Source organism: Salipaludibacillus daqingensis (assembly GCF_029891575.1).
GTDB lineage: Bacteria > Bacillota > Bacilli > Bacillales > Salisediminibacteriaceae > Salipaludibacillus > Salipaludibacillus daqingensis.
On sequence record NZ_JARZHF010000002.1, the window covers coordinates 1 to 115,343 of the forward strand.

Genomic DNA, 115,343 nt, shown 5'->3' on the forward strand with positions numbered 1-115,343 from the left:
AAGCGTCTTTTTGCTTCTGCTTACCGAGGAAGAAATTGAACACAAATCTAGAACAACCGAGCGTTTTATGAATGAGATCGACCTGTTTTTGGTTAGGAAAAAGACGAAATTTGAACGCTTTTTTTACTACCATGACATCACCTCATTTACAGGAACGTTTGTTCTAATCATATCATGAGATGAGTGTTTTGGCTATCGCCAACCGCCATTCATCTCCCCCTTATCGCTGGGCTAAAAGCCCTTCTCGCGATAGAAGAGGGAGTCTTCTGTCGGAAAACGATAAAATAATTCTCACTGTTAAGTTTATTATCTCATCCCTCGTTGACCCTCATATCTTTCATTAAACTTTATGATCTAGTTAATTAGAATCGCCCCCGTTTCCATCTCATTCATTTCTAAGGATTCCTATTCATAAAAAAGACAAATTTGTGAATTAAATCACGTTGATATTGATTAGCTTATTTAGATAGTATACAATTTAATTGTACACAATTTAATTATATAAATATGGGAGATGATCTTTTGATCAGCGATGAAAACCTAATTTTGGAAGAACAGCTAAGTTTTATTATGTACCTATGTTCAAAAGAAACAATTAAAAGGTACAAAGAATATCTTGACCCATTAGATTTAACTTATACACAATATTTAGCCATGCTTGTTTTATGGAATGGCGATAAAATTTCTGTTAACGACTTAAGTAAAAGACTTTACTTAGATTCTGGTACACTAACCCCTTTATTGAAAAAGCTTGAAGGAAAAGGGCTAATTGAAAGGTACCGAGATCGTAATGATGAAAGAGTTGTTTTAGTAAACGTTGCACCAAAAGGATTTGAGCTAAAAGATAAAGTAAAACATATACCTGAAAAGATTTTAGCGGAGACAGGTATTCCTGCGAGTGAAGCAACTGAGATATTAACGACACTAAAATCAGTTTTGGAAAGAACTAGCGTAGACAAACTCCCTTTTAAGAAGTAGTCTGTTTCAATGTATATCTTCTATGTCATTAGGGCGACCCACTGTAATGTCTAATTGAAAGGCGGTGATGAAAAAAATCGATGATTCATTGGTTACTTCATCTAGTTGAAAATAGCGCTAAATTTTCATTGAGGAAAAATCCCGAAAAGAGAGAGGTGATTGTTAACGATAATCAGCTGTTTTAATGCTGTAAAAAATAAGCTTTAACGACACCACAGAATAAACAAAAACACCGCTTTTTGAAATCGCTTACTTATAAAAATAAACGTGCAATGGATAGGAGTGTTCTTATATGTTCTTTTTCGAAGCAATTCCTTGGTATAACGTCGTTATGTGGTTTGTTGTTTTTGGTATTTTGATTGGATTAAATGAGTTGGCCCGTGCAAGTAAATGGGCAAGTGTCGCTCTATTTATGGCTGTACCGGTCATTCTTACACCCATATGGCTGATGCAAGGGGATACGGGAGTGACATCTTGGTTTACTTGGGTTAAAGTCTACTCTGCACTTGCAGGAAGCATTATCTATATGGTCATTCGATTTACCGATTATCACAAGAAACATAAATGGTACCTTGCTCTTGTCCCAGCGATCTTAGCGATTAATATTGCAGAAGCGGTCGTTCGTGAATTTCAGGTCGGTTTCTTAGGTTTTGAAGGAATGGTTGACGGTATGATGTATATCTCCGGAGGTTGGAACTACGTCAACGGAGTTGCAGGAATCCTTAACCTCCTCTTAATTTGCGGATGGGTTGGTATCTTCGCAACAAAAGGTAAGCGAAAAGATATGGTATGGCCTGACCAGACACGCCTGTGGATCATTGCTTATGGGGTCTGGAATATTGCCTACGTATACGCTTGCGCTCCAGGAAATGCATTCTATTCGGGTGTAGCATTAAATATCGCAGCAACGGTCCCTGCTCTTTTATGGGCGAAAGGAACCTGGATGCAAAATCGTGCTCAAACATTGTCATTCTGGATGATGTGGGTCATGACGTTCCCTTATTTCTTTGCAATCGGAAGTACTTTTAACGTGAGTGTAAGCTACAACCCTGCTGCTAACTGGACACTTGCTTTACTCAGCCTAACTCTTAACGTCGTTCTCGCTATTTGGCAAGTAACCCGTATTGTAAAGAATCGCAAAAATCCGTTGAAAGACGAAATTTGGACGGACATGCCTGATTACAAACAAATTAATGCGCGCCTTAACGAAGGTGTAGATGAAGTTCGCAAAGATGAAGTCATAGCGTAAACAATCTTAACTCATTCTCTTTGTGTAAGGAAATATTAGAAATTCAATATGCTCCTCTTTAAGTAGTCAGATAGCATCTGGTTAGTAAAGAGGAGCATTCTATATTTAGTCGATCCATGTACCCTTTAGAATCCGAACATCCTTCCTTTAGTTTGATTCATTGAGTATTTATACATTTATCTCGCAATCTTTCTTTCATTCCAATGTTGCTGATAATACTCTTCTTATTTCTTCCATAATAATTTCAAGAAGAAATCAGGCGATCATCGACTTATCATGAACGATAACAAAAACGAAAAAAAAGCGCCATCCCCATTAAATGTCAGGGATGGCTGCTGTTTTATTCTAAAAATTCATGATTATCTATTTTAGTTACGACTGTCTTTTTTTCCAACCATCGAGAAGTAGCAATAGATGGATTCCAGAAGAATAACGCACCATCTACAAGGTCCGTTCCTTTTAATGCTTCCTCCACGGCTTTAACCGTTTCATCATCTGGATTATTTTCAATTGTACCTGTTGTGTATGGTTCGAACTGTCTTTTTTGCGTGATCACTTCATACACACTATCTGGAAAGTCACTACTGTCAACACGGTTAAACACAACTTCTGCTACTGCAACCTTACCTTCGTACTCTTGTCCTCGTGCCTCAGCATGCACGAGACGTTCGAGTAAATCACGTTCACTCGAGCTCAATGTCACTCGTTTCGATGATTCTGTATTATCAACTAGAGTAATAGAAGATCCTTCGAGAAAGTCTGAACCAATGTCGAAGTTAAAACGATATAAGTCATCCAAATCAACACCATAACGCTCTGCTATATGGCTCAATGTATCCCCTTCACTCATTTTGTATGTTTCAAATGGAGGTTCCTCATAGTACTGGTAACTTGCCTGAGTCGGATTAGCTATTATAAATATTAAAATTGCTACTATGAATATACTTACAATTTTCTTCAAAAACAATCATACCTTTCTATTATTTACTAATACAGCTTTTCTTAAATCAATACTACACACAGTAACGCAAAAGGCATTGTAATGAAACCTGTAATTTATTCCAAATCACTTTTAAAGAAACCTTAAATTACGAAACCACTTAACTGTTCTCAAACAATGTAACTATACTTCCCGTATTCTTCTATTAACAAACAAAATGGAAGAAAACACAGATAAACACTAGACGAAAGACGACGACAAAGACTAACATAGTGTGTTAGTCTTTTGATAATATTTTAAGTTAAATGGATTTTTTTGTGGAAATAGTAGGCATTATTTATTAAACTATTCATATAAGATATATCTCGGATTATTTTAGCAAATATAATACATAGCAGGAGCATACATCATGGTTAAAAACAAACTAATATGGATAATTGAAAATAAGCGAAAAGAACTTCATAATTGTGTGAATAAAAACGGGTTCTTATCAAAAGAAGCGTTAAAATGTAGTGAGGAATTAGATTCACTTATAAATAAATACTATAAATGTTAAAATTTCTGTCTCATTAAATTATTTTCACAAATAAAGAAACCGCTTTCTTCATTACTATTAATAGAAAAACCAAGAAGTCTCTTCTATCGTTTTTTAATGACCGTATATGCAACAATAAAAGCTACCTTTAAAGGTAGCTTTTATTGTTATAGTATTAGGCTATCATGTCCCGCAAAACGTTCGGTAAGGGCGACTCGATGGTTCAGGTGGTTCGGTGTATTCTGTTTGTTTATCAGAGTGCTCGAAAGGGTTAGAAAGAGCATCAAGTAGACGTTCCATCACGCTGTAATCCTCTCGCGACACTGCCGCTTCTAATGCCTCTTCTACCCGATGATTCCTCGGGATGATAGCAGGATTATTCCGTCTCATCAAATCCTGTGAAGAGTCATTCGATTGTTCCTGCCTACTGAGTCTCTCCTGCCACCGCTCGTTCCACTGAGTAAATTCTTCTGTTCCAAACAACTCCGTTTTCTTCACCGTATCGAAAGTTAAAGCTTTGAAAGTATTCGTATAGTCAGCACGATACTTTTGCATCATACTAAGAAGGTCTTCAATAAGTCCTTCATCTTCCACTTCTTCGTTAAATAGTCCCAATTTAGCTCTCATTCCTTTGAGCCAATGACTGTGAAATAACTCGGTGAACCGAGAAATCTCATCTTGTGCTAGTTTGACAGCCTTGTCCTTGTCTTCATCTAGCAATGGTAATAAACTTTCCGCAAATCGCGCAAGATTCCATCCGGCAATATACGGCTGATTTCCATAAGCATAGCGACCTTGAACATCAATAGAACTGAAGACCGTTGCCGGATCGTACGTATTCATAAAAGCGCAAGGACCAAAATCAATCGATTGTCCACTTATCGCCATATTGTCCGTGTTCATAACGCCGTGGATAAAGCCAACTAGTTGCCATTTGGCTATGAGTTCAGCTTGACGCTTGATCACTTCTTGGAGAAGGAAAAGATATCGGTTCTCCCCATTCATTCCATCTGGAAAATGCCGATCGAGTGCATAATCTGCTAAATCCCGGAGATCTTCAACAGGGCATCCTCTTGATGCGTATTGAAACGTGCCGACACGCAAATGACTATCAGCTACCCTAGTAAGAATAGCACCAGGTTGATTCGTCTCACGGATGACGTGCTCTCCCGTTGTTACCACTGCCAAACTTCGGTTTGTTGGAATGCCGAGCGCATGCATCGCTTCACTTATAATATATTCCCGTAACATTGGTCCAAGAGATGCTCGACCATCTCCACCTCGAGAATAAGGCGTTCTGCCGGATCCTTTCCACTGAATATCCAATCGTTTCCCATCAGGAGTAATTTGCTCTCCAAGTAATAGCGCTCGTCCATCCCCAAGCATTGTGAAGTTCTCGAATTGGTGCCCTGCATAAGCTTGAGCAAGTGGTTCTGCCCCTTCAGGAACTTCGTTTCCAGCTAGTATAGCTAATCCGTCTTCCGATTCAAGAGCATCGGAGTTCAATCCAAGCGATTTTGCCAACGAATGATTAAGAATAACCAAGTTCGGTGAACGAACAGGGGTTGGTTGAAGGAGAGAAAAAAATGTTTTCGGTAGACGAGCATAACTATTATCTAAGTTCCATCCTACTTCTTTAAAATCTTTAATATTTGACATTGTATCCCCTTTTCTTTATTAGGCTTTTCACAAGTATTTTTAAAAAGGAAAATGTATAGATTCATGTTGTGATAACGAACACATCGCAGACGCTTATAGTTTCTACTTCTTCTGTCTATTTATTATAACAAAATAGTGCTTTTCAAAAAAATGATACGTACCGAGAAAGGAAGATCAATAATAATTCCTGGGATTCACATTAAGAACGCCACTTTTCCTTTAGTTCTTTAATGTGATGTGGCCCAGTTCTGCAGCACCCACCGATGATTTGTGCTCCTGCTTTTAGCCATTGTTCAGATTGACTACCAAAACTGCCAAGAGATTCTTTACCGTGCCATGTATTCGTTAATGGGTGATACGTTTCTCCAGAGTTAGGATAAACGATAATTGGTTTTTTCGTTGTTGAATGTAATACTTTTATTGCATCTAGAGCAACTTCGATTGGTGTACAATTTATTCCGATTGCTGCAATTTGCTCATTCTTTTCAAAAATTCTCACACATTCCTCCAAAGAAGAACCGTCACTAATTGCTTGTCCATTCTTTAAAGAAAAAGACACCCATGCATATGTATCTTTAAATTTTTTCAATAACGAATCCAGAACTCTTGCTTCTTGTAGAGATGGAATTGTTTCCATTGCCAATACATCAGCTCCTGCTTCCACTAATGCTTCTAATCTAGGACGGTGAAACGATGCTAATGTTGCATCTGTCACCTTATAGTTGCCAACATACTCAGAACCATCTGCAAGAAAAGCGCCATATGGTCCAACTGATGCTGCAACGATTGGTTTTGGTCTGAGATGTTTTTCGTCTTCGCTCTTCCAAAAATCATCTCTAGCTCTTTTTGCAAGTGTCACCGTTTTTTTAATAAGTTCTAACGCTTCGTCTTTTTTTATTCCACGTTTGGAAAACCCGTCAATCGTCGCTTGATAACTTGCAGTTATCGCACAATCCGCTCCAGCTTGGAAATAATCAACATGCACTTGGTAAATCAATTCCGGATTTTCTATCAATACACGTGCAGACCATAGTGGATCATCCAAATCACAACCATGAGACTCAAGTTCTGTTGCAAGTGCACCGTCCAGAATCATAACAGGATAGTCTTGTAAAATAGAATCAATCGGGCTCATGTTTTTCGACATCATTTTCTCACCTTTTCATTGAGATTTCTCATACAATATATAGTCGTCATTCAACCTGTAGTTTTTTTACTATCTTTTTCTTTGCTTTCTATCGTTTGATTTTTTTAACTTAATGGAAGCTGATGAAGGTTGTTTTCGAATAAATCTAAGAAATCTAATTATTTTTTCATCGTTTTGGAGCCGTTCTACCGTTCCTAAGCGGAGAGCTAATTCCTTATTCGTATACAAATGATGAATTTGCTTATGGCATGGTTTACAGAGAAAGGCCGTCTTTAAATGTGCCCCTCCTTCTTCTTTCGGAATCAAGTGATGCTCAGTTAATATCACACTTTCGCGCTCACATAATTCGCACCGCCCCATCTGCGTAGTCATCACATATCAACCACCTTTAGTTCTTACTTTTACTCAGAACTCTCTTTGTTAAATGATTATACAACATCTACAATGAAAACAAATCAAACCTAATCAACGTCAAACCATTGATTCATAAAAACACACCGGAATTCTTACATTTATATAATTAAATAACTCTCTTTGTTTTCAATCGAGAAAAAGAGCAAGACAGTCAATGTCATGCTCTCAGAATGTACAATACTACGTTAAATATAAAACTTTATTGAATATAAGGCTGTAAAGCTGAAATACCAGCATCTGCAAGCTTTCTCTGTCCCGCTTTTGTTGGGTGAATATCATCAATAATAATATATTCAGCCTGCTGCGAACCAATAACCCCATTAGCATCTGCAATCGTTATATCTCCAAATAAAGCATTAAGACCATTTATCGTTTGTTGAAAACCAAAATTAATTCCAGGCAACAAGTTTAATGCTACATAATGTAGCGGCTCGTTCAATTGAAATGGATTATAAATGTTATAAATCACAATTGGAGCATCTGTTAAAGAACGTATTTCTTCTACTATTTTAGAGAGGTTACCATAAATATCGCTGTTTGCCAGTTGTTGATTTAAATAGAATTCGAATAAACCTTCATCACCTCCACTTAACTCAAAAGCCGTAAACAAGGCCTGAAGCAAGTCGTTATTGCCGATATTAAGGGTAATATAATCCGCTTGTCTTACAGCCTGCCGATACTTCTGCTCATTTTCAAGAGCATCTAGCATATCATCGGTTTTCCAGCCAGGAACAGCTAAGTTTCGGACCCTCATATCTGTCTCTTCTCCAATGAGATAAGGAAAGGCATCTTTTGATGGCGATGCATTGTTATTGCCAAGATTGTACCCATATGGGATGGAGTCACCTAGAGACAAAAGAGAATCTTTTGCTTGATCGTTTTTAGCTAATACCCCTGGTGAAAATAAAAACGTAAGTGCTAAAAGTAAAATAAATGATCGAAATAAGATTTTCATAACCTTCCTCCTCGTATATCAAACTAAAATAATTATACAAGAAAAGAAAGCTTTAGTATATTGAATTTTCAGATTATTTTTGACATTTATCCCTCTTCTCATTTACGTTTCTTTTGCATTGCAGCATGAAAAAAAGTGCCAGCATTCTTTACTTCAACGTAAGTGGGACAGGCACCAAAATTGATCACTCATTATTAAGTAAATTATCTTGATTGCAATTAAGTTTTCAGACGTTCGACATTAATACATGAGTACTCATCACTCATTATCCTTTATCCACACAGAACTTTAAAGCTTTTATAGGTTAATACACGTTCTTGCAAGCCTTTTCAACAACATGATAATCTTTAACCAGTAATTGTCATTCTAATACACACATTTTATGGGGAGGTTTTTCGATTGAAGAGAAGGACGGCGGAACCTTACAAGATCAAATCAGTAGAACCATTGAAAATGTTAAGTTATGACGAGAGGAAAGATTCATTAAAGAAAGCGGGCTATAATACATTTCTAATTAATTCTAGAGAAGTGTATATTGATCTATTAACGGATAGTGGAACAACAGCTATGAGTGATCAACAGTGGGGCGCGATAATGGTTGGAGATGAAGCCTATGCCGGAAGCGAAAGCTGGCAACACCTCGAAAAAGCCGTGAAAGATATCTACGGTTATCAATACGTAATCCCAACGCACCAAGGACGCGGGGCTGAAAACCTTTTATCGCAAATGAAAATTAAAGACGGAGATTACGTACCCGGAAACATGTATTTCACAACGACAAGAGCTCACCAAGAGTTAAACGGTGGTACATTCGTAGACGTGATCATCGACGAAGGACACGATTCTTTATTGGACCATCCATTTAAAGGAAATGTAGATTTAGCAAAACTTCAGAACCTCATTAACGACGTTGGTCCAGAAAAAATTCCATATGTTTGTGTAGCTGTGACAGTTAATCTCGCTGGCGGACAACCCGTGAGTATGAATAATTTACGGGACGTGTATAACCTTTGTCATCGACACGATATCGATGTCATGTATGATGCTACCAGGTGCGTAGAAAATGCCTTCTTCATTAAGGAAAGAGAAGAAGGCTATGGCGATATTGCTATAAAAGATATTTTAAAAGAAATGCTATCCTATTCTGACGGGTGTACGATGAGTGGGAAAAAAGACTGTTTAGTCAATATAGGCGGATTTCTAGCAATGAACGATGAAGACCTTTACACGCGAGCACGAGAATTAGTCGTTCTTTATGAAGGGATGCCTTCTTACGGTGGTATGTCTGGTCGTGACATGGAAGCAATGGCATTAGGTATATATGAATCTATTGATGATAAATACATTTCTCATCGCATTAACCAAGTACGATATTTAGGGAATCAATTAATCGAAGCTGGCATTCCGGTCGTGCGACCAATTGGCGGTCATGCCGTTTATCTCGATGCTAAGAAATTTTTGCCACACTTGAAACAAGAGGAACTCCCTTCTCAGTCCCTTGCAGCAGCGATATACTTAGATTCCGGCGTACGATCTATGGAGCGAGGTTTTGTGTCAGGTGGTAGAAATAAAATCACTGGGAAAAATAACAAACCGAAACTGGAACTGGTAAGGTTAACGATACCAAGACGCGTCTACACGAACGATCACATGAACGTCGTAGCAGATTCAATCATGGCATTATACGAAAAAAGAGATCAAATCGCAGGACTAAAAATGACGTATGAACCACCAACATTAAGGTTCTTTAACGCAAGGTTTAAACCTCTCTCTTCATGCGGAGAACTTATGACAATAACTACATCTAGTGCGACGACGTAAAAGCAGTAAAAGTGCCATAAAACGTTTTTGTTTTGTGGCACTTTTACTATATGAAACATATACTATAACCCTATTTTCACAACCAACATTCCATCAGTTATTTCCATACTTTTAATGTTTCCAACAGGTATATTTTTGACTTTCTCAATTTGATTTAAATCAATACTAATCACTTCGTCTCTGTAAGAAACATAAGGTGATTTATCCTTAAATAACTTTTTATTAATCCGTTTACTATGGATAGGATCTACTTTATTAATTCTAAAGAACATTTTCTTATTTTGGCCGCCCTCTGGAATTAAAGTTATCGACACATTTATAGACATCCGGACTTTTTTCACAATTCCATAAACTACTACAAGATCATCTTTAAAGTCAACTGATGTAATGGTTATATTCTCGTCTTGTATGTTATCCTGTAAAATTTGATAAATCATCTGTTTAGAAATTTTGACAGAAACACCATTCTCTTTAAATTCAGACATTGTTTTTGATATTCGATCAAATAGTTCTCTCAGTACAAACACCTCTTTTCAGGCTATTTTCAAATGTTGTTACGAAGTCTTTATATCTATACCTATTTTACTATAAAACGATCTTCAATTATCAATTTATTCAACATTACAACATAAGTACTTATAAAATGGCACTTTAGTCCCGTTTAATCATTGAATATCTATTCATCACATAGGTTAACGGTTATTATTTATCAACCTAGTTAATATTGTATTAATGTGTAACTATAGTTAAAACAATAAATAATGTAAAATTGATAGTATAATAATTAAATAAAAAAGAAGCTTAATAAAAAGTTGATGTTCCCCTTTTGAAATAAGTATTCTCAAGTCACTTTTGTTTTATCAAATTATTAGAAAAGGTGATAACAATGAGCAAGAAATTAAATGACGTTGACTTAACTAAGCATATTGAGAAAAAAAGTGACTATAAAAAGCAGTTGAAAAAAGCGCAGAAAGAATTATTACTCTTGCAACAAAGTGTATTTGAGAAGAATATCCCTTGTGTATTCGTGTTTGAGGGGTGGGATGCTGCTGGTAAAGGCGGTGCCATTAAACGAATCACACAAAAAATTGATCCTCGTGGGTTTCAAGTACATCCAATCGCCGCTCCAACAGAAGAAGAACATAACTATCATTACTTACACCGGTTTTGGAACCGTCTACCCTCCGAAGGACAAATTGCGTTATTTGATCGTTCATGGTTTGGAAGAGTTCTAGTTGAAAGGGTTGAAGGTTTTGCTTCCAATAAAGAATGGATGAGAGCTTATGAGGAAATGAACCAATTTGAAAAACTGTTACATGACGATGGTCATCTCATTCATAAATTTTGGTTCCATATTAGTAAAGATGAGCAACATAAACGTTTCTTAGAACGTCAACAACATTATCTTAAACGATGGAAAATTACTGATGAAGATTGGCGGAATCGCAATAAATGGGAAGAATACGAAGTAGCGGTAGAAGACATGTTACAAAAAACAGATACCCCCTATGCTCCATGGGATATTATAGAAGGAAACGACAAATGGCATGCGCGTATTAAAACGTTAAACATCATTATTGATAAAATCAAAACTCATTTAATAAAATCATCTTAAGATTGCCAAATCTATGTACTATACGCCATATGGCACTTATGTTCAACGACAGTTATAAGTACGTAAAAACAAAAAAGCACCCATATAGGTGCTTTTCCTCTACATAAATTGCATCGTTGTAATACAAGTGTCATCATTTTCAAACGTAGATAGCTCTGACTCTACTGTCTTTCCATCATGCGTAATCGTTGTTTGATATGTTTTGTCTCGAGGTAACCACAAATCAATAAAACCATTCTCAAGAGATTTCACTGTTTCGTCCATAACAACATTGCCTTCTTCGTCTTCAATGTACACGTCAAACTCTTCTTCTACCATCTCTCCCTGACAACCTGTCAGGTTATGAATGCTTCATGGATGGGTTTGGTCAACGTATGGTGCGATAGAAACAAAAAATTTGTCTTCAGGTAAGTCATAAGTTAACTCACTTTCATCACTATTGGTCACAATTAATTCGTGTGATGTAATGGAAGCGGTCTGGTCGGTGATGTTACCTACACTATAATCATTAACCAATTCAACTATATTTTGTGATTCACTTTCTACTGGTTCATTGCTTTCGTCGTTACCTAAAAACAAAAACGTAACCAAAGCAACGGAAACAAGCCCAGTAAACGCAATTATTTTCTTGTTCATTATAGTTTTCCCCCTCTTTCTTGTCCCCTCATATTTTAATAAAAGAGCACTGTTTTGTATTACAAGATTATAATATCATCTAATCCAATAGGAATATAGATATTAGCGAATTATTTCATATAATATACATATTTAATACTATCTTGATAATTTTACTTGGAATAAGTTTAGAAAATATCTAACTTTTTGATTAGGAAAATATCAACGTAAATGTTCCTTAGCTTTATTTTCTAGTTATTTTTATGATCATATGATTTTAAAGGAAGTATAATAAATGTAAAACAAGGTAGTGTTATTTTTGAATGGAGGTAAATCATGAAGGTTATGGTGATTTCTGATACTCATATTCCAAAAAGGGCAAAAAAACTTCCAGATCGGATCATATCTGATTTAAAGAAAGCAGATCTTATTATTCATGCTGGTGACTGGCAAACGTTAGAGGTTTATAAGGATTTATCTCAATACGGAGAAGTTAAAGGAGTATATGGAAATGTTGATAATGATGAGATAAAAGCACACTTCCCTAAAAAATTAATATTGGAATTAAATGGTCACAAAATAGGAGTAGTTCATGGTCATGGAAGGAAATTAACAACGGAAAGACGAGCACAAGAAGCTTTTAAAGATGATCATGTTGATTGTATTATTTTCGGTCATTCTCATATTCCTGTGCAAAAGTTATCAAATGATATCCTTCTGTTTAACCCTGGTTCAGCAACAGATAAAAGAAGGCAGTCTAACTATTCATATGGTATTTTAATGATAAAGAATGAAATAAAAAAGCAAAGCATGTTTATTTTTCAGATCAAGCATAGGAAAAATCATGCATAGAGGCCAAGAAAATAGTAGCATACGTTTATAAAATCCTAAAACACACACTAATAATAATAAAATCAAAACAGCATTGTGAGGTTCTAGAAAATTAGAAAAACAAAATCACCTATTTTTTATACAATTATTTTAACACAGCGAAAAATTACTTCACTCCTTCCATAAAAAGATCGGTATTAAATATATCTTTGCAAATCGATACAAACAGCCTATTTTTGCACTCAAAAAAGTGCCTGTCTTATTTATTAAGAACAAGCACCATTCTTATTTTCCTTGTTTTGGAATAGGAATTGTTTTTCCGATTAAAAATTGACTAATATGGAATCTAGATAGAATATTCGCGATGATTATCGTTCCACTGACCGCAATTAAAAAAGCAATGATGGAGTAAATCAGTGGATGTAATATGGTCGCAGACGGTAAATAATGAAGAATAACTTTATGTAATAGGTAGATATTAAATGAATATTTACTTATTACATAAATGATGTTTGGGACTTTTTTCACTTGCGATGTTATTAAAATAATCAGGAACACCATACTAACTGTATAAAATAAATAGTCTATTCTTTTAGAAGACACGACTTCTAAAATTTCAACTCTTGTCAAAATTAAAATGACCGATAAAAAAAGGATTGGTAACGGATAAATGAGCTTTCTATACTGATAAAGTGCTGATTTAACTATTTGGTAATTTTTCCCAACGTAATATCCTACCGTGAAATAAAAGATCCATCCTAAAAACGGGATCCAGTATCCTCTTAGCCATATGTATTCCCCTATCAATGTTTGAGGTGCCTCTGTAAAATTAAAAAAAGCCAAATATGCTGCATTGATTATAAATGAAAAAAGGATAACAACTTTAGGAGACCACTTATCTAATAATTGATTAAAAAGATAATGTAAAATATAAAATTGAAAAATGACTAAAATAAAATATCCCGTATACCCACCTATCAAATGAAGGAAGAAATTTTCCATCGTCTCAAAAATAGAACTACTAATTATTACTGCGAAAATAAACGCCATGAAAACAAACGGCAATAGTAAAAACCGAATTCTTTTCATAAAAAATCCCTTAGGTACCTCTTTAGGATAAGCATTTGCTAAGAGTAATTCTGAAATAAAAATAAACGTAGGTGTTCCAAAATAAGCTAAAAAACGAATTGATATTAAGGCAAACTCTTCAAATTGTCCAATGTCCGTTTCATATGTTGCTAATGTTGTATTAGCTGTATGTACTAATACAACAGCCAAACAAGAAATTGCTCTAAGCCAATAAGCTTCTTTTATTAAATTATTATTTTTGATAAATTACACTCCCAAGTCTATTTAATTATATAATGCAAAAAGAAATCGCAGATATCCTGCGACACAAATCTATCCTACTATGATTTTTTCTTTCATAAAATCAAGAACTTAATAAGATTTGCTTATAAGAGAGAGCCTTTATTAATAAAATAGTTGTGAGATCTATTTCAGCTTAAACATAATCAGTGTACAATCACTATTATTTGTCTTTTTACTCTTCGTAAATATCAAATATTTAACCAAAACATTAAATATGTCACTATTTAAAAAAAGACATTTTCAAAATACCGTAGATGTATCATATCATTCGAAAAAACAATTTTTTTTTGAGGGTAACCATAATCAAAAAAGCATTTCTCATTATTAAAGCCGCTTATTATATAGCTTTACTATGTCATTAACTGTGACAAGTCCTGCAGGGTCTATCTAACTTCCTTTTCTTGTGACAGAAGCATGTTCTGTCACAAAGATCACGATTAGACCTCTAATTATTGCGGTGAACTCATAACTATTTCACCTAATTTTATTTCTATTAATGGAAGTCATCATTTAACAAATCCCCCCAGTTCGATACTAACTGGGGGGATTTGTTAACAATATAAATGAATACTGTTTACGTAAATTCTAGCAGTATTATATTCTTTTCATTACCACAATCAAATACAAAACAAGCGAAATGAATTTATATCCTTATAAACCTTTAGACATCTTTCTTATCAAGAAGAATCTGTTTAATTTCCTGAACATCTTTCTTTAGCTCTCTGTTTTCTTCGTATAATCGCTCCATTTGTTCTGCTCGAACCGCATCATCTTCTTGGCCCAAATAGCTCAAAATGACTGCTACAACGAGGTTTAAAATAACTAAAGCACCAATAATGATGAATGTTACAAAATAAAACCAAGCCCAAGGTACTTCATGAATAATAGGTCTAGCAACTTGACTAGCCCACGATTCAAATGTGACAACTTGCATTAATGTAAAAAGCGATGTATGAAAACTACCAAAAAACTCATAATCTAGTACATCACTAAAAAATGTCGTCCCAATAATCGCATAAATAGAGAAAATTAAGATCGTTAGCCCTAAAATCCCTGTTAAAGCTGGCACAGATTTCATCAATGCGTCGATTATCTTTCGCAATGCTGGAATGGCAGGAATCATTCGTATTAAACGTAATACTCTAATCAGTCTCAAGACACTCACAAAAGGAGTGGCATAAAATATCAAGCTAGCTAATACAATCGTAAAATCAAAAAGATTCCACCTATCAGAGAAATATTTTCTCGTACCGAGTCCACCTATTTTTATGATTGCTTCTATTACAAAGATCCAGACAATGATTTGATCAAAAATTAAAAGTAAATTGTTTCCTCTATAATAGGTTTCGGTGACGATAACTAATCCATTTAACATAATAATAGCTATAACAATCGCTTGGAAATTTTTATGTTCGACTATCTGTTTCATGTACATTCTTAAGTTGTTAATAAAGTCCATTTTCGTCAACCACATTTCCCTTCTATCTATCTATATAGTTATCTATCAACGTTAGCAACTCAATTATTATACCATTTCATCATTACACCTCGCATCTATTACATATTTCTTTCATTAAGAGATAGTTTCCTACATTGAACTACCCGCCACTTCATTGCTCTTACGAGCTATTTGAAGTGGGGGATTCCTAAGAACACCTTCGTAACCGAAAGTTTTGATTAGGCTATCCCCGTCGCACCGACGGTTAGAAGCCTGATAGCTTCATTTTTAAGATTTAATCCTGCGTTCCTATCGCGGTCGTGATGCACGCCACAAACACACGTCCACTCACGCAAATTCAGATCTTTCACGTCTTTGTTTTTATAGCCGCAACTGGAACAACGTTGGGAGCTAGGGAAGGTTTTGCTCACTTCCACCACCGTCTTCCCGTACCATTCAGCTTTATATTTCAACATGGTCTTGAATTGGAACCAAGATACGTCAGCGATGGATTTAGCTGTTTTCTTATTTTTCATCATGTTCGATACTTGCAGACTCTCCACTCCGATAATATCGTGATTTTTGATGATATCCGTAGAGGTCTTATGCAAGAAATCTGTCCGCTTGTTTTCCATCTTTTCGTGCATTCGAGCGACCTTGATTCGTTGCTTATTCCAGTTGCTAGAACCGATGACTCGCCTTGATAGAACCTGTTGAGCCTTTACTAACTTTTGTTCTAACGACTTGAAATAACGATTGTTTTTGTATCTTGTTCCATCTGCAAGGATAGCGAAGTCTTTTAGTCCAAGATCAACGCCTGTACTCGCATTTGTCTTCGGCATTTCAACAACATCTGTTTCAGCTAAGATCGACACAAAGTACTTACCACTTGGATTGCGTCGTATGGTCGCATTGATGATTCGCCCAACCACGTCACGACTTTTAGCAAACCGAACAAGACCAAGCTTCGGCAAATTGATGTGTTGATCAAAAACAGCGATATTTCCATTGGTTTGCTTCGTAACATAGGACTGTACCTTGTTCTTTTTACTTTTAAATGTAGGGGCTTTGGTTTGTTTTTTATAATACCGTTGGTAAGAATCAGCGAGGTTTTCAATCGACTTTTGCAGGGAAATACTATCCACTTCTTTTAAGAAAGGATACTGCTTTTTTAACTGGCGAACCGCCTTCACAGAGTCGTATTTGTTGAAAAACTCTCCTTTCCAGTTATTTGAAGGTAGCTGACCGTTTTGCACCATTTCTTCGACGATGTACCAGTATGCGTCTTTTTGCTTCTGCTTACCGAGGAAGAAATTGAACACAAATCTAGAACAACCGAGCGTTTTATGAATGAGATCGACCTGTTTTTGGTTAGGAAAAATACGAAATTTGAACGCTTTTTTTACTAACATGACATCACCTCATTTCACAAGAACATTTGTTCTAATTATATCATGAGGTGAGTGTTTTGGCTATCGCCAACCGCCATTCATCTCCGCCTTATCACTGGGCTAAAAGCCCTTCTCGCGATGGAAGAGGGAGTCTTCTGTCGGAAAACGATAAAATGCAAGATGGTTAACATATTTTCTCCTTACAATTTAAATAAATGCTCTGGTCACTTCATTATGTAAAAAAGGTTCTCCTGTAATTTTAGGAATACCGCTATGAAACTTTACAAAAATAGATAGATTTTATTCTTTCCCCTTGTTAAGATATTTACGTGCTTTATTTATTTGTAACTTTTTTTTAACTCAAAGAATTCTTTAAATTTGTTGATGGACAAACACGAATTAACCGCGAGCGATTTACAAATCTCATGAAAACAAGGTGAACAATATGGTCTATAAAATTATTTTTTTTATCATTCACTGCCTTTCTCATGTTCGATATCGTTTGAAAGTTAGAGGGGTAGAAAATATTCCGGAAGGCTCAGTGATTATTGCTATGAATCATCAGGCTGCCTGGGATCCACTACTTGTTGGCACACATACCCCTAGAAAACTCCACATTATGGCTAAAGAAAGTTTATTTGCAAATAAGTGGTTGGGGTGGATCATTACTGAAATGGGTGCCTTTCCTGTTAATCGAGAAAAAGCAGACGTCAAATCATTAAGACATTCGTTGAAGTTGTTAAAGGAAGGGCATATCTTTTCTTTATTTATTGAAGGAAGTAGGAGTCTGACTAACGATATGCAACAGCCTAAAAAAGGAGTTGGTTTCATCGTATCAAAAAGTGGTGCGCCGGTTGTCCCTACATTCATAGACGGGACTTCAAACAAGAAATGGTTTAGTAAAGCAACGGTGACTTTTGGAAAGCCGATTAGCTTTGAAGGGGAAAAAGATTATGAAGTCATCTCGCAAACTATTGCTAAAAAAATAACAGATATAAAGAATCGCCAATAAACTCTTAACTGAAAACGACGAATAAAGGACAAATGAATCTTTTCTAATGTGGAAAAACGATGATGCAATACTTCGTCGTTTTCATACTTTTTTCCAACGATCATTATTTAGTGTATCGGTTTGCATAACTACTTGCCACAAGAGAGTCTGGCTTAATTTTTGGATCGATCCCTATTGATTCGATTCTTGAAATCATCTCTCTGACATATACTCTTGTTTTGTTTCTTTGACCAGCACCGATATCGATATGACCTTCTATCGTAAAGGAAGATCCTTGATAAATGTTTGGTAAAACAATAGTAATGAGCTCATTTTTTCGTTCTTCTGTAAAAAGCGCAGCTATATCTTCCGTTAGTGACGTCTCAAATGAAATTCTTTCATGTAAATTCGTCATTTGTCTTGAAACAACGTATCTTCGAATGCAGGCCCAAGCTCCTTTTCCTTCTTGCTTTATTACTATTCCAGTAATGAAACGAGTATACTTAGGGTGAACTTGTGAATCTGTCCCCAGCATTAACCGGAAATTACCATTGGGATTTCGCTTCATAAATTTTGAGATTCTTTCAAAAACTTGTTCAAAAGCCATGTTCTTTTCTTGTGAATTTTCGAATGAGTAGACCGATTCGGTGAAATTCATCATCATAATGACACCTTCATCTTCCCTTCTAAAATGTAGTTCACGTTCCATATTATTTTAATTCAAATTATATTCTTAATTAATTCAATACTTCTAAGTAATATATGAAAGACATATTTTGAAAGTGACATAACGGATGAAAAAACGAAGAAATCAAGCACAAAGGGTTCCGTTCCCTTTGTGCTTAATATAGATAAGATATGATGAATCTTTCTTTTTTATTCAACGTCTATTAAGAGCATTGTAAACGCTTTCGGTTTATCCGTTCTACTTATCTCTTTTCCGCAAAAAACATAGAAACGGCACCTAAACCTACATGCGTGCCAACAGAAACCCCCATCTGCATAATATAAATGTCTCCTGAAAAATCTGTTTCTTGCTGGATTTTAATTTTTAAGTTTTCGGCAACTTTTATATCTGACGTATAACCTATGATCACGAACTCTGTCATATCTTTATCATTTCTTTTCATAAACTCTTCAACATAATGCTTAAGTACTTTTTTACGACCTCTTTCTTTTGCAACGATGGCTCCTTTTCCGTCTTTCATCGTCATGATTGGTTTAAGCATTAAAATCTTACCTATAAATGCACTTGCATTTGTCAGTCTACCACTTTTTATTAAATGATCTAAATCATCAACAGAGAGAAAATGTTTGACGTTTACTTTATATTTTTCGTTAAATTCGATTATCTCTTCAAATGATGCCCCTCGTTCTCTAAGCAAAGCACTTTTTATGAGCAACCAACCACTTCCATGACTCATACACTTTGAATCAACAATATGAATTTTAATCGGTGAATTTGGGTCTTCCTCATAGAAATAATCTTTGGCTAATACAGCCGATTGATAGGCTCCACTCGTCCCGCTAGACATACATATACATAATATTTCCTTATATCCAGCCTGAATAGCCTCTTTCATTATCTCTATATATTCCGCAGGACTTGGCATCCCAGTTGTTGGATACTCCGCTAATGTCTCCATCATTCCATAGAACTCATCAGGTTCAATATCTACTCTATCCTTATAGGATTTCCCATCCATATTGATTGTTAGTGGAGCCATACTTATATCATATAATTCAAGCATTTCAGTCGATAAATCACATGTAGAATCAGCCATAATTTTTATCATTTATATCCTCCATTAAGTAACTATATTTCATTCCATTTTTTCACCAAATATTCTTCCGGAAAAACCTTAGAACAGCTTTGAAAAAATCCTATGTCGATGTCGAATAGTGTCGTCACAGATATCATTCTTAAAGTGCTAATTGAATATCAATGCATTAAAACTTATTTCCATTCTTTAAACACTGTCATATTTTTACTATTTATGGTAATATATCATGTTTTCACTGTTTACTACTCATGAATAATCATACAACTTACGACGCATTTTTACAACGAAAAAAGGCTCCGGTTATCGTGTACTCATAAGATGTAAGATATAAAAATATTTGCGAGTTGACTAGCAGGATATGAAAGTCATTTGTGCCTTCACAAGAAGGAATTAAGGAAAAACGAGTGCTACATTTAAACTTTATAGATTAATACTTATTTTTTTCCGCATCTGCTTGTAAATACCGCTTATCCTTCATGAATAACCACCAGAATAAAATAAACGCAGGAACAAGTATGGCTAAACCACCTGCGTAACCATAAAGCAACCATCGAAACATAGTCGGATCAGTAAACGCGTCAGTTATCGTTAATTCAGGATAAAGAATATAAGGCATGTGTGAATAGCCGTATCCGAAACTTGCCATTCCAAACTGCAAAATCGTGAATATAACAGCAAGTCGTGCCCTTCCTCGTTTCTTATGTTTTGATGGCCACCAAAGAGCGCTGTAACCGATAAAAGCCGCGACCAATGATAAGGCAAATAAGTACCACATATCTATCATCGTCTCCACCATCCAAGGGGCTTGTGGAATCAACGTCAATAGCGCCATCACTGCAAAAAACAATGTCACAGGTCCTAAAATAATCGCATTTTTCCTATAAACAGCATAAACTTTTTCAGAACCTGACTCTCTGGCATAGTCGCTTAAAAGAAGAGACGATAAATATAGCTCCGTTGTTAGTCCAAAACCAATGTGGGTATATAAAGTTGGACTTGCCAACAATTTATTGAATAAAATATACTGTTGATCACCACCACTGCCGATAAATCCACCGATAGCCATCGGCAAAATAGCAATCATCAACGCCGGAATTAATAGACCGGATATACCGGAAATGATGACGAGTGGTTTCGTATAACTTTTTACAGTAAAAGAGAAAACCATAAAAGCACTTCGAATCGTAATCAAGATTAATACGAAGCTAAATGGTAGAATCATTAACGTCCCCATATAATAAGCTGCCCCTGGAAAAAAACCGACGATGGCAATGACTAACAGAACAAGGAAGACATTTGTCACTTCCCAAGAAGGAGATAAGTAACGATTGGCAAGAATAGATGCTTGTGTCTGTTTATTTGAATAAAACATCGCCCAAAAACCAGCTCCAAAGTCGATGGACCCAGCGATAGCGTATACAAACAAGAATATCCAGATAATGAATATGGCAACGTAAGGTTCTGTCATCATCTATTAAAAAGCCTCCCCATTTATAACCCCTAAATCTTTCTGAACAGGGTTTCTTAAGAAGTAAAACCTTAATACTAAACCTGTTAACACAAGTAGCATCACATATAGACTAATAAACAGGAAAAACAAAATCCCGACATTTCCTGATTGTGTTGCTGCTGCACTTGTTAATTGAACGCCGTAAATGGTCCAAGGTTGCCTGCCGACACAACTAAAAATCCAGCCCATTTCTATTGCTAACATGGACATTGGTCCTGTTGTGACTAAAACGAGCAATAACCATGTCGGAAGTGCGTTACGCTTCCTAAATAGAACGATCCATGCTAATGCAAGACCAGCAATACCGATAAGGGAAAACCCAATGCCAACCATCACGTTGAAAAGAGTATGAACAAACAGCGGTGGCCATTCATCTTGTGGAAAATCATTCAATCCCTGTACAACACCTTCTGTCGATCCAGTAGCTAGCCAACTTAGCATCCCAGGGATTTCAATCCCACCGACAACCGTTTCTGTTTCTATATCAGGAACCCCCATAATAGCGAGAGGTGCGTTAGCTTGCGTTTCAAAAAGTCCTTCCGCGGCAGCAAGTTTCAACGGCATTTCCTCATGTAACATCCCTGCTGTACTATGTCCGTTGGTCGCCGTATAAAGGCTTGCAAGAAGTGCCACAACTAGCGCTAGCATTAACCCTTTTTTATGATAAGCGCGTTCATGATCAGATCCGGTTTCGCGTAGTAAGCGATAAGCTGCGATCGAAACGAGTACGAAAGCTCCTGTCATAAAAGCAGTTGCTAAAACATGTTTGGAGGTATAAGGCATACTAGGGTTTAATACCGCCGCCCAAGGATCTACATCCGTGACAACACCGTCAGTGATGGAGAATCCTCTAGGTGTGTTCATCCAAGAATGAGCAATGTTTATAAGATATGCTGATGCCGCTGCGCCTAATGCTACAGTTGTAACACTAATTAATCTCATCAAATTTGATAATCGGTCTGCCGCATAAACGTAAATTGACATAAACACAGCTTCTAAGAAAAAGGCAAAGATCTCAATTTGAAACGGTACGGCGATTACTTTCCCTACAATCTCCATGAAACCAGGCCATAATAAAGAAAGCATCACACCAACAATGGTTCCTGAAGGGATTCCTACACCTAATAAAATAGCAAATCCTTTCGTCCACCTTTTGGCCATGACTCCGTAATCACTATCTTTTCGAACCCAATGCAAAATTTCTGCAAATAAAATCATTAATGAGAGTCCTACACCTAACGTAGCAAATATAATATGAAAGGCCATTGAAGTGCCAAATAACATTCGCGATAGTAATACTGAATCCATCATTCCCATCTCCATTCCGTAGCTTTCTAAATGTTAGATTGCTTCGTTCAGGAGGAAATATTCATAAATTTCCCAAATGTATTTTATCCAATGAATAAAACTATGTTTGTACCATACAATTGTTTTTACTTTGCTACACACAATAAATGTAATGAAACTAAAACACGACTAGATCAAATTCTAGTCGTGTTTTAGTTTATTAAAGGTTGATGTTCCTCATCAAAGAAAGTATAGACGTCAATAGTGTTGGGGAAAACTAAGCAAAAAAGGAGTAATCGAAAAGTGAAGCATTTAAACGTATTATTGATCAAGTTTGTGACTAGTATTTTTATTTTTTGGGTCAGCTTAGGGTTGTTATTTAATGCATCCTTTACGTTAATTATTTCATTTAGCATTTTACTAACCATCTCTTCTTATTTTATTGGTGATCAAATCGTACTTCCACGAATCGGAAAAAATAACACAGTTGTTGTAGATTTTTTCTTAGCCTATTTTATTGTCTGGGTTTTTGGGGGAGTTCTCTTTCACAGCTATTTAATGATTGGTTGGGGAAGCATTATCTCAGCCACACTGTTTGCAGGTTCAGAAATGTTTGTTCATTCTTATATTGTAAAAAATATAAAATCCTTCGTATTAGAAAAACAACGTACATTTGATCGAAAGTTTGCTTTTGAATTTGCTGAAGAAGAAGATCCAAATCATCCTAATGATAAATAACAACGATCTCGATAAAAAAACCATTCGAGTTAGCAAAATTGGCTGACTCGAACGGGTTTTTCCTCTAGTCCACTCTTTTTCTTCTCATCCATTGTGAAGCAGCCCACTTATCACCAACGATAACTGGCGCACCACCATGTAACGTTAACTCGTTTAAAGCACGATCATTATAAAAGTACTCAAAATAAACAGCCATTCCCTTTTGTGGAGATACCGAAAAATTTAGCTTAGGAAAATACGTTTCTCCTCCTTGCTCTACATCATTTAAATACATCACCAGCGTGCTAATTCTAGGATTATCCACGACGTGATTTTTCGATGAAAAATAATCTAGATGCGCCTTATACTCTTGACCGATATCATACTTAAGAATTTGCAGACCCTCACCGTGCTCTACTGGTATAGTCATAATCTGTGAAATTCTCTTTTCAACTCTAGAAACAACGTCATTTTCATCGTTCTGTAAAAAGGTACTACTGCTCGTTCTGAGTGCATTCACCTCTCGTTCATTCCCAATTTTGGAACGTTTTATCCTATCTTTAGACAAACTGATTAGTTCATCACATTCTTCATGGCTTAACACATTTCCTAATACGGCAATTAGTGGTTCTTCTAATCTAGTAATGATAGAGACTTCCCGATCATCTGTTATAATTTTATTTCCAATATGATTAAATATAGTAGGTTCCTTTAGAGTTAAATCTTTACCATCGATTGTCAACTTACCCCAACCCCTTTAATTGTTTAAATTTTCCGAAAAATAAAATTAATCTTTTAGTCAACACAAAATCACCTGAAGTTCTTTAGCAATCACTTCTAAACAAACGATGGAATAATAGCTATACCTATTATTCCATCGTTTCCTCCTGTTATTCAACAAGAAGGGTTGATTAATTTTACACCCTAAATCACAGTAAATCTAGCATTTTTTTCAAGATAAAACAATATGAAAAGTTTAGGAACAATTAAGGAGTTAAATGTTTCATTCTGTGCAAAAGTCATACTGAATTATCGTTATTAGGTTTGTATAGTCTTACGTTAGTTTGTTAAAATTGATAAAAGCAATCTATACTTTTAATTTCATAACGGGGGTATCCAAATGGATAAACTCCATCCTTTACAATGGCTTGGAATCTTTGCAGTAATTGTGTTAGGAGTTTTGAATTTTAGCGGGGTTTATATGCCACTTTATATTCAAAGCACTGTGTTAGGCCTAAGTTTAGTTGCTTTAATTGCATATAAGATATATAAGATATATAAATTAAAACAACAAGAACTAGAAGAAAATCCAACAAAGAAAAATGATTGATCACATAAAGAATATGACTGCCACTAGTTCTATCATGTGAGAGTTCTAGAGGGCAGATCAATTTTTGACACTTTCACACCCCAAATTAATTGCAGTCCTCATTATCATTTTCAATCCTGCTCATGAATTCTTCTGCGGCGCTGTATCCTTGCTTCCTTAAAATCCAGTTATGTACAGCTGCTTCAATTAGTCCTGCCACATCACGTCCAGGCTGAACTTGGATTTCAATTGAGGGGATCTTAACTCCCATATATTCTTTGTATTCAACGTCATGATCTAACTCATTATTTAAGTCATCTTTTTCCCATTTCGTCAAATGAATATCAAGAGCAATTCTCGTTTCATCTTGGAAAGCCTTACTTCCATATAAGCGAACCACATTCAACAAACCGATACTACGAAGAGCCAAAAATTCCTTCGTTTTTTCATCATGCGTCCCTAAAAGAGAGTTTAGACCGATCTTCTTGAGGACGACAATATCATCAGCGACTAGACGGTGTCCGCGACCAATTAACGTATGGGCCGTTTCACTTTTTCCTACCCCTGAATTTCCTCGAAGTAAGATACCAATGCCAGAAACATTCATGCAAACACCATGAATCGATATTTGTGGAGCTAACTCCTTTGATAAATATAAACTAAGTTTGGCAATGAATTCTGATGTTGATCCTTTTTTATATGTAATTAATAACGGTATTTCTTCTTCTATACAATGATGAGTTAAATATGTAAGTCCTTCTTCTTCAGCTGTTACGATAAAACACGGAGGATGATAATGGACAATATTCCCTATTCGAGTTTTACGTTCCTCTTTACTTAACTTGTGTAAATAAGTAACTTCTTTTGTTCCTAAAATTTGAACTCTTTCTGTCGGAAAAAAATCAAAATAGCCAACAAATTCAAGTCCTGGTCGATGTACATTTGATTGCGTAATGGCATTCTTTAAATGCTTTTCCCCAGCCAATACTTTCAATCCAAATTTCTCAACTAAGTTTTCAACTGTTATTTTCTTCATATTCGTCACCATCCTCAAGGCCTTCTTCTCTCAGAAGCCTAAATAATTCTTCATAAATACTTTTATATATCTAGCAGCAAATTTCATTATATCATTTTGTCGAATTACCAATAACTCTAATCGTCGAAACAATATGTGATTCTTTTTTCAATGCTATACATTCACCTAGAAGAGCCTACAATATATACTACCTTTCTTGTTTAAAAAAATGTCCTTTATCATTTCACTAAAATAATCACCGTGGGCGAGTCATCTTTCTGAATTCCAGCAGGACTAAAACATCATTTACCATTCAAAAAAGAATTTCAACGACATTGTAATGAAAGAATAAATCACTACCGCCGCAGCAAACGTCGGAAAATGAGCTTCTTTTTCACTTGGAAGTTCATGCTTGAAAACAGTGAAAAGCATAGCACCAGAAACAAATGCAAAAATGATTGATTTGAAAAGTGGTGTTAAATCTGTAGTCAAAGCAAATAACCATCCTAGAACAATCCCCACGGCTAGAATATATCTTCCGTATTTATTATATTCTTGGGGAAACTCTCTCCACATGTCATGAGCTACCGCGATAAAGTGAAGTCCAATCGCAAAACAGTAGAATATCGCCTGAATTCCAGATACTTCAAAAGATAATACTACGTAAGAAACAAGTGCATTATAAAGAGCATAAAACATGATTACTGACCAAAATGAAGAAACGTGAGAGATATAATTTTGCCTAATGATGATCTGAATTCCAAAAAACACGACAACGCCAAGAAGGCCCACAAAGTAAATTTCGGATTCCATCGTTAAATGTCGATATGGCTCGTCTATGTTTGTTTGTTCTTTATGAAGAGTAGGAAGTAAATAAACAAAAACATAGGATACTGCCAAGCCTCCGGAAAAAGAAAACCATTTTATGCGATTCATTTTTCCGGAAGGAATAAGAACGTTAGCGAGAAAATGAATAGCAATAAACACGATACCAACAAGAAATGGAATGATAGACATCATACTAACCTCCTAATTGTGAACTTTAATAGATAATAATGTGCACTTATTTATTATTATACATTTTTTGTTTATTTTAATCGATTAATAAATTACCTCTAAATACTAAATGTTGCCATGTAAGTAATTACACTAAAAATAAGTTTATTTTTTTTAGAAATAATGTATATAGTTTTATAAATATAAGGGTATACATTAAATAATTGTTTAATAGATTTAATGTCACATCATAACTTAGAGGAGGGATTATGAACAAAAAATGGTTCGCTTTATCAACTAAAGAAGTCTTAAAGGAGTTAAATTCGGATCACGATCAAGGGTTACCTGTTTCGGAAATAACGGATCGTCTCAAAGAATACGGGAAAAATGAATTGCCTGAAAAAGAAATTGAAAGTACATTTATTAAATTTTTTAAACACTTTAACGATATACTAATCTACATTTTATTAGCAGCTGGAGTGATAAAGTTCCTCCTTGGCTATTACATTGACACAGTAGTTATTCTGCTCGTTGCGGTGATTAATGCAACAATCGGATTTTTGCAGGAGAACAAGGCAGAGAAAGCATTGGAAGGAATAAAGAACATGCTCTCACTCGAAGCAGTTGTCATAAGAGGTGGGAAACGTCAAGAGTTGCAAGCAACAGACTTAGTACCGGGGGATATTGTACTTTTGAATTCAGGAGATAAAGTTCCTGCTGATATTCGGTTGCTTTCAGTTGCAAATCTAGGAGTGGAAGAAGCTGCACTTACTGGAGAATCTGTTTCTGCTCGAAAACAAGTTGAAGCACTTTCGGATGATACTGTATTAGGTGATCAGACTAATATGCTTTTTTCTGGAACGTCTATCACATCTGGAAGTGGAAAAGGAGTCGTTGTTGCTACTGGAGAAAACACGGAGATTGGAAAGATAAATGAATCAATCAATGAAGTAGACGAGTTAAAAACGCCACTAATGAAACAAACCGATCGTTTTGGAAAAACAATTGCTTTATTAATCGTAGCAGCCTCTTTCTTTATTTATGCTTTCGGTTTTTTCTTCCGAGACTATGCTCCGGCAGAATTATTGCTTTCAATTATTGGTCTAGCAGTAGCTGCTATTCCAGAAGGTTTACCGGCTATCATTTCTATTATTTTAGCTTTAGGCGTTCAGAATATGGTCCGTCGGAAGGCCATTGTTCGTAATCTCCCATCCGTTGAGACTCTTGGAGCAGTTTCAGTGATATGCTCTGACAAAACTGGTACTCTGACAAAAAATGAGATGACGGTTACAACGCTATTGACTACCGACAAAACCTACGAAGTAACAGGTACAGGATATGAGCCTGAAGGAGTCATTCAACATGAAGGCGAGGAAGTGGATGCAGAAAACGATCGTCAAATTTTTCTCCTACTCACAGCGGTAAAGACGTGTAACGATGCAGCACTGCAACAGGAAGATGATGGGAATTGGACTATGAGTGGAGAACCAACGGAAGGCTGTCTGTTAACAGTGTCTGAAAAAGCATCTGTTGAAATACCTCGACACGACGTCTTATTTAAAATTCCTTTTGACTCCGATTATAAGTATATGGCTGTTCTTGTGAATATGGAAGGTAAAACAAAAATTATTGTAAAAGGGGCACCCGATCGATTGTTCGATATGGCTGAGGCGTCAGACAATTTTGATCGATCTGCGTGGGAAGAATTAATGAAAAGCAGAACTTCCAAAGGAGAAAGAGTTTTAGCAGCTGGTATCATTGATGTAGAAAAAACGAAAAACAAAATAGATCATGAAGATTTGAAGGAAGGACTTGAAATCGTTGGCTTAACAGGCATCATTGATCCTCCTCGTGAAGAAGCGGTTGTAGCGGTATCTGAGTGTCATCGTGCTGGAATAGGGGTCAAAATGATTACAGGAGACCATTTAGATACTGCGTTGGCAATCAGCAGCCAGATTGGAATCGGTGATGGTCAGAATGGAATCGAGGGCAGAGAAGTTGATAAAATGACAGACGAAGAACTCGATGAAGCCGTGTTATCCAACGACGTTTTTGCCAGAACGAGCCCTGACAATAAATTGCGTCTCGTTAAGGCACTCCAGAAAAATGGAAATGTCTGTGCAATGACAGGAGACGGAGTAAATGATGCCCCTGCTTTAAAAAGAGCAGATATTGGCGTAGCTATGGGGATAAAAGGAACAGAAGTAGCGAAGGAGTCAGCACAGATGATTTTGGTTGACGATAACTTCGAAACGATTGTTGGTGCTGTTGAGGAGGGGCGCAGGGTTTACGGAAACCTGAAAAAGACAATATTATTTATTCTCCCTACAAATGGTGCCCAAGCTCTTCTTATAATCATCGCTATTTTGATTGGCGCTGCAGTGATGCCAGTAACCCCTATTCAGATCCTTTGGATTAACATGGTTATTGCTATCACTATCTCTCTTGCATTAGCATTTGAGCCGCTGGAACAAGGAGCAATGGAAAGACCTCCCCGGCCAATGAAGACGCCACTACTAACACCGTACTATGTATTCCGAATCATTTTTGTTTCTCTTTTAATAGGAGGAACTTCGTTTGGATTTTATGGTATACTGCTCAACGAAAATACCGATCAGGCATTTCTTAATTCTGTAGTGCTTCACACAATTGTAATTTTGCAGTTGTTTCATTTGTATAATGTTCGAAATGAAACAGGCTTTGCGTTTAATCAAAATTTCTTCAAAAATAAAATCGCATTCCTTGTTTCTATAGTGCTACTTCTCCTTCAAGTTTTAATTCTTTATGTGCCATTTATGAATACTGTGTTTGGCACAGTACCACTTGGTATAGAGTACTGGATTATTCCCGCGTTTTTAGGAATGCTTATTTTTAGCATTATTGAAATCGAAAAAACAGTTACACGGGCCATTCTTAAGAGCAAGAATCAGATTTAATAGCTATTACCTCTTCAATTAAATAGAGATAGACCCTTTAAGAAAGCAAAAGAAAGAAGTAAATCAGATGAGATGGCCTCTGAAAAGCAAAAAAACGCTTCCGATTATCAAAAACGATAGTCGGAAGCGTTTTGTCGTGTATCCCTTCAAGATCTATTTTTCCACAAACAGACAAAAACATTAGAAAAATAAAACCATAAGCATTATTACTGTAAATCATCTTAAATATCAAGAGTGTTACGGAAAAATTACATCATGCCGCCCATCTATTAACCCGTTCAATACAGTGAAATACGTTTCAAAAACATTGTTATATCAGCATTTTCACTCAAGTGAAACGAATAGGATTTGCTGAATACACATATGAACATGAGCAAAACATGAGCATTATCCCTTATAAATTTTTACTATAGACTTATTTTAACAAGTTCATCCTTCTACAATCGCACCTGTTTGTTGCAGATATAATCGATAGGAATTATGTACTAAAAGGCAACTAGCTTCTTGCACTAACGCTCACCCTTTAGTTGAAGAAATTTGATTCCGTCTATACCAGTTCATTTTCCTCATTACTTTAAGCCCCTTATCAATTTTCAGGATCTTTTCTAAATTAAAAAAACACCATTACACAAACTGCAATGATGTCTTCACACGTTTTCCAGGTTTAGGTCAATATTATTGTCCAGCACGGTCTATGTTAAAGCTGAAATAAAACCATATACAATACAAGAAAGCCAACACTTGCTGCCCCAGAAAATATTGTCATGTTACGATGTTTCTTTTTTACTCCAATGGCGAGCGAAATAATTGAAGCAACTAAAAGCAGTGTTATGAATATTTTCATTCCTATCCCCCCGAAATTTTGAATTAACGCTAGTCTATCATTATAATATGCCGATTCGTCAAATTCACCTGCGGACTTATGGTAAATAACTTGCAGTCTGAATCCACGCTTCCCATCATCCCTGAATTATATTCATCATTACCTTCTAACTGCTCACGTTCCTCTTTAGTAATGGCTCATAGTCACATATTAATAAAAATGAGTATCCCATTACCTCAGAAAATGAATGAATCAAAAAAGCAGAAATCAGCTTTTTTGATCTTTTCTTCATCGACTAACGCTCCCTTTAGTTTAATATCTTTTTATTAAACGTCCCAAAAAATATCCAACTATGCATGTGAAGTAAAGGAACAATATACTAAAAATACCTATACTTACGGATGGAGACAGCTCAAAGAAATATCTAATTGCTCCATATATTGGTATAGTCAAGAGAAAATTTGCAGGGTAGAAAAGAGGACCCAAAAGCATATAGTAACCTACTATATATATAAGTAAGCCTATACCCCAATATTTCGTGATGAATAAGGCAAAATTAACGTAATTTTGCTTTCCCATATATGCACTGTAAAAGAACATAATAATAACAAACAGTATTGAGGAAATTGCACCAATTAAAGTAGGTTCACTCTTCATTACATGAGTATCAAAACTAATCCAACCAAAAATGGCACTAACAAATAAAATAAAAATTACGTGTTTATACATAACTCCCCCAGTTTACTTTTTAAAAAAAGTGGATATTTTTATTAATCTCTCATTCCCCCTAAACTTGATAATGAGAACAACTCTAATTTAATCTTAACATTTATTTCCTATTAATTAGGTAGGTAAAGAGCAATCCTAATTAATAAAACGCTTACTATAGTTTAAGTGAAAGGAACAACATACTATATACAATATTCCAATGAGATAACCGAATTTTTGTTTTGAATGCACCCATTTGCTATCATAATTTTTCTCATTGGAGTGTTATCAACTTTAGTTGCTCCAAGATAAGATTTTGCATTAAATTCGTTTTTTAGTCTATATAGCCCTACTAAATGAAGCTGTTGCCCTAACCCTTTTCGCAAATATTTTGGGTGCATACCTATCCAAAATATACGCCCTTCTTTATCCATATCGGGTTCTATATGAGGAAAAACTACTCCAACAGGTTCATTTGTAACTAATACTGTAAACATATCATTTATTTGTGAGGGTAATTCTGTTTTCATACTCGTTAAGAAACTCTGTGTCTCGTTAAAACTCCTCCCCATTACCTCAGATAAAAAAGATATTGAGTAAGTATTATAAATCGACCATATTTCATAGTTTGGGACTGAGTTTGTATTAAGTTTTGTGAACTCCTTTGTAAAGATAACTCTTTCGCCAACAATTTTCATCTTCTCTTTTGTAAAACTTAATTTATCTAGAAGAGTTTTCGGACATTCAAACATTATTTTTTTCTCTTTTCTATTATTTGAATTAGTGATAAGCTCCTTTATTATTGTATCAACATCATTCGTATTAGTAACTTTATCCTCTAAAATTTCTAATATAATTTCGTTGTCATTTTTTATGTTATGTACGCCTACACTTTTTAGCTTTTTAAATATTTCATCCATAAAAATCCTCCGTCATATACTAGTTCTTACACTATTCTCCCCTTTAGCACTGCAATAGCACCAAAAACTTCTTAAAGTATTGCTACTCCGTTAGTTGAAGAAAAAAAATAACATAATTATGAAATTACACTCCTAATTAATCTTTGCTTTAAGATATAATCTATAGAAAAGAATATAACAGCAAAGATTGAAAAAAGTAATGTAGAATAATTGAAAAATATTTCAATGAATGTAAGTTGTGTGAAAGGCGTTGATTGAATAATAACTCCATACGGCAGGATAAATGCAATTCCGAATAAAATATGAACCACGAGAGAAAAAACATTCGAGTATTTTTTCACTTTGAAACTAATCATATCCGAAATTACAGATAAAATAATTCCGTAAAAGAAAATAACAGGTACAACATGAGTCGAATATGCTAAAATTCCTATTACCCAACCTCCATCCACAGATGGAACAGGCACAACTATATTTAGAATTAGAACTGCAAGTATTGAAGTATATACAGCGACAATAATCTTTCTCATTCCATCTTCTCCAAGAGCAAATACAATAAATATTAAAACTACTAAACCCAAAATAAATAATGCATAATACATGGAATTCCTCCTCTTTATTTGAACATATAAGAAGTTCTCTTATTGAACTCTTCTCCCCCAATACTTGAAGAACAACCGTCCTCAAAATTAATCTTAACATTTATTTCCTTTTAATTGGATAAGAAAAAAGCATTCCTTATTAAAGAAATGCACTCCCGTTTCTTTAAGTACAAGTATTCACAATAGGCTTAGTCTTCGGAGTCGCCAATTATTTGAAAGCCACTCTGGAAAGTTATAATATCCACTTTATTACCGTTTTTCTCAAATGTTTTTAGACCCCCCATTTGGTCAACTTCTTTCCAACCTTTAAGTTTAATTTGCTGAAGGTATAGCCTGTTTATGCCTATAAAACTATAAGAAATACTCTGGTCAGAATGAATTTCTTCTACTTTTGCATTTAATGGAACTGGAAAGTCATTAACATCTGATGACTTTACTGTACCGAAGCCGACTCCTATAACTAAAGAAATTAACCCAATTATTAATAAAATCAATGTTTTCTTTTTCATTTAATAAAAACCCCCTTTTTATTATAGACAATTGAACTAATCTCCCCTTTAGCGCCGCATCAGTACCAAAGGCTTCTTAAACTATTGCACCCGTTTGTTTAAGTACATTACTTCACAATAGGTTATTCTTTCTTTTCATTCTTTTTCCATTTTGTATAATTGTAAATGATGAAAGGGGCACACCAAAAAGCGCTTGAGTGCTCCAAGCGCTTTTTTCGTTTAAAATGCCGTATTAAAGAGTTGTTTCTGCTTATGACTAACGAACAAATACATCCTTTGTTTTTCTTCTTAATTCCCTTACCCAAATCTAAAAGGAAGGATTTATATAAGGGAAATATAATACGCAATCAGACCTGTGAGTGCCAGTAAAACAGTACCCATAAAGAGTCTTTTTCTCTCAAAATGGACAAACCCCATTGAAAGGAGAGAGAGTAAACTAACGAAAAGCAAATAAGTTGGCTCTTCTGACCCGCTATATTGGGTAGGGAGATAAAGTAGAATGATAATAGAGAATGGAATGAGCATTTTTAAAAAATTCTCCTGCTTTTTCTTCTCACTTTTACGTCTGACAAAGAGATAGGTTATGAAGACAACGGCAACCATTATAATACTGTAGCTTATTCCAGACATCGTTTAATCCCCCCTGCTTTTAATTATTGGAGTGGATCATTAAAGGCCTTTGACCTGGCTTCAAGAAACCAGTAATTGGCGTCCAGTCTCCGGTCCCCGATATCTATTAGGGTATCAATAACATTGTAAGAGTAAATGCCTGCGGCAATTAAAACAGCAGGGGTTAAATAACCCGCAGTTCCTAAAATAATTCCTGCAGCCAAGGAAATAATCTCCTGAGAGGTAATGGTTGTCAGCGTACTTACATCATCGGATATTCGGTCTACTACATTACGAAATTCCACCAGCTCTACATCAGTGTTATCTGTATATCTTAATTCCAGCTCAGTAGTAGTCGCAAAACCATCCCAGATGAGCCAATCATCTCCACTGTACTCATAAAATGCCCCAATAAATCCAGTAGAATTGGAACCCACGGTTTGAACGACATTGGATAACGGCTCACCACTGGATAAGTATAACTCCTCATAGTCTTCTAAAGGGTCCGATTCAATAAGAAGGGCACCTTCACAGAAATTACCAGTAGGATCATCACAAGGGAGTGGCACCGGACCTGGGACTTCCCCCTCTTTAGGCTTATTGGGATCTACATAACGAATCAGCATCGGAAATTCATCACTGTCCTGTTTACTAATGAAAATCAAATCATTACTTACGCTGTAATCAATATTGTAGCTTCCATTATCAATAGTATCAAACACTAACGTTCTACCTGAAGAATTGTTTTTGCTCATTGTAATACTTGAGCCGTTCACTAATTCTGTAGGCAACCCTAATTCAAAAAGGTACTCCTCAATTTCACCTTCAGTAGACGCTCCAGCATACGCAAAACTTGTGGAAAAAATAATACTAAAGCTCAATAGAAATACCAATACATTAAACACCTGCTTTTTCACACACATCCCTCCTTAAAATTGGTAATATATGAAACTATATTCCAACCTTCTATTTCCTTTAGATGATAATTTAAAACATATTTATCCATATTGCGATTATTTTCCTATAATAAGGAAATAAACTTAATTCAAAAGTCCTTCATATAAGACTCTCTGTCACTATGGTCAGGTACATTGGATGGTTTTTGATGGATAACTCCTTAAGTGAGTTAAACCTTCATAATGTTAAGCACAATCCATATAAGTAGTAGGGAGGAACGCTAAAGCCCTCTGAAAAAACCTTTATAAATAGTACTAAGAAAATAACGAAACTTGAAAAACAATTCTTAAAAAACATGGTCTGCAATTCGAATAAATGGGATTATCTTTACTTTATTATTCGAGCGCCTTCTTTTTGTAGACAATGATAGTCATTACCAATAAAAAAAGCCCTCAAAAAAAGATCCTGACAACACAAAATAACTATGAAGAGTATCTCACCAACTGATTTATAGAATATCACATGGAATTAAAAAAAGAGCAAATTAGCGCTAACACAATATTTTCAGTGATGGTTTACGGACTTAAAGGCTAGTCCATCAGCCCTCCACATACCAGAACAAAATAATTACCAACTATTGATGGATCGTACCCATTGTCAGCCCATCATGTGATAAACTCAAGTACCAATAATTCCGGAAACATGTCAATAAACTTGGTGAATTGAGGAGGGAGGTAGAGAAGAATGAAAATAAATAGTGGAATGAGCACCTAAAAAAATATACCTTCTTCTTATTATTATTTTTACGTCTGATAAAGATATTCCAGACATCCCCTGTTGCCACCGATCCATTACCTCTAACTAATAGCATTGTGTCTGATAACTACAAGCTTTGTGGCATATTCTTTCTGTGACCGACTTAAAGGGATAAATAATTCGATAAAGCACTTCTTATGAGGTGCTGTTTTGTAGTGAGATTCAAGGTATCCGATAGAAAATTAGGGGAAGCGATTAAAAAGGAGTTGACATTTTGTCTTTATGGAAGTTTCTTTTGCTAGGAGTCTTCCTTTTTCATTCTATATAAAGAAGCGAAAAGAACCTTTACTCCCCACAATATTAGTAAAGCCCCTATAACTATGTTCACTTCACTCATCTTCCTTTTATTGGATTTTACCATGAAAACGAGTTTACTCTTTTACAAACCTCCCCTTTAGTTTAAGTGAAATACTTCACAAAATCTTATATTTTCTATTATCATATTAACATAAATTTTCCAATTCATTATCAAAAACCTAGGAACTACTCTTCAACAATTCTTTTGCTGAAAATCTCCTAAGTTTTTATTTTACTTTATTCTATCTATTGAACAACCCTAAATGAACAATTCAACAGCCTGGTATTACTGCCTTCTTGTTTGTTCATTTGAGGTATACCCTAAACTAATTAAAAAGTAAGAAGCTCTATAAATTAAATTAGATTTATCTTTAAATCATAAAGACTTTCTATATGGTTCTTGTTAACAGTTTCGCGAATGCCTAAGTTATCATCCACCAAATTAAAAATGTTCATCTGAATAATTTCCATACACTTCAAAAATTCGAAGTGTGCGTTTACTTATAGTAAATTTATAAAATACGAGAATTAGCCTAGCAATCTAACAAAAAACGACCAGATCATCTGGTCGTTTTCTTTATCAATTTTCTCCTATTACTGCTTCAGCAATATTTACTGCATGGTCTCCTACACGTTCTAAGTTGCTAATAATATCGACGTAAATAATCCCTGCAGAACCTGTACATTTATTTTCATTTAATCGCAAAATATGCTTTTTGCGCAGGTCACGCTCCATTTTGTCAATTTTTTCTTCCTTTTCTAGGACAGACTTTGCTTCTTCTAAATCTTCTGTGTCTAACGCTCTGATTGCTTGTCTAAGCGTCGAGACTGTTAACTCGAACATGTCATCTAAGTCCGTGTTCGCTAATTCAGAAAACGTCACTTTATTCGTAATTTGGTTTTCAATCAGTTCCATGATATTTTCCATATGATCACCAATGCGTTCTAAGTCTCTAATCGTGTTCATTAACGTATGGTGTGATTTTGAGTCTTGATCAGACATAGAATGAGACGATACTTGAACGAGATAATTAGTAATTTTTTTATCTAAATTATTAATTCCGTCTTCATATTGTGGGATCATTTCTCTGTGTTTTTTTCCATGAGTTTTATAATATTGGTAAACTTCTTCGAGTCCTTTTTCTGATAATTCTGCCATACGTAGAACTTCTTTTTTCCCTTGTCCAATAGCTAATGCTGGTGATTGTCGAATAAATTGTTCGTCTAAATGCATGGCTTTATAGGCAATGGCAGAATCTTGTCCTGGAATTATTTTTACGGCTAACCAGGCTAGAACAGCAATAAATGGTAATTGAATAAGCGCATTCGATACGTTGAAAATTCCGTGAGCAAATGCAATCGTCATTTCCGGATTTAAATTCAAAGAATCTCGAATGAACTCCACTAAGATAGTAAAAGGTCTTAGTAATAATAATACAATCATTGTTCCTATTAGGTTAAATATGACGTGAGTTAACGCTGCACGTTTTGCAGCAATAGATGCTCCTACAGCTGCGATAACAGCAGTGATTGTCGTTCCAATATTGTCACCAAATAGAACAGGTAATGCTGCATCCAAATCCATTAATCCTTGCCCAAACAGTGTTTGAAGTAGACCGATAGCTGCTGACGAACTTTGAACAGCTACGGTGAAGAGAGTTCCAATAAGAACACCCAATAATGGGTTGTCACTCATGCTTACTGTTAAATCAGCAAAAGCTTGAACATCCCGTAGTGGACTTAGACCATCGCCCATAAAATTAAGACCTAAAAATAGAGCTCCAAAACCAAAAATAACTTGTCCGTAATTGTTGACCTTTGTATTTTTAAAGAAGAAAATTAAAAATGTTCCTACAGCAACAATCGGTAACGCATAGGCAGAAATCTTAATTCCGATAATAAACGCAGTTACTGTCGTCCCTATATTCGCTCCGATAATAACTCCGATTGCTTGCTTTAATGTCATAAATCCAGCATTCACAAGTCCAATAGTTAGAACCGTTGTACCAGTACTTGTTTGTAGTAAGATGGTTACAAATATACCAGAAATAACACCCATAATTGGGTTTGTTGTGAAACGGTCAAGAAGATCCCTAAGGCCATCCCCTGCTACTTTTTGAAGGCCATCTCCTAAATATTTAATTCCGAATAGAAAGATTCCTAATCCACCAAAAAACATAAACAGTAATTCCTGTAAGTCCACTTCCATCAACCCTTCCCTATAACACTCAACTGCACTTTCATAGTATAAAATGTAAATATCATTGAAAATAGATGATTTCTGTTAATTTTTTGTAAAGGTTTTGTAAATTTTATTTGTTACTTATGAATTAAAAAGCTAACCACTTGTCGATTTCGATAAGTGGTTAGCTTCTTGTTGGTTTTTCTCCGTTTTATCCTAGAGCCACATCCAAGATCATCATGACTACAAATCCGATCATTAAACTCATCGATGCTAAGTCTTTGTTTCCATTTTCGTGTGAACTTGGAATAACCTCTTCTACAACCACAAAAATCATTGCACCTGCTGCAAAACTTAACGCATAAGGTAATAATGGTTGCATTAATGTCACTAATAACACACCAATGACAGCAGAAATTGGCTCTACCATTCCTGAGAATTGTCCATAGAAGAAACTTTTTCGACGAGATACCCCTTCTCTTCGTAGTGGCATCGATACAGCAGTACCCTCAGGTAAATTTTGAATACCGATCCCTATCGCTAATGCAATCGCTCCCGTTAACGAAGCTGAAGGATATCCTGCAGCAACTGCACCAAATGCAACACCAATGGCAAGTCCCTCTGGTATGTTGTGTAATGTAATCGCAAGCACAAGTAGCGTGCTCCGTCTTTTCTTCTCTGGATTCATTCCTTCTGCATCTTTTAATGGAGCATTCGGGTGTAAATGAGGGATCACTTTGTCAATACTCCAAAGGAATACTCCACCTAGTAAAAAACCTATAGCAGCAGGGAACCAATTTGGCAAAGGTCCCATCTCTCCCATCTCAATAGCTGGGGATAGAAGAGACCAAAAACTTGCTGCAATCATAACTCCTCCAGCGAAGCCTAGCATCCCATCAAAAAACTTTAAATTGATTGTTTTGGTTGTGAAAACTAATGCTGCTCCAAGTGCCGTCATTCCCCATGTAAATAACGTAAAAATAATTGCTTGCGTCATTGGTTCTAATGTAGCAATATACTCAATCACGTATTTTTCCACCTTTCACTTCTCGCGCTCAACCCGAATTATTAGTTTATCCGTTTATAACATCATAAAAGGCATTATCGTTTAGAATATTATACCAAACGTTTGCCGTGTGGGGACGGTTCGCGCGTATCAGTCTATGATTTATATAATACCCGAAAGGTATTTACAAGGTTACTATTGTAGAAAAGTATACTCCAATTTAATCAATTTCTATTGTAATCCCTTCCTATATACGTTAGCTTTACCATACGACGATAGATATAGGAAAGGAGTGAGGTAATGAAATCAACCATTAACCAAGCTCTTGCTTACGCACTCGTTATTGGTGGTGCTGCCTGTTGGGGATTGACAGGAATGTTTGTGCAACAACTCTATGGGTACAATTTTACTCCTTGGCAAGTTGTCACCGTCCGTTTATCTATATCTAGCATCATTCTGTTTTTCATTCTTTTCCTATTTTCTAGAGAATCGTTACGTGTGAAATTAAAAGATCTCCCTTATTTTTTTGTACTAGGAGTCGTCAGTATTGCTCTGTTTAACTGGTTTTATTTTGCGGTGATGGAACGTGCAACTGTTGCGATCGCCGTCGTATTTATTTATACCTCTCCCATTTTCGCTGCGTTCATTGCTAGATTTTTATATAAAGAGAAAGTTACCATCCAAAAAAGTATCGCTATCACCTTAACAATTCTAGGATGCTCCCTTGCGATCGGGTTCATTCCAGCAGGCAATATATCGATCACTATAGGAACTTTGCTGTTAGGTCTACTTGCTGGACTATTTAATTCTTCTTACAGCTTAATTGGAAAATTCATTAGTGGCATTTACCATCCATTTACGATGACATTCTATGCGCTTGTTTTCGGCAGCCTTTTCACTATTCCAACGAGTGGTATTTGGGAACATCGCGATGCTATGCTTACCGGGGCTATCTGGGTACCTCTTCTAGGAATATCAATCATATCTACCATCTTTGCCTATATTTTATTCACGCTAGGTCTTTACTATGTAGAATCAAGCAAGGCAGTAATTCTTTCATCCGTCGAGCTAATTATTTCCGTTATCATCAGTGTTTACGTCTTAAATGAACTCCTAACGTTATGGCAATCATTCGGTATCGTTCTGATGATCATCTCGATTATTTTAACAGTTGCATCGTTTAGAAGAAGAGTGAAACAACTATACCCAGACAAAGATATTTCGTGGCAATAATATACGATTGTTTTCTTATTTAACATTGGTAGAGCTATCGTAATTAGCGCAGTTCAGAAATTAAATCCTTCAAGCTTAAACGTTTGAGACTAAATGACTAAACTTACTTTTTCCTCGTTATGCTTAAAAAAAGAAGCTGATCCACTCTGGAAAGAGGATCAACTTCTTATATCATTGCATTGCTTATTTGGACGATAGGAATGTTTCGATTTGCTCTTGATGATGATTATCATGTTTCGTAAACATGTCGACGATTTCTTTCGTTGTAAATGATTTCTCTGATCCTCTTATATTGAACGTCATCTGATCATCCAAAGTAGCAAGTTGTTCCATCAACAATTTACGGGCATTTATAAATTCCTCTATCAACCTAGTTGCTCGGCGCCCCTCTAAAGAAGCGATTGCTGCGCGGTTATAAACAGCGGGGTTCGGGAACGGAGGCAGGACAGCATCCTGCGCCATATGAGGAATCATTGATTCCATCAAATAGCTGTCCCAGTAGTATAAATGTCCGACGATTTCACGAACTGACCATTTCCCTGGTGCAATAGGAATGGTCAACGTTTTTTCATCATAACTCTTTAGGTTTTCTGCTAAAAAAAGTATCTTTTGCAGCTCGTTAACGTCTGTTGTCCTGTTTGTTCGATCGTTTTCATATGTACTCATTTCTTGTTCGATCTCTCCTCACCTTGTCTTCATTCTATATTCTGTTCGATTGATTCATCCTAACAAGCGTAAGCCCCTACCTACTAGTATACAGCTTAAGAAAAAAGAAAACTCATTTTAGTGAAAGAATAACCCATATACAAACAAACCGATTATAAACAAAGCACAAGACACAGCACTTAATAGGTAAGTTTGAGAGTCTTTCCTAAAAATCCATTCCATTAATTCCGATAATATGATGATTATACTAGCTTCGTATTATTTTGTTTTCTTCTATTACGTCGTATGACTTTATAAATCTGATAAAGGCTGCCAATACCAATTAATGTGCTTAAGGTGAGGTATAAAAACCCTCTATCCATTTCATCTAATCTAGCTATTGATGATACAAATACAATTACCATAAAGAAAAAGATAAAAAGATGAAAACCAATTTCAGTTTTATGATTAATATTCATTTTTTTCATTTCTGACCTCCATATATGTAATAAAAATAACATTCCCCTATCCACCCTCACGAAATGAAAATCAATACCTGGTTGTTAACTGTTTAAGTAAGTTGTACTATTGTTACAGTAATGGGTATAAGTTGTGAAATGAGGACTCGAACCTCTTTAGGTCACCCCGAAACCCTTACCATCATGCAACTTTCACCTGTTGCTAGGTGTGGTATTCGCCTTTTCATATTCGCTACCAACTTACTTTACCTATTAGATTATTGTTCTATTAAATCTGTTTTCCAATTTAACTCCTGAATTTTAACATCAAGTAACCTATATTTTTGTGATAATTCATCTATATACTTTTGAGTTTCTTTTACATTGATAGTCGTAACATACTTAATTTCAGTCATAGAATAACGATCATGTCTCATGGTAGCTTGTTCAATTAGTTCACTATAAATTTTTCTTTTCTGGCCAATTATATCTCTGTTAGTTAAAGCGTCAGCAAGAGATTGTGTCTTGTCATAATGAGTATGTAAATTTGTCCTATTTATCGTTTGAATGAGATGTTCTAATTTCTCTAATAGTTCCGTTAATTCATCCATAATAACCTTAGGCTCTTCATTAGGATGATCCCCTTCTTGAACTCTTACATTTTGTAATAAACGATTTCTTAACTGTTCGACTCTTTTCTGATAATCAGAACGCAATAATAATGCCTCAGCTAATTTCATCGAATCTCCTCCAAATGATAATTATAATTTAGCTTGTATTATTTCTTCTTCGCACTAACCTCTACCAAATACAAAAATACGATGATGACTTTTGCCAAAATGATTCTCCGATAAGAAAAATATTGACAAACTAAGACTATTTTTCTTGCTGTTTTTTAAGTAATTCTATCATTTCACTATTTTGTTCATTTACCTTACTTAATTTACGCTCTATTGCAAATAACGTTGACATCATTAAAGCGAATGCAATAATCCAAAATAAAAACATTTTCTCTCTCCTTAAAACTTTATATCCTTTTGCTTTTCTTCAACCGTACTAGCCATTAAATTTACAACATGAGAAAGCATTGTCCTGATATCTCTAACGTTTGTTTAAATATACTAACTTATCATATTTTAACATTTATTCCCTTTTAATAGGTCATTAGATTTTAAAAAACGTTTCGTGTATTTTTAAGTTCTTTTATATGAAGAAAAGTCACTTCTAAAGCTAAAATCCTAAAACAGAGTATTGTGGACTGTGTTGCCGAAACATAGATGAACGATTTATGAATGAGTTAGATTATAAATCTGCAAGTACATTAGACACCTTATATTAAACTACTTGTAAAGCTGTTAAGTCGTATATTCAAATCGCTACGTTTAAAATCTTCCATGAACTTTTTTACTGAAGTTGAAGCTAAGTTTATCTTCTAGAATGGATACATTCAAATTGATGCCCCGGAATGTCTAATTCTTTATTACCCAAATATAAATACATCGTCTGATGAGTAACCCCCCTTCCATTATCAATTATAGTTGAAATTATCATTTAAGAATATTGTCTCCTCCTTTTTCATAATGCCACACCTATCCTTGTGAAATCATTGTGAAATATAACTTCACAAACATTTCACGTCAAGAACTCTTTACCTAATATGCCAATTGGGGTATATTATTAAGTGTAAATAAATAATAATAATTATTAAAAAGGAGTTGTTATCAATGGAATATAATAACAATCAACAGGAGCAACAAGTTATCTCATTACCCCGCATCGGTGATCCTGCACCAGCTTTTGAAGCAGAAACAACACATGGGACACTTCAGCTTGAAGACTTCAAAGGATCATGGGTGATTTTGTTTTCACATCCAGCAGATTTCACACCAGTATGTACAACAGAGTTCATTGCCTTTCAGGAAATCGCAGATGATCTACGTAAGTTAAACACTGAACTACTTGGACTAAGCGTCGACAGCGTTCATTCCCATATCGCCTGGGTTCGAAATGTTAAAGAAAAAATGGGCGTTGAACTTACCTTCCCAATCATCGCAGATTTAAATAAGGATGTCGCGAAAAAATATGGCATGATCATGCCTGGTGAATCAACTACTGAAACCTCACGGGCAGTTTTTGTAATCGATGATAAGCAAATCGTGCGCGCAGTCATTTATTACCCACTCTCTACAGGGCGCAATATGCCAGAGATTCTCCGACTTGTAAAGGCACTTCAGACAACTGATGAACACGGTCTTGCGACACCTGCAAACTGGCAGCCTGGGGAAATGGCAATTGTGCCCCCTCCAAAAACTCAGGAAGAAGCTGATGAAAGAGCGGCGAGCGATGAGTTTGAATGTAAAGACTGGTATTTCTGTAAAAAGCATATCTAAGTATGAATGACTATGTGATGGACTATTCAACGTAAACTGTTGTTTCTTAAACATTGATGATCGTTCCTCATTGGGATAAGCAACGTATTTGTTTATTGATTAATTAATTTTTTGATTTGAGGAGGTATTTAAATGGCCTGTGTAAATGGAGATGGTACATTGACTCAATCTGCAAAATCTGTACTTAGCAGCCTTGATAATAAGCCAATGTCTGCTGAACAGTTATCACAATTGATATCTGTACCACTATTTAAAGTCAGAAGCAGCTTAAGAGATATGAAAAGTATGGGTCTCGTCAAAATGACTAATGACGAGCATTACGAAGTGACTGAAGGCGGACGAAAACTCTTGTCCCGCTAGATCTGTTTAACAAAATTTCTCTAAAATAAATAAGTAACTATAATCCATCTCACTTTTAGTTAATGAAGTTTGTGAATTCAATTTCAAGGATCCAAAATTTAAAATTTTGTTCTAATAATGATTCCACTTTCTCGTAAGTGAAAGAATCAAGACACTAGTTGTGCAAAAAATTTTCCAGTAAATAAAAAGCCAGTTCAAGTATGCTAATTTCAGCTAAACTTGGACTGGCTTTTAACATTAGTTTGAAACACTTGTCCCTTAATAAGTAATGATGTTTAGACTTTTTATGCTTAATCTAAAAAATTAACCATAGACTAGCTCTTTTTCGCTTATTGGACTAAGAGCAAGCGTCTTCGCCGTTGAAATTTGAATTTCCTTCAAAAGCTCTGGGTTTTCCAATAGTGATAAGCCATAAGAAGGAATCATTTCTTTCAGTTTCGGTTCCCACTCTTCCACATGTTCCGGGAAACATTTGTTCATCACATCGAGCATAACGTGAACAGCAGTAGAAGCACCCGGAGAAGCCCCTAGTAATGCTGCAATCGAACCATCAGCGGCAGTAACGACTTCCGTTCCAAATTGAAGCGTACCTTTTCCGCCTGCCTCTGTATCTTTAATCACTTGCACACGTTGGCCCGCTACAACTGAATCCCAATCCTCGCTTTTCGCGTTCGGGATAAACTCACGTAACTCTTCCATGCGCTGTTCTTTCGATAACATCACTTGCTGAATCAAGTATTTTGTCAATGACATCTCTTTTGCGCCTGACGCCAACATCGTTAAGACATTATTCGGCTTTACGGAAGTGACTAAATCGAAGAATGAGCCAGATTTTAAAAACTTTGGTGAAAATCCGGCAAATGGTCCAAATAGTAACGATTTTTTATTATTGATATATCTTGTATCAAGATGAGGAACAGACATTGGCGGCGCTCCAACCTTTGCTTTTCCATATACTTTTGCATGATGCTGCTCAATAACAAACGGGTTATTACACACCATAAACTGACCGCTTACTGGGAATCCACCAATATGTTTCCCTTCAGGAATACCTGATTTTTGCAGTAAATGTAGGCTTCCACCTCCGCCTCCAATAAAGACGAATTTTGCACTATGAGATTCTACTTTATTGTTGTCTGTATTCTTCACTTTCAATTTCCACGATCCATCGTTCTCACGATAAATATTTTCAACGCTATGTTTGTAGTTTATATCAACGTTGTTAGTCTTTAAATGGTCAAACAACATGCGTGTTAATGCACCAAAGTTAACATCCGTTCCAGCGTCAGACTTTGTTGCCGCTATCGCTTCATTCAATGGGCGGTCTTTCATAATAAGTGGAATCCAATCCATCAGTTTTTTTGGATCATCAGAAAATTCCATTCCATGGAAAAGAGGATTGTTTGACATCGCTTCATAACGTTTCTTTAAAAACGTGACATTTTCTTCCCCTTGTACCATACTCATATGAGGAAATGGCATAATAAAGTCTTGTGGATTGTGTATTAGTTTACTGTTCACAAGATAAGACCAGAACTGCATAGAAACCTGAAACTGTTCATTAATCTTTATCGCTTTACTTATATCTACAGACCCATCTTGCTTTTCTGCTGTGTAGTTTAGTTCACACAGTGCCGCATGGCCCGTCCCCGCATTATTCCATTCATTAGAGCTTTCCTCTCCTGGTTTTGAGAGTTTCTCAAACACTGTAACATTCCAATCTGGTTCTAATTCTTTTAAGAGTGTCCCTAACGTCGCACTCATGATTCCAGCACCAATTAAAATGACGTCTGTTTTAGTTTCTAAGCTGCTCATTTTATCAACCTTTTCATCTGAAATTTTAAAAATAAATTTAACCATCACACCAAACGGAGGCGCGACCTGGACACATATCTTTTCTATATCAATGATAACGTTCTCATAATCTATTACAATAATTTAGTAATTTAAGTTTCTACTATTATATGATAATTATGAATTATTTACAAGTTGGTAATAGTGTTAAGTTCATCCGCTAGAGTTAAGTCGACATACTGCCGAAATATAAAATAACTAAATATTCTGAATATTTATTTTGATATACTGTTTAAATACTGGTATTCTCGTAAATCGTTAAAACAGAAGCGAAAATTTATGTCATTCTCGAAGCTTAAATATAAAGAGTTTACGAGACGTTTATATATGTTCAAGAAACGCTCCCCCATTTCTATTAATATTTTAAGTCAATTATTTCTATTAAATTCAATTAAATCTTAAAAACCTTCCTCTTCTAGCTTAAGTTAAACTAGCTTTCAATCATTAAAGAAGGACTAATTCCTATTTTTATAACTCGTGAAGATTGTGAATGTAAATAAAACAAATATTACGATACCAACACCTAAAAAAGGTTAATAATAATGTCCATCATTCTTTCCCCCTATAGGAAACATCTGTAAGGCGCATATGTATATATTTCACGAACTGACTATTAGTTAATAAAACTCTATGGGTGCCCACCAATCATTGCATTAATTAAGTAACCGACGAACATGAAAATAAAGAAACTAAAAGTCATAATCATATTAAATATTATTAGTAGTCTACTCCTTCCAAAGTATCCAGATAAAATACCTAACGGATTAATAATAAAGGTTAAAAGCCAATAGCCATATCCATACTCAAAAACAATATTAGGTACCCATACAGAAATTCCAATTAAAACACATATAGCTGATAAGGCCTTCCATCGTTTACTTGACTTTATTTTCATACTCCCCACTCCTGATCGATTAGATTCAGTAAAGACAATGCTTGTTAATTCCCATGTTTGTTTAAGTACGTTTTTATCACCTTATTTTAACATAAATATCCAATTTTTTCAGATTCACGTACTTCTATTGTTTTGATCATTAGAAGAAGTCCCAGCGAAGCAAGGAAATGCCCTACAAAAGTGTAGGGCATTTCCTTTATGAATATTTAGTCTTACTATTTTTTCCACAGGGTGCCGTTTTCTAACATCACTAGAATCTCATAAATCGCTGTTGATTTCTTTCGGTAATCGAGGGGAAGCTTCTGGAACTTTTCGTGGTTGATAATTTATCACATCCGAAGAATAAAGCGTCACCGACATACTTCCGTTAGATCCTTTTGTTCGAATTAATATCGGTTGATTATAGTTGTTTTGAAAGGTAAAGTCTGGTCCGTACCAACTTACTGTCGCATCACGTCCTGGTGGAACGTAAGGAACGCGTCTACTATGAGAGAAACGCTGGACGATTTTCAGACCAGCATGATCAACAGCATTAAATAATGTCGATGACACCTGACAGATTCCTCCACCTACGCCTTCAGAAAATTCACCTTTAACTATAACAGGAGCACTAACATATCCCTTTGCTAATGTTCTTTCCCCTACAGCTCTGTTAAATGAGAACGTTTCATTAGGAAAAACAACGTGATTATCCATTGCTTCTGAAGCGAGTGAGATATTGTGCGACCGATTTTTATTATTCGAATTATAATAAGTAACATACTCCCCAATTGGTTGGACACGGATGTGAGCTAGTAACTCACTATCTACTTCTGGATATATATCTAACACTGACACTTCTATCTTCCCAGATCCATTACCGAAAATATAAGCATAGAAATCTTCCATAAATGCTTCTTGATCAAGTTTGTATCCCACCTGTCCTTGGACAGTTTCACCATCGTCATTAATCATCGCATTGACCGGATCGCGATGAATTTGCTGATCTAATTTTTCAATGAAGTGATCGGTTTTTTCCCTATCAATTAATAAAGTATCAAGAAGAGAGTTTGTAAAGTCATCACGGTTCACGATAGCTAACGTCTCTCCTTGTAGCGTCACCTCTAAGCTATCAGGAAGATCAACGGCTTGCGCCAATAATATTAGAATAATCATGCAAACTTGTGTCATAAGTAGGCAAACCTCCCCTCATTAGTATGATCAGGAGGTTCCTATTTCATGTGTTAAACGTTGGGCTATCCTGAAAATAATGAGTTACGAAATGACCTCCACTCACTTTCCTGTTTAAAAATGGAATGCTTCTACCTTGAGACATATACTGCACTGTTTATATAATGGTCCTTCCGTATAGTCATGCTGACAATTTAACTGAATCTCTTGTAAGTGATTCTCCATAAGCGCTAGATTGATTTTCAATTGTTTCATTTCTTCACTTATCCTTTGCGCCTCTGTCTGCATTATATAATCCTCCCATTTTTTTATTGATAAATATTGCTCCCTGCTTTTTTAAACTCTTCTGACTTCTTATGCATGCCTTTCTCAATATCCTCTTTTGTAAAAAGTTCATTGTCCTTTGCGTAATTACGAATGTCTTGAGAGATTCTCATACTACAAAACTTAGGTCCACACATAGAACAAAAATGAGCAGTTTTAGCCCCCTCAGCTGGTAATGTTTCATCATGGTACTCGACAGCTCTCTCGGGGTCCAACGCAAGATTAAATTGATCTCTCCACCGGAACTCAAAACGAGCTTTTGAAACGGCATCATCCCTCTTTTGTGCACTTGGATGCCCTTTAGCTAAATCAGCAGCATGCGCAGCAATTTTGTACGTAATCACTCCTTCACGAACATCATCTTTATTCGGTAGTCCTAAATGTTCTTTAGGCGTGACATAACAAAGCATTGCCGTTCCGTACCAGCCAATCATTGCCGCTCCTATGGCCGAAGTAATGTGGTCATAACCTGGTGAAATATCCGTCGTAAGTGGTCCGAGCGTATAAAAGGGCGCTTCATCACAAACCTCCAATTGTTTTTCCATGTTTTCTTTAATGAGGTGCATGGGCACATGCCCTGGTCCTTCGACCATCACTTGTACATTGTGCTTCCAAGCAATTTTTGTTAGTTCACCAAGTGTGTCTAACTCTGCAAATTGCGCTTCATCATTTGCATCCGCAATGGACCCTGGTCGTAAGCCATCGCCTAATGAGAAGGATATATCGTAAGCTTTCATGATTTCACAAATCTCTTCAAAATGAGTATATAAAAAGCTTTCTTGATGATGATATAAACACCACTGTGCCATAATAGATCCTCCACGGGAAACGATTCCCGTTAATCGATTTACAGTAAGAGGGATATATCTCAAGAGGACACCAGCATGAATCGTGAAGTAATCAACGCCTTGCTCCGCCTGTTCAATCAATGTATCAAGGTAGATTTCCCACGTTAGATCTTCTGCAACACCATCAACTTTTTCTAACGCTTGATAAATAGGCACGGTACCAACAGGCACAGCAGAATTTCGAATAATCCATTCGCGGGTTTTATGGATGTCCTTTCCCGTTGATAAGTCCATAATATTGTCCGCCCCCCATCGTGTAGCCCACGTCATCTTCTCTACTTCTTGTTCGATGGAAGAGGAAACCGCTGAGTTTCCGATATTTGCATTAATTTTCACATGAAAGTTACGTCCGATAATCATCGGTTCTATTTCTGGATGATTAATATTTGCTGGAATAATCGCACGACCTTTGGCAACATCATCGCGAACAAATTCTGCTTCTACTCCTTCTCTTATCGCAATAAATTCCATTTCAGGAGTGATTATTCCTTGTTTAGCGTAATGAAGTTGAGTGACATTTTTCCCCTTTTTAGCTCGTAAAACATTTCTTTTTAAACCTGGAAAGACCATATGGTTCGCTCGAGGGTCGTTTGCATCTTTATATCCGTTATCCTCCGGTTTGATTTCGCGATTTTGATACTCTTCCACATCCCCACGTTCTTTAATCCACATGCTACGAATGCTAGGAAGACCTTTCGTAATGTCGACAGAGTATTCTGGATCTGTATAGGGTCCACTCGTATCATAGACTCGAAGGGGTTGATTTTCTTCTTCACCGAAAGAACCTGTTGTTGGGCTTAAAGCAATTTCACGCATCGGCACTTTTACATCAGTACGAGATCCTGATACATAAACCTTTTTACTGTTAGAAAAACTTGACATAATCGAAATATTTTCACTGTTAAATGAAGACGTTGACATCCTACATCTCTCCCTATTTTTTAATAAATGAAGGACAAGATACAGACCATACCGAACGTGAAAGTCTATAAGAGAACACAAAAAAAGCCGGATCCATAAATATAATGGAAGGACCCGGCTAAACTACATGCAGAAGTTATGTTGCATTGATGATCGTTCTAACTTCCCTACGCTGGTATGATCCAGATCAGGTCCAAAGGGTCAGAAACTTTAACGCGTTTCTTCTCAGCCCAACTTATTGGACTCCCCTAGTTATTTCTATTCGATTACTACACAGTATACTAGAAGGTTCAGAAAAGTCAACTTTTTCCAGGTGGCGAATGGGTGGGTGCCGAATGGGGACGGTTCTCATTCGGCACTCTAAGACTAATTGATCTGATCGTGAACGTTAATTAGTATTAATGATTCTAATTTCACCATAGAACAGTCCTTTTTCACCATAGATGTCCAAATTATATCCATAGTGGTCCTCTTTTTCTCCATAATCCTACGATTTTTCTCCATAGAAGTCCTGTTTCTCCTTAGAACGGTGATTTGTCATCCTAAAAAAACCTCGTCTTCACTTATTAGCTTGATAATTCATGCACAAAATCGTTTTTTTAAGCATAAATCCAAAAAACGAACAGAGAGAGTCAAACAATTATGATCTCGCTGAAATTAGAACGGTTTTTAGAGGGATCAATCGGAAGTTTTGCCACATAAAAACGACCGGAACGTGATCATTGTTCATGTTCCGGTCGTAATTTATTTTTCTTCTAAGTCTTCCTCAATAAAATAATCTGACAAAAAATCAGACACCTATTTTCTCAAAATTAAGAAAATAGGTGCATGAGAACCGTCCCCATTCCCCACTCATTCCCCAAACGATCACTAGGAACGGACTTTTCCTTCCGTTCTCCAAATTCGCATGAGTTCATGAAGCATTTTCGGTGTATGAACAAATGCATTGTGACGATGTAATCGTTCCGTGCGCTGGTGAGGATCTTTGCCGAACGGTCCAATATTTAATACTGGTGCCTGAAGACGACTCATCGCTTCAAATGGAACGGTATACGTATGTCCCCAAACCGGAGTATTTTGTCGGTACGCTTCTAGTTCATTCGTTGATTTTTCATAATTGACATAACTTAAATCACAAATACCATTAAAATAATGGATATGTTCCACAGGCAATCCTTCTTCTTCTCCTACCTTTTTCATTGCTGCCACTGCTTCTTGGCAACGAGGATCGTCTGATGAATTAACGGAAGGGTAATATGGTGGAGCATAAAATAAAACAACTGCTGGCGCTAATTCTGGACAGAGTAACATCCACTCCCCAGCCATCCGAATCGACTTATCCCGGTCATCCCATTCCGTTTCATCTAAAATGAGACGTGTCGCTTCTTCTACTAACGTATCATCAAATTTGTCCTGAACGTAGCGAAACAATTCATCATAACGAACAACTCTTATTGCCGGGAAACCTTGAACATTTTCACGCTCGCAAAGGTTGTCGTAATCAGCTTGGCAACGTGCAACGGATTTTTCTACAACGGCTTCAAATGTGTCCATAACAGAAGCTGCGTCTTTTTTCATCGTAAAAATATTGTATAATGCGGCTGCACGATAAGGCGTTTGGGTAGAATATTCAAGCTTCAAATCTTTTAATTGTAATGAAACAGGTAGTGGTGTAGATTCTCCTAACTCGTTCTCACGAAAAGCAGGGTTCCATTCCATATCTTGAGACAAATATGATGACATGTAAGAAGCTGTGATTCCACTCAAAGGTTCTCCTACGTGTGTTTCTTTCCCGAAAAACAAAGCGCCTGGCATGATTTTTCCCATCGTACCAGTGTAGATGTAATGTGTTTCATCCCCAGGTCGTTGCGTGAATGATGGTTCGCTGTTAAAAAACAAGGAATACTTCAAATCAAATCCTTCTTGAATCGTTAATAAATGTGGCAACATCGTTCGCATACCGACAGAATTAACTTCTTCATCAGGTACCGTAAGCAAAAGTAGATTCACTTTCCACTCTTCTCTAATCGCTTGTTCGATCAAATGCATATGCAAAACGAGTCCCATTTTCATATCCATGACACCGCGGCCAAACAAATACTCCCCGGAATCTAAATCATCTCTTGCCACTTTTGGTAATGTTTCTTTTACTTCCGCCAACATTGTCGTAAGGGCATGAGGATCAAATGCAAATGGGGTTAAATGACCATACTCTTCCGTTTGTACCGTATCAAAATGACTTAACATAACAATCGTTTTTGTAACGTTTGGATCTGAATGTCGATAAAGCGCTGTTAGTGATCGTCTTCCCTCATCCGCTTCATGAAGATTAATCTGATTAGGGTGCTCCTTGAAATATGGTAGTAACTTCAGTTTTTCTTGAAGTTTAACAGGAAAATCTCGCTCTCCTTGAGAAAATGTTCGGCTTTCCCACCCAACTAATTCACATAATAGTTCTTCCATCGCTTCTGGTGAAGACCAAAGCATCGTCATAAGCCGTCCACTCCTTTTTATACAACCCTTAAAATCGCAGGGATAAGCAACTTAGTCCTCCATCTTGTTTGCGGAACTCACTCATCTCTACTTCGATTGTTTTGTATCCTACAGATTCTATTTTTTCTTTCGTGATCGGATATCCTTTCGGCATAATCACCACATCATTTACGCGAAGGCAATTTGCTGCATATTCTTCTTCTGAAGGAACGGTTATTTGTTCATATTCCTTAAAGTCAGGGTGGTCGATAAACTCCCCTGCAGCAATAACTCTTCTATCACCAAGATATGTTATCCCCGTCTTCAAGTGAAAAAATTCTTTCAGTTTAACAATAGTTACATTGTAACCCTCATCTTCCATAATAGCTTTAAATTGGTTCGCCCCTAATTCGTTTGTTCGATTTGATAAACCAATATAAAAGTGGTCATCGATCTGCAGCACGTCCCCTCCTTCGACTGTTCCTGGTGCTTCAATAGTATAAAATATATCTCGAAATTCCTGCAATGCATGGTGAATCGCTATTGTTTCCCCTTTTCTTGTCTCGGCACCGGGATGGGTAATGAGTGCAAACCGCTCTGTCACAACTGCGGGATCTTCCACAAAAGTTGAGTCTGGATAGTTTTCATCTCTTTCTAACACTTTGACGGAGACCCCAGCCTTTTTCATGGCTTCAACATAATCGTTGTGTTGTTCTAGCACCTTTTCGATGTTTGGTTTTCCTAAATTTACTGTCGTCAATCCATTTACAAACGAATTACTCGGTTTTTTGACTATGATCTGTTTATACATAATCTTATCTCCTTAACAAATGATTTAACATGATTTGTAAACGGAATCGCATTTTATGAATAAGCTTTATTCGCTAGGTAAAACAAGTTTTTTTGCGGCAAAAAATAGCGAATATTCTTTTCATATATACCATTCTCTAAACTGATTTTTTAAGTAGCATATTATTTCATTCTACATTTCTCCGTCACATTAGACAATATATTCTGACAATTATTCTAACACTATTTCAAAAATTTCACTCATTATACAGATATATCAACTGTAGTAAACCCATTTTCACAGATTTAATAAGATAAATCAGAGTTTGTGAAAAGATACACTTTCAAATGTTAGTTAATTCGATTATATTTAAATTAAGGCTTTGTTGAGATCTTTTGATAGCAACGTGGAACCTTTATAGGCAATAGAAAATTAACAGGAGGTCTTGGAAATGGAAACGTTAAAGTACTCAGAATCAATGAAGGTGGATAAACAAACAGTCGTCATTCCGTTTCGTTTTTCCTGTCTCCCTCTAAAAAAACTAGCCCTTATTAACTTTGAAAAAAAACCTGATACTCACTACATTGCACTAGAACCACAGTATTTTGATGATCTCACGTATGGTCATGCCTATCGAGTCATCGCTTATCGACGTGATGGGTATGTGGATGTGTATGATGATATGAATTTAATGGATGATAAAGATGATAGTTTCGATGTGACTGGGAAAGGATTGTGTGAACGAAAAAAAGTAGGGATGGAACATACAAAATTTGAAAAAGAAAATGACCAGATCTTCCTTTCTTTTCAATTTACAGATAAGTACGGGAGACAAATTCGTGTCGAAATTACAGAACACACTTCAAAAAAGACGAACGGCATAAATCTTTTAGCTCCTGTTGGGTCTAGTACGGAGAACCCTTCGTATCTTCCGTTATTTTTTCTTTATGATTTCGATTTTGTTCGCAAACGTAAAACGAAAGCAAAAGTAATCATTGATGGGAATCCTATCACGATAGATAACTTTCCGTATCCGTTAGCAAAAGATTTTCAGCTGCGCTATTACACTCGATATAGTGAAGATTGTCAAATTATTGAATTTGCTAATGCAACAAATGAAGTCCTAAAGGAATATACTGCTGATGCGAATAGAAAAGTCGTGAGTGATTCTTTAGAATATCAATTTGGTGAAGACCGATCTTTAGAGAAAATTTTACTGAAGGATTCTAATCACGATCTTATCGTCGAGTTCACTGGTGGTTTTCCTGATGTGCGTAGTTTAATGAATCCTTCCGATTTTAAAGGTACATTTAAAATCAGCGCAGATGAGAAGATGGGGTATGTTTCAGGAGAGTATTCGGTGCGAAGAGAAGATAGTAGTGTAACAATTGAATTAATCCCGAGTGACGGCTGGGCTGCAATTCCAAACTCCCTTTTTACAAAAATGATGTTTAGCAAAAAGTCACTATTTTGCAATTGGCCAAAAACGTATAGATATATTCAACAAATTAATCTAACAACGCTGGAATCATCGTCGAGATGGGAAAGAATAAAATAATTATATATTTAGAAGAAAGCATGGAGCCTCATTGCTCCATGCTTTTCGTGTGTTATATTCATATTGAACATAGATGAACTAGAATTTCACGAGTTTATTGACTAAATAGGATTTTTCATTTCCATAAGGAAATTTTATAAAGTAATCTCGTTTGTTTTAATATTTTTGTTGTTGTTCAGAAGAAACAGCGAATGCCGCATAAGAACCGTCCCCATTCCTCAATGATCGTTATAGTTTCGAGTATTCATCGACTAGTTCTGCGAATAGGTTGAGGGCATTTTCAATCGGTTCTGGACTTGTTAAGTCGACTCCCGTTTTCTTCAATAGTTCAATCGGGTAATCCGAACTTCCACTCTTCAGAAACGCAAGGTAATTTGCTAGTGTTTCTTCATCACCATTCAAAATTTTATTCGCAATGTCGATTGCTGCAGCGAAACCTGTCGCGTATTGAAAGACATAAAATGGTCTGTAAAAGTGAGGAATTCTCGCCCAACCGTATTTTGTTTCTTCCTCTAAAACGAAAGCATCTCCGTTATATTCTTGGAATAATTTTTCATACAGTTCACTAAATGATTCGGCATTTAAAGGCTCTCCATTTTCCGCTTTTTCATGTGTTTTCTTTTCGAACTCAGCAAACATGACTTGCGTGAAAAATGTCCCTTTAAACTGATCCATAAAGTGATTCAATAAATATTTACGATACTCTTCATTTTTGGCATTCTTCAATAAGTAGTTAATTAATAATACTTCGTTCACTGTCGACGCTACTTCAGCCACAAAGATTGTATAGCCCGCTGTGATTTGCGGCTGGTGCGTATTGGAATAATGACTATGCATCGCGTGACCCATTTCATGAGTCAAGGTAAATAAACTATTTAAATCATCTTGATGGTTCAATAAAATAAACGGATGGGTTCCGTAAAGTCCTAAATTGTAAGCACCAGAACTTTTTCCCGGGGTTTCTCGGACATCAATATATCGAGCGTTTTTCATTTCTTGTAAAACGTCAATGTAGTCACTTCCTAATGGCGCTAATGCTTTAAGCATTGTTTCATAAGCATCCTCATAGGAAATGTCTTCTTTTACGCCATTCACTAAAGGAACAGCCAAATCAAATTGTCTCAGTTCGTCTACTCCTAAAGATTGTTTTCGCAATTCCGTATATCGGTACATCGATTGAAGGTTATCTTTCGTCGTTTGAATGAGGTTCTCGTATACTTCTTTTGGAACCTTTTTACCGAACAAGGATTTTTCCAACGCGGAAGGATAATGTCTTAGTTTTGACAACGTCACGTTATTTTTTATCGCAGAAGAAAGGGTTGAGGCAATCGAATTCTTCAACTGCACGTATGGAACATAATATGCTTTATACGCTTCTTCTCTCTTATCTCGATCCTCATCTTCCATTAATTTCGAGTACATCCCGCGAGTAAGCTCTACTTTCATTCCGTTTTCATCGGTGACATCACCAAACTTAATATCGGCATTGTTGATCATTCCGAATGTCTTACTAGGAGAAGAAAGGCTTTCTCCTAACTGAGATAACAGTTCTTCGTTTTCTTTACTTAACACATGCGCTTTATAACGATAGGCATCATACAAATCGTCTTTGAAGTAATCCAACCTAGAATCTTCTTTGATAAAACTTTCCAGTCTACTCTTTTCCATACTTAAAAGGAACGGTGTAAAAAATGACGTAGCCGAACTCAATTTCACACCAAGCTGACTCGCTTTTTCCAATAATGATTGAGCCAATGTTTCCCTCGTGTCTATATCACCCATTAATTTCGCAAATACATAGACATTTTTAAACAACGCTGTCACTTGTTCTTCTTTGTCTAAGTAGGTAAAAAGAGTTTTACCATCGGTGATGTTCCCATCAAATGTATGTAGTTCTGTTGTTAATTCTTCAATTTTCCCGTAGTCCTTTTCCCAATCCTCAACGGAACTGTAGATATCGTTTAAGTTCCACTTTTCAGCCTCTGGAACATCATTTCTAGACTTATACACTTTCATATAAAAACTCCTCTCGGGGTGATGAATGGGTGATGAATGGGGACGGTTCTCACGCGTCATTCGAGACTCGAAATAGTTCCCGTCGCCCCATTCCCAATTTTAAAGTATGCTGTCATTTTAATATTTATTTGGTGATGTGTAAAATATGGATGATCCTCATGCGCCTTAGAAACTCGAAACAGACTTTTGGAAAGTTCTGTCTGTTTAATAGTTTCCTCATAAAAGCCGTGACAAATATTTGTCACGGCTCCATTTTGTCCGTTTCATCTTTACTTTTGCATGATGAGACCATCATTCATTGTTATGACCTCATCAGCATAAGAGAGCATTCCTTCGTCATGAGTGACCATTAACGTTGTGATATTTAAACTTTTCGTTAATCGCACGATTAGACCCATCACTTCTTTAGATCTTCGAGAATCTAAACTTGCTGTTGGTTCATCTGCAAAGAGTATTTTAGGTTTATGAATGAGTGTTCTAGCAATAGCTATTTTCGAACTACCCTATATCAATATTTATCATATGCTTCGGTACATAAGACATTTAACTTTCATTCCCAAAAGTATTTCGAATGTCGAATGATGAATGAGAACCGTCCCCATTAACCACCCATGAAATCAGGTGCGTCTTCACTATCAAAACCTAAAAATATAGGATAGTCATTTATCCCTTCAATTATTATCACATAATCTTTGTGATAATAATCCGTACCGATGTCTAATAATTCATTTATTTCATTTTTATCAGATGTTTCAAAGGCGTTAGGAAAGTTATCAGAAATGTTGTGAGTTGAATACATCATCTCGTCAATCTCCATAAAGAAATCGTCTCCCGTTGAGCGAACAACATAAACGGACGTAATATTTTCTGAAGTTAATAAGGAATCATTGTAGTCGTTTTTCTTAAGCCATTCGAGTGTTTGTTGATAATCCTCGTTTAGCATAAAATAATGATCATGTCGATTAGAACTCGTATTAAAATAAAGTTCACCAATGTAACTTCGATTTTCTTCTACTAGCATTTGAGAAGGTATATTAGCGAGATCCTCTTCTAGAAGAGAAATTAGCGTATTCAATTGGTCTTCGTCTGTAATTCTCGTATCCCCGTCTCCACCATAACGTTGGAAAATTGATGCATACGTAATATCTAAATCTCTCAATTGAAAAACAGGATCATACGCTTTTTTAAATTCATCATTATTTCTAAGTTCTTCTGTTGTTTCTCTTCCGAAAGAATCATTTAAACTATACTCTCTCCGTAACGTACTACCATCCTTAAGAGCATAATCAATCGTAACCGTGTTCCAACGTTTGATATCATTATCTTCGTAAGTTATCAATTTTTGATGCACATCAGTCACTTGCTCAATAGAAATTTGATTCACTAATCGAGGTGCTTCACTTGTATCATCAATTCCATAGGAATAAGAACTATATATAGCAACTGACTCGACATCTTCTACGTTCGGAATGTTGTTTTCATAAGCTGCTCCGCCAATATTTATCGGAATCATGAGAAGGATGATAGCTGCAACGTAACCAACAAATCCTTTCCACGGCCAAGAGAGTCGAAAACTCTTTTGCAAAATCATTTGTAAGACTGTATAAGCAATAAATGCTCCGACTAAATAACCTAGCATCGTCCATGCAAAACCACCTTGAAGAGCTTCCGTAAAATAAAGACCCCCGATTAGCATGGCGAAAAAGGTTAATCCATAAAGAAAAATTGATCGGACAACAGGAAACACAATGGCTTGGTCCGAAGCTTCAGATGATCTTTTTGCATACATGACATAGGAGAGAAATACGAGAAATCCTGCAATGAATATATATATCACATATTCAAAAATGGTAAATGGAACATTTCTTAAATCAACTAAACGATAGAAAAATATCCCTTTAGTAATCAGTGTTTCTGTATACGACGTAAGAGCTAATCCTGAGATAAAGTACTGTAAATTCGTCAGTGTTAACACGATTAATAGAGCAGGAACAATAATAACAGTATAGGTTAACACCCCATGAAGGAGTCCGTTCCCAACGAATATACCAATCGTCATCGTTACGAGAAATAGAAACAATATGATAAATGTAGAAATCCCGACCCATGCGAGAAGATCGAAGTAGGAATAAAAAGGATCTTCTAGAAAAAATCTCAAAATACCTACAGCGATCCCTGTCAGAAAAATTGGAGAAAGCAGTGCAACAATCCCTGCTATATATGTGTTTGTTAAAATGCTTTGTCTAGTAAATGGCAAACTATGCATGAAATAAGTTGCTTCTTTTTTTGTTGAAAAATTTAACAAAATGATACCTATAATGACAGGAAATATGGCAAAAACTATTAATTGAACTGGAAATGAAAATTCACTTAACGCATTTAGAGAACCGGTCCCCAAATGATAATTCATTGGTGCACCTGGTCCAAATCGAATCTCTTGGACGAGAATACTGATTGGTATCATGACAAAGAGCAACAGTGTCAGAAGGATACTAAACCAACTAACCGTTCGTAATTGTAGATTAAATAATGCTTTATTCCACAATAAGATTTTCGATTTCATAGCCGACTCCTCCTAATTCATAAATAAATATTTCTTCTAATGTTAAAGGTAGGATATCTACCACTGCAGGATTTAATCGGTTCACCTTAGCGAGAATATCTTCTTTTAATCCATTTACAATTAAGAATGCAATACTTCCTTTGATTTCATAATGGAGAATATCCATACCCTCCTTAAGTTTTTCTTCATTAGGTCCACCTTTAAAAGCAATTTGTAATTTATGGATGTCTGTTTTCAATTCATCTAAATCTCTTTCAAACAATAATGCTCCTTCATGAAGAACACCTACAAAATCACAAAAATCTTCCATTTCACGTAGATTATGAGACGAAACAATGAGGGTAAGCTCACGGTCAGCGACATCTTGCATGATCAAGTTTTTCATTTGCTGGCGAATGACAGGATCGAGTCCATCAAAAGGTTCATCTAGAATCATCACATCTGGCATGACAGACAATGTTAAAATAAACGCTGCTTGACGTTGCATCCCCTTTGACATTCGATTCAATCGTTTTTTTGGATCCATTCGAAAATGTGTTGTTAACTGTTCATAACGTTTCTGGTTCCATCTTTCGTAAACACCCGAATAAAAACTCGCCATATCATAAAGGGATGCTTGATTGAAAAAGTAAGGATGATCAGAAATAAACAAAACAGTTTGTTTCGTGCTCGGTATTTCGTAAACAGGCTGTTCATTTATCGTCACTTCACCATTATCAGGCTTATATACTCCTGCAAGTATCTTTAAAAACGTTGATTTACCTGCTCCATTTGAGCCAAGTAATCCATAAATGGATCCTTTGTTTACACGAAGAGACAAATTACAAATGGCTTGTAAATCATCAAATCGTTTGTTCACAGTATCGGCTTTAATCATTTTCTCTTCCCCTTTCTTTCTCGTCCACATCTTTTAACCAATCCATCAGTTCTTGTTTAGAACCACCTAAAAATAAATATTCTTTAATTTTCTTTTCAATATCTTGTCGAAGTGAAGCAAGCTGCTCCTCATTAGCATCTTTTTCCAAATGAGAAACAAAACTGCCTTTTCCTGGTATCGTATAGATAAATCCTTCAATCTCTAATTCTCGATAAGCCTTTTGAATCGTGTTCGGATTAATTGTTAATTCTTGAGCGAGATTCCTTACAGAAGGTAATTTTTCGTCTTTTTGAAGAACTTCTCGAATGATCATCGTCTTTAATTGTTCCACTAACTGCTCATAAATTGCGACACGACTTCTCGTATCTAATTTGAACATCTTTGAACCTCCCTTCTTTCCACTCACACCATCTGTATTATCCATTGTAATACGGGTAATACAACAATACAACTATTATTTTCCAATTGATGAATGGGTGATGAATGGGTGATGAATGGGGACGGTTCTTGTGAATCATTCGGTTACCGAAACATTTAACTCCCCCTACCTGATGACGAAATTTAGTGAAATGTTAATAACAAGAGTCAAGATTAAAAATAGAAGCTAAAACTAAGTTAAGTTCAAAGAAGCCTTAATCTGAAATATATTTTTAACTTTCTAATGCAACTCTCTCCTCGTATCATAAATTCAAATAACTTAGGAAACTTAGATACTTAATAGTAATTCGAGTGTCGAATGACTTATGAGAACCGTCCCCATGTTGCAAAGAATATTACATATCTTTTCAGCTTGTTAACAATTTCAGGATTTTCGTTTATGAAAAAGATAAGTGGGAATGTTAAATTATATAGTTATAATTAGGAGGTTTTATCATGGCTCATCAACAACATGAAGAACTACTGCAAACATTGCACGAGTGCATGGCATCATGCAACCATTGTTATGATGCGTGTTTACAAGAGGAAGACGTTAAGATGATGGCGCAATGTATTCGATTGGACAGGGAATGTTCGGATATGTGTGCTTATCTAGCTCAATCTATTACTAGAGGATCGCCATTCGTATCTGAATTGGCACACGTTTGTGCAACGATGTGCGAAGCGTGCGGAAATGAATGTAAAAATCATGATCACGACCACTGTCAAAAATGTGCGGATGCTTGTTTTAAATGTGCAGAAGCTTGCAAAAACATCTCATAAAGTAAATTGCACAAATGACTGTCAAAGTTATTGTAGACCAAACTAAAAATCGGATAAAATACAAGTAAAACAGTCTCTGAACCTCGACTTAGTCAAGGTTTCAGAGGCTGTTTTTATAGTTGATCATTTTGGTATATATATCATGGCTTTTCTAAAACAAAAAATCCGGTACCACATTTATCAAGAAATTTTAAATCATGATTCTATTTAATAGTCTTAGTAAGTATTTCGAGTGACGAATGACTTATGAGAACCGTCCCCATATCACAAGATTAAACCTTGTATGGAGAACACCAGAAGAAATAAAGAAATTGTAATGAATAAATATCCCCAAAAACTTTTTTTGTCCTTTTGACGTTCAACTAATCCGTTAAACAACATTAGCATTCCTAAAAGCAGCATCATAGGTGTCATTAAATCAAAGTTTTTAGTAATTATAATATAACTAGATAAAAAGATAAGAATTATTGCTAAACCAATTCTAACTAATATCACCAAAATACCTCCTTTCAAAATTTCATTATTACTATTTTCTGTCCAATCACTTCTTCTAGTATTTCACATTAATCTTACCACTAATTCCCTTTTAATTGGATAAAAAAAGCGTTCCTTGTTAATGAACGCTTCAAACACTATTAAACTTAATACCGGATTTCACCTGAAAGTTTATCTTTACTAAACATGAAATTCCTTTTAATTTGCCGAGAAAGTAAAAAAGTGCTCCTTCTTTATGAAAAAACCTTTTTGTTAACTCATTTATCAACTATTATAAAGTGGTTTTAAATACATAACTTACTTTTTCATAACTCATTTTATCTACATAAAATCTATGAGCTTCTGTTTTTTCTAATCCTGAAGAAAGAGCAACGTTTTTAAAGTCGTTTTCTCTCGCCCATTCATGAACATGTGTAAGTAATTTTTCTCCGTATCCTTTTGAACGATTATTGTTATCTGTAACTAAATCACAAACCCAAACAAATCTACCATAATAAAGAGTTATCATCGGCTTAAAACCTGTGACTGCGACAATTTTGTTTCCATCCATTAAAGCAAACATTTTGTAACTATCAATCTCTTGTGCTTCTGTTACTAAATCAATGTACGTACTTTCATCTAGATGAGCCCTTAACTGCTTCATGACTGGAAACGCTTCTATAATTTCCGTTCGAGACCTAAGTTCTTTAATTGATATTTTTTCCAATATTAAAATTCTCCTTTCTCGTTCTTTTTCTCTCATTTCCTATCAAATTTTATTAACCTGAATCTAGAAGGGAGATCCCTTAAACTGCTAGGTAACTTTTTATACATCGCCTTTATCACCACTAGAACTCACTTGTTTATCCTTTAATATCTTCTTTAATGTTGAATTAATATTATTAAGACTGATTAATATAATCCCTAACATAATAAATGTCACTAATTCTCCAGTGAAAATAGAAACTATCGCTATGATAAAAATATATAAACTATAAAGCCAACTATTCATTTTTTTCACCTCACTATTTGGATGGTTCTATGAAATTTAATAATTTTTACTTACTAATAATGTTTTCAAAATAATTCTTGATACTCTATATGTGCCAATTTTAACATTAATTCCCTTTAATATTTAGACAAATGAAAAAGTGTTCTCTCTTGTTAAAATGCTCTCGTTAATGAAAAGTCTTCAGAAATGATAATCAGGTTATAAGGTAATCGTCTTATAAATTCAATCTAGAAATTTCAAAAGAGTTAGGCCAATGACCTTTTAATTCTTTTCCACCGAAAAACGGATGACTTTTACTAATTGTAAATAAAGTCATCCATTTTATTCTTTTATTTTTTCTCTTTTGGCGAATTTTTTCTAACCTCTTTACTTTGAATATACTCTATTCCAAATTCTGCATCACTTGCGTTATTAGTTACTTCTAATTTAGGATTTTTTTGATTCTTCTTTCGGTTTACCATTCCATCCCTCCTTTTCTAGGTGAATTTTCAAACCGCTTTTTACCTATAAAATATTCTTCCACAATTTAATAACTTCTATGATCATGTTTTCATAATGTCAGCTTATGTATATAGTAGTACATAACTTATATTTGATATTTATTAAATGTAAAACTCGGCGTGATTTTTATGAGTTGCTGAATAGCATTTTGTTTTTTCTATTAATGCTATCCACAATTTTCGTTCAAAACTAGTGATCTCGATTTTTAATCTCCGAATTTCTTCTAAATGATCATCCTTTTGTTGAAGATCTCTCTTTAGTACTGAGATTTTCCTAGCTATGATTGCTATGAAACCAATTATGAAAACAACAAGACCAATAACAACTAAAAATCCAATTTCATACATAAATATCCTTCACCCTCTTTAGATTACGATACATTAGAAGTATTTTCTTCATCAATTTTTCGAACAACTTAAAAAACTGTTTTTTCAAAATAAACGTCATTCACAGTGTTAATTTAAACATATAATTACAAATACTTTTGTTCATTTCCATTGATTTCCCTTCATTTAAAACCTTCCATCGTAGGATTTTATATGAGATGTCATAACCATGGAAAAACGGCTAAACCATTGTGGTTTAGCCGTCAAAAAGCCTACTATATTTGATCATCTATAATTAAAACCTTACGTTTCATTGACCTAAGTCACATTCTCAATTGACGCTAGTTTAGAAAGTGGGCGAAAATATATTTTGAGTATCGAATGAAGCGTGAGAACCGTCCCCATTCATCACCCCTCACTCACCATCGACTACTTGCTTTAGTAGTTCGTAGGATCGTTTTTGTTTAGCGGGGTCATAAATGTAAGATACGGCCATGATTTCATCGACGTTATATTTCTCTTGAAAACGCGTTAGCTGTTCGCGAACGGACTCTTTGCTTCCTAATATTGTTGCACTCGTCATCGATGAAGCCATTTCTTTTTCAGGTTGACTCCAAATAGCATCCATGTCTTCAACTGGAGGACTTAACGGTAAACCAGTTCCTCGTACCACGTTCAAGAAAAATTGTTGCATCGTTGTCAGCTCGAATTTAGCTTCTTCATCCGTTTCAGCGGCAATCACGTTTAAGCAAACAATCATATATGGTTCTGCTAAATAATCTGACGGCTGGAATCGATCTCGATAGATTGTCATCGCTTCTTCCATATATCGTGGAGCGAAATGAGACGCAAACACATATGGTAACCCTAATTTTGCTGCTAAAACAGCAGAATCTGTCGATGATCCTAGGATATAAATTGGAATATTTGTATCCACACCGGGATATGCTTTCACTTTACCTTGATGTTCCTCTGCACCAAAGTACTTCTGTAGAGCTTTTACGTCATTTGGAAAAGTGTGAACGGCATCATCACTTTGCGAACGTCTAAGTGCGCTTGCGGTTATCATATCAGTCCCTGGCGCGCGACCAAGTCCTAAGTCGAGTCGGTTAGGATAGATGGTGGCCATCGTTCCAAATTGTTCTGCTACAACTAATGGTGAATGGTTTGGAAGCATAATTCCACCTGAACCAACACGTATTTTTTCTGTATGTTCTAACGTGTGTTTGATAAGCATGGGAGTGGCTGAGCTAACGAGCGTAGGCGTATTATGATGTTCCGCAATCCAATAACGAGTGTAACCCATTTTTTCCGCTTCTTGTGCTAAATCAACCAACTCATCGATAGCTTCTTTCGCGTCCCCTCCTTGACGAATAGGTGCAAGGTTCAAGACTGATACTGGTATATTTATATTCGGCATGTCCATTATCCTTTCTTGATATAACGTTTCAAACCAATAATAACAATTGCAGCCAGAGAAACAAACTTAAATGCTTGGGTAAAAATAACATTCATAACTATAAATATGTATGTAGGCCATGAAGTAACATAATAGATATCCTCTTTTGGCTATCATATAGATACTTGAGTTTACAATTTCTCCTCGATTCGTTTCAATAGATCAATCATTTCTTCATTTTGTGAATTGGATTTTCTTAGTTTTGCTTCAATCGAAAATATCGTAATAAAAATCGCAACAAGTGCAAAAATAATCACATGACTCCCTCCTTACTTCTATGTTATTATCACTACGTTTTCTTGCTAAAACTGTCTAAAATCAATTATTGTAACTTATTCTCTTCTCTTCGAAGAAACAATGTTTTTTACTTGATCTATTCACCTTTTCACTGTTCATTTCTCCGTTTTATGTTAACATATATATCCATTTATAGTGTGAAACCTTTTTCATTTTTAAGCGTATATAAATGAAGAAAGGGTGGCGAAAATGAAAAAACAAATCATTGCACTATTAAGTCTATTTACTTTTTTTATAGTCTTTCCAACTCAGATATTAGCTGTAGAATTTACGATTACGGATGCAACGATTGACGCATACCTTCAAGATGATGGGAACGTACATGTAGAAGAGACCTTTCATTACTCGTTTACTGGAGAATTTAACGGCATTATTCGAACACTCAACTATCCTGAGGTCGCGATGATCACAAATGTCGAGGCTTTTGAAAATGGTGAGCCTTTGGAAATCGACACTCAAGAAGAAATTAATCATTACATTCAACGACCTGGTGAGGACGAAACCATCATTATTGATATCCATTACATGATTGAAGATGGCATCGATATGTATGAAGATATGGCACAATTTTATTGGGCTTTCTTTGATTCTAACAATGACTCAGATTATCAATCACTTGTCGTAAACGTCCACCCACCAGCAGAAACTAAGCGAAGCATTGCAATTGGATATGATGAAGCGGAAAATAGCGAGTCGGTTGACGAAGACGGCACCGTCGTTTTTGACATGGGATTTGTAAGTTCAGGGGAAAATGGCGATGTTCGTGCTGCATTTGACAATCAACTTTTTCCTTCTTTGGCCGTTACAAACAGCGAATCAGTAGAGAAAGAGATTGCAAATGAGAAACAAGATCGTGAAGAACAGGCCGCTGCATATAACGAACGTCAAAGCACAATCTCCAACTTAGCTTTGTTCATCTTACCCATTCTGTCCGTCATTTACTTGTTTTTTATAATGAAAGCATGGAGCGAGAACAAAGCGAGAAAGCGTGCATCTAGATCGAAACAATTATTTCCTGGAGATATACCAGACCTTGAGGTGAGCATGCCCGCCACGTTGCTTTATACAAATTACAACCATGTAACAACGGAGATTTTAGCAGCTGCATTGCTAGATCTTGTTCGAAAAAAACACGTGGAACAGCTTTCAGATAATACTTTCCGTATCATCAATACCAAAAACTTATTGGACCACGAACGAAAACTCGTATCGTGGCTGTTTAACGATATTGGTAACGGGGAGACTTTTGAGTTTTCTGATATGACGGCGTTTTACAAAAAGAAAAAGAACGCCGAACACTTTACTTCATCAAAAACAGAATGGACAAAAGCAGTAAAACATGAAATCTCAAATCATGAACTCACACTAAATAAAACCTCTTTTCGCTGGTTGCTCGGATTATTAGGATTGATTGCGGGTTTCTTTTCTGTCTTTGCAATCACACATAATCTAATTCTAATTTTCTTCACAGCATTTTTTCTGATGCTTGTTCCATCATCCTTTGCCTTATTTCATCAACCGAGGACGGAAAAAGGGTGGAAAATCATCACGGAGTGGAGTGAATTCAAACAACATTTATCGAACATGGACAGTCGCGAATGGCAAAACTGGCAGCAAGATAGACAGATGATAGCATTCGTATACGGACTAGGTTCACGTGATAAAAATATTAAAAAGATGGCCAAAGATTTAAAAGTAGAATTAGACAAAGGTCAATTAGTTTCCGATACTTCTAACGTTCCTGCCTTTATGTATACTGGAGCTCTTGCTACAACCGGATTTAGCTCATCATCTTCCGCTTCATCAACCCACTTAGGTGGTTCTAGCAGCGGCGGTCCGGGAATCGGAGGTGGAACAGGTGTTGGTGGAGGAGGGGGCGGCTCAGGCGGTTTCTAACTGTAACAATATCCACTTGGTGGGGACAGTTCTTGCAACATAGGTGCAACATGGGGACGGTTCTTATTCGACAAAAACTAATGATTCTTCAATTAGTCCTTGAAATGAAGCAATTATAGATGAAAAAGCATCAACTTAGAACTGACCTGTGACTATAGTAGTCACTTCATTCAAATTTGGTGCTTTTTAGTTTTATTCAATTTCCCTTTCTGCTCGCTTTCTAAAGAATTTGCTCTTTTACTTCCTTTCAACAGCGATCCTCTCGCCCATTGGGCACTATGAACGCCCTTTACTTCCCTTCGCTCGATTAACAACAGCTAAAAGTAACAATCTACCTCTTTCACTACCTTTGGACACAAAAAATGTAAAAATTAAATTCGAATACTTAAATCCCCCTTCACTGTGCATGATAAAGATAGTATATAAATGACCAGAAAGGGGTCTTTTACATAATGAGTAAATCTGAAAATCAGATTCCCATCTCAAAGAATTTTGAGAAAAATATCGATTATATGATAAAAGAGATGAGAGTCGAAGAAAATTTCGATGTGATCCACCACAAAATAGAAGCTGGTGGACGTAAAATTGGGATGTTTTTTATCGATGGTTTTGCAAATGATGTCGCTGCTATTCAAGTGCTAAGAAATTTCAAAACCATGGAACCTGATGCACTTGACGAAGATCCAATTGACAGATTGCTCAAAGGAGTCATTCCTCACCAAGAAACCGAAACCTCTGAAGATTTCGAACAAGTTATCGGACAAGTGTTATCCGGTCAAGCGGCCTTTGTTGTCGAAGGGTGTTCTAAAGTGATTCTTGTTGATATTCGAGAATACCCTGCACGTAGTCCTGAAGAACCGGACTTAGAACGTGTTGTTCGCGGACCTAGAGATGGATTCGTTGAAACAATGGTTTTTAATGTGGCAATGATTAGACGAAGAATAAGAGATCGTTCCCTCACCATGGATTACTTACAAGTTGGCCAGCGATCGAAAATGGACATCGTTGTCTCCTATATTGACAGTATTGTTGATCCGACATTAGTTGAAAAACTGAAAGAGGTTATTAGTAAAATCAATATCGACGGGTTAACGATGGGTGAAAAAACATTAGAAGAATTTCTTTTCGGGAAGAACTTAAACCCCTATCCTCTAGTCCGATACACGGAAAGAGGTGACACGGCAAGTACTCATTTAATGGAAGGTCATGTGATAATTATTGTAGATGGTTCACCAAGTGTGATGATATGTCCGGTTAGCTTTTGGCACCATTTGCAACATGCAGAAGAGTATCGCCAAAAACCAGTCATTGGTGCCGCTTTAAGATGGGTAAGGTTTGCCGCTGTTATAATTTCGTTATTCTTATTACCTTTATGGTTTATTTTCGCAACGTCACCGGAATTACTCCCGGAAAACTTACATTATGTTGGTGTTGATGATCCAGGTGAAATACCTTTATTTTGGCAATTTATGATAGCCGAACTAGGTGTCGAAATGCTCCGGATGGCTGCTATTCATACCCCGAATGCGTTGGCAACCGCGTTAGGATTAGTCGCCGCTCTCTTAATTGGAGACATTGCTATTCAAGTTGGATTATTTACGGAAGAAGTTATATTATATACTGCTGCCGCCGTGATAGGCAGTTATGCCACTCCAAGTTATGAACTTAGTTTAGCTAATCGTTTTTTCCGAGTGGTTTTTCTCATCGCAGCTGCGTCATTTGGAATAAATGGGTTAATCATAGCAATTACGCTTTGGTTAATTATTTTAGTGAATACCAAAACGTTAAAAACCCCTTATATGTGGCCTTTCATTCCATTTAGTCCAAAAGAATTTAATGACATTTTGGTTCGTTTTCCTATCCCATTTAAACATAAACGACCAAGATTCCTCCATACGAAAGATGACACAAGCCAGTAAACAAAAGCCTTTAAAGCATCCTTTTAATTGTCAGCACTAGACACTTTTAAAAATGAATATCCCTAAAACAAACTGTATTTTTGTCACATACAGAAAGAACCTCTCAACCTTCGCTAATATTGAGGTTCAGAGGTTCTAATAGTTGAATCATGACGGATCATTTTTAAGAACGTTCAGTTATGGCAACACGACCCACTGCCATAAAATAAGCAAGTATTCAAATCTGATTTTGTTGAACGAGTATATTAAAAAGCCATAAGAGCATTAAATCTCTTATGACCTTCATTCATTTTTGGTGAAAATGATGATTCATTATTACAAGTTAATTATAATGGGTCTTCTCGTAAAATGACCAACTATTAACCCAAATTGTTAAAAATTATCGCTTTTAATTTTTTTAAGTCAATTGGTTTCGTGATGTAATCATCGCAGCCATTTTCCAGTAACTCTTTAATAGTTGAATCGTTTGCATCCGCACTGACTGCGATAACAGGAATTTTATTCGTGAACTTACTAGATTTCAATTGTTTTAATACGTCTCTACCATTAATATCTGGTAAGCCTAAGTCTAAAAAGATGATGTCCGGCTTCAATTCTCTTGCTTTAAATATACCTTCATGTCCGGTATTTTTTGAAATCACATTAATCCTTTTCTCATCAATACTTTCTAACATTGCTTCCATAATATCGATGTTATCTTGTTGATCTTCGATATATATAACCTTTTTCAACTTTGAATGATTAACTAAAAATTCTTTTTCGGTCTTTTTTTCATCTATGGAAACATCACTAACCATTGTTGTTTTTTTGAAAGACACCCAAAATGTTGCACCATTTTCTTGATTATTATAAGCACCATAATTTCCGTTCATTTTTGTCGATAAGTTTGCAACGATAGCTAATCCAAGGCCCGTTCCTTTCCACTTTTTCATGTTTCTTTCGCTTCTATAAAACGGTTCAAATAAACGATCAACACCATCTTTAGGTAGTCCAATTCCTGAGTCTGTTACATTTATTTTAATCGATGATGTAATTTTATCTTCTTTTATACTTACATATATTTTTCCTTTAGAAGGGTTAAATTTAATCGCATTTGTAAGCAAGTTGTTTAAAATTTGCTTTAAACGTAACTCATCCGCTTCAATCATTAATCTCTTGTCAACCTGATCAATGGCTGCATCAATAGGATGATTTTTATTAGTCGATAATGTCTCAATACACTCGTTTATAAAGGAGTGAACTGGGATTGGTTTCATATCCAATTTAATGTTCCCTGCTTCAATTGCTGAAAAGTCTAATATTTCATCTATTAACGCTAACAAATGATTAGATGAATCACTTATCTTGTTTAACATTGACTTATTCTTTGGATCGAATTTATCATCCTCTAGCAAAAGCTGTGTAAATCCTGAAATAGAATTTAATGGAGTTCGTAAGTCATGACTCATTTGTGACAGGAATATATTTTTCATTTCATTCGCTTTTTCAGCATTATGTTTCTCTATGTTGAGATTCTTCTCTCTCTCTTTTCGAAAAGCGTTTTCCATTATTATTTTTTTGTTCTTCTCTTTCATCAATTGATATTCTTTTTCAATCTTTTTTAATTTATTTTTTTCATCTGGTTCCACTTCTGATACATATTTAGGGTGATAAAGGGGAGATTTCATTATTTTGTCATCTTGCATAAAAAATTGATGTACTTTTAACATTTCATTTTGAGTAAATGACGATACATTTAGGGCATTATAGGAACAGACAGAAATAACATTTTCTTTTCCCATAAATGAATTACAATCACATTCATATTTCCTAAGTTCAATGATAAATGATTCCTTCACTAACACTTGTCCCCAAATTCTAGTTGTTAAATCCTTTGCAATATTAGGCTTTATAAGGTCAACAAGGTTTTTAAAACCATTCGCTGCATCAAAATTATCTTTAGGTAAATAAAAATCAACATTATTTACATAAGTGATATGAGTTAAATGTTTTTCAGTATAACCAAGATCTCTAATTTTTTGATTGACTTCTTTAAAAAACTCATCGTTTTCTACAAGTAATATTTTATCGTTATTATCTAATCCTTCACAAATATATTCTATAGCATTTTTTATATATTTATCATATTCGTTAAACATATAGAGAATATGAGCACCGCGATCACCACTGGAATTATTTGTTAGTTCATGAATTTTGCTTATATCTTTATTCAAAAATACTGATTCGTTAGTGATAAAATGACTCCCTTTCAATTTAAGCAAAATATAAATATAAATGTATTATAACAGGATTAACCATTTTTCTCGACAGTTATTCAATAATTTACGTTCATTAATGACAATTATTACTAGTTATTTCAACATTCTCTATCTCATTATATGTTTTCGCGAGTTGGTAACGAAAACCTTGTTTAATTTAGCAATTATAATAAAAACTAAGAAATGTTTGGACTAGACATATGTTTTTCCAAGAAAATGTTGGAACATATCGTCGAATGAATATCGTGTCGTTCAAACAAAAATATCGTTGGAGGTGTTGTTATGTTTGGAATGAGACGAAATAATAAAGGGAATGGTAATGCTGTGATGTATTCATTAGTTGGTTTAGGTGTAGGTGCAGCTGCCTACGGAGTTATGAGAGGACGAAACAACAGAGGGAATAACATGATGGAACCCGTACAAAAAGCATTTGACCAGATGAGAAATTAGGTCAACATTCAGAAAGAAATCGAACAGCTTATCATGGATAGGCTGTTCTTTTTATTTACAAAAAAGAAACCCTCAGAGCCATGATAGCTCCAAGGGTTTGTCTGTTTATTAATAAGTCTGTAGGTACTGCTCGCGCTCCCAAGGGTGAACTTGTGTGCGGAACATATCCCATTCGATTTCTTTTGATTCAATAAAGTGCTCTAATGCGTGAGCTCCTACTGATTTCGTAATTGTTTCGTTCTTTCTTAACGCATCAATTGCTTCTTTAAGGTTCGATGGTAAAGCTTCGATACCTTCTGCTTCGCGCTCTTCTAGATCCATCGCATAAATGTTACGATCTGTTTCAGCTGGTGGCGTCATCTTGTGACGAATACCATCAAGACCTGCTGCAAGCATTGCTGCCATTGCTAAATATGGGTTAGCTGCAGGGTCTGGACTACGAACTTCGATACGAGTACTTAATCCACGTGACGACGGGATACGTACTAGTGGAGAACGGTTACGCATTGACCATGCAATATAACAAGGTGCTTCATAACCAGGCACAAGACGCTTATATGAATTTACTGTAGGGTTAGTTAATGCCGTAAACGCATGAGCGTGCTTTAACGTTCCTGCTAAGAACTGCATAGCAGTTTCACTTAGTTGATTCTCAGTATTTGGATCAAAGAAAGCATTGACGCCACCTTCTTTAAATAAAGACATGTTCGCGTGCATTCCACTTCCGTTTACACCAAACAATGGTTTAGGCATGAACGTTGCGTGAAGACCGTGTTTACGAGCAATTGTTTTAACAACAAGTTTAAATGTTTGAATGTTGTCACAAGTCGTTACAGCATCTGCATATTTAAAGTCAATTTCGTGTTGTCCTGGAGCTACCTCATGGTGAGATGCTTCAATTTCAAAGCCCATGTCCTCAAGCTCAAGAACGATATCACGTCGACAGTTTTCACCTAAGTCTGTTGGTGCCAAGTCGAAGTATCCACCTTTGTCGTTTAACTCCAGTGTTGGCTCACCGTGCTCATCATTTTTAAATAAGAAGAATTCTGGCTCAGGTCCGATGTTAAAGTCTGAGAACCCAAGTTCGTGTGCTTCTTTAAGTACGTTTTTCAAAGCTCCTCGTGGGTCACCAGCAAATGGTGTTCCGTCTGGATTATAGATGTCACAAATTAATCTTGCTACTTTACCTTTTTCAGGAGTCCAAGGGAAGATTACCCAAGTGTCAAGATCTGGATACAAGTACATGTCCGATTCTTCAATTCGAACAAACCCTTCAATTGATGATCCGTCAAACATCATCAAATTATCCAATGCTTTTGTTAGCTGCGTTACTGGAATTTCAACGTTTTTAATAATCCCTAGTAAATCTGTGAACTGTAATCGGATAAATCTTACATTTTCCTCATTTGCCATACTTAGAATGTCTTGTTTAGAATACTTACTCATTCTTATAGTCTCCTCCTTCAAAATATCTGTTACTTTTCATTTGGAGTAACAGGACGTTTCTCCTGACTAACTCCTTTGTTGAAGAACCTGTTATTCTGAAATAACCGAACATTCAAATTCTTCGTTTTTTTAACGATAAACACATGATAACGAAGATGGAATTATTTTTGTTCGATATTGTCAGATTATCTGACAGGGAAATTTTCTGACAAAGGAAAAGAGAGCAGGCTATAATAAACCTACCCTCTTTCTAACAAGCTTAACCGAATTTTTATTATTTCAGTCGATTTTCTTCAAAAATTGTCATCACTGCTTCCATTACGGCAATTTTTATGTGCTCAAAAGTTAAGCCACCTTGAACGTAAGCTGTGTAAGGTGGGCGAATCGGGCCGTCGGCTGTTAATTCGATACTCGATCCTTGAATAAACGTTCCTGCTGCCATGATCACATCGTCTTCATACCCTGGCATATAGCTCGGGTGTGGCGTCACATGGGCGTCAATTGGCGATGAAGCTTGGATCGATTGGCAAAAGGTAATCATCGCTTTTTTATCCGGAAAAGAAACAGATTGAATCAAGTCTGTTCTCGGGGCATCCCATCTAGGCGCTGTATCCATCCCTAACTCGCTTAATAGTTTCGCTGTAAACATTGCCCCTTTCAGTGCTTCATTGACAACATGTGGTGCTAAAAAGAACCCTTGAAACATATCAAGCAACGTGTTTAAACTTGCTCCACCTTCGAGACCAATGCCTGGAGCTGTCATCCGGTTACCACATAGACTAATAAGTTTTTTCTTGCCAACTAAATATCCGCCCGTTTTTGCAATTCCACCACCTGGATTTTTGATAAGTGATCCGGCAACGAGATCTGCACCAACATCCGATGGTTCTTCTTTTTCTACAAATTCCCCGTAGCAATTATCAACAAAAACAATCACATCTGAGTTAATGTCTTTTACCACTTTTATCATGTCACTAATTTCTGAAACCGTAAACGAGGGCCTGTTGGCATATCCTTTCGAACGTTGAATGCCAATAACTTTCGTTTTATCTGTCATTTGTTGGCGTATTTGCTTAGCGTCAACTTGATCATTGTTTAAGGGGATTTCTTTATAGGTAACGCCAAAGTCCATTAACGAGCCGGCATTGTCATCGCCTCTTAGACCAATTACTTCTTCTAATGTGTCATATGGCTTTCCTGTGATGTACATAAGTTCATCTCCTGGTCGAAGAACGCCAAACAATGCTGTTGAGATAGCATGTGTACCTGAAACAATTTGTGGACGTACCACGGCTGCTTCTGTGCCAAAAACTTGAGCATACACTTTCTCTAACGTTTCTCTACCCATGTCATCATAACCGTATCCTGTTGAAGGTTGAAAATGAAATTCAGATACTTCGTTATCTTTAAATGCTTTTAACACTTTTCGTTGATTGTACTCTGAAATTTTCCCTCTTTCTCTAAAGGAAGGTTGTAATGCCTCGATCGTTTCTTCTGCTAATTGTACTATTTGTGTGCTGGTCATAGTCTGTTGCAACGTCATTTCTCCTCTTTATTCTTCTTGTCTTTTTTTCAATTCATGATATATCGCTGATTTCGGTGGAGCATAGCCACGAACCATATATCTTTCCGTACTTTCTTCAAATGATCTTTCTAGTTGAATCGTTTCTTTCTGTAATCGATGAAGCCATTTACCTTCATCAGATTCTAAATAAACGATGTAAGGTAAAAACTGCTCTTCCATAACCGATTCTATTTTCATTTTAAGCTTGTCCAAATCTTGATCTTCATGAGCACTAATTAATACCGATGCCCCTTGACTGTTTGCAAAAAAGTCGTCTTTTATTTGATCACGTTTATTATAAACCGTCAACATAGGAATTTGATGTGCTTCCAAATCTTCTAATAACTTTGTCACCGTTGATTCGTGATTGATAAAATCAGGGTTTGATGCATCGACGACGTGAATAATTAAATCTGCTTCTTTCACTTCTTCTAGGGTGGAGCGAAATGCTGCGATTAACGTTGTAGGTAATTGCTGAATAAATCCAACTGTATCGGTCATCAATACTTCAATGCCAGAAGGCAATTTTAACTTCTTTGTTGTAGGGTCAAGGGTAGCAAATAGCTTATCTTCAATATAGACATCAGCATCAGACAACCTATTTAATAACGTTGATTTCCCAGCATTTGTGTACCCAACTAAAGACATTTGAAATGCTTGATTTTTTTTACGCCTTTCTCGATACCTGTCTCGGTGTGCCACAATTTGTGATAGCTGTCGTCTAATTTCATCCATCCGATCACGAATATGTCGTTGATCAATTTCTAACTGCGTCTCACCCGGACCTCTCGTACCAATTCCCCCACCTAAACGGGACAACACATGACCTTGCCCGCGAAGGCGCGGAAGGGAATAGCTTAATTGCGCAAGTTCTACTTGTAATTTCCCTTCTTTCGATTGTGCTCGACCGGCAAAAATATCGAGAATCAATTGCGTTCGGTCAATGATAGGTGTGTCCATTTGGTTCGTTAAATTTCGTAATTGAGACGATGAAAGTTCATCGTTGAAGATGACTAAATCAGCATCTTTTTCTTCGACCATCAGCTGTAATTCCTCTACTTTTCCTTTGCCTATATACGTTGCAGAATGCGGATGCTCAAGGCTTTGAGATACCGTCGCAACAGCTAATCCTCCTGCTGTTTTCGTCAAAGATTCTAACTCTTCCATGCTGTATATAAAATCTTCTTCATTGGCTGATTTTTTCTTAACCCCAACGAGAACAACCGTTTCTTGATTTACTTTTGGCTGAGTATCGATGATATTCACCTTCCTATCGTCATTCTAATAAAATGTTGTTAAATGCTTTTGTAAAGTCGCCTCTCACTAATGTGAGAAGTGCCTCTTTATCATAGTTACCTTCTTTCAATAGTCGAACTGCTTGCAAGCGAATGGCTTTCTCTAATAAGTTTCGGATAAAACGTCCGTTACTAAAACGCTCATTTTGATATTCTTTCGCTACTTCTAAAATTTCTTTAATATACGGTATCGCATGATTATTAATATCATAATCTCGTTGCCAAGCCATCTCTTTTAGCATTTGTATTAGTTGATCTACCGTGTAGTTAGGGAAGGACACAATCATCGGGAATCGTGATGGCAATCCAGGATTAAGTCTGAGGAAATGATCCATTTCTACTGGATAACCTGCAAGTATTAGCACAAATTGATGTTGCTGATCTTCCATCAGTTTTACTAACGTATCGATCGCTTCTTTTCCGAAATCTTTTTCTCCACCTCTAGCTAATGAGTAGGCTTCATCAATAAATAGCACTCCGCCCATTGCCTTCTGAACTAAATCTTTTGTTTTTTGCGCTGTATGTCCAATATATTCTCCAACGAGGTCTCCTCGATCTACTTCAAGGAAATGGCCTTTCTCTAATACATTCATTTCTTTTAACATCGAAGCAATTAACCTTGCAACTGTCGTTTTGCCTGTGCCCGGATTTCCTTTAAAAACCATGTGAAGGGATTGTTTGCCAACTTTTAGTCCGTTTTCTTCTCGACGTTTGTTTAAATAAAGCCACGCATACAACTCGTGAACAAAAGATTTCATCGAATCTAATCCTACATACCGATCAAATTCTTTCATCACTTTATTATATTCTGTATGGTTTAAAAAAGGAGAAACTTCAGATGAAGGATTGGACGCACCCTTCTCTTCTCTGTTCGTTGATTTGATCACAACATTAATTTGTCCCCGTTTTTTCATTTTAGCCGATTGTTCCACCGAAGTCACCGTCCTCTATTTTAGAGTGGAAAGGTTTCTGTCACAACTACTATACGCAAAAATAGATAAGACGTGACAAAAGCCTATTCGATGGATGAAAACAACTTAAAACCGTTAATTTTATCTTGAAGCGCTCTTAAAACTAAGAATCTAATTTAAACAATTTTAAATACGAAGTAAAAAACCCAGCACCTTGTGCCGGGTCCTCCAATTACTTATTATCTTGATTAAGCTGCACGTTACGTTGAGGTGAGAAAGTGGAGATCGCATGTTTGTATACAAGCTGTTGTTTTCCGTCTGTATCCAAAATGACAGTAAAGTTGTCGAAACTTTTCACATGCCCTCTCAGTTGAAAGCCATTAAGTAAAAATACCGTTACAGGAATGTTATCTTTTCTCAATTGATTCAGAAATTGATCTTGAATATTCACAGATTGTTGTTTCATTTTTTACAGGCCTCCTCTAGTTCCATTATTAACTATATTCGCTATTAATAATAACTTTCCTTTAAAAATGTATGAATTTCTTTTAGCTTTTTTTCCCGGTTTGTTGTCATATCAAACCATTCGATGTCCATTTTGTTTCGAAACCACGTTAATTGGCGTTTTGCAAACCGTCGAGAGTTTTGTTTTAGCTGGGAAATGGCCGCGTCCAACGAAACTGTTCCTCGAACATATTCAAGAATTTCTTTGTATCCAATCGCTTGCATCGATTGACAGTCTCCATACCCTTCCTCAAATAACCTCTCTACTTCGTGAATCAATCCTTGTTCAATCATTTGATCGACACGCTCGTTAATACGATCATACAACATTTTTCTGTCCATTGTTAGTCCAATTATCGTCGTATCATATAAAGGAGACTCTTCATTGGTTAGTTGTTCTGACAATGGCTTTCCAGTTACATGATGAACTTCTAAAGCTCGAATCACACGCCTTCGATTATTTGGGTGAAGGTTCTTGTAACTTAAAGGATCGGTTTTTTTTAATTGTTCATGTAAAGCATCATTTCCGTGTTCATCAGCAAACTTATTTAGTCGATCTCTAAATAAACGATCTTCCGTCGCCTTCGAAAAATTATAATCATAAATCACGGAATTGATATAAAGACCAGTTCCCCCAACGATAAACGGCATTTTTCCTTTTTCCGAAATGGATGAAATTGATTTTTTCGCCAACGACTGAAAGTCAGCAACAGAAAAGGATTCATCTGGCTTTTTAATATCTATCAAATGATGAGGAATGCCCTCCATTTCCTCCTTACTAACTTTCGCCGTGGCAACGTCCATGCTCTGATACACTTGCATGGAATCTCCACTAATTACTTCTCCATTAAACTGTTTCGCAAGTGAGATACTTGTCGCTGTTTTCCCTACCGCAGTTGGACCAACGATAACGATAAGAGGTTGGTTATTTTTCATTATTTTCACTCTTTTCCAAGTCTATTATTCCGAATTGATACGTAGCTGACCGGCGAACATCGACGTGAAAACCGAGTGTTTTAAATCGCAGGCTCTTAAAGTGATCTTTTAATATGACTCTTTTTCTAGCGATTCGTTTCGCCTCGTTAATGACTTCAAGTGACAGTGACTGTGCTGAGGAAATATGCCTAATTGGATCAAACCCATGTGATTTTTCTACTTCCGTTTCGAACATAGGATCAAAATAAACAATGTCTACACTATTCGTTTGCTGAGACTGAAACCAGGTCAAATGATTAACATGTAAAACTTCGATTCGCCGCATCGCCTCGTTTAGAGGTTGAAAAGATGATTCATACGTCGATAACCCTTCGCTAACGATGTGAGCAACAATTGGTGAAGATTCAAGCCCTATCACTTTTCCTTTTTCACCTGTAGCCAAACTAGCAAGCTGAGCGTCTGAGCCTAACCCTAACGTCGCATCAACAACAACGTCGCCTTCTTCTACGTTACAAATGGAGACGATCGGATCATCTCCGTATCGATATAGCCTTTTCGCACGAAACATCGCCGCATTAGGATGAAAAAAGAACGGCTGATCTCCGCAACGATGATGAGCTTCAATTCCAGAAGTACGAACAATAAAAATCGTCGTATTCCACTGCTCGATCATCTTTTGGATGGACTTTTTATTTCGCTCAATAAATGGTAGCTTCCATTTTACAGCAATGTCGTTCGCTCTTTTAACCATCTGCTCAGATGGACGACCTGTTGTTGTAACGACACCCGACAAAACGTTCGATTCTTTCTTCATTACGACATCACACGTTTAAACATTCGTTCGATTTCGTACGTAGAATAATGAATGACGATCGGACGTCCATGTGGACAAGTGTAAGGATCTTCACATGTGCGCAACGTTTCAACGAGTTGAAACATCTCATCTCGCGTTAAATGGCGATTAGCTTTAATCGCTGCTTTACAAGACATCAAAATCGCTGCTTCTTCACGAATTTTACCTATATGAATCGTTCGTTCTGATTTCAATTGTTCCAACATGTCTGAAATCGTTTCTTCCTCCAAACCTTTCGGAAACCATGTCGGGCAAGAACGGATCACAAATGTTCTCGTTCCAAACGGTTCCATGAACAAACCAACTTTCTCCAATGTATGTTGATATTCTTTAATCAATTCTTCTTCTGCCAACGTAAATTCAAACGTTAATGGAACGAGTAAATCTTGTAACTGATTTTCCGTAGACGCTAATTTATCTCGGTAATATTCATATTTGATTCGCTCTTGAGCAGCATGTTGATCAATCATATATAATCCTTGATCATTTTGCGCTAAGATATACGTTCCATGAAGTTGACCGATCGGATACAAAATCGGTATTCGTGATTCTTCCTCTGCATCATGATTGGAACCCACACCTTCGTCTTTTTCATACGATTGTTGCGAGACTGTCTCATAACCTTCCGCTTCTTCATGTTCCTCTGTGTTTACGTCTTCCGCTTCCCAATCGACTTCTTCATGCACGTTTTTATCGATAAACGCACTCGTCGTTGTTTCCTTTACTGTATGCTTCGCTTCGTAACTTCCTATTGTACCCTCATCTGGAGCGTTCTCGCGTCTCGATGATTCCCCTTCAGCGGATTCCTTTTTATCTACTAGTGAATGAGACGAGTCTTGCTGAGAAAAAAACGATGGCTCCGCTGACTCAAAAGACAAACTCATCTGTTCCGATTTTTCTCGAACGGATTTTTGTTTTGTCGGACCATCAGGAATTAATTGTATCCTCTTAAAAACATCACGGATCGATGATGTAATAAGTTGTTGCAATGCTTGTTCTTTGCTAATACGAACTTCTAATTTCGAAGGGTGTACGTTCACATCTAACAAAATTGGGTTCATTTCAATATGTAACACAACAAGTGGAAATTTCCCAATCGGAAGTAGTGTATGGTAGCCTTCTTGGATAGCTTTTAACAACGGATAGTTTTTTACATAACGCCCGTTTAAAATCGTCGAGATATACGATCGATTTGACCTCGTTATTTCCGGTTTAGCTAAATAACCTTTCACCTTAAAGTCCATTGATTCCGTTTCTATTTTCACCATTTTCTTTGCAACAGATGATCCGTAAATGGATGCAATCACACGAGGAATATCTCCGTTCCCAGTCGTTTGAAGCATGGTTTTTCGATTATGCGTTAGTATAAACGCAATATCTGGATGGGAAAGTGCCATACGGTTAACCACATCTGAAATATGGCCTAACTCTGTATGAATTGTTCGTAAATATTTAAGTCGTGCCGGGGTATTATAAAACAATTCCGTCACAAGGATTTCTGTTCCTTTACGAGGGGAGACGGTTTTGCGATGTTTAATATGTCCCCCTTCTAAATGAATTTCGTGTCCAACTTGTCCTCCTGTACTCGTTTTCAACGTCAGTTTTGATACAGAGGCGATACTAGGCAAGGCTTCTCCACGAAAACCTAGGGTTTTAATCCGAAATAAGTCACGATCATATTTAATTTTACTCGTAGCATGTCGGAAAAAAGCTCTCTCCAAGTCGTCCTCTTCGATCCCATCACCATCATCAAGAATGCGAATCGAAGACAACCCGCCTTCTTCAATATCGATCCGGACGTTGGAACTGTTTGCGTCGATTGCATTTTCCACAAGCTCTTTCACTACAGAAGCAGGTCGTTCAACCACTTCTCCCGCAGCAATTTTATTGGAAAGGAATTCATCTAGTTGTAGAATATTTGCCATGTTCGACCTCCTTAACGCTTAAGTTTCCGCTGTAACTTGTCCAACATTTGTATCGCTTCGATCGGGCTCATATGAAGAAGATTTGCCGATGATAATTCTGCCAACACTTTTTCTTCATAGTCTCTCGTTTTAGATGAAACTTCTTTTTTCGCAGCAATCACTTCTTCTTCAAATAACGTAAGCTGTTCAGGTTCATCATTCTTTTTTGATGGGAAAAAGGAAGCTTCCGCTTTTTTCAAATCAGCCTCTTCTCCAGACGCTGCTCGCTTCGTCTTGTAGTCCTCCATGTCTGACTGATCTTGTTCAAATTTCGCTAAAATCGTTTTCGCTCTCGATATGAGCTTCTTTGGAAGGTCAGCAAGTTCAGCCACATAAATTCCGTAGCTTCGATCTGCCGCCCCATCGATCACTTTATGAAGAAACACGACGTTCCCGTTTTCTTCCTTTGCAGAGACGTGAACGTTTTTCAGTCTAGGTAGCGCCGCTTCTAACGTCGTTAACTCATGATAGTGTGTCGAAAACAACGTTTTAGCGCCAATCTCATCGTGAATATATTCGATAATTGCTTGCGCTAACGACATACCATCGTACGTTGATGTGCCTCGACCAATTTCATCTAACAATATCAAACTATTTCTCGTCGCTTTTGATACGGCGTGTTTTGTTTCAAGCATTTCTACCATAAATGTGCTTTGACCTTGAGCCAAATCGTCAGCAGCACCAATACGCGTAAAGATTTGATCAAAAACGAGAAGTTTTGCTTCGCTCGCTGGAATATAACATCCCACTTGAGCCATGATCGAAATTAACGCCAACTGCCGCATGTAAGTGCTTTTCCCCGCCATGTTCGGCCCAGTTATAAGCAGCAACTCTCGGTCTTCATTTAACACAATATCGTTTGAAATGTAGATCCCTTCATCGATCATTTTTTCCACAACAGGATGCCTAGCATCACGAATAACCACGTCTCCTGCTGTTTGTAAATCAGGCTTCACGTACTGATTTCGCTCCGCCACTTCAGCAAAACTTTGTAACACATCAAATGTACTAATTACATTCGCTAGCTGTTGCAACGGTCTAATGAACGGTTTCACTTGTTCACGAATTTTCATAAACAGTTCATATTCAAGCTTTTCCGATTTTTCTTCCGCTTCTAAAATCAAGGTTTCCTTTTCTTTCAACTCTTCTGTAATAAACCGCTCCGCATTGGACAACGTTTGCTTACGTTCATAACGGCCTTCTGGAAGCTGTGGTAAGTTAGGTTTTGTCACTTCAATATAATAACCGAACACTTTATTAAAGCCGACTTTTAACGAACGTATGCCCGTTGCCTCTTTTTCTTGTTTTTCCAACGCAGCAATCCATGCCTTGCCGTTTTTCATCGCATCACGGTACTCATCTAGTTGCTCGGAATAACCTTCTTTAATAAGTCCTCCATCCGTTATGCTAATGGGGCAGTTCTCTTCAATGCTCGCTTCTAACAGCTCGCGAAGATCCTCACAATCCCCTACGTCTTTCATTAACGCCTTTCCGTAACGACTCTTTAATGACGCAACCGTTTCAAAAATTGCCGGAACTTTCTCCAACGATTTTTTCAGTTGGATTAAGTCTCGCCCATTCACATTTCCAAAAGCCACTCGTCCGGATAGCCGCTCTAAGTCATACACGCCTTGCAACTGCTCTTGTAACGTTTCTCTTGCAAAAAAATCATCGAACAGTTTCCCAACCAGTTCATGCCGCTGCTCAATCGTTTGAGCGTTTAATAACGGTCGCTCGATCCACTGCTTAAGCATACGACCACCCATAGCCGTTCCTGTTTGATCAAGAACCCATAGTAACGACCCTTGTTTCTTCTTTTCTCGCAACGTTTCTACTAATTCCAAATTTCGTTTCGAATGGACATCCATCGTCATAAATTCTTGTGGCAAGTAAAACTGTGCGGCTTGAAGATGATCAAGTGATCGTTTTGTCGTTCGTTTCAAATAACTAATGAGCTGAAAACATGTCGCTTTTATTTTTCCATCAGATAATCCTTCCACGAGAGGTAGTCCTTCTGGAACAGGTTCCGTGTGATCTTCAAAAGATAAAGTGACACGAAGTCTGTTTCTTAGTTCTTCTTTCTCTTTTTCTGAAAAAGATGTTGGGAGGATCACTTCTCGAGGACGAAAACCAGTCATTTCACTTAATAAATCCGTAAAGTCTGCAATCGTCGTCACGAGGATTTCCCCTGTTGTCATATCCGCCGCGGCTAATCCATATTCGCCACCTACAAACGGTGTAATCGACAAGAGGTAATTATTCTCCTTTTCTCCAACGGCTCTGCCTTCCATCACAGTACCTGGGGTGATAATTTGTACAACTTCTCTTCTTACAACCCCTTTTGCCTGAGCTGGATCTTCCGTTTGCTCACATACGGCTACTTTATAACCTTTTTCAATTAGTTGTGATATGTATAGTTCAGAAGCATGGTGAGGAACGCCACACATCGGAATGCCGGCATCACCTTTTCCTCTTGCTGTTAAAGTGATTTCAAGTTCTTTTGCTGCTTTTTTTGCATCATCATAAAACAGTTCATAAAAATCGCCTAAACGAAAAAATAAAAAGGCGTCCTCATAGTCTGCTTTGATTCGTAAATATTGTTCCATCATAGGTGTCACCGTTGCCATAATTATCATCCAACCTTTAGTTCATCATTCTTCTTAAATACGGATTCATTATATCACAAGAGCTCCTATTGATTAATTCATTCATGCTAGAAAACTTACAAAAATTCAAAAGACAGTGAGCTTATGAAGCTTATCATTTCGACGGTATCAAAATTTGAAAGCACACTTTAAAACAATCTCGTATATATCCTTAAGCTTAAAATAAAAACACACAGCTAAAAGAGTCCTGCTTCTCCCCAGCCTTTCCGCAAACATCCTATGATAACAGAACATTTTCCATACAAAAAAAGAGAGAGAAAATCTCGCTTTCTCCCTCGGTGCTTTTTGTTCTATTCATCTAGCTCTCCCGTTAAGAAGTTAGGGTCTAAATCCTCAAACTGTTCATCTTCAATTGGATCATCCCACAGCTCTTCATTCCACTGATCAGATGTTCCTTCAGGATTTACTTGTACGGCGATTTTTGTTTCACCAATGACCTCGACTAGGAACTCTCTTTCCACTTGGACCGTTAAATCTCTTCCATTTTCAGCGATAAGCGCTTCTAGTGTATTTGGTTGTTGGATCGTGCGAGCAATCACTTCAAGATCTTCAGATAAAATATCGCTGTCTTGCATGACAAGAGGGACCACATCTGTATAGCTAACAGTTTCTGTCGCTACACTTGTTTTCGTATTACCTGAATACGAAAACCAGCTATTGATGTCATACGTCCCTTTAATTTCAACTGCATCCCCCTTCTTTTTTGAGACATACTTGTGGTTAATGATCCAGCACCCTAATATACTCGTAGGCTTATCTTGCGGCGTAATCGTATGCTTCGTTTCGGAAAACTTACGCCCTTTTCCACAAACGGCCTTCGTAATGATTTCTCTGTAATGTACATCTTTGTCTGATTCTGACATCGCTTTTCCTCCTCACACATAAAGTGGACTTCTACCTATCGGATATTGTTCCTCTTTGACTCGTGTCACCTCAATCTGATTATGACCGAAAGTCAATCTTCCACCTATGCTTATTCTCTCCCTCATTCACTGATACTCTCGTTGACGTGGGATCAAAATAAGCTATGAACATTGAACATTATGAAAGATTACAAGATTTACATTTCATCGTATGCAAGACAAATGACTAGTGTGCGATGATTTGCAGGAAAGTGATCCACTTAAGAAATACTCGTATCATGAGAGCTCAAATTATGTATATGACCAATTATTCCAAAACATGATGAAAGACAAACGTAAATTTAAATGAATTACATTTACACCCCATCTAAGTCCCGAGGATACAAGGATATCTCTATAAAAAATATGATTGAGTATATGATTTTATTATAATAACTACCATTCTTTTTTAAAAGATTCGGTCTGAGACGTGCTATACACCCTTTTAAAAATAATTATTGACAAGTGTGAAGGAGAGGAGTAAATTACTCTTATAATTACATATATATTACCTTTTATCGCTTAATTTGTTTGTTAATAACAAAGCGGAGGAACCAATACTTTGACAAATAGGTATACTACTTGTCTAGGGGTGAATCTTGTTAAAGAAGGGGGACTCTCACCCTCCTAATCCGACAGCTAACTTCGTAAGCGTTTAGAGAGAAAGGTCCTATTGTTAAGGCCTTTTTAAGAGAGGCCTTTTTTATTTTGTTATTTGGAGATGAAAAGATGAACAAAAAAAGACAGTTTGTTGTGATCGGACTTGGACGTTTTGGTGGCAGTGTATGTAAAGAGCTAATTGAGCAAGGGAATGAAGTACTAGCAATGGATATGGATGAACAAAAAGTCAATGACTACTCAAGGATTGTCACTCATGCTGTGGTCGCTGACTCCACAGATGAAGCAACTCTGCGATCGTTAGGTGTTCGAAACTTCGACTTCGCCGTAGTCGCTATTGGTGACAACCTTCAAGCTAGCATATTAACAACGCTGTTGTTAAAAGAATTTGAAATCAAAAATGTATGGGTTAAGGCGAAAAATAATTACCACCAGAAAGTTCTCGAAAAAATAGGGGCAGATAAAGTGATTCACCCAGAAAGTGATATGGGAAGAAGAGTTGCGCAACAAATGTCTGACGAGAATGTGATCGATTTTATCGAATTATCCTCAGATTACAGCATTGTTGAATTAATTGCAGTTTCTAAACTGGAAGGGAAAACATTAATCGATTTAGACATTAGAGCTCGTTTTGGCATTACCATTTTAGCGATAAAAAATGGTGATGATATTAATGTTTCTCCCGACCCTGACTATCGAATAACTGCTGGTGAACTTCTTATTGTTATCGGACATAATAAAGATATTAAACGATTTGAAGAAGTGGACATGTAAAACAATGGAATATTTAAAACTAAACTCACTCCACTAACTTTTCTCTATAAAGTACCGTGAGTTATACTAACAAATGAATGAAGGGCTAGCTATGTGGGAGTTTAAAAAATTAAATTCAATCAAATTATCATCCGTACAAATGGTCGTAGTATTTTACTTTGGCGCCGTATTTTTATCAACGATATTAATAAGTTTACCTATTGCTTTAAAGCCAGGAGTAACATGGACATTCATTGATGCTTTATTTACTGCAGTAAGTGCTGTCAGTGTCACAGGGTTGACCGTTGTCTCTACTGCAGAAACTTTCAGTGTCCCGGGGGTATTTATTTTAGCCTTTATCCTTCAGTTTGGCGGAATTGGTATTATGACACTTGGGACGTTTATTTGGGTTATTTTAGGAAGGAAAATTGGCTTTCGTGAAAGAAAATTAATCATGACAGATCAAAATAGACATACTTTCTCTGGTTTAGTTCGCCTTATGCTACAAATTTTATCCATGTTTTTAGTTGTAGAAGCGATTGGTACTGTCATTCTTGGAGTATATTTTATTAATTATTTCCCAACGTGGCAAGATGCGTTCGTTCAAGGATTTTTTGGTGCTGTGAGCGCTGCTACCAATGCTGGTTTTGATATTACCGGAGAATCTCTTGCCCCATTTGCTAATGATTATTTTGTTCAGACGATAAATATACTTCTATTGATATTTGGTGCCATTGGTTTTCCTGTCTTACTTGAAATAAAAGAGATGCTGTTACACAAAAAAGAGGAAGGAAAATTTCGTTTCTCTTTATTTACTAAAATTACTTCTTTTACATTTTTTGCATTAGCATTCATAGGGTCCATATTAATTTATTTTTTTGATAAAAATCATTTCTTTTCTGATAAATCTTGGCACGAAACGCTATTTTATTCGGTATTTCAGTCTGTTACTACGAGAAATGGTGGCTTAGCTACAATGGATGTGGCTGAATTTACCTTATCCACTCAAATGGTACAAAGCGTATTAATGTTTATCGGAGCTTCACCTAGTAGTGTTGGTGGGGGCATAAGAACAACGACATTTGCGATTGCAATTTTAGCCATTTATTCATTTGCAAAAGGACGACAATCTATAAAAGTATTTAAACGTGAAATAGATGCTGATGATATTACCAAATCATTTATTGTTATTATAGTAGCTTCGATGCTTTGGGGATCATCGATAATTTTGTTAGCACATCTGGAGCCATTTCCTTTAATGGAGATTATATATGAAGTCAGTTCTGCTTTTGGAACAACAGGATTATCGATGGGGATCACACCAGAATTGAGTACCCCTAGCAAGATAGTAATTATCTCGTTAATGTTTATTGGTAGGATTGGAATTTTCTCATTCTTGTTTCTTATTCGTGGGAATACTTCTGCTGAACCTTACCATTATCCAAAGGAAAGAGTTATTATCGGCTAATTTTAACTTAGTCAGCTTTATTTTTCTTAAGGACTAGTTTGTCTGTCGTCTTAATAAGCAACATCTAAAATGTTCTCGCTTGTTAAGACGGCATAAAGTCCCGCATTTCCTCTCTCTATCACTTGCTGCTTCCATTTTTCATCATCCGGGTAAAACAGTCCACGAAAGTCGCTTTTGATTTGGTCTTCCTCTTCTTTTCTAATCGCTCCTTTAAAATACAACTGGTTTTCATTGATCATCGTTTGTGTACAATGAATTAAACTCATTAAAGAATCACCGATCGTTCCAAATTCGAAAAGACAAATAGTCGGGTTTATATTAGGATTGAACTGTTTTGTTTTTCCAAGAAGATAGTCTTTTGAGTCACCAGTAACGTCTTCATCCGATACTTTTTTCACAAGTGAAAAGGATAGATCTCGTTGCAACTCTTCTTCCGTTCTTTCATCATCCTCCATAAAAAATATCGTCAGTTCATCTTTTTTCTCCCCACCTGTATGCATATCGATGTGTAGAAGGTGATTATACTTTTTAACCCAGCTTAAATATCTTGTTTTAAATTTTATCGTCGGTTCATCATACTCCTGTCCTCCGTAAAAAATGCTCGTTGGATAAGAATACTGTGCATCAGGAGCGTTTTTAAACTTTTGTAAATCTTCTACTGAATATGTTTCTTTTAATTGCTCAGCTAATAATTTGTTATGTTCGGTAACATTCGTTATTTTTTTCGATGGAACAAAGATTTTTTCGTACGTAGGGTCAAATTCAACCGAACTACTATGAACACTATCCCAGTCATCTAGATAATTTCTATTTAAGTCCACGTTATTTTCAGATACTCTTCTTCCATTTCTCATCCCCCACGGATTCACTGCATGCACAAGGCGCAGTCCCGTTGTGTTTGGATTTATATATGGTAAATACGTTTCCATAAATAGGTGTAACATGGCACTTCCCGTATAACCTTCTATGCCATGTTCACCCGTTGTTATAATAATTAAGTGTTCGTTTTCCTCTATCGCATCTGCATGGAGAATGTCAGTTGTGTTGTCGTTTTCTACCTTGCCTATATGATAAGTTTCTAAAGTCGCATTAGGCCAATATTTTTTTGCATTATTCAACTGTTCTCGAAACTTAGACCGAGATTCTTCATAACTTTCACTGAAATACTTTTTCATTGCCTATTACACCTTCCGTCTTAAAATATCACTACAATCACTCATTTCACTTAAAAGGCTCAATTAAACATCATGCCAAACAAATGAAAAAACCGCACCTTCTATAAAGAAGATACGGTACGTTAGTTATTATTTGATTAACATCCGCCGAAAGGACTTTTCGTCGTTGTTCCTTTTAATAAGTCTCCACCAGTTGATTCAATAATTTTTGTTGTCACAGTATTGGATATAGTGTTACTTACCATTTGTAAAAGATTATTCACGTCGGTCTGGGACTGCTTGAATTCAACGACTAGTGGTATTTCATCTAATTCATCTTGCAAAGCATCAATTTTTGCATCAGTTGCTTTTAATGCTTCCGTTTTTTGATAATGCTTTAAATTGACGGCTTCTTTTTGTAATAATTTAATTTTCCCGATGATTTCTTGCACTTTTAAGTGCTCGTTAATCTGACCTTCTGCACGAATAAAGAAATCTACTTCTTCTGTTTCCACAACCATGGAAGCGAGCTCTCTTGCTTTTTCAATAATCTCTGGTTTTGAATATTTTTCTTCCTGACCCATTATGCATTCACCTCTGCCGTTTCTACAACTTCTCCATTAAGCGACCACGTTTTAGCTTCGGTAATTTTAACATTCACTAATTGCCCGATAGCCGATTTTGGTGCTCGGAAGTTGACGGATTTATTCGTTCTCGTTCGACCCATTAATACATCTGGATTTTTCTTGCTTTCCCCTTCAACTAAAACTTCGACAACTTTACCAGTATAAGCTTGGTTTTTCTTCGCTGAAAGATCGTTAACAATCGCATTCAATCGCTGTAGACGTTCTTTTTTCACTTCTTCAGATACATTATCTTCCATCTTAGCTGCAGGAGTTCCTTCTCTTGGTGAATAAATGTACGTATAGGCACTATCATATTCCATTTCTTTCATAAGCGAAAGGGTATCTTCAAATTGCGCTTCCGTTTCGTTCGGAAATCCAACAATAATATCCGTTGTAAACGATGCGTGTGGAATCGCTTTTTTAATTTTGTTCGCAAGCGTGATGTACTCTTCTCGTGTATATTTTCGAGCCATCAACTTGAGCACCTCATTATTTCCACTTTGCACAGGTAAATGAATATGCTCCACAAGATTGCCACCTTTTGCTAAAACTTCGATGAGATGATCATCAAAATCACGTGGGTGACTTGTCGTAAATCTGACACGTGGTATATCTATTTTTCTTATATCATCCATCAGTTCCCCAAGACCGTAATTGACATCAACCAAATCTTTTCCATAAGCGTTCACATTTTGACCGAGCAACGTAATTTCTTTATAGCCATTCCTAGCTAAATGACGCACTTCTTCAATGATATCTTCCGGAAGACGGCTTCGCTCTTTGCCTCTCGTATAAGGAACGATACAATACGTACAGAATTTGTCACAGCCGTACATGATGTTAACCCAACCTTGGATTTGTCCTTTACGAGCACGAGGCATATTCTCAATGATATCACCCTCATTGGACCATACTTCAATGACCATTTCTTTTTCGAAAATGGCGTTTTTCAGTAGTTCAGGTAGACGATGAATGTTATGTGTTCCAAAAATCAAGTCCACGTGTTGATGTTTTTGTAAAATTTTATTAACGACAGATTCTTCTTGGGACATGCATCCACATACACCAACGATCAATCCTGGTTTTTCAAGTTTCATTGGCTTTAAGTGACCAATTTCACCAAACACTTTGTTTTCTGCATTCTCACGAATGGCACACGTATTTAATAAAATCACATCGGCTTCTTCTGTTAAAGACGTTGATTCAAAACCCATGCTTAATAGAATACCAGCCATGTTTTCTGAATCGTGTTCGTTCATTTGACACCCGTATGTGCGAATCAAAAACTTCTTCCCTTTTCCAATCCCTTTCATGTCTTCAGGAATATCGAAGTCATAGTGGACAGAAACGTCTTCTTTCCCTCGTTTTTTCGCCTGTTTCAAGTCAGGACGGGTGAACGTTGTTTGGAAATATTGGGAGTAATCCTTGTTCTGGCCGGATTTTTTGTCCGCAGAAGAAGGTCCCTCCACTGCTTGCGTTTGCTGTTTACGCTGTTCTTCATTCATATATTCATCAATCTCCTTTATTATATTTCCCACAACCTATTATTATAAAGGGTTTTCTACCGTTTCACAACCTAGATTCCAATGGAAAAGACAGAGGAGACTACCTCTGCCTTTTTCGAACATGCTATGAAATGATCCTTAATTCTTTTCCCGCTTTTTCAAACGCAGCCAATGCTTCGTCTAATAACTCTTTTGTATGATCAGCTGTGACAATCGTTCTTACTCTCGCTTTCCCCTTTTGAACAGTTGGGAAAGCAATTCCTTGGGCAAAAACACCGTATTCTAATAGTTTGTCAGAGAGCTGATGAGCTTTTGCACCGTCACCAACTACAACTGGTGTGATTGGCGTGTCACTTTTTCCTGTGTCAAAACCAAGTTTATTTAAACCTGCTTTGAAATATTTCGTATTTTCCCAAAGACGTTCAATACGTTCTGGTTCTTCAAGCAGAATATCAATTGCTTCCGAACAAGCTGCTGTCACTGCTGGTGGTTGAGATGTCGTAAACAAAAATGGACGACCTTTATGGATCAAGTAATCTCTCACAGATTGTGTACTTGCAACATAACCACCCAGTACACCAATTGCTTTACTAAGCGTACCAACTTGAATATGCACTCGACCGTTCAAATCAAAGTGATCTACCGTTCCACGACCATTTCTACCTAACACACCGCTTGCATGGGCATCATCAACCATAATGATCGCATCATACTTCTCACAAAGGGCAACAATTTCTGGAAGAGGTGCTATGTTCCCATCCATCGAAAATACACCATCAGTTACAACAAGACGCTTGCGATAGTTTTGGGTATCTCTTAATGCTTGTTCTAAACTTTCCATATCGACGTGCTTATAAATATTTCTTGCTGCTTTTGTTAATCGAATCCCATCAATGATGGACGCATGATTTAATTCGTCGGAAATAACGACATCTTCTTTTGTTAAAAGCGAAGCTAATACCGCTTGATTGGCAGTAAAACCTGATTGAAATACAAGTGTTGCTTCTGTATGTTTGAAGCTCGCTAATTTTTGTTCGAATTCTTCGTGCATCGTAAACGTTCCAGCAATCGTTCTGACTGATCCAGTCCCTGCTCCAAACTGTTCCACCGCTTTCACTGCGGCAAGTTTCATACGTGGATGTGCAGCAAAACCTAGGTAATTGTTAGATGAAAGTTGAATGACTTCTTTCCCATTTATGACAACTTTCGCTGACTGCTCTGATTCTAAAGGCACGAGTGTCCGAAATACGCCTTCTTCTCTCATCTCTTGCAATTCTTCTTCTAAGTATTCAAATCCGTTCATTCTTCATCTCCTCCTCAGTTTAGTAGTTCATTGCTAAGGGTGCAAAACTACTTTTCCGCATGTTCCTTCTATCATTAACTGAAATCCTTTTTCGAAATCTTCTAGTGGAAAGTGATGCGTGATCATCGGTTTCAAGTCTACCTGACCTGAACCTAGAAGACCAGCAACTTGTTGCCATGTTTGGTACATTTTTCTACCCGTAATTCCTTGAACCGTTATTCCTTTGAAAACAATGTCATTCGTTATATCAATGGATACTGGTTTTACTGGAAGACTCAGTATGGATACTCTTCCACCATTTGTTACCATTTTAAACCCTTGATCCATGGCGACTGGGTGACCACTCATTTCACAAACGACATCGACTCCTTGACCGTTCGTTAAACTACGTACGATATCTAGCGGGTCTTCATGTAATGAATTAACGGTGCGAGTTGCCCCCATTTTTTCTGCAAGATCTAATCGATAATCGTTTAAATCAAATGCTATGATTTGCGCTGCTCCAGCCGCTTTGGCGACGCCTACAGCCATGATTCCAATCGGTCCACACCCAATAACGGCAACTGTTTTACCAACCACATCCCCAGCTAATACAGTATGAACAGCATTCCCAAATGGTTCTTGTACACTCGCTTCCGCAAAAGATAAGTCGTGATCATTTTTCCACATATTTTCAGCTGGCAATGCCACGTATTCGGCAAAACATCCGTCACGATCGACACCAATAATTTCTGTATTGGCACATATATGTGCTTGCCCAGTCATGCATTGGGGACAATGACCACAAACAATATGTGTCTCTGCAGAAACGTGATCTCCTACTTCAACATTGTTAACTAATTCCCCTTTTTCTACAACAACTCCTGCAAATTCATGACCAAATACATAAGGTGGTTTCACTCTGCTTTGTGACCACTCATCCCAAGTATAAATGTGTAAATCCGTTCCACAAATAGATGTTGCTTTTACTTCAATTAGCACATCTTGATATCCAATTTGTGGAATAGGCACTTCTTTCATCGTTGCTCCAGGACCTCGCCGATCTTTTACAATCGCTTTCATTTTACCGTCCATGTCATCACCCCTTCAAACATTTCGCCTCATTTACGGTTTATTTATGCGTAGTTTGATGCCTTAATAGAAATCGTCATCTTCGTTCTCTCAATCTATTTTAGCACGCAAAAATGTCCCCGTAAATAACACTGTCCATCTCTTGAGGACAATTGACTGTGAGAGAAAATTTCTTCAAAAAAAATTTAAAGGGATTGTTTAAACATATGGTTGAGGAGGATGACACTTTAGGATAATAGTTAAATGTTTGTTTACAATACATTCATTATTAATAATGATAAAAAAAACGTTTCTTCCGATGGAAGAAACGCAAGAGTAAAAGCTGACACTTACTTATTTATTCTAAAGCAAATTCTCTAAACTTTATGGAATCCGAAAGCGACGATTTAATCGAAATGTTATCAAATGTCAGCCCTAATTTAACAGCCGATTGTGCTATTTCCGGTCTCAGTCCTGACAAAGTTGTCGTAACACCAATTAATTTTAACGAATCAATTAATTGCATCAATTCTTCGGCAACATTTTCGTCTATCTTCACTACTCCAGATATGTCTAACAATAAGTAATTCACTCCATTTCGAGAGCATTGTTCTAACGTTTTTTCTAATATTACTTTTGAACGCGTAGAATCAATATCTCCAACTAATGGAAGTAACGCTACATGACGATTAAGAGAAATAACAGGAGAGCTCAGTTCAATAATTAAATCATGTTGCGTTTCAATTCTTTGCTCTGCATTTTTCGTGTGTTCTTGAACAAACCAAACTGAAATCTCATTGAATGTTTTATCTACAAGACGATACCAGCTTAATATCTCCTTAAAACCGTATTCATCCTGAACCGTTTCAACGAATTCATCGATTAATTGCACATATTGATCATGTGTTCTGTTGAATTCTTGAAGAATTAAATGTAAAGGAGTTTGCAAGTGTTCCTCATCTAATGCAACTTCGATAATCCACGCTTCTAATCCTATAAGAAATTCTGACTCATCTTTATTAAATACTTCGAAAAATCTTAAATGAAATTCTTTATTTTGCTTTTTTAAATGTTGAATCACTGCAGGATCACTAGAAGCATAAACTCCAGATGATGCACTTTTATCTAATCTTTCATACCACTCATCACTGAGACGCTGAACGTTACTTATTAAATAATTATACAATTCTTTATTATAATTCATTTCAGTCCCCACCCTTTTATTAACCCAACGGATATTCTGACGAAAAATTCAAACGAAACTATTTTCAGGTTAGTCTCATATATCTTCATCCATATTCTCTTTATGCGATATTTCTAAACATAACTTTTGGTAAAAATAAAAAAGACACCCAGTTGGGCGCCTTTTTTACGGAAAGATAGTTGTGCTTTTTTCTTTTACATAAACTCTCCAACGAGCTGGTCAAATTGGTCTTTTTCAAGAGAAATATCTTGAGAGGATAGTGCTTCTTCTCTAAAACCTTTCACCAGTGATTCGTATGACGGTTTTTCTTTATTTTGATAAATAAGACCTGTTACTAACCCGTCGTGCTCCATTAACGTGTTCATCGCTTGCATGCGATTGTTCGGGTCATAGTTTTCAATCGTTGATAAAGAAGTTAAGTTCTCTTTGAACCAGTCGTATGTGTTCACTTTATTAAATGTAACACAAGGACTGAAGACGTTAATTAGTGAGAACCCTTTATGGTTGATTCCTTGTTCAATCAACGATGTTAATTCTTTTAGGTCACTAGAAAAGCTTTGTGCTACAAAACTTCCACCTGCTGTAAGAGCCATTTCCATGACGCTTAATGATGTTTCAATGGAACCAGCCGGCGTACTCTTTGTTTTGAAGCCCATCTCACTTCGAGGAGACGTTTGACCTTTTGTTAGTCCATAAATTTGATTATCCATTACGATATAAGTCACATCGATGTTTCGACGAATTGCATGAATGGTGTGACCCATACCAATGGCAAATCCATCACCGTCTCCACCAGAAGCGATAACGGTCAATTCGCGGTTAGCCATCTTCACGCCTTGCGCAATCGGTAACGAGCGGCCATGAATCCCGTGAAGGCCATAGGAATTAATGTAACCTGAAATTCGTCCGGAACAACCAATACCTGATACAACTGCCAATTCCTCTGGGATCGTCCCTACATTTGCTGCAGCTCGCTGAATAGCAGCTTGTATAGAAAAATCTCCGCATCCTGGACACCAGTTTGGTTTTACATTATTTCTAAAATCCTTAAAGGTTGCCATGTACAAACAACTCCTTACATTCGTTGTGAATTTCTGCTGGCAAAAATGGGTTTCCATCATATTTCAAAATAGATTCAACCGAGTCTACTTTATTATTCATCTTAATTAATTGAGCGACTTGACCAGTTGCATTGTTTTCAATAACAACTACTTTTTTGGCTTTATCAATCATTCCTTGTAATTCTTCCGTTGGGAAAGGATGCAATAGTCTAATCTGACCATGATTGACTTTGATTCCATCTTGCTCCATACGTGGAAGCATTTCTTGAATGGTTCCTCTTGTGGAGTTCACGCCGATGACTAAAAGATCTGCATCATCGTGCTTCTCATCTTTAAAAATCGGTTCAGGGAACTTTGTCGTTAATGGATTCAGTTTTCTCATTCGTTTATCCATTTGCGCTACTCTGTTTTCTGGACTTTCAGATGGTTTTCCTTGTTCATTGTGTTCCACACCAGTTACGTGATGTAACCCATGTTTCATACCTGGAATTACTCGTTTAGATACACCATCATCCGTTACTTCATATCGCTTAAAATAAACGCCTTTATCTAATTCAGGAAGTTCTTCCGACGTATCCAGTTTACCACGGCGAATCTTTACTTTTTCAAAATCTAGTGGGTTCACTGTCTGTTTACCTAATGATAATGCTAGATCTGTCATAATAATGACTGGCACTTGGTATTCTTCCGCGATATTAAATGCTTCAATTGTGTCGTAGAATGCTTCTTCTACTGTCGAAGGTGCCATGACTACTTTTGGAATTTCACCATGAGTTCCATAAATCATAGCAAAAATATCGGATTGTTCTTGTTTTGTTGGAAGTCCTGTACTAGGTCCCCCACGCTGAGTATCTACGATTACTAATGGTGTTTCCGTAATACCACTAAGGCCAATGGCTTCCATCATAAGAGATAAGCCAGGACCAGCTGAAGCAGTTAACGAACGAACACCTGTATAGTTAGCACCAATCGCCATCGTACATGCTGCAATTTCATCTTCTGTCTGAATAACAGTTCCACCATATTCAGGTAGTTTTTTAATTAAATATTCCATGATTTCTGATGCTGGTGTGATTGGATAAGCAGGCATAAACCTTGCTCCTCCTGAAAGCGCACCAAGTGCTATAGCATCATTACCAATCATAAATAGTCTATTTTGACCATCTGCTGGATCTAATTTAAAATCGCCAACTTTTCCTGCTGCTTCCTTGTCAAAATATTCTGCCCCAGCTCGAATTGCCTCCATATTTTTAGAAACAACAGATTCTCCTTTTTTCAAGAAGATTTGTTCTACGACCGATTGAAAAATATCTGTACTGACACCAATGAGTGACGCAGAAGCACCAACTGCAACCATGTTTTTCATTAGAGATGTACCTAATTCTGTAGCCATTTCCGTAAATGGTATAGAAAACAACTTGGCATCTACACCTTCAGGTAATTTAGGCCCAAACTTGCTATCACCGATAATGACACCACCGGAACTTAATTCATGGCAGTTCACATCAATGGTTTCTTGGTCAAATGCTACAAGTATATCTAAGTCATCCGAAATAGAATTCGTGGCATATGTGCTCACTCGAATTTTATTATTCGTATGTCCTCCCTTGATTCTGGAAGAAAAATGACGGTAACCATATAAATAATACCCCTGACGATTTAACGCCATCGAAAAAATTTCCCCTGTACTTTCTATTCCTTCGCCTTGCTGACCTCCAACTTTCCATGAAAGTTGATTAATCATTTCACTACACCCCTTCGTAATCTGACAATGAAGTTTTTCAAACAGTCGATCTGTCTTCATGTGAATGTGAATACATTCATAAAAGTAAACTTATATTTATGTAACTCTATGATGTAACGTAAAACTTTCTAACCGAACGTGTATGAAACACCTCGACTTTCAATAGCCTTATTAAGGACTTATTTAGAAAAATCACATGAAAACATGTTGATAAAGAAGCTAATAAAAATTGTGGAAACTAAATAAGTAAGCGTTTTCAAACCACTTTCATTCGTACGTTTATATTGTAACATAACTTTCACAATTACTTAAAGCATGAAAATTCTATATTTTTATTTAGTTTCAGTAAATCGTCTTTCCATTTCCAAAATAAACCTTTATTCGAGCAATTGAATGTTGACCAGTCTTACAAAAACGCCATTATTTAAGCTTTTCATACAAAAACTCGACAGAAAATATCTGCCGAGTTAAAAGGTACTATCTAGGTTCGATAATTAATTTAATCGCTGTTCGTTCTTCACCATCGATTTGTATATCGGTAAATGCCGGAATACAAATCAGGTCAATTCCACTAGGGGCAACAAACCCACGGGCAATAGCTACTGCTTTTACTGATTGATTTAAAGCACCTGCACCGATAGCTTGAATTTCTGCGGATCCTCTTTCACGAATAACTCCTGCCAATGCACCAGCTACAGAATTTGGATTGGATTTTGCTGAAACTTTTAATACTTCCATTTCAGTACCTCCTTAAGGATTATTGAATATAGTTAGTGGATTGTCCAAACACATGTCCATACAAACATCGCGATCATGAAGATAATGAAGTTCATACATTTGGTGAATGTTCATATGGTTATATGACATTACCTCTTTTTGTATATATCTCAAACTTAAAATATATACTTTTTTGAAAATCGTACGACTTCGATCATCCACACTGATAAAGGTCTCGTTGTTTTGATTAGCATTTGGAGAGCTGAGGAGTGTTCATTCACAAAGTTCATAGAGATCGGTAATGAATGAACGAACATTGATAAAGTATTTACCTATTATTCCCTTTTCCCTTAGTTATATAGCATTGAGGGGGAAGAGGTTTATCAACGATATCATATGACTCGTGATTTATAATATGCTAATCAAAAAAGGGCCGTTCATCATTAATATGGATGCGTTCAATTTTTGTTGCTTTTCCAGTTTGGTTATCCAACTGAATCACGACTCCGTTACATTGTTCCCTTCCTGAAGTCACTTCAAACCTTGCTGGTAAATTCGTCAAAAAACGTTGAATAATGACATCTCGGTCCATTCCTAAAATACTATCATAAGGACCTGTCATTCCTACATCTGATATATATGCTGTTCCGTTTGGTAAAATTCGTTCGTCAGCTGTTTGCACATGCGTATGGGTACCAACAACTGCAGATACTTGCCCATCTAAATACCACCCGATTGCTTGTTTCTCACTAGTTGCTTCTGCATGAAAATCCACAAAAATAAATGGTGTTTCTTCTTTTACTTTTTTAACAATCTCATCTAGTTTTTTGAATGGACAATCAATCGGAGGCATAAATGTTCTCCCTTGAGCATTGATCACAGCAATTTTTTTGTTGCCTACTTTTTTAATAACATATCCCTTACCAGGATTTCCTTCTGGGAAGTTAGCAGGACGAATCAAGTTAGGAACATCGTCAATGAATTCAAATATGTCTTTTTTGTCCCATGTGTGATTACCCATTGTCATAATATCTGCGCCAGCTTGGTGGATTTCTTGGTAGATTTTTTTGGTTAATCCTTTTCCAGCAGCTGCATTTTCACTATTTACAATCGTAATATCAGGACGATATTTCGATTTGATTTTAGGTAAGTATTCTTTTAATGCATTTCTTCCAGGAGATCCAACAATATCTCCGATAAATATAATTTTCATAGGATCATACTCCTTTATATTAAGGCTCTTCGCTCTAAATAATCGTAAAATAAGTACTCTCTTACGCTTTGATGAGTTACTTTTCATCTACATTCATTACGTCAAAGAAAGAACCAATTGTTATTAGAACTAGTAACTTAAATTATTTTTTATGTTTTACTGAAAAATTCAAATTATGTTTAGAAAAAGATGTTCTAAACTGGATTAATAAGTCTAGAAATGAAAATAAAGTGGTAGAAGCACCACTTTATTTTGCATACTCGACTGCCCTTGTTTCACGAATGACTGTCACTTTTATGTGACCAGGGTAATCAAGTTCATCTTCAATTTTTTTCGTAATATCTCTTGCAAGCCGATAAGAGTCTTCATCGGTTATAAAATCAGGTTTCACCATGATGCGAACTTCTCGTCCTGCTTGAATAGCATATGTTTTTTCTACGCCTTCAAAGGATTCGGAAATTTCTTCTAATTTTTCTAAACGCTTAATATATGTTTCTAATGTTTCGCGTCTTGCTCCCGGTCTAGCGGCCGACAATGCGTCTGCAGCAGCAACCAATGTAGCAATCACAGATGTTGCTTCTGTGTCACCATGGTGGGAGGCAATACTGTTAATGACAACTGGATGTTCTTTGTATTTCGTGCCTAGTTCGACACCAATTTCAACGTGACTTCCTTCCACTTCATGGTCTATTGCTTTACCTAAGTCATGTAATAAGCCTGCTCGACGGGCTAATTGAACATCTTCGCCCAATTCTGCTGCCATAATACCACTTAGATGAGCTACTTCCACAGAGTGTTTCAACACATTTTGTCCATAACTTGTGCGGAATTTCAATCGACCTAAAATCTTTATTAAGTCAGGATGTAAATTGTGAATTCCCATCTCAAATGTCGTTTGTTCCCCGTACTCACGAATTAATTCGTCAACTTCTCTTCTTGCTTTATCAACGGTTTCTTCAATTCGAGCTGGGTGAATACGACCATCTTGGACAAGCTTTTCAAGAGTGGTTTTCGCAATCTCTCGACGTATCGGATCAAAACCAGATAATATGACTGCTTCTGGTGTATCATCAATAATTAAATCAATGCCCGTTAACGTCTCTAAAGCCCGGATGTTTCGTCCTTCTCGACCAATGATGCGACCTTTCATCTCATCATTTGGTAAGTTTACTACGGAAACAGTAGTTTCTGCCACATGATCAGCAGCACATCTTTGAATAGATAACGAAAGGATTTCTTTCGCTTTCTTATCAGCTTCTTCTTTTGCTTTCGTTACAGAATCTTTTACGAGAACAGCCTTTTCATGTGTTAGTTCATTTTCAATTGTTTTCATAATAATTTCTTTTGCTTCATCTTTTGTGAAACCAGAAATTCTTTCTAATTCTTGTTTTTGTTGATTGACTATTTCCTCGACTTTGCTATTCATCTCGTCGATTTCATGTTGACGTTTTGACAATCGCTCTTCGCGTTTTTCAAGAGTCTCTTCTTTTTTGTCCAACGTTTCACTTTTTCGATCCAAAACTTCTTCTTTTTGAACCAACCGGTTCTCTTGCTTCTGAACATCGTTTCTACGATCACGGACTTCTTTTTCAGCATCCATACGAAGTTTATGGGCTTCGTCTTTCGCTTCTAAGATCGCTTCCTTTTTACTGGAGTCCGCTTCTCGTTTAGCATCTTCAACCGTTTGTCGAGCCAGAGCCTCTGCACTGGAGATTTTAGCTTCTGCGATAGATTTGCGAACGAAGTATCCAATCAAGATACCGATTACTACAGTGAATAGCAAAATGAGGATTTGTAAGATCAGATCCAAGACTGATTCACCTCCTCGTGCTATTTCTTTGGTAGAACAACATTCATTTTTCTTTTCATTTTTCAAAAACATTACATAAATAAAGCATTCCTTGTACATCCAGCACGACTTTCAAATAAACAGTCGTTTAATGCAGTATTCTCACTAATTGTATGTCTCATTGACGATAATGTCAAGCATTGCCAAAGGCTTCCACAAGAAAAGGAAATCGTTATTTGTCTAAGTGAACAATGATTATAACTGAGATAAAAAAACAGCTAGTAGGTCACAAAAGTTAAAAATTAAAAACTATAAAAAAACCAACAAAAGAGTAGATCATCTGTTGGTTTTTTACAACTTTCGTTCTTATTTAAGATCTAATTTATCTTCAACTTTTGCGCCTTTTTTATCCTTTTTATCTTTACCGTCTTGAGGAACTTCTTCAGCAGGTACTTCTTTTGCCCCTAATAAACCATGATACTCTCGAATCTTTATATCAATCTCGTTAGCAATATCGACATTCTCTTTCAAGAATTGCTTCGCATTTTCTCGTCCTTGCCCCATTCTTTCCTCGTTATAGGAATACCATGCACCACTTTTAACGACAATATCTAACTCCGATGCAATATCGAGAATAGACCCTTCTCGTGAAATTCCTTGTCCGTACATAATATCTACTTCAGCAGTTCTAAATGGAGGGGCGACTTTGTTTTTAACAACTTTTAACTTTGTTTTATTACCCATAATATCGTTTCCTTGTTTCAAAGCTTCTGCTCTTCTTACTTCCAAACGAACAGAAGAGTAGAATTTAAGGGCACGACCACCAGGTGTTGTTTCCGGATTCCCGAACATGACACCAACTTTTTCTCGAATTTGGTTGATAAACATAACAATTGTTTTCGATTTACTCACTGCTCCAGAAAGTTTACGAAGGGCTTGAGACATAAGACGTGCTTGAAGTCCAACGTGGCTATCTCCCATCTCTCCTTCAATTTCTGCTTTCGGAACAAGGGCTGCCACGGAGTCAACGATAACGATATCCACTGCTCCACTGCGAACAAGGGCTTCAGCAATTTCCAATCCTTGTTCTCCTGTATCAGGTTGTGAAAGGAGTAATTCATCAATATTAACTCCAAGATTTTGTGCGTATACTGGGTCAAGAGCGTGCTCAGCATCTATAAATGCTGCTTGCCCTCCATTGCGCTGTACTTCTGCAATCGCATGTAATGCAACAGTCGTTTTACCTGAGGATTCAGGGCCGTATACTTCGATAACTCTTCCTCGAGGATACCCACCTACTCCAAGAGCAATATCCAACGCTAGTGTTCCACTTGAAATGGTTGAAACACGTTGTCCCGCATGCTCTCCTAACTTCATAATGGACCCTTTACCATATTGCTTTTCAATTTGTTTTAAAGCCATATCTAACGCTTGTTTTCGATCTGACATTCTACAATCTCTCCTTTATATATGAATCATAATTTCTATTATTATTCCGTAAACCACTGCACAATTAACCGTTAATCAAATGACACTTTGCAAACATTCGTTCGCTTATTATTATAGTCTTAAAAATCCGCCTTGTCAAAGGGAAAGGCGGATTTATTTTTAACTATTTTTTTATTTTCTTTTCGGTCGTGGTTTAGCTGGCTCCAAATTAATTCTCGCTCCGCTTACGCGAGAATATTTTAAACCTTCATAGACAAATGGCGCCACTTCTTCTGGTACTTCCATAAACGTAAAGTTTTCAAAAATATCAATTTTCCCAACAGACTTTGCGTTGATACCGACTAGTCGTGATACCTCATCGACTAGTTTTTTCGGAGTAAGATCAACGTTTCTTCCAACATTTATAAAGAATCGTGTCATTCCTTTTTGTGCACCTGTTTCACCAAAATCATACCCATCATCATTCATATCGTCTCTGCTGTAAAATGCGAGCTTCATAAGAGATGTCACGACTTTTTCAGGAGAATACTGAGCAAGCAGATCGGTGACTAACGAATCATAAAGACTCATTTCTTCTTCATCATTTTCAATCAAGTCAATAATTTGTCCTTTCCATACATGTTGTTGCTTTTCAACAACTTCTTCGACTGATGGAAGGTTTCGAGATGGGATTGTCATTTTAATTTGTGACTCAATAGAACGAAGGTGCTTCATTTCTCTAGGAGTAACCAACGTTAGTGCTATCCCATCTTTCCCTGCTCGACCAGTCCGCCCAATTCGGTGAACGTAGCTTTCAGGATCTTGTGGAATATCATAGTTAATCACGTGACTAACATTTTGTACATCAATACCTCTAGCTGCAACATCTGTAGCAATTAAGAATTCAACGGATGATTCACGGAATTTCTTCATGACCATGTCTCGCTGAGATTGTGTTAAATCTCCATGAAGACCATCTGCTCTATATCCTCTTGCTTGAAGAGCTTCTGTTAATTCAGCAACACCTTTTTTCGTTCTGCAGAAAATAATCCCTAAGTGAATTGTTTCACTATCGATGACCCTGCAAAGTGAATCTAGTTTGTTTTTCTCTAACACTTTATAGTAAACCTGGTTAATGGAAGGAGCAGTAACGTCTCCTTTGCTAATTGTAACGTGTTTAGGCTGATTCATATATTTATTTGAGAGTTTACGAATTGGAGGTGGCATTGTTGCTGAGAATAACATCGTTTGCCGATTACTGTTCACGCTTTGGAGGATTTTTTCAATGTCTTCCACAAATCCCATATCTAGCATTTCATCCGCTTCATCTAATATTAAGGTATGAATGTTTTGTAACTTAAGCGTGCCTCGGTTTAAGTGATCTAAAATTCTACCTGGAGTCCCGACAACTATTTCCACCCCACGTTTCAACGATTTAATTTGATGTCCGATCGATTGACCACCATACACAGGCAACGTTTGAACATTTTTAAATTTTGATAACTTTTGCAATTCACCTGCTACTTGAATAGCTAATTCCCTCGTAGGAGTTAAAATTAATGATTGTACATGTTTTTCATCTGTAATGTGTTCTAATAGCGGGATACCAAAAGCTGCTGTTTTTCCTGTCCCTGTTTGGGCCTGTCCGATGACGTCTCGTTTATTTAAGATTTCCGGAATAATTTTTTCTTGAATCGGAGATGGAGCTTCAAATCCCATTTCTTTAATTGCTCTTTTTGTATCCTCTGAAATACCAAATTCTTCAAAATTCATCATTTCTTTTCATCCACCTTTTCCTTTTCCTTACGTAAGCATTGAATTAAATAATACAACCCGTACTTCACAGATCGCTCTCTTATCATTTCTCGACTTCCTGCAAGTTGAAGCTGATGGGTTACCACATTGTTTTTTGTTGCAATACCAATATATACGATTCCTGGATTTTTTCCCTCTAATGATTCAGGACCTGCAACACCAGTGAAACTAATGCCTACGTCACTGTTAAGATTTTCTTTTACATTGATTGCCATCTGTTTCGCGCATGCGGAACTAATAGCTCCTTCCGTCTGCAACAAATCTTGTGGGATCGCTAATTCAGATTGCTTTACTGCATCACTATAACATATTATTGCGCCCGTAAAAACTTTTGAGACCCCTGATTGTTCTGTTAATATTGTCGAAAATAAGCCTCCAGTAAGACTTTCGGCAGCCGATATCGTTAAGTTTCTTGCTTGCAATTGTTGAAAGAGAATTTCCGCTAACTGATCTTCTCCTTCTCCGTAATAAAACGCCCCAACACGATCAAGGATCTTTTCTTTTAATTGATCTAAATGTTTTCTGTTATCCTTTTTGTCTGCTCCCTTGACCGTTAACCGAAGCGTTATTTCTCCAGCCGAAGCTAAAGGAGCAATCGTTGGATTGGTTTGTTGCTCAATTAAGTCATCCACTTTTTCTACAAGCTGAGATTCGCCAATATCAAAAAAACGGAGAACTTTTGATTGAATTTCTTCATGAAACGTTAACTCTTCTTTTAAAAAAGGCATAACGTAATTTTTGAACATTGGGATGAGTTCACTCGGTGGACCCGGAAGCATAATCATTAGTTTCTTTTCGTGCCAGATAACCATTCCGCAAGCCATTCCCTGATCATTGGGTAGTATTTTAGCACCTTTAAGTACCATGGCTTGCTTACGATTATTATCTGTCATGGTTTGGCCTCGTTGAACATAATATGATTCAATTTTCTTTTCAGTTTCCGAGTCATATACTAATTCTTTCCCAGTAACATCCGCAACCGTTTCTTTCGTTAAGTCATCTTTTGTTGGACCCAGACCACCTGTAAAGATGATTAAATCGGAGCGATCTAGTCCTGACTTCACCACATTTGACAACCTATCAGGATTATCCCCTACTACTACATGGTGAAACACATTGATACCAACAGATGATAATTGTTCAGACAGATAAGTTGCATTCGAGTTTTGAATTTGACCAAGTAGCAATTCCGAACCAACTGCAATAATTTCAGCATTCATATTCTAATATCCACCTTTCATGATTTTCACAGTGATTTATTAAGGACGTGTTTGTTTTTTATGAAATAATCAACGCCAGAAAAAATCGTTAAAATCACCGCAACGTAAATCATGATCGTATCAAATGGAATAGACATTAGTTCAAAAATAATGTTATGTAACAAAATCGCTGCCGCTGCAACTATTTGACTGACTGTTTTCCATTTACCCCAAATACTCGCAGCAATAACTTCACCGTCACCAGATGCAACAAGTCTAAGACCTGTAACGGCAAATTCTCGACTTAAAATGACAACAGCTGCCCACGCTGGAAACATATCTAACCCTACAAGCCCAACAAATGCTGCTGTAATAAGTAATTTATCTGCAAGTGGATCCAAAAATTTCCCCATATTTGTGACGAGATTGTGTTTTCTTGCGTAATAGCCATCCAACCAATCCGTAGATGCTGCAATAATAAACACAATTGCTGCAACAAAGTGATGAAGAGGAATCTCTGCCCCTAACATAACAATTTCTCCCCATGTAAATGGAACAAGTAAAAACACCATGAATACAGGGATTAATAGGATTCTTAAAATAGTAATTTGATTTGGAATATTCATAATTGACCCTCCTTACTTAATAATGTTCATTTTCTTTATGTATGATGAGACCTATTCAATTTTATCAAAAAGGGCAACATATTGCGAATAGAAGAGGTAAAAATGGAGAACAAAATCTTAAATCCCTCTTCCATCATATAAGTTATTCATTAACTTTACCATTCTAATAGAAAAAGGCAGTCTTCATGCGACTGCCTTTCTTCTACTGATTACTAATTGTTAAATTCTATCAAGATGTTTTGCGTCGTCTGATCAAGAGGATACTCTACCTCTTCACCATTAACAAACAATGCAGAAGTTACCGTACTTCCAACACGAATTAGAATTTCATCTTCATCAGAAAAATCAAAATTAATTTCATCCCCATCGGCATGCTCTTGTTCATGGATTGTTCCACCATCGTTATCCGTAATCCTTATCCATGTGGCACCGGAAAACTCCATCGAAAGGTTGAATGTATCTGTATTAGTTAGCGTAAACCTCGACGTTTCACCCTCTGATTCTTCTAATTCAAAGGATGCTTCTTCTTCCTCATTTGCTTCGTTTTCTTCTTCATTTCCATCATTATCGTTGTTACCATTATTATTTTCACCGTTATTGTCTTCATCTGTTTCATTTGATTCTTCGGTATTTTCTTCGTTGTTGTTTTCATCTTCTAATGGCTCTGTTAAATCAACACCTGGAGAACCTTGTTGGTCCTCTCTAGAAATTCCAGTTGAGTCTTCGCCATTATTAATTCCCATCCCCCATGCAACTGCTGCAATAGCTAATATAAATAATACGACAACAATCGTCGGGAGCAAAGAAGCTAACTTAGACTTTTTCCTAACAGTCTGAGGTTTAGAGCGATTCACTCGTGGTGGTAAATCTGTCGGTTCTCTTTTTGGCTGTGGGAGCTCATCTTTATGTTCTTCGAATACCATATTAGGGTCTAACCCTACGGCTTCTGAATAACTTTTAACAAAAGCTCTGCCATAAAAATCACCAGGCATTTTTGAAAAATCGCCGTCTTCAATGGCAAGGATGTAGCGTTTTTGAATCTTAGTTATCTGTTGTAATTCTTCAAGGGTATATCCCTTTTCTTCTCTTGCTGATTTCAATCTTAATCCTAATTCTGACACTCTATCCACCTACCAACTAACTAATATCAAATGATGAGAAGCCAGACTCTACAGCCTCATATGTAATTTCTTCACTCTCATCACTGCGAAGCTCAATAATATAATCAAAATCATCTAAGGAATATTCAGTCTCTCTCACGAAAATATCCGGGTGTTCAACGACTTTTGTTGCAGGAAGGCGCATCATTTCCGACACGAGCATTTGGTGACGTTCAGAAGCTCTCATAGTGGAAACAATTCCATCAATAATATAAATGTGATTTTCTGACATTTCATCATCTGCCAATTGACTTCGAACCGTTTGTCTCAATAATGTTGACGATAAGAAAGACCATCTTTTATTTGCACATACACTTGCGGCTACAACGGACTCTGTTTTACCAACTCTTGGCATTCCTCGAATTCCAATTAGTCGATGACCATCTTTCATGAAGAGTTCTGCCATAAAATCGACAAGGACACCTAATTCGTCTCGAACAAAACGAAATGTCTTTTTTTCGTCTTCGTCTCTTTCAATATAACGTCCGTGACGAATTGCTAGTCGGTCACGTAGTTTAGGTTGACGAATTTTTCTTAAAGTAATAACATCCATCGTCTCCATAATAAGTCTAAGACGCATGATGGCTTCATCGCTTGCACTTCTCATAAGCATTCCACGACGCATATGTTCCACGCCATTTATCGTGACAATATTTATTCTAAGCATACCTAATAATGATGCAATTTCTCCTAATAAACCAGGGCGATTCTCATGGATTTGATATTCCATGTACCATTCTTTTTGTTCCATTTGACAACCCCTTCCAACAAACAGTTTTTCTAAGTCATGTTATTATACTACACTTCTTTTAACATCATAATTGATTTTTTCGCTTATTAAAAGAGATTTATGACATAAATAGTTAATATTCTACGTTTTTCGATCTAACGACTTAGATAATATCTATACTCTGTTAGGTATTAGAAACCGTTTCTTACAAGATATAAACGATTATCTATCAGGACTTACTATTATATTAGACGAAAAATGAAAAATAATGAAAATTTTTATTTTAGTTTCACCTACTAATATTTATTTCACTTACAATAAAAAGTATCGCCTTTAAAGACGATACTTTTTATTGTAAATTTTACAAAACTACGCTTTTTAATTGAACATATGTCTTTCCAAGTTACTTCTGTGCATAGGACTCCAAGTTACCCGTCTGTTTTAGTCTTACTGCTTATCGACTAGTTTCACCATCATATTTGCAATCGCATGTTGTTCTTCTTCTGATGCTACATGCCATAAGTCAGATAAAACTCTTTCTTGATCGTTTTTCGGCTCTACTTCATTTGATAAGTATTCACCAACTTGATAAGCTACGTCTTGCACGGTTTGTTGATCCATTCCTTCTGCTTCACCTTGATGAAGTCTCTGTGCTAAAAAATCCTTCCACTGTTGCCAATTGTCTAATACAGACATAGTTTCAACCTCCTTGTAGTAACATTCATACGTAGTTTTTTCACAAGGGAGGAATATTATGCATGCAATTAATCACATTCAGCAGTACCATGCGCCATTCACGGATAAAACTTGGCCATTTATGTATGCTGCATCGTCTGAAAGCAAAAAAGCAGCTAATCCTGCAACTTCAGAAGGTTTACCTAATCTTCCGGCTGGAATGTTTTCTCTCAAATCATCCAATTCTTCTTTCGTATATTCGGCTAACATGTCTGTTTCAATCGCTCCAGGTGCAATTCCATTTACTTGTAATCCACTTTGAGCGACTTCTTTTGCCAATGCCTTTACAAAGGAGTTCTGTGCTCCTTTGATCATGGAATACGTTACTTCACATGATGCCCCTGTTATCCCCCAGATCGAGGTAATCATAATGATTCTTCCTTTTTTCTTAGATAACATCACAGGAAGAAATAATTTTGTTAGTAATGTTGGGGTTGTTAATCCAATGGACATCTGTGAAGATAACTCTGCTTCACTGATATCTTGAAACAAACCTGTCATGGACTTTCCTGCATTATGAATGACCACTTCAGGTTCAATGTTTAACATTTTAATTTTATCTACAGTGGATGTTGAATCGTTGAAGTCTGCTTGCACAAGCTGACAAGATTGCTTAAATTCTTTTTCGATTCGTCTTTTTAACTGTTCGACAGCTTGAACGTTGTTAAAGTAGTGAAGGACCAAATCATATCCAAGAGACGCGAGGCGAAGGCTGATCTCCTGACCAATACCTCCGCTCGCCCCGGATATAAATGCCACTGGAGAAATATCCTTACTCACTTTTATCTTCCTCTTTCGTAATCAAACAAACACTCATTTGTGTGTCTAAATGGAAATGATCTTTCATTGTTTCTAGAAGTTCTTCTTTTTTTAATGACTCTAGCGTTGGAATCACATCGAAAAGATCCATTTCATTAAATTGATAACGGGTAAACTGGTTTGCAATAAATTCAGGAGAGTTCATCGCTTTTAAAAAGTAACCAATCTTCTTTTTTCTAATACGATCGATCACTTTATCATCAAGAGGTTTCTCTTTGAAGTCAGCAATTAATCCTTCAATACGTTCCGCCAATGCTTCTGGTTGACTTGTATCGCCACCGACTACGGAAAATCCAAACCCTTTTTCTGCTGTAAAATCAAAGCTGAAGCTGTCATCAATGAGACCTTCTTCATAAAGCGTTTGATAATTTTCTGAACTTTGACCGAACATCATTTCTAACAATAATTGAACAGACAACTCATGTTTCAATAATTCTATTCCTTGTTTAGTCGGGTTTCGTTCTTTTATACCTACTAAGCATTTTCCCGTATTTACTGGCATTGGAATGGTCACTTTCTTTTCGTTCACTTCTGTTGTATCTTCTTCTACATACCTTTCGATCGGCTTGGGCTCTGCGAACGTTTTGTTTTGTTGATTCGTGCGAACTTGATCTAAGATTTTTTCTGGCTCCACGTTTCCAACGATAAACAAAACCATATTACTTGGATGATAAAAGGTATTGTAGCAAGTATATAGCAAATCTTTTGTTGTTTTATTAATTGACTCTACCGTTCCAGCAATATCAATCGCTACGGGATGATTTTTGTACATCCCTTTCAACAAACCGAAAAAGTTTTGCCAATCTGGATTATCTTCATACATTTTAATTTCTTGCTCGATGATTCCTTTTTCTTTTTCAACAGATTCTTCTGTAAAATAAGGGTTCTGCACAAAATTCACTAACGTTTCCAAGTTTTTGTCAACATTCATCGTACTAGAAAACAAATAAGCTGTTCGAGTAAAACTTGTAAAAGCGTTCGCTGATGCTCCTAATTTACTGAAGTTTTGAAATACATCCCCATCTTCATCGTCAAATAGCTTATGCTCTAAAAAGTGTGCTATTCCATCAGGAACTCTTAATGACTCTGTTCCCTCTAAAGGTGTAAAATGATTATCTATAGAGCCGTATTTCGTCGTGAATGTGGCAAACGTTTTGTTAAAACCTTGTTTCGGAAGGACATACACTCTTAACCCATTATCTAATTCATCCACATAAAGGGTTTCTTGAAGTTGTTCGAATGTGATTTTATTCATTTGATTCCTCCTCCTTCCCTTTAAGAAAATAGATCGTATCTAGCTGAATTTTTTTCGCCACATTTAAAATATCATCGTGGGTCACTTGGTCTATTCGTTCCAACCACTCATTTAGTGGGATTTTTTTGCTTGCAATTTGATTGTGATACTCCATCTCAATTCTGCCTCGTGGCACATCCATCGTTTCTAGAACTTGATTTTTGTAGACTGCCTTTGTTTGTTGAATATCTACTTCCGTAAATTCTCCGTTTTGCATGTCTTCCATCTGTTTAAAAATGATTTCTGTCGCATCATTATACTTTGATGATTGAATTCCAGACATGACAATAAGAAGTCCTTTGTGACTTTCTACTCTTGACGCAGCATAGTAAGCTAAGCTAGCTTTTTCCCGAACATTAATAAACAACTTTGAATGAGAAAACCCGCCAAAAATTCCATTAAAAATTTGCAAAGCAAAATAATCGTCGTCCCCATACACGATGTTCGTTCTGTAACCAATATGAAGTTTGGCTTGCTGTACTGACTGTTCGTCAACAACCTCATTTGCTTTTTTCTTATTATTATCTGGTGTATTCTTCGGTTTTTCTTCTCGTCGATGAGATTGGTCTATTTTGAAATGTTTTTTAATCATTGTTTTTATGTGTTCTGAGTCCACATCGCCCATTACATAAAAATCAATATCATCACTGTTTAACGCATCTTGATAATAGTCATAAAGATTTTTCCCATCGATCGCGTCCAAGTCTTCTTCATAACCAAGTACATGTATACCGAATGGTTCATCCGGACACATTTCTTCTGTGAGCCGTTTATTTGCAAATCGCATTTTATCGTCATAAATAGAAGAAATTTTTTGTCTTTGGGATCGTTTTTCCTCGTCTATAATCTTGGAATCGAACTGGTCATTTGTTACATTTGGATTTAAAAATACCGAAGCTAGCAGTTTGATTCCTTTTTCTAATAATGGGCTATGATCTTTTAAAAATTTCTCATTCGCCAAATCCATTCGTAAAGATAGAATCTGTCTTTCCCCTTTTTTCGCTACGTCGGCAGTTAGGGAGGCCCCATAAAGCTCTTCTAAAGCACTTCTAATATGCTGTCTAGAAGGATAATCCTTTGTTCCATTTTGTAAAATGTTAGGCAATAGTGCCCGTTTCGTCACGCTGTCTTTTTCCAAGGGACCGTTCATTTGTATCATCATCGTATTCGTCTTAAACGTGGTAGATGGGATGACATGAACTCGAATCGATCCAATATCAAATTGTTTTAGTTCCTCTTGTTCCATTCCATTCCCTCCTTCTATTAGTTATAATATACCTCGTTTGCGTATGATTATGATTTTTTCTCAACACCTTGATTTTACGAGAGGTTGCATCATATAGCAAACTTTACCAAGCTTTATACCTCTCAAAAAATAAGAACAGCACTTTCCTAAAAGGGAAAGTGCTGCTTAAAATATTAATATACTCGCTTTCTTAATACATGGAACTTAAATTTATCCGCTCGGAAATAATTTATAGAATACAACACTGGTTGCTCTCGGTCATCATAGTGCATTTGCTTTAATACTAAAAGAGCTGTCTCTGGTTCGCATTCAAGAATTTCCGATACTCTTTCATGGTAACCGATTGGTTCTATTTGCGTCATTGCATAAGAAATCGATGTTCCTGATTTTTCAAGTTGATCAAAGATTGACTGTTGTTGGTGAGACACATAATCAGGAAAATGGTGCTTTGGAATTTTATCCAAACAATACACAACTGGTTCACCATCAGCAGTTCGCACGCGTTCAATCACAATCATCTCTTTTAAATTCTCATCTTGAAATCTTCTGCAATCATCATCTGAAGGTCTATCAATTGATGAGGAAAGAAAATTTGTACCCGCTTCTTTGTTTCCTCGTTTGATCATATCGGTCACACTAAATAATTCCTCAATCCCAGAAGAAAAAAGAGGTTTCGTATTAATAAATGTTCCAACGCCATGTCTACGAATAATGACACTCTCATCTTCTAACATACGCAGAGCTTCTCGTAACGTTGCTCTACTAACTCCAAGTTGCTTTGACAGTTGAAACTCTGAAGGCAACCTCTCTCCTGTTTCATAAATACCATTATCAATATCTTCTTTGATTTTATCGATCACCTGTAAATAAAGTGGTCGCTGATCGGATTTAATCATCTAAATTCCTCCTGCGAAACAAGTTGCACTCTCATTCAATATAGTAAATGTACCATGGATTTCTAATTTGGACTATATTAATTTAACCGTTTTCAGTAATTTTTTTTCAATTTTACGCCTTTTTAGGTGATTGTTCGTTTATTTTATCCTCATCTTTTGCTACTAATACTTCACGAGGCTTGCTTCCTTCATAAGGACCAACGACTCCTCTTAATTCCATTTCATCAATTAATCTAGCCGCCCTTGCATAACCAACTCTAAATCGACGTTGCAACATGGAAACAGAAGCTGTTTGCATCTCAGTAATCAACTGAACGGCATCGTAATAAAGTTCATCTTGCACTTCTTCTTTAACCGTTTCCTGTTCTCCTTCTTTAGGCATCATTTCTTCGGAGTATTGTGCTTTTTGTTGTTCAATACAGTGCATAACAATTCTTTCCACTTCATCATCTGATAAAAATGCCCCTTGTATTCTCGTAGCTTTTGAAGCACCTACAGGCAAAAACAACATATCGCCTTTACCTAATAGTTTCTCTGCGCCATTTCCATCTAGAATCGTTCTGGAATCCGTGGAGCTTGAAACACCAAACGCGATTCGTGATGGGATATTCGCTTTAATCACACCAGTAATGACGTCCACAGATGGTCGTTGCGTAGCAATGATCAAATGAATACCAGCTGCACGTGCCATTTGCGCTAACCTTGTAATGGCATCTTCTACTTCAGAAGATGCAACCATCATCAAATCTGCCAACTCGTCTACAATAACGACAATAAACGGCAGTGGAGAGTATGCTTCTTGATCATAGCGCTTTTTGCTTTCTTTTTTCAAATAGGCATTATAGCCTTCAATATTCCTAGTTCCTGACGCTGCAAACAACTCGTAACGACGTTCCATTTCATTTACGACCTTTTTCAAAGCTTGAGATGCTTTCTTCGGTTCCGTCACAACGGGAGATAGTAAATGAGGAATACCATTATAAACATTTAACTCTACCATTTTAGGATCAATCATCATTAATTTCACTTCGTGTGGTTTGCACCTCATAAGGATACTAATGATTATTCCATTAATACATACACTTTTTCCACTTCCCGTTGCCCCCGCAACGAGTAAATGGGGCATTTTATTTAGCTCTGCAATGACTGCCTCACCAGAAATATCTCTCCCAAGAGCAATCGCTAATGGTGTATGCTTTTCCTTCATTACAGTAGATTCAAGAACTTCTCGTAACGTAACAAGAGAAACTTCTTGATTAGGAACTTCAATACCAATCGCAGATTTTCCAGGAATCGGCGCTTCCATCCGGATATCCTTAGCTGCTAAAGCTAACGCCAAGTCATCTGTTAAGTTTACTATTTTACTGACTTTTACCCCTGTACTAGGGTACACTTCATATTTTGTAACAGATGGGCCTAAATGAACTTTTGTTACTTTTGCGCTTACTCCGAAACTTTCCAACGTTCTTTCTAGCTTTCTAGCGTTCTTCGATAACATAGAATGTTCTTTTGCTTGACTAGATTTTGCCGGATTATGTAGCAAATCTATTTCTGGTAAAATATAATCTGCATTTTCCTTCTCACGTACAACAAGAGATGTTGTCTGTGGTTGATTTGTTGATTCCTGACCCTTTTTAGGAGGAGGCGTTACGCTTGAACTTTCATCTATATTCGTCGCCTTTGGAGCATCTGACTCTGGTGTTATTGGAGTAACATCAACCATCTCAGGAAACTGATCCACCGAATCCTGAGGCTCTTCTTTATAAGCTGTTTTTGTAAAGTCATAGATGATTGGTTCATCATCTGTGACCTTCTCTTCACTCATTGGAATGTCTGCTTGTTCTTTTTTACGCATTTTTTTCTCATCAATACGCTCTTTTATTTTATAAATAAGTAATTTAACACTTCCGACTACTTTGTCACTTATTGCACGAATAAGGTGTACAGGTCCTCCTGTATTTTTCTTTATAAATTCGATGAACGATTTCCCAGTAATTAGAACAATAGACGCGATCATAAGTCCAATTGCAAAGACGACTGTTCCACCGGAAGAAAATAACACATGACTAACCGAGAAGCCGATAGCACCAATCATTCCTCCACCTAGTTC

102 protein-coding genes, 1 pseudogene and 2 riboswitches (1 of these 105 running past the window's edge) are annotated in these 115,343 nt (G+C 36.5%); of the genes and pseudogenes, 20 read left to right on the forward strand and 83 right to left on the reverse strand.

Annotation, left to right across the window (positions count from 1 at the left end; translation table 11 throughout):
- Positions 1-133 (reverse strand): helix-turn-helix domain-containing protein (locus QDN89_RS04115; RefSeq protein ID WP_280769362.1); only part of this gene is annotated, 133 nt, incomplete at its 3' end.
- A gap of 389 nt (positions 134-522) precedes the next feature.
- Here QDN89_RS04115 and QDN89_RS04120 point away from each other — a divergent pair.
- Entirely contained in the window at positions 523-978 is a 456-nt protein-coding gene (locus QDN89_RS04120) for a MarR family winged helix-turn-helix transcriptional regulator (protein WP_280768823.1), read from the forward strand.
- A gap of 292 nt (positions 979-1,270) precedes the next feature.
- Positions 1,271-2,227: a DUF5692 family protein gene (locus QDN89_RS04125; protein ID WP_280768824.1), complete on the forward strand. Its 957-nt coding sequence runs from the start codon at positions 1,271-1,273 to the stop codon at positions 2,225-2,227.
- A 340-nt stretch (positions 2,228-2,567) separates the two neighbouring features.
- Here the strand turns inward: QDN89_RS04125 and QDN89_RS04130 are convergent, their stop codons facing one another.
- Positions 2,568-3,188, reverse strand: a complete 621-nt coding sequence (locus tag QDN89_RS04130) for a cell wall hydrolase (RefSeq protein ID WP_280768825.1) — start codon at positions 3,186-3,188, stop codon at positions 2,568-2,570.
- A 388-nt stretch (positions 3,189-3,576) separates the two neighbouring features.
- Between QDN89_RS04130 and QDN89_RS04135 the strand changes: the two genes are divergently transcribed.
- The gene (locus QDN89_RS04135; RefSeq protein WP_280768826.1) at positions 3,577-3,723 is read left to right on the forward strand and encodes an aspartyl-phosphate phosphatase Spo0E family protein; all 147 of its coding nucleotides are present in this window, start codon (positions 3,577-3,579) and stop codon (positions 3,721-3,723) included.
- A gap of 162 nt (positions 3,724-3,885) precedes the next feature.
- Here QDN89_RS04135 and QDN89_RS04140 read toward each other — a convergent pair whose 3' ends face one another.
- The 4 genes from QDN89_RS04140 to QDN89_RS04155 all read right to left on the reverse strand — a co-directional run bounded on the left by QDN89_RS04140 (position 3,886) and on the right by QDN89_RS04155 (position 7,877).
- On the reverse strand, positions 3,886-5,361 hold the full coding sequence (locus tag QDN89_RS04140) for a protein adenylyltransferase SelO (RefSeq protein ID WP_280768827.1): 1,476 nt from the start codon (positions 5,359-5,361) through the stop codon (positions 3,886-3,888).
- 199 nt (positions 5,362-5,560) lie between these two features.
- A complete protein-coding gene (gene mmuM / locus QDN89_RS04145) occupies positions 5,561-6,508 on the reverse strand; it encodes a homocysteine S-methyltransferase (RefSeq protein WP_280768828.1) in 948 nt (315 codons plus the stop codon).
- Positions 6,509-6,577: 69 nt separating this feature from the next.
- The gene (locus QDN89_RS04150) at positions 6,578-6,880 is read right to left on the reverse strand and encodes an HNH endonuclease (RefSeq protein ID WP_280768829.1); all 303 of its coding nucleotides are present in this window, start codon (positions 6,878-6,880) and stop codon (positions 6,578-6,580) included.
- Positions 6,881-7,121: 241 nt separating this feature from the next.
- Positions 7,122-7,877, reverse strand: a complete 756-nt coding sequence (locus tag QDN89_RS04155) for a GDSL-type esterase/lipase family protein (RefSeq protein WP_280768830.1) — start codon at positions 7,875-7,877, stop codon at positions 7,122-7,124.
- A gap of 399 nt (positions 7,878-8,276) precedes the next feature.
- Between QDN89_RS04155 and QDN89_RS04160 the strand changes: the two genes are divergently transcribed.
- Positions 8,277-9,698, forward strand: a complete 1,422-nt coding sequence (locus tag QDN89_RS04160; protein WP_280768831.1) for a tyrosine phenol-lyase — start codon at positions 8,277-8,279, stop codon at positions 9,696-9,698.
- 62 nt (positions 9,699-9,760) lie between these two features.
- Here QDN89_RS04160 and QDN89_RS04165 read toward each other — a convergent pair whose 3' ends face one another.
- The gene (locus QDN89_RS04165) at positions 9,761-10,183 is read right to left on the reverse strand and encodes a hypothetical protein (RefSeq protein WP_280768832.1); all 423 of its coding nucleotides are present in this window, start codon (positions 10,181-10,183) and stop codon (positions 9,761-9,763) included.
- 401 nt (positions 10,184-10,584) lie between these two features.
- Between QDN89_RS04165 and QDN89_RS04170 the strand changes: the two genes are divergently transcribed.
- Entirely contained in the window at positions 10,585-11,313 is a 729-nt protein-coding gene (locus QDN89_RS04170) for a polyphosphate kinase 2 family protein (RefSeq protein ID WP_280768833.1), read from the forward strand.
- Positions 11,314-11,412: 99 nt separating this feature from the next.
- Here the strand turns inward: QDN89_RS04170 and QDN89_RS04175 are convergent, their stop codons facing one another.
- Positions 11,413-11,949: a CueP family metal-binding protein gene (locus QDN89_RS04175; RefSeq protein WP_280768834.1), complete on the reverse strand. Its 537-nt coding sequence runs from the start codon at positions 11,947-11,949 to the stop codon at positions 11,413-11,415.
- A gap of 315 nt (positions 11,950-12,264) precedes the next feature.
- Here QDN89_RS04175 and QDN89_RS04180 point away from each other — a divergent pair, with 315 nt between their 5' ends.
- On the forward strand, positions 12,265-12,780 hold the full coding sequence (locus QDN89_RS04180) for a metallophosphoesterase family protein (protein WP_280768835.1): 516 nt from the start codon (positions 12,265-12,267) through the stop codon (positions 12,778-12,780).
- Positions 12,781-13,044: 264 nt separating this feature from the next.
- Here QDN89_RS04180 and QDN89_RS04185 read toward each other — a convergent pair whose 3' ends face one another.
- From QDN89_RS04185 to tnpB, 3 genes are all read right to left on the reverse strand, one after another.
- Positions 13,045-14,091 carry an acyltransferase family protein gene (locus QDN89_RS04185; RefSeq protein ID WP_280769363.1) on the reverse strand — a complete coding sequence of 349 codons (1,047 nt, stop codon included), beginning with the start codon at positions 14,089-14,091 and terminating at the stop codon, positions 13,045-13,047.
- A gap of 700 nt (positions 14,092-14,791) precedes the next feature.
- Complete coding sequence (locus QDN89_RS04190) at positions 14,792-15,589, reverse strand: ion transporter (RefSeq protein WP_280769364.1); 798 nt, start codon at positions 15,587-15,589, stop codon at positions 14,792-14,794.
- A gap of 218 nt (positions 15,590-15,807) precedes the next feature.
- On the reverse strand, positions 15,808-16,980 hold the full coding sequence (gene tnpB / locus QDN89_RS04195; protein ID WP_280768836.1) for an IS200/IS605 family element RNA-guided endonuclease TnpB: 1,173 nt from the start codon (positions 16,978-16,980) through the stop codon (positions 15,808-15,810).
- Between the two features lie 424 nt (positions 16,981-17,404).
- Between tnpB and QDN89_RS04200 the strand changes: the two genes are divergently transcribed.
- Positions 17,405-17,971: a lysophospholipid acyltransferase family protein gene (locus QDN89_RS04200; protein ID WP_280768837.1), complete on the forward strand. Its 567-nt coding sequence runs from the start codon at positions 17,405-17,407 to the stop codon at positions 17,969-17,971.
- A gap of 103 nt (positions 17,972-18,074) precedes the next feature.
- Here the strand turns inward: QDN89_RS04200 and QDN89_RS04205 are convergent, their stop codons facing one another.
- The 4 genes from QDN89_RS04205 to QDN89_RS04220 form a co-directional block, all read right to left on the reverse strand.
- Entirely contained in the window at positions 18,075-18,611 is a 537-nt protein-coding gene (locus QDN89_RS04205; protein ID WP_280768838.1) for a ribonuclease H-like YkuK family protein, read from the reverse strand.
- 268 nt (positions 18,612-18,879) lie between these two features.
- Positions 18,880-19,746, reverse strand: coding sequence for a DegV family protein (locus QDN89_RS04210; RefSeq protein ID WP_280768839.1), 867 nt, complete (start codon positions 19,744-19,746; stop codon positions 18,880-18,882).
- Positions 19,747-20,161: 415 nt separating this feature from the next.
- Complete coding sequence (locus QDN89_RS04215) at positions 20,162-21,202, reverse strand: cytochrome d ubiquinol oxidase subunit II (protein ID WP_280769365.1); 1,041 nt, start codon at positions 21,200-21,202, stop codon at positions 20,162-20,164.
- Positions 21,203-21,208: 6 nt separating this feature from the next.
- Positions 21,209-22,552, reverse strand: a complete 1,344-nt coding sequence (locus tag QDN89_RS04220) for a cytochrome ubiquinol oxidase subunit I (RefSeq protein ID WP_280768840.1) — start codon at positions 22,550-22,552, stop codon at positions 21,209-21,211.
- Between the two features lie 282 nt (positions 22,553-22,834).
- Here QDN89_RS04220 and QDN89_RS04225 point away from each other — a divergent pair, with 282 nt between their 5' ends.
- Positions 22,835-23,269, forward strand: coding sequence for a YndM family protein (locus tag QDN89_RS04225; protein ID WP_280768841.1), 435 nt, complete (start codon positions 22,835-22,837; stop codon positions 23,267-23,269).
- Positions 23,270-23,333: 64 nt separating this feature from the next.
- Here the strand turns inward: QDN89_RS04225 and QDN89_RS04230 are convergent, their stop codons facing one another.
- A complete protein-coding gene (locus tag QDN89_RS04230; protein ID WP_280768842.1) occupies positions 23,334-23,990 on the reverse strand; it encodes a 2OG-Fe(II) oxygenase in 657 nt (218 codons plus the stop codon).
- Between the two features lie 378 nt (positions 23,991-24,368).
- Between QDN89_RS04230 and QDN89_RS04235 the strand changes: the two genes are divergently transcribed.
- Entirely contained in the window at positions 24,369-24,578 is a 210-nt protein-coding gene (locus QDN89_RS04235; RefSeq protein ID WP_280768843.1) for a hypothetical protein, read from the forward strand.
- An 85-nt stretch (positions 24,579-24,663) separates the two neighbouring features.
- Here QDN89_RS04235 and hprK read toward each other — a convergent pair whose 3' ends face one another.
- On the reverse strand, positions 24,664-25,593 hold the full coding sequence (gene hprK, locus QDN89_RS04240) for an HPr(Ser) kinase/phosphatase (RefSeq protein WP_280768844.1): 930 nt from the start codon (positions 25,591-25,593) through the stop codon (positions 24,664-24,666).
- Between the two features lie 285 nt (positions 25,594-25,878).
- On the reverse strand, positions 25,879-26,589 hold the full coding sequence (locus QDN89_RS04245; protein ID WP_280768845.1) for a hypothetical protein: 711 nt from the start codon (positions 26,587-26,589) through the stop codon (positions 25,879-25,881).
- A 248-nt stretch (positions 26,590-26,837) separates the two neighbouring features.
- Here QDN89_RS04245 and QDN89_RS04250 point away from each other — a divergent pair, with 248 nt between their 5' ends.
- Positions 26,838-29,504 carry an HAD-IC family P-type ATPase gene (locus QDN89_RS04250; RefSeq protein WP_280768846.1) on the forward strand — a complete coding sequence of 889 codons (2,667 nt, stop codon included), beginning with the start codon at positions 26,838-26,840 and terminating at the stop codon, positions 29,502-29,504.
- Positions 29,505-30,201: 697 nt separating this feature from the next.
- Here the strand turns inward: QDN89_RS04250 and QDN89_RS04255 are convergent.
- The 8 genes from QDN89_RS04255 to QDN89_RS04290 form a co-directional block, all read right to left on the reverse strand.
- Positions 30,202-30,348 (reverse strand): hypothetical protein, encoded by a 147-nt coding sequence (locus QDN89_RS04255; RefSeq protein ID WP_280768847.1) that lies wholly within the window; start codon positions 30,346-30,348, stop codon positions 30,202-30,204.
- An 890-nt stretch (positions 30,349-31,238) separates the two neighbouring features.
- A complete protein-coding gene (locus QDN89_RS04260) occupies positions 31,239-31,955 on the reverse strand; it encodes a GNAT family N-acetyltransferase (RefSeq protein WP_280768848.1) in 717 nt (238 codons plus the stop codon).
- A gap of 116 nt (positions 31,956-32,071) precedes the next feature.
- Positions 32,072-32,557, reverse strand: coding sequence for a hypothetical protein (locus tag QDN89_RS04265; RefSeq protein ID WP_280768849.1), 486 nt, complete (start codon positions 32,555-32,557; stop codon positions 32,072-32,074).
- 188 nt (positions 32,558-32,745) lie between these two features.
- Positions 32,746-33,066 (reverse strand): hypothetical protein, encoded by a 321-nt coding sequence (locus QDN89_RS04270; protein WP_280768850.1) that lies wholly within the window; start codon positions 33,064-33,066, stop codon positions 32,746-32,748.
- Between the two features lie 321 nt (positions 33,067-33,387).
- Positions 33,388-33,696 carry a hypothetical protein gene (locus tag QDN89_RS04275; protein WP_280768851.1) on the reverse strand — a complete coding sequence of 103 codons (309 nt, stop codon included), beginning with the start codon at positions 33,694-33,696 and terminating at the stop codon, positions 33,388-33,390.
- A gap of 23 nt (positions 33,697-33,719) precedes the next feature.
- A complete protein-coding gene (locus QDN89_RS04280) occupies positions 33,720-34,592 on the reverse strand; it encodes a hypothetical protein (RefSeq protein ID WP_280768852.1) in 873 nt (290 codons plus the stop codon).
- A gap of 1,673 nt (positions 34,593-36,265) precedes the next feature.
- The gene (locus tag QDN89_RS04285; protein WP_280768853.1) at positions 36,266-37,894 is read right to left on the reverse strand and encodes a Na/Pi cotransporter family protein; all 1,629 of its coding nucleotides are present in this window, start codon (positions 37,892-37,894) and stop codon (positions 36,266-36,268) included.
- A gap of 184 nt (positions 37,895-38,078) precedes the next feature.
- Positions 38,079-38,864, reverse strand: coding sequence for a ZIP family metal transporter (locus tag QDN89_RS04290; RefSeq protein ID WP_280769366.1), 786 nt, complete (start codon positions 38,862-38,864; stop codon positions 38,079-38,081).
- A 309-nt stretch (positions 38,865-39,173) separates the two neighbouring features.
- Here QDN89_RS04290 and QDN89_RS04295 point away from each other — a divergent pair, with 309 nt between their 5' ends.
- Positions 39,174-40,106: a DMT family transporter gene (locus QDN89_RS04295; RefSeq protein WP_280768854.1), complete on the forward strand. Its 933-nt coding sequence runs from the start codon at positions 39,174-39,176 to the stop codon at positions 40,104-40,106.
- Between the two features lie 183 nt (positions 40,107-40,289).
- Here the strand turns inward: QDN89_RS04295 and QDN89_RS04300 are convergent, their stop codons facing one another.
- The 5 genes from QDN89_RS04300 to QDN89_RS04320 all read right to left on the reverse strand — a co-directional run bounded on the left by QDN89_RS04300 (position 40,290) and on the right by QDN89_RS04320 (position 42,217).
- Positions 40,290-40,772, reverse strand: coding sequence for a DinB family protein (locus QDN89_RS04300; RefSeq protein WP_280768855.1), 483 nt, complete (start codon positions 40,770-40,772; stop codon positions 40,290-40,292).
- A gap of 117 nt (positions 40,773-40,889) precedes the next feature.
- Positions 40,890-40,994 (reverse strand): DUF4181 domain-containing protein, encoded by a 105-nt coding sequence (locus QDN89_RS04305; protein ID WP_280768856.1) that lies wholly within the window; start codon positions 40,992-40,994, stop codon positions 40,890-40,892.
- A 20-nt stretch (positions 40,995-41,014) separates the two neighbouring features.
- Entirely contained in the window at positions 41,015-41,239 is a 225-nt protein-coding gene (locus QDN89_RS04310; protein WP_280768857.1) for a hypothetical protein, read from the reverse strand.
- A 248-nt stretch (positions 41,240-41,487) separates the two neighbouring features.
- The gene (locus tag QDN89_RS04315; RefSeq protein WP_280768858.1) at positions 41,488-41,949 is read right to left on the reverse strand and encodes a DIP1984 family protein; all 462 of its coding nucleotides are present in this window, start codon (positions 41,947-41,949) and stop codon (positions 41,488-41,490) included.
- 136 nt (positions 41,950-42,085) lie between these two features.
- Positions 42,086-42,217 carry a hypothetical protein gene (locus tag QDN89_RS04320; protein ID WP_280768859.1) on the reverse strand — a complete coding sequence of 44 codons (132 nt, stop codon included), beginning with the start codon at positions 42,215-42,217 and terminating at the stop codon, positions 42,086-42,088.
- 716 nt (positions 42,218-42,933) lie between these two features.
- Between QDN89_RS04320 and QDN89_RS04325 the strand changes: the two genes are divergently transcribed.
- Positions 42,934-43,599 carry a peroxiredoxin gene (locus tag QDN89_RS04325; protein ID WP_280768860.1) on the forward strand — a complete coding sequence of 222 codons (666 nt, stop codon included), beginning with the start codon at positions 42,934-42,936 and terminating at the stop codon, positions 43,597-43,599.
- Between the two features lie 132 nt (positions 43,600-43,731).
- Complete coding sequence (locus QDN89_RS04330; RefSeq protein ID WP_280768861.1) at positions 43,732-43,959, forward strand: hypothetical protein; 228 nt, start codon at positions 43,732-43,734, stop codon at positions 43,957-43,959.
- A 303-nt stretch (positions 43,960-44,262) separates the two neighbouring features.
- Here QDN89_RS04330 and QDN89_RS04335 read toward each other — a convergent pair whose 3' ends face one another.
- The 7 genes from QDN89_RS04335 to QDN89_RS04365 form a co-directional block, all read right to left on the reverse strand.
- Positions 44,263-45,819 (reverse strand): malate:quinone oxidoreductase, encoded by a 1,557-nt coding sequence (locus tag QDN89_RS04335; protein WP_280768862.1) that lies wholly within the window; start codon positions 45,817-45,819, stop codon positions 44,263-44,265.
- Between the two features lie 622 nt (positions 45,820-46,441).
- Positions 46,442-46,708 (reverse strand): hypothetical protein, encoded by a 267-nt coding sequence (locus tag QDN89_RS04340; protein WP_280768863.1) that lies wholly within the window; start codon positions 46,706-46,708, stop codon positions 46,442-46,444.
- 258 nt (positions 46,709-46,966) lie between these two features.
- Positions 46,967-47,878, reverse strand: coding sequence for a VanW family protein (locus QDN89_RS04345; RefSeq protein ID WP_280768864.1), 912 nt, complete (start codon positions 47,876-47,878; stop codon positions 46,967-46,969).
- Positions 47,879-47,992: 114 nt separating this feature from the next.
- Positions 47,993-48,166 carry a hypothetical protein gene (locus QDN89_RS04350; RefSeq protein ID WP_280768865.1) on the reverse strand — a complete coding sequence of 58 codons (174 nt, stop codon included), beginning with the start codon at positions 48,164-48,166 and terminating at the stop codon, positions 47,993-47,995.
- A gap of 20 nt (positions 48,167-48,186) precedes the next feature.
- The gene (thiC, locus tag QDN89_RS04355) at positions 48,187-49,971 is read right to left on the reverse strand and encodes a phosphomethylpyrimidine synthase ThiC (RefSeq protein WP_280768866.1); all 1,785 of its coding nucleotides are present in this window, start codon (positions 49,969-49,971) and stop codon (positions 48,187-48,189) included.
- Between the two features lie 147 nt (positions 49,972-50,118).
- A riboswitch (TPP riboswitch) is annotated at positions 50,119-50,231 on the reverse strand.
- A gap of 610 nt (positions 50,232-50,841) precedes the next feature.
- A complete protein-coding gene (locus QDN89_RS04360) occupies positions 50,842-52,464 on the reverse strand; it encodes a M20/M25/M40 family metallo-hydrolase (protein WP_280768867.1) in 1,623 nt (540 codons plus the stop codon).
- Between the two features lie 28 nt (positions 52,465-52,492).
- The gene (locus QDN89_RS04365; RefSeq protein ID WP_280768868.1) at positions 52,493-53,254 is read right to left on the reverse strand and encodes a dimethylarginine dimethylaminohydrolase family protein; all 762 of its coding nucleotides are present in this window, start codon (positions 53,252-53,254) and stop codon (positions 52,493-52,495) included.
- 430 nt (positions 53,255-53,684) lie between these two features.
- Here QDN89_RS04365 and QDN89_RS04370 point away from each other — a divergent pair, with 430 nt between their 5' ends.
- Positions 53,685-54,791: a hypothetical protein gene (locus tag QDN89_RS04370; RefSeq protein WP_280768869.1), complete on the forward strand. Its 1,107-nt coding sequence runs from the start codon at positions 53,685-53,687 to the stop codon at positions 54,789-54,791.
- A 228-nt stretch (positions 54,792-55,019) separates the two neighbouring features.
- Here QDN89_RS04370 and pepF read toward each other — a convergent pair whose 3' ends face one another.
- From pepF to QDN89_RS04395, 5 genes and pseudogenes are all read right to left on the reverse strand, one after another.
- Entirely contained in the window at positions 55,020-56,807 is a 1,788-nt protein-coding gene (pepF, locus tag QDN89_RS04375; protein WP_280768870.1) for an oligoendopeptidase F, read from the reverse strand.
- Between the two features lie 269 nt (positions 56,808-57,076).
- Positions 57,077-57,301: pseudogene (locus QDN89_RS04380) on the reverse strand (hemin ABC transporter ATP-binding protein); the annotation flags it as partial.
- 107 nt (positions 57,302-57,408) lie between these two features.
- A complete protein-coding gene (locus QDN89_RS04385; RefSeq protein ID WP_280768871.1) occupies positions 57,409-59,370 on the reverse strand; it encodes a DUF6449 domain-containing protein in 1,962 nt (653 codons plus the stop codon).
- Positions 59,342-60,247 (reverse strand): ABC transporter ATP-binding protein, encoded by a 906-nt coding sequence (locus tag QDN89_RS04390; RefSeq protein ID WP_280768872.1) that lies wholly within the window; start codon positions 60,245-60,247, stop codon positions 59,342-59,344. Before QDN89_RS04390 ends, QDN89_RS04385 begins: the two co-directional genes overlap by 29 nt.
- A complete protein-coding gene (locus QDN89_RS04395; protein ID WP_280768873.1) occupies positions 60,240-60,626 on the reverse strand; it encodes a GntR family transcriptional regulator in 387 nt (128 codons plus the stop codon). Before QDN89_RS04395 ends, QDN89_RS04390 begins: the two co-directional genes overlap by 8 nt.
- A 494-nt stretch (positions 60,627-61,120) precedes the next feature.
- Here QDN89_RS04395 and QDN89_RS04400 point away from each other — a divergent pair, with 494 nt between their 5' ends.
- Complete coding sequence (locus QDN89_RS04400; RefSeq protein WP_280768874.1) at positions 61,121-61,447, forward strand: four-helix bundle copper-binding protein; 327 nt, start codon at positions 61,121-61,123, stop codon at positions 61,445-61,447.
- A 264-nt stretch (positions 61,448-61,711) separates the two neighbouring features.
- On the opposite strand, the gene QDN89_RS04405 is transcribed toward QDN89_RS04400, so the two are convergent.
- The 6 genes from QDN89_RS04405 to QDN89_RS04435 form a co-directional block, all read right to left on the reverse strand.
- Positions 61,712-61,942 (reverse strand): DUF3953 domain-containing protein, encoded by a 231-nt coding sequence (locus tag QDN89_RS04405; protein ID WP_280768875.1) that lies wholly within the window; start codon positions 61,940-61,942, stop codon positions 61,712-61,714.
- Between the two features lie 271 nt (positions 61,943-62,213).
- Complete coding sequence (locus QDN89_RS04410; protein WP_425335374.1) at positions 62,214-62,585, reverse strand: GNAT family N-acetyltransferase; 372 nt, start codon at positions 62,583-62,585, stop codon at positions 62,214-62,216.
- 677 nt (positions 62,586-63,262) lie between these two features.
- On the reverse strand, positions 63,263-63,394 hold the full coding sequence (locus tag QDN89_RS04420) for a hypothetical protein (protein WP_280768878.1): 132 nt from the start codon (positions 63,392-63,394) through the stop codon (positions 63,263-63,265).
- A gap of 141 nt (positions 63,395-63,535) precedes the next feature.
- A complete protein-coding gene (locus tag QDN89_RS04425) occupies positions 63,536-63,781 on the reverse strand; it encodes a hypothetical protein (protein ID WP_280768879.1) in 246 nt (81 codons plus the stop codon).
- A gap of 394 nt (positions 63,782-64,175) precedes the next feature.
- The gene (locus QDN89_RS04430; protein WP_280768880.1) at positions 64,176-65,180 is read right to left on the reverse strand and encodes an LLM class flavin-dependent oxidoreductase; all 1,005 of its coding nucleotides are present in this window, start codon (positions 65,178-65,180) and stop codon (positions 64,176-64,178) included.
- Positions 65,181-65,350: 170 nt separating this feature from the next.
- Positions 65,351-65,476 carry a hypothetical protein gene (locus QDN89_RS04435; protein ID WP_280768881.1) on the reverse strand — a complete coding sequence of 42 codons (126 nt, stop codon included), beginning with the start codon at positions 65,474-65,476 and terminating at the stop codon, positions 65,351-65,353.
- A gap of 229 nt (positions 65,477-65,705) precedes the next feature.
- Between QDN89_RS04435 and QDN89_RS04440 the strand changes: the two genes are divergently transcribed.
- Positions 65,706-67,412 carry a DUF2207 domain-containing protein gene (locus QDN89_RS04440; protein ID WP_280768882.1) on the forward strand — a complete coding sequence of 569 codons (1,707 nt, stop codon included), beginning with the start codon at positions 65,706-65,708 and terminating at the stop codon, positions 67,410-67,412.
- Positions 67,413-67,864: 452 nt separating this feature from the next.
- On the forward strand, positions 67,865-69,331 hold the full coding sequence (locus QDN89_RS04445; RefSeq protein WP_280768883.1) for a spore germination protein: 1,467 nt from the start codon (positions 67,865-67,867) through the stop codon (positions 69,329-69,331).
- Between the two features lie 359 nt (positions 69,332-69,690).
- On the opposite strand, the gene QDN89_RS04450 is transcribed toward QDN89_RS04445, so the two are convergent.
- On the reverse strand, positions 69,691-71,544 hold the full coding sequence (locus tag QDN89_RS04450; RefSeq protein WP_280768884.1) for an ATP-binding protein: 1,854 nt from the start codon (positions 71,542-71,544) through the stop codon (positions 69,691-69,693).
- 327 nt (positions 71,545-71,871) lie between these two features.
- Here QDN89_RS04450 and QDN89_RS04455 point away from each other — a divergent pair, with 327 nt between their 5' ends.
- Positions 71,872-72,039 (forward strand): hypothetical protein, encoded by a 168-nt coding sequence (locus QDN89_RS04455; RefSeq protein WP_280768885.1) that lies wholly within the window; start codon positions 71,872-71,874, stop codon positions 72,037-72,039.
- Between the two features lie 108 nt (positions 72,040-72,147).
- On the opposite strand, the gene glnA is transcribed toward QDN89_RS04455, so the two are convergent.
- From glnA to QDN89_RS04505, 10 genes are all read right to left on the reverse strand, one after another.
- Positions 72,148-73,485, reverse strand: a complete 1,338-nt coding sequence (glnA, locus tag QDN89_RS04460; protein WP_280768886.1) for a type I glutamate--ammonia ligase — start codon at positions 73,483-73,485, stop codon at positions 72,148-72,150.
- 274 nt (positions 73,486-73,759) lie between these two features.
- A complete protein-coding gene (locus tag QDN89_RS04465) occupies positions 73,760-75,028 on the reverse strand; it encodes a methionine gamma-lyase family protein (protein ID WP_425335370.1) in 1,269 nt (422 codons plus the stop codon).
- A gap of 9 nt (positions 75,029-75,037) precedes the next feature.
- Positions 75,038-76,306, reverse strand: a complete 1,269-nt coding sequence (gene hflX, locus QDN89_RS04470; RefSeq protein ID WP_425335375.1) for a GTPase HflX — start codon at positions 76,304-76,306, stop codon at positions 75,038-75,040.
- Positions 76,307-76,325: 19 nt separating this feature from the next.
- Positions 76,326-77,276 carry an AAA family ATPase gene (locus QDN89_RS04475; RefSeq protein ID WP_280768889.1) on the reverse strand — a complete coding sequence of 317 codons (951 nt, stop codon included), beginning with the start codon at positions 77,274-77,276 and terminating at the stop codon, positions 76,326-76,328.
- 211 nt (positions 77,277-77,487) lie between these two features.
- On the reverse strand, positions 77,488-77,721 hold the full coding sequence (hfq, locus tag QDN89_RS04480) for an RNA chaperone Hfq (RefSeq protein WP_280768890.1): 234 nt from the start codon (positions 77,719-77,721) through the stop codon (positions 77,488-77,490).
- 44 nt (positions 77,722-77,765) lie between these two features.
- On the reverse strand, positions 77,766-78,695 hold the full coding sequence (miaA, locus tag QDN89_RS04485) for a tRNA (adenosine(37)-N6)-dimethylallyltransferase MiaA (protein ID WP_280768891.1): 930 nt from the start codon (positions 78,693-78,695) through the stop codon (positions 77,766-77,768).
- Positions 78,685-79,509, reverse strand: coding sequence for a class I SAM-dependent methyltransferase (locus QDN89_RS04490; protein ID WP_280768892.1), 825 nt, complete (start codon positions 79,507-79,509; stop codon positions 78,685-78,687). The genes miaA and QDN89_RS04490 overlap by 11 nt, the downstream gene beginning before the upstream one ends.
- Complete coding sequence (gene mutL / locus QDN89_RS04495; protein WP_280768893.1) at positions 79,509-81,473, reverse strand: DNA mismatch repair endonuclease MutL; 1,965 nt, start codon at positions 81,471-81,473, stop codon at positions 79,509-79,511. Before mutL ends, QDN89_RS04490 begins: the two co-directional genes overlap by 1 nt.
- Positions 81,474-81,484: 11 nt before the next feature.
- On the reverse strand, positions 81,485-84,139 hold the full coding sequence (gene mutS / locus QDN89_RS04500; RefSeq protein WP_280768894.1) for a DNA mismatch repair protein MutS: 2,655 nt from the start codon (positions 84,137-84,139) through the stop codon (positions 81,485-81,487).
- 329 nt (positions 84,140-84,468) lie between these two features.
- The gene (locus QDN89_RS04505) at positions 84,469-85,041 is read right to left on the reverse strand and encodes an outer spore coat protein CotE (RefSeq protein ID WP_280768895.1); all 573 of its coding nucleotides are present in this window, start codon (positions 85,039-85,041) and stop codon (positions 84,469-84,471) included.
- 548 nt (positions 85,042-85,589) lie between these two features.
- Positions 85,590-85,748, forward strand: a riboswitch (cyclic di-AMP (ydaO/yuaA leader).
- Between the two features lie 61 nt (positions 85,749-85,809).
- Here QDN89_RS04505 and QDN89_RS04510 point away from each other — a divergent pair.
- Together QDN89_RS04510 and QDN89_RS04515 are read left to right on the forward strand one after the other, a co-directional pair.
- Positions 85,810-86,472, forward strand: coding sequence for a potassium channel family protein (locus QDN89_RS04510; RefSeq protein WP_280768896.1), 663 nt, complete (start codon positions 85,810-85,812; stop codon positions 86,470-86,472).
- Positions 86,473-86,563: 91 nt separating this feature from the next.
- Positions 86,564-87,919 carry a TrkH family potassium uptake protein gene (locus QDN89_RS04515; RefSeq protein WP_280768897.1) on the forward strand — a complete coding sequence of 452 codons (1,356 nt, stop codon included), beginning with the start codon at positions 86,564-86,566 and terminating at the stop codon, positions 87,917-87,919.
- 50 nt (positions 87,920-87,969) lie between these two features.
- On the opposite strand, the gene QDN89_RS04520 is transcribed toward QDN89_RS04515, so the two are convergent.
- The 23 genes from QDN89_RS04520 to QDN89_RS04630 form a co-directional block, all read right to left on the reverse strand.
- Positions 87,970-89,094 carry a M14 family metallopeptidase gene (locus tag QDN89_RS04520; protein ID WP_280768898.1) on the reverse strand — a complete coding sequence of 375 codons (1,125 nt, stop codon included), beginning with the start codon at positions 89,092-89,094 and terminating at the stop codon, positions 87,970-87,972.
- 137 nt (positions 89,095-89,231) lie between these two features.
- Positions 89,232-89,657 carry a YlbF/YmcA family competence regulator gene (locus tag QDN89_RS04525; RefSeq protein WP_280768899.1) on the reverse strand — a complete coding sequence of 142 codons (426 nt, stop codon included), beginning with the start codon at positions 89,655-89,657 and terminating at the stop codon, positions 89,232-89,234.
- Positions 89,657-91,204 (reverse strand): tRNA (N6-isopentenyl adenosine(37)-C2)-methylthiotransferase MiaB, encoded by a 1,548-nt coding sequence (gene miaB, locus QDN89_RS04530; protein WP_280768900.1) that lies wholly within the window; start codon positions 91,202-91,204, stop codon positions 89,657-89,659. The genes QDN89_RS04525 and miaB overlap by 1 nt, the downstream gene beginning before the upstream one ends.
- 124 nt (positions 91,205-91,328) lie before the next feature.
- Entirely contained in the window at positions 91,329-92,507 is a 1,179-nt protein-coding gene (locus tag QDN89_RS04535) for a glycine C-acetyltransferase (RefSeq protein ID WP_280768901.1), read from the reverse strand.
- Between the two features lie 33 nt (positions 92,508-92,540).
- Positions 92,541-93,581: an L-threonine 3-dehydrogenase gene (gene tdh / locus QDN89_RS04540; RefSeq protein ID WP_280768902.1), complete on the reverse strand. Its 1,041-nt coding sequence runs from the start codon at positions 93,579-93,581 to the stop codon at positions 92,541-92,543.
- A gap of 334 nt (positions 93,582-93,915) precedes the next feature.
- Positions 93,916-94,761, reverse strand: coding sequence for an STAS domain-containing protein (locus QDN89_RS04545; RefSeq protein ID WP_280768903.1), 846 nt, complete (start codon positions 94,759-94,761; stop codon positions 93,916-93,918).
- A 194-nt stretch (positions 94,762-94,955) separates the two neighbouring features.
- Entirely contained in the window at positions 94,956-95,822 is an 867-nt protein-coding gene (locus tag QDN89_RS04550) for a 2-oxoacid:ferredoxin oxidoreductase subunit beta (RefSeq protein WP_280768904.1), read from the reverse strand.
- Entirely contained in the window at positions 95,809-97,566 is a 1,758-nt protein-coding gene (locus QDN89_RS04555) for a 2-oxoacid:acceptor oxidoreductase subunit alpha (RefSeq protein ID WP_280768905.1), read from the reverse strand. Before QDN89_RS04555 ends, QDN89_RS04550 begins: the two co-directional genes overlap by 14 nt.
- Before the next feature lie 477 nt (positions 97,567-98,043).
- Positions 98,044-98,304 (reverse strand): stage V sporulation protein S, encoded by a 261-nt coding sequence (locus tag QDN89_RS04560; protein ID WP_280768906.1) that lies wholly within the window; start codon positions 98,302-98,304, stop codon positions 98,044-98,046.
- A 397-nt stretch (positions 98,305-98,701) separates the two neighbouring features.
- Positions 98,702-99,496 (reverse strand): TIGR00282 family metallophosphoesterase, encoded by a 795-nt coding sequence (locus QDN89_RS04565; RefSeq protein ID WP_280768907.1) that lies wholly within the window; start codon positions 99,494-99,496, stop codon positions 98,702-98,704.
- A gap of 247 nt (positions 99,497-99,743) precedes the next feature.
- Positions 99,744-101,306 carry a ribonuclease Y gene (gene rny, locus QDN89_RS04570; protein ID WP_280768908.1) on the reverse strand — a complete coding sequence of 521 codons (1,563 nt, stop codon included), beginning with the start codon at positions 101,304-101,306 and terminating at the stop codon, positions 99,744-99,746.
- A 345-nt stretch (positions 101,307-101,651) separates the two neighbouring features.
- A complete protein-coding gene (gene recA, locus QDN89_RS04575; protein WP_280768909.1) occupies positions 101,652-102,734 on the reverse strand; it encodes a recombinase RecA in 1,083 nt (360 codons plus the stop codon).
- Positions 102,735-102,905: 171 nt separating this feature from the next.
- Positions 102,906-104,489, reverse strand: coding sequence for a DEAD/DEAH box helicase (locus QDN89_RS04580; RefSeq protein WP_280768910.1), 1,584 nt, complete (start codon positions 104,487-104,489; stop codon positions 102,906-102,908).
- Positions 104,486-105,748: a competence/damage-inducible protein A gene (locus QDN89_RS04585; RefSeq protein ID WP_280768911.1), complete on the reverse strand. Its 1,263-nt coding sequence runs from the start codon at positions 105,746-105,748 to the stop codon at positions 104,486-104,488. The genes QDN89_RS04580 and QDN89_RS04585 overlap by 4 nt, the downstream gene beginning before the upstream one ends.
- 26 nt (positions 105,749-105,774) lie before the next feature.
- Complete coding sequence (pgsA, locus tag QDN89_RS04590) at positions 105,775-106,353, reverse strand: CDP-diacylglycerol--glycerol-3-phosphate 3-phosphatidyltransferase (RefSeq protein WP_280768912.1); 579 nt, start codon at positions 106,351-106,353, stop codon at positions 105,775-105,777.
- A 212-nt stretch (positions 106,354-106,565) separates the two neighbouring features.
- Complete coding sequence (locus QDN89_RS04595; RefSeq protein WP_280768913.1) at positions 106,566-107,474, reverse strand: helix-turn-helix domain-containing protein; 909 nt, start codon at positions 107,472-107,474, stop codon at positions 106,566-106,568.
- 16 nt (positions 107,475-107,490) lie between these two features.
- Entirely contained in the window at positions 107,491-108,264 is a 774-nt protein-coding gene (locus tag QDN89_RS04600; protein ID WP_280768914.1) for a DUF3388 domain-containing protein, read from the reverse strand.
- A 426-nt stretch (positions 108,265-108,690) separates the two neighbouring features.
- A complete protein-coding gene (locus QDN89_RS04605; RefSeq protein WP_280768915.1) occupies positions 108,691-108,939 on the reverse strand; it encodes a DUF3243 domain-containing protein in 249 nt (82 codons plus the stop codon).
- Positions 108,940-109,017: 78 nt separating this feature from the next.
- Positions 109,018-109,758, reverse strand: coding sequence for an elongation factor P 5-aminopentanone reductase (ymfI, locus tag QDN89_RS04610; protein WP_280768916.1), 741 nt, complete (start codon positions 109,756-109,758; stop codon positions 109,018-109,020).
- Positions 109,751-111,052, reverse strand: coding sequence for an EF-P 5-aminopentanol modification-associated protein YfmH (gene yfmH / locus QDN89_RS04615; protein WP_280768917.1), 1,302 nt, complete (start codon positions 111,050-111,052; stop codon positions 109,751-109,753). Before yfmH ends, ymfI begins: the two co-directional genes overlap by 8 nt.
- Positions 111,045-112,337 carry an EF-P 5-aminopentanol modification-associated protein YfmF gene (yfmF, locus tag QDN89_RS04620; RefSeq protein ID WP_280768918.1) on the reverse strand — a complete coding sequence of 431 codons (1,293 nt, stop codon included), beginning with the start codon at positions 112,335-112,337 and terminating at the stop codon, positions 111,045-111,047. The genes yfmH and yfmF overlap by 8 nt, the downstream gene beginning before the upstream one ends.
- 173 nt (positions 112,338-112,510) lie before the next feature.
- Positions 112,511-113,233 carry a GntR family transcriptional regulator gene (locus QDN89_RS04625; protein WP_280768919.1) on the reverse strand — a complete coding sequence of 241 codons (723 nt, stop codon included), beginning with the start codon at positions 113,231-113,233 and terminating at the stop codon, positions 112,511-112,513.
- Between the two features lie 112 nt (positions 113,234-113,345).
- Positions 113,346-115,343 carry the 3' portion of an FtsK/SpoIIIE family DNA translocase gene (locus QDN89_RS04630; protein WP_280768920.1) on the reverse strand. 402 nt of this gene lie beyond the right edge of the window, so the window shows 1,998 of its 2,400 coding nt (coding positions 403-2,400); its start codon lies off the right edge, out of view; the stop codon is at positions 113,346-113,348.

Excerpts from the sequence above, each read along its gene's own strand:
- QDN89_RS04125 (WP_280768824.1), top strand. The coding sequence starts at position 1,271 with ATGTTCTTTTTCGAAGCAATTCCTTGGTATAACGTCGTTATGTGGTTT.
- QDN89_RS04135 (WP_280768826.1), top strand. The coding sequence starts at position 3,577 with ATGGTTAAAAACAAACTAATATGGATAATTGAAAATAAGCGAAAAGAA.
- QDN89_RS04140 (WP_280768827.1), bottom strand. The coding sequence starts at position 5,361 with ATGTCAAATATTAAAGATTTTAAAGAAGTAGGATGGAACTTAGATAAT.
- mmuM (WP_280768828.1), bottom strand. The coding sequence starts at position 6,508 with ATGTCGAAAAACATGAGCCCGATTGATTCTATTTTACAAGACTATCCT.
- QDN89_RS04150 (WP_280768829.1), bottom strand. The coding sequence starts at position 6,880 with ATGACTACGCAGATGGGGCGGTGCGAATTATGTGAGCGCGAAAGTGTG.
- QDN89_RS04155 (WP_280768830.1), bottom strand. The coding sequence starts at position 7,877 with ATGAAAATCTTATTTCGATCATTTATTTTACTTTTAGCACTTACGTTT.
- QDN89_RS04165 (WP_280768832.1), bottom strand. The coding sequence starts at position 10,183 with ATGTCTGAATTTAAAGAGAATGGTGTTTCTGTCAAAATTTCTAAACAG.
- QDN89_RS04170 (WP_280768833.1), top strand. The coding sequence starts at position 10,585 with ATGAGCAAGAAATTAAATGACGTTGACTTAACTAAGCATATTGAGAAA.
- QDN89_RS04180 (WP_280768835.1), top strand. The coding sequence starts at position 12,265 with ATGAAGGTTATGGTGATTTCTGATACTCATATTCCAAAAAGGGCAAAA.
- QDN89_RS04190 (WP_280769364.1), bottom strand. The coding sequence starts at position 15,589 with ATGGACTTTATTAACAACTTAAGAATGTACATGAAACAGATAGTCGAA.
- tnpB (WP_280768836.1), bottom strand. The coding sequence starts at position 16,980 with ATGTTAGTAAAAAAAGCGTTCAAATTTCGTATTTTTCCTAACCAAAAA.
- QDN89_RS04200 (WP_280768837.1), top strand. The coding sequence starts at position 17,405 with ATGGTCTATAAAATTATTTTTTTTATCATTCACTGCCTTTCTCATGTT.
- QDN89_RS04205 (WP_280768838.1), bottom strand. The coding sequence starts at position 18,611 with ATGATGAATTTCACCGAATCGGTCTACTCATTCGAAAATTCACAAGAA.
- QDN89_RS04210 (WP_280768839.1), bottom strand. The coding sequence starts at position 19,746 with ATGATAAAAATTATGGCTGATTCTACATGTGATTTATCGACTGAAATG.
- QDN89_RS04215 (WP_280769365.1), bottom strand. The coding sequence starts at position 21,202 with ATGACAGAACCTTACGTTGCCATATTCATTATCTGGATATTCTTGTTT.
- QDN89_RS04220 (WP_280768840.1), bottom strand. The coding sequence starts at position 22,552 with ATGGATTCAGTATTACTATCGCGAATGTTATTTGGCACTTCAATGGCC.
- QDN89_RS04235 (WP_280768843.1), top strand. The coding sequence starts at position 24,369 with ATGGATAAACTCCATCCTTTACAATGGCTTGGAATCTTTGCAGTAATT.
- hprK (WP_280768844.1), bottom strand. The coding sequence starts at position 25,593 with ATGAAGAAAATAACAGTTGAAAACTTAGTTGAGAAATTTGGATTGAAA.
- QDN89_RS04245 (WP_280768845.1), bottom strand. The coding sequence starts at position 26,589 with ATGTCTATCATTCCATTTCTTGTTGGTATCGTGTTTATTGCTATTCAT.
- QDN89_RS04250 (WP_280768846.1), top strand. The coding sequence starts at position 26,838 with ATGAACAAAAAATGGTTCGCTTTATCAACTAAAGAAGTCTTAAAGGAG.
- QDN89_RS04255 (WP_280768847.1), bottom strand. The coding sequence starts at position 30,348 with ATGAAAATATTCATAACACTGCTTTTAGTTGCTTCAATTATTTCGCTC.
- QDN89_RS04260 (WP_280768848.1), bottom strand. The coding sequence starts at position 31,955 with ATGGATGAAATATTTAAAAAGCTAAAAAGTGTAGGCGTACATAACATA.
- QDN89_RS04265 (WP_280768849.1), bottom strand. The coding sequence starts at position 32,557 with ATGTATTATGCATTATTTATTTTGGGTTTAGTAGTTTTAATATTTATT.
- QDN89_RS04270 (WP_280768850.1), bottom strand. The coding sequence starts at position 33,066 with ATGAAAAAGAAAACATTGATTTTATTAATAATTGGGTTAATTTCTTTA.
- QDN89_RS04275 (WP_280768851.1), bottom strand. The coding sequence starts at position 33,696 with ATGTCTGGAATAAGCTACAGTATTATAATGGTTGCCGTTGTCTTCATA.
- QDN89_RS04285 (WP_280768853.1), bottom strand. The coding sequence starts at position 37,894 with ATGGAAGTGGACTTACAGGAATTACTGTTTATGTTTTTTGGTGGATTA.
- QDN89_RS04290 (WP_280769366.1), bottom strand. The coding sequence starts at position 38,864 with ATGACGCAAGCAATTATTTTTACGTTATTTACATGGGGAATGACGGCA.
- QDN89_RS04295 (WP_280768854.1), top strand. The coding sequence starts at position 39,174 with ATGAAATCAACCATTAACCAAGCTCTTGCTTACGCACTCGTTATTGGT.
- QDN89_RS04300 (WP_280768855.1), bottom strand. The coding sequence starts at position 40,772 with ATGAGTACATATGAAAACGATCGAACAAACAGGACAACAGACGTTAAC.
- QDN89_RS04305 (WP_280768856.1), bottom strand. The coding sequence starts at position 40,994 with ATGGAATGGATTTTTAGGAAAGACTCTCAAACTTACCTATTAAGTGCT.
- QDN89_RS04310 (WP_280768857.1), bottom strand. The coding sequence starts at position 41,239 with ATGAAAAAAATGAATATTAATCATAAAACTGAAATTGGTTTTCATCTT.
- QDN89_RS04315 (WP_280768858.1), bottom strand. The coding sequence starts at position 41,949 with ATGAAATTAGCTGAGGCATTATTATTGCGTTCTGATTATCAGAAAAGA.
- QDN89_RS04320 (WP_280768859.1), bottom strand. The coding sequence starts at position 42,217 with ATGTTTTTATTTTGGATTATTGCATTCGCTTTAATGATGTCAACGTTA.
- QDN89_RS04325 (WP_280768860.1), top strand. The coding sequence starts at position 42,934 with ATGGAATATAATAACAATCAACAGGAGCAACAAGTTATCTCATTACCC.
- QDN89_RS04330 (WP_280768861.1), top strand. The coding sequence starts at position 43,732 with ATGGCCTGTGTAAATGGAGATGGTACATTGACTCAATCTGCAAAATCT.
- QDN89_RS04335 (WP_280768862.1), bottom strand. The coding sequence starts at position 45,819 with ATGGTTAAATTTATTTTTAAAATTTCAGATGAAAAGGTTGATAAAATG.
- QDN89_RS04340 (WP_280768863.1), bottom strand. The coding sequence starts at position 46,708 with ATGAAAATAAAGTCAAGTAAACGATGGAAGGCCTTATCAGCTATATGT.
- QDN89_RS04345 (WP_280768864.1), bottom strand. The coding sequence starts at position 47,878 with ATGACACAAGTTTGCATGATTATTCTAATATTATTGGCGCAAGCCGTT.
- QDN89_RS04350 (WP_280768865.1), bottom strand. The coding sequence starts at position 48,166 with ATGCAGACAGAGGCGCAAAGGATAAGTGAAGAAATGAAACAATTGAAA.
- thiC (WP_280768866.1), bottom strand. The coding sequence starts at position 49,971 with ATGTCAACGTCTTCATTTAACAGTGAAAATATTTCGATTATGTCAAGT.
- QDN89_RS04360 (WP_280768867.1), bottom strand. The coding sequence starts at position 52,464 with ATGACGATGCTTTGGTCTTCACCAGAAGCGATGGAAGAACTATTATGT.
- QDN89_RS04365 (WP_280768868.1), bottom strand. The coding sequence starts at position 53,254 with ATGTATAAACAGATCATAGTCAAAAAACCGAGTAATTCGTTTGTAAAT.
- QDN89_RS04370 (WP_280768869.1), top strand. The coding sequence starts at position 53,685 with ATGGAAACGTTAAAGTACTCAGAATCAATGAAGGTGGATAAACAAACA.
- pepF (WP_280768870.1), bottom strand. The coding sequence starts at position 56,807 with ATGAAAGTGTATAAGTCTAGAAATGATGTTCCAGAGGCTGAAAAGTGG.
- QDN89_RS04385 (WP_280768871.1), bottom strand. The coding sequence starts at position 59,370 with ATGAAATCGAAAATCTTATTGTGGAATAAAGCATTATTTAATCTACAA.
- QDN89_RS04390 (WP_280768872.1), bottom strand. The coding sequence starts at position 60,247 with ATGATTAAAGCCGATACTGTGAACAAACGATTTGATGATTTACAAGCC.
- QDN89_RS04395 (WP_280768873.1), bottom strand. The coding sequence starts at position 60,626 with ATGTTCAAATTAGATACGAGAAGTCGTGTCGCAATTTATGAGCAGTTA.
- QDN89_RS04400 (WP_280768874.1), top strand. The coding sequence starts at position 61,121 with ATGGCTCATCAACAACATGAAGAACTACTGCAAACATTGCACGAGTGC.
- QDN89_RS04410 (WP_425335374.1), bottom strand. The coding sequence starts at position 62,585 with ATGAAGCAGTTAAGGGCTCATCTAGATGAAAGTACGTACATTGATTTA.
- QDN89_RS04420 (WP_280768878.1), bottom strand. The coding sequence starts at position 63,394 with ATGGTAAACCGAAAGAAGAATCAAAAAAATCCTAAATTAGAAGTAACT.
- QDN89_RS04425 (WP_280768879.1), bottom strand. The coding sequence starts at position 63,781 with ATGTATGAAATTGGATTTTTAGTTGTTATTGGTCTTGTTGTTTTCATA.
- QDN89_RS04430 (WP_280768880.1), bottom strand. The coding sequence starts at position 65,180 with ATGCCGAATATAAATATACCAGTATCAGTCTTGAACCTTGCACCTATT.
- QDN89_RS04440 (WP_280768882.1), top strand. The coding sequence starts at position 65,706 with ATGAAAAAACAAATCATTGCACTATTAAGTCTATTTACTTTTTTTATA.
- QDN89_RS04445 (WP_280768883.1), top strand. The coding sequence starts at position 67,865 with ATGAGTAAATCTGAAAATCAGATTCCCATCTCAAAGAATTTTGAGAAA.
- QDN89_RS04455 (WP_280768885.1), top strand. The coding sequence starts at position 71,872 with ATGTTTGGAATGAGACGAAATAATAAAGGGAATGGTAATGCTGTGATG.
- glnA (WP_280768886.1), bottom strand. The coding sequence starts at position 73,485 with ATGAGTAAGTATTCTAAACAAGACATTCTAAGTATGGCAAATGAGGAA.
- QDN89_RS04465 (WP_425335370.1), bottom strand. The coding sequence starts at position 75,028 with ATGACGTTGCAACAGACTATGACCAGCACACAAATAGTACAATTAGCA.
- hfq (WP_280768890.1), bottom strand. The coding sequence starts at position 77,721 with ATGAAACAACAATCTGTGAATATTCAAGATCAATTTCTGAATCAATTG.
- miaA (WP_280768891.1), bottom strand. The coding sequence starts at position 78,695 with ATGAAAAATAACCAACCTCTTATCGTTATCGTTGGTCCAACTGCGGTA.
- QDN89_RS04490 (WP_280768892.1), bottom strand. The coding sequence starts at position 79,509 with ATGAAGAAAGAATCGAACGTTTTGTCGGGTGTCGTTACAACAACAGGT.
- mutL (WP_280768893.1), bottom strand. The coding sequence starts at position 81,473 with ATGGCAAATATTCTACAACTAGATGAATTCCTTTCCAATAAAATTGCT.
- mutS (WP_280768894.1), bottom strand. The coding sequence starts at position 84,139 with ATGGCAACGGTGACACCTATGATGGAACAATATTTACGAATCAAAGCA.
- QDN89_RS04505 (WP_280768895.1), bottom strand. The coding sequence starts at position 85,041 with ATGTCAGAATCAGACAAAGATGTACATTACAGAGAAATCATTACGAAG.
- QDN89_RS04510 (WP_280768896.1), top strand. The coding sequence starts at position 85,810 with ATGAACAAAAAAAGACAGTTTGTTGTGATCGGACTTGGACGTTTTGGT.
- QDN89_RS04515 (WP_280768897.1), top strand. The coding sequence starts at position 86,564 with ATGTGGGAGTTTAAAAAATTAAATTCAATCAAATTATCATCCGTACAA.
- QDN89_RS04520 (WP_280768898.1), bottom strand. The coding sequence starts at position 89,094 with ATGAAAAAGTATTTCAGTGAAAGTTATGAAGAATCTCGGTCTAAGTTT.
- QDN89_RS04525 (WP_280768899.1), bottom strand. The coding sequence starts at position 89,657 with ATGGGTCAGGAAGAAAAATATTCAAAACCAGAGATTATTGAAAAAGCA.
- miaB (WP_280768900.1), bottom strand. The coding sequence starts at position 91,204 with ATGAATGAAGAACAGCGTAAACAGCAAACGCAAGCAGTGGAGGGACCT.
- QDN89_RS04535 (WP_280768901.1), bottom strand. The coding sequence starts at position 92,507 with ATGAACGGATTTGAATACTTAGAAGAAGAATTGCAAGAGATGAGAGAA.
- tdh (WP_280768902.1), bottom strand. The coding sequence starts at position 93,581 with ATGGACGGTAAAATGAAAGCGATTGTAAAAGATCGGCGAGGTCCTGGA.
- QDN89_RS04545 (WP_280768903.1), bottom strand. The coding sequence starts at position 94,761 with ATGAATTATAATAAAGAATTGTATAATTATTTAATAAGTAACGTTCAG.
- QDN89_RS04550 (WP_280768904.1), bottom strand. The coding sequence starts at position 95,822 with ATGGCAACCTTTAAGGATTTTAGAAATAATGTAAAACCAAACTGGTGT.
- QDN89_RS04555 (WP_280768905.1), bottom strand. The coding sequence starts at position 97,566 with ATGATTAATCAACTTTCATGGAAAGTTGGAGGTCAGCAAGGCGAAGGA.
- QDN89_RS04560 (WP_280768906.1), bottom strand. The coding sequence starts at position 98,304 with ATGGAAGTATTAAAAGTTTCAGCAAAATCCAATCCAAATTCTGTAGCT.
- QDN89_RS04565 (WP_280768907.1), bottom strand. The coding sequence starts at position 99,496 with ATGAAAATTATATTTATCGGAGATATTGTTGGATCTCCTGGAAGAAAT.
- recA (WP_280768909.1), bottom strand. The coding sequence starts at position 102,734 with ATGTCAGATCGAAAACAAGCGTTAGATATGGCTTTAAAACAAATTGAA.
- QDN89_RS04580 (WP_280768910.1), bottom strand. The coding sequence starts at position 104,489 with ATGATGAATTTTGAAGAATTTGGTATTTCAGAGGATACAAAAAGAGCA.
- QDN89_RS04585 (WP_280768911.1), bottom strand. The coding sequence starts at position 105,748 with ATGAATGCTGAAATTATTGCAGTTGGTTCGGAATTGCTACTTGGTCAA.
- pgsA (WP_280768912.1), bottom strand. The coding sequence starts at position 106,353 with ATGAATATTCCAAATCAAATTACTATTTTAAGAATCCTATTAATCCCT.
- QDN89_RS04600 (WP_280768914.1), bottom strand. The coding sequence starts at position 108,264 with ATGGAACAAAAAGAATGGTACATGGAATATCAAATCCATGAGAATCGC.
- QDN89_RS04605 (WP_280768915.1), bottom strand. The coding sequence starts at position 108,939 with ATGTCTGTATTAGACAATTGGCAACAGTGGAAGGATTTTTTAGCACAG.
- yfmH (WP_280768917.1), bottom strand. The coding sequence starts at position 111,052 with ATGAATAAAATCACATTCGAACAACTTCAAGAAACCCTTTATGTGGAT.
- yfmF (WP_280768918.1), bottom strand. The coding sequence starts at position 112,337 with ATGGAACAAGAGGAACTAAAACAATTTGATATTGGATCGATTCGAGTT.
- QDN89_RS04625 (WP_280768919.1), bottom strand. The coding sequence starts at position 113,233 with ATGATTAAATCCGATCAGCGACCACTTTATTTACAGGTGATCGATAAA.